Here is a 115,343-nt window from a genome sequence, read left to right on the forward strand (position 1 = left end):
ACCAATTCATGCTCAGGAACTATTACATCTCAATGAATATCATTGGGTTGCTTGTCCTGATTAAGCTGTATGCTCAATCTCAACAAGCGCCCACACGCATTACCTGATCGATTGTTAAAGAGCGGCTCGGCCAACTTCCTCAGCGAGGTGTCGTCTCAAGCGAGGTGCGTATTCTAGCGACCTCATCCGAAGAGTCAAGCTTTATTTTCAATCCCGTGTAAGTTTTTTCTTCACCGCGATTGCGCTTAACACTTCCGAAGCAACTTATTCTTGTTTGAAAACAATGAACTAAACTGCCTCTATCGCTGAGAGAATCTCTTTCTCCAACCGAGGCCGGAAGACTTCGTCTCAAGCGAGGCGCAAATATTACAGAGACCAATGAGGTCGGTCAAGCAGTGTTTTTAACTTTTTTGAAAAACTTCCACAAACGCGGCAAAAACAACAGAACTAGCAGCAAGGTGTAACCTAACTGCTCGGCATACCCTGCTCGGACCTGCATCCAATAATGAATCAACACCGCAATAACAGCGATGTAGACACCGCGATGCAGCCTTGCCCAGTTCCTCTTTAAGCGGCGCTGACTGGCTCGATTTGAAGTCATCGCCAAAATAAATAGGATTACAAAGGCAAAAGTACCAACCCAGATATAGGGACGTTCAAGCAACTCCACTTGAATCAAATCCAAACGCCAACCGAGAATAAACGTAAGATATGCCAGAAGATGCAAACATGCATAAGTAAAGGCATAAAGTCCAAACAGACGACGATAGGTCAGGGATAGAGACCTAACCCCCAAAAGACGCAAAGGCGTAATACTTAAAGAAAAGAAGAGAAAATACAGCGACCACATCCCTGTATGTAAAACGATATCTTTACCCGGATCCGCTAAGGCCTGCTGACCCATCAACTGGAAACTCGCCCAGATCATCGGCAAACAACATAACAAATGCCATATAAGACGCATATTCTTTACGGGCTTTAATACCACTGCCTCAGATCCATCCCGGTGTAAAGCGAAGCGACCTCTTCGGCATAACCGTTAAAGGGTTGCGTATCAATAATGTTGGGATTAAATAAGGGTGAAGGTAATCTGCGCTCTGTCGCCTGACTCCAACGCGGATGATTCACGCTTGGATTTACATTTGCGTAAAAGCCGTATTCTTGCGGTGCTGATAGATTCCAGCTTGATGCAGGCATCTCCTCAACAAAACGCATTGAAACAATTGACTTAATACTTTTAAAGCCATACTTCCAAGGCACCACCAAACGCAAAGGTGCACCATTCTGGGGTGGGAGCGCCTGACCATATACACCAACGGCCATCAAGGTTAGCGGATGCATCGCCTCATCTATACGCAAGCCTTCCTTGTAAGGCCAATCAATACTGGAAAAGCGCGCTTTTTGGCCTGGCATCTGCTGTGGATCATGCAGCGTTGTGAACTCAACATACTTAGCCCGACTGTTAGGCTCAAAACGTCGAATCAAATCAGCTAAGGGGACCCCCAACCAAGGTATCACCATCGACCAAGCTTCTACACAACGCAGACGATAAACTCGATCCTCTAAATGAGCCGGTTTCAAGAGGTCTTCCAGTTGATAGCGACCAGGTTTCTCGACCTCACCACTGACCTCTAAAGTCCAAGGCTCAGTTCGCAAGTTTTGTGCATAACGCTTAGGATCTCCCTTGCCCATGCCAAACTCATAGAAATTGTTATGCCCTGTAACCAAGGCATAGGGCGTGAGCGCTTCATCTGCTTGGTAAGCGTCATTACGCAAGCGATTCGAGATTAAAGGCTGCATCCAGCCCGGCCCTGGATATTCAATCGCCACTTGCGCATCCACACCCTGCGCCCAAGCAACGCCTGAAGAGCTCGACAAGGCACTCACTGCCAACGCACCGATCCCTTGCATAAATTTACGCCGGTCACGATAGACTTGCTCCGGCGTAATCTCGTAAGAACGAATGGAATCAGGCTTTTTCAGCAACATGAGAACCTCGGATTATCCTCTCTAACGACTAGACAGTTTTTTTCGACGAACGATCCAGAGTACGGGTCCTGAAATCGCGTAGATCACGACTAGCAACCAAAGGAAAAGTGATGGGCTGATCGAAATAATCGCGATCGCCAGAACGATGGCAGCCAAGATCACAAAAGGCACCTTGCCTTTTAAATCCACATCTTTAAAGCTGTAATAAAGCACATTACTGACCATTAACACTCCCGCCAGCGCCACATACACTGCAATCAAATAATCTATATCCTGTGCACTCCACTCAAACACGGTTGCCACCCAAATCAAGCCTGCAACCAAGGCCGCTGCCGCTGGGCTAGGTAAGCCGATAAAATAACGCTTATCCACCGAACCTATCTGAGTGTTAAAGCGCGCCAAGCGTAAAGCCGTTCCCGCGACATAGAGAAAAGCCGCAAACCAGCCTAACTTCCCTAGGTCCGCTAAAGCCCAGTTGAATGCCACTAAAGCAGGCGCCACCCCAAAGGACACCATATCCGCCAGAGAGTCATACTCTGCACCAAAAGCACTCTGGGTATTGGTCAAACGCGCGACGCGACCGTCTAAGCCATCAAATAACATGGCCACAAAGATGGCGATCGCCGCCGCCTCAAACTGACCATTCATCGAAGCGATGACGGCATAAAAACCGGAAAAGAGTGCGCCAGTGGTGAACAAATTAGGCAAAAGATAGACACCACGATGTGGCTTATTCACATCACTACAGGGAGAGTTATGTTGCTCTGACTCTTTCATAACACAGGATACCTAATTAAAAATTTATCGAGTGACAAACTATACCAGCCCAAAGGCATGGCTTCACTGATAGCTTGAACGGGCTGACCAGGTGGAACGACGCCCAAGATCAGCCTGATGCATCGCCAGCCATCGGTCTGCATGCTCCCGTCCTCGCTCCTTTAATCCCTGAAGAAAACTCTGACGCGTATCAAGCTTACTGGAGCGCTGTAGTGCCGCCAGCTGCTCATCTGGTTCAATGAGATGAATGCGCGTTCTGCGCCAACGTCGCTCTAACTGCCCTAGACGCCAAGGTCGCTTACGCAAATAACCGGCAACACGCTCTATCTCCATCACTTCACGCACAAACGCGGCCTGGAAACTGATATCCGCCATACGATCATTAATTTTGTCGGCACTAATCGGCAGATGTTGACGCGCTAAGGGCTGCAGCATAATACACAAGAGATCCTCCGTCGCACTTTCAATAATCAAGGGGGACAACACCGGATTGCCCGAGAAGCCACCATCCCAGTAGGGCTTACCTTCGATGACCAGCGTTTGATGCAACCAGGGTAAACAGGCGGATGCTAGCAGATGCTCAACACTCAAATCCGTTTCACGAAAGAGCGTTAAGGCTGCTGTATCTACACGTGTCGCCGCAATAAACAGCTTGAGTGGAGACTCTTTCCTTAAGGCTTCGAAATCAACTAAACGCAACAACAAATCACGCAATGGGTTGATGTCTAGAGGATTGATATCGTAAGGCGAAAGATGGTGGGTGATGTGTTTCCACCAATCCGAGGTATTTTGCTGCATCAAAATATCGGGCAGTGCCAACTCTGACCAGAACTGGTTTAACGCATCCTTGGCACCCAAAGCACCATTCAAGCGCCAGCCCTCGGCGAGCATCACCGCATTCATGGCACCGGCGCTGGTTCCACTTAGGCTATCCAGCTCTAGACCTTCAAGCTCTAAGAGTCGATCCAACACCCCCCAACTAAAGGCACCATGGGCTCCGCCCCCCTGCAGGGCAAGATTTAATCGCATCTTGTTTGCCATGCATCGGCTCCTTGCTCTATCTGTGGATGAAAAACCACCTTACTCCACTCTTGTGATAGATCCTAGCGTGCACCCATAACAAAAAACCGCCTGAATTTCTTCAGACGGCTTGATCGATTCTAATAGGTTTCGTTAGAGAGGTGCGGTTTAAGCATGATCTGCAGACACCTGCAACACCTCAACGATTCCAAGTTTAGAGATCTGCTTAGTTCTTAGACTTGTCAACCAGCTGGTTAGCAGTGATCCAAGGCATCATCGCACGCAGCTTGCCACCTACCTGCTCGATTGGGTGCGCAGCATTGTTACGACGACGCGCTGTCATAGATGGATAGTTGGTTGCACCTTCAGAGATGAACATCTTCGCATATTCACCATCCTGGATACGCTTCAGCGCATTACGCATCGCTTGACGTGACTGTTCATTGATGACTTCAGGACCGGTCACATACTCACCATACTCAGCGTTGTTAGAGATGGAGTAGTTCATGTTAGCGATGCCACCTTCGTACATCAGGTCAACGATCAGCTTCAGCTCGTGCAAGCACTCAAAGTACGCCATTTCTGGAGCGTAACCCGCTTCAACCAGAGTTTCGAAGCCCATTTTGACCAGCTCAACACAGCCACCACACAGAACAGCCTGCTCACCAAACAGGTCAGTTTCAGTCTCGTCTTTGAAAGTGGTTTCGATGATACCGGTACGACCACCACCCACGCCGGAAGCGTAAGACAGGGCTACATTTTTTGCATTGCCAGAAGCGTCCTGGAAAATCGCGATCAGATCAGGGATACCGCCACCTTTGACAAACTCAGAGCGAACAGTATGACCAGGCGCTTTAGGTGCAATCATGATGACGTCCAGATCCTTCCGTGGTTCGATCTGGTTATAGTGAATAGAGAAACCGTGTGCAAACGCCAGGGTTGCACCCTGCTTGATATTAGGCTCGATTTCAGCCTTGTACAGCTGTCCCTGGAACTCGTCAGGCGTCAGGATCATAACCAGATCCGCTGATTTCACCGCATCCGCAACATCAGCTACTTTCAGGCCAGCCGCTTCTGCTTTAGCACGTGAAGAAGAACCCGCACGCAGACCTACCGTTACATCAACACCTGAATCTTTCAGGTTGCACGCATGCGCGTGACCCTGTGAACCGTAACCGATGATTGATACTTTCTTAGAGCGGATGATAGAAAGATCACAATCTTTATCATAATAAACCTGCATGAGAGTCTCCCAATAATGCGTTAGATGAAATAAAAGGACATCTGAGATGTCATGCAGGCTACTTTAAGCCATTCACATCATTGCGTAAAATGATATATTTGCAATGATATATTGCGAAAAATGGGACGTCGATATGGACAATAAAAGCCTGCAACTCTTTCTTACACTTGCCGACACACTTCATTTTGGTCGCTGCAGTGCCGTCTGCCATGTTAGCCCCTCCACTCTAAGCCGCTGCATTCAACAATTAGAAGAGGAGCTAGGAGTACCCCTGTTTATTCGCGACAACCGCAGCGTCACGCTCACCCCCGAAGGTCTGACGTTTCAACGCTATGCCCGAGACGCTCTGTTACAATGGGACACGTTGCGCAGTTCACTTTTAGCACAACGCAATGAATTACAAGGCGAGATCAGCATCTACTGCTCTGTGACGGCCAGCTACAGCTTTTTATATGAGATTCTCAGCAGTTTTCGGCGCGATTATCCAAGAATCGAAATCAAACTGCATACGGGTGATCCGGCGGAAGCGGTTCGCAGAGTCCAACAGGGCGAGGAAGACATTGCGATCGGTGCGAAACCCGATCAACTCCCTGTGGATATCGCATTCCGACCCATCACCCGCTCACCGCTGGTGTTTATCGCCCCCGCAGAACCTGCTCAGCTCAGCCAAGAGTTAAATCAAACACCCTCAGCCGAGCGCTGGCGACAAGTGCCGATGATTCTTTCCGAAGCGGGTTTGGCACGTAAACGAACAGACCGCTGGTTTCGACACCTGGGAATTAAGCCTCTCATTTATGCCCAGGTCGCAGGAAATGAAGCCATTGTTAGCATGGTCAGTTTAGGATTTGGGGTCGGCGTGGTTCCACAGATTGTTTTGGAGAACAATCCTCTTGCTTCGCGAGTCATTCAACTCGACATTCATCCCGCTCTAGAGGCTTTTGAAGTTGGGATCTTCACACAAGAGAAAAAGCTGCGTCACCCACTGATCAAAGCCTTCTGGCAGCAACAATCTCTGAAAGATTGAGTTCTCTAGCCACGAACGGCATCCTATCCTGTCTTGGTTATTAGGTTGGAACATCATGACCTTTGAAATGCTGTTTGTTTTTGGGCTTCTGGCCGTCACCATCGCGCTCTTTATCAGCGATCGCCTGCGTATGGATCTGGTGGCCCTAATGGTCGTCGCCGTTTTAGCGGTATCTGGAATCATTAGCCCCACCCAAGCCGTCTCTGGCTTCGGTGACCCGGTCATCATCATGATCGCCGCTCTTTTTGTTGTGGGTGAAGCACTGTTTCGTACCGGTGTGGCGGCCACAGCAGGCAACTGGTTACTTAGAGTGGGCGATGGCAGTGAAACCCGTTTATTACTCTTTCTACTGCCGGTCGTAGCCCTGCTATCCGCATTTATGAGCTCCACAGGTGCGGTTGCCCTACTCATTCCGGTGGTTCTAAGCATGGCGCGCAAATCAGGATTACAAGCATCACGCTTACTCATGCCTTTGGCCTTTGCGGCACTGATCGGCGGCATGCTGACACTGATCGGCACCCCGCCAAATATTATCGTCAGCGGCCAACTCCGCGCAGCCGGTTTTGAGGCTTTTGGTTTTTTTGACTTCACCGCGATTGGTGCCGTCATCCTCTTCCTCGGGGTGCTCTATCTGGTTTTTATCGCACGCTTTTTATTACCGCAAAGCGCCATACGGGAAACCGGCAATCCACATCCAACCCTCAGTGTGTTTACTGAACGTTACCCCACCGCCAAACAACTGCATAAATTGATCATCCAGCCTGGCAGCCCACTAAACGGACAGACACTTTCGGAAGCCGCAGTGCGCAGCCAATATGAGCTCACTGTCTTTGCGGTTCAGCGCCAAGGGCAATTTTTATCGACTTTGCAACCCGTCCTGAGTCAAACGCGCATGCAGGCACTGGACACCCTCATCCTTTATGGCCGCGATGAAGACGTTCACAATTTCTGCCAAGCCCTCCAACTTCGACGCTTAGGCTTTCCTGAAACGGAGATGATGAAACTACAACAACGCTTTGGTTTGGCTGAAATTCTCTTACCACCTGACTCACCACTCACCAACCATACGCTGAAGGAGGGACGCTTTCGAGAGAACTATAACCTCAGTGTCATCGGTGTTCGGCGCCAAGGGCTGGCTCTCGATACTCGTTTTATCGACACACGTTTAGCTGCCGGAGATACTCTGCTGCTGGCCGGTGCTTGGGAGTATATTCGAGCTTTGGAAAGCAAACGTGAGTTGGTGGTTCTAGAAACACCCGCAGAGCTACAAGAGATTCCCGTGCATGCAGGTAAAGCGCATATGGCCTTGAGCATTATGCTGGCCATGCTGATGAGCATGACCCTAGGCTGGTTACCTAACCTGAGCGCCATTCTACTCGCTGCTTTAGCCATGATTCTAACCGGCTGTGTCACCCTAAGCGAAGCCTATCGTTCATTGAATGCGACCAGTCTGGTATTAATTGCGGGGATGCTGCCCTTGGCGCTCGCCATGGAAAGCAGTGGCGCCCTTTCCTTTGTTGTCGACTATCTGATTCGGGAATATGGCAATCTCAGTCCGATTCTTCTGTGTGCTGGCCTGTTTTTAATGACCTCTGTCCTCAGTCAATTCATCTCGAATACCGCGACAACTGTTCTGGTCGCACCGGTGGCACTGATGACAGCACAAACCCTCGGACTGAATCCTGAACCCTTCATGATGTCCGTCGCGATAGCTGCTTCTACAGCCTTTGCCACCCCCATCGCCTCCCCCGTAAACACCCTGGTGTTAGCGCCTGGCAATTATCGTTTTGCTGACTTTGCCAAGGTCGGCATCCCACTTCAGATCCTAGCCTTAGCGGTCACTCTGGCTTTAGTACCCTGGCTCTTTCCCTTCTAGGCCGTCGTCTAATCAGCAAAGAATGACCAAGGAGACCCACAAAAAACCGCAGGATGCCAAACATCTCTGCGGTTCTTTGGCTTCGGAAGCTCAACAACCGAAACGGATAATCGTGGGTCAATCGACTCTTAGATGGCGAGCACCTTTTCACCACGCGCAATACCCGACACACCCGAGCGTACCACTTCCATGATGCTGGCATTGCTGAGGGCTGCAATGAAGGCATCCAGTTTTTCGCTGGAACCGACTAACTGCACAGTGTAAGTATTCGGGGTGATATCGATGATCTGACCACGGAAGATATCGGCAGTACGCTTAATCTCCGCACGCATCTGACCATTCGCCTTGAACTTGATCATCATCAGCTCACGCTCGATATGATCTCCTTCAGACAGATCAACAACCTTCACCACATCAATCAACTTATTCAGTTGCTTAGTGATCTGCTCGACCACACGATCATCACCAATGGTCATGACCGTTAGACGTGACAGGGTTGAGTCTTCTGTTGGTGCCACCGTCAAGGACTCAATGTTAAAGTTGCGCTGTGAGAAAAGCCCCACAACACGTGACAAAGCGCCCGGTTCGTTCTCCATCAGAACAGAAATGATATGTCTCATGATCAAGTTCTCTCCGTTTTGCTCAGCCACATATCACGCATCGAACCACGTGGTACCTGCATGGGGTATACATGTTCAAACGGATCGACTTTGATATCCATGAAGACCAAACGATCTTTCAGCGCAAAAGCTTCACGCATCGCCGCTTCCAGGTCGGAATACTTCTCAACCTTCATGCCAACATGACCATAAGACTCTACCAACTTAACGAAGTCAGGCAGGGAGTTCATGTAAGACTGCGAGTGGCGTGACTCATAGTTCATGTCCTGCCACTGACGCACCATGCCCAAGGACTGGTTGTTCAGACAGATGATTTTGACCGGGATGTCGTACTGCTTACAGGTCGACAACTCCTGAATATTCATCTGAATACTGCCTTCACCGGTAACACAAGCCACATCCGCATCGGGGAAATTCAGCTTCACACCCATCGCGGCAGGCAAACCGAAGCCCATGGTGCCTAGACCACCGGAATTGATCCAACGGTAAGGCTTGTTGTACTTGTAGTACTGCGCCGCAAACATCTGATGTTGACCGACATCGGAACAAACATAAGCATCACCATGCGTGACCTTACTCAGCATTTCAATGACCTGCTGCGGCTTCATCAGCTCAGAATCATCGGTACGGTAACGACCACCGTGGCGTCCACGCCACTCATCAATCTGCTTCCACCAAGCGGCAATCGCTTCCGCATCCGGCTGCTTCTTGCTGGCTTTCACCAACTGAATCATTTCCTCCAGCACCACTTTAGCCGGACCAACAATGGGCACATCCGCCTGAATGGTTTTGGAGATAGACGCTGGATCGATATCAATATGTACAATCCGCGCAGTCGGACAGAATTTATCTGTCGCATTGGTTACACGGTCATCAAAACGCGCACCGATTGCTAAGATCAAATCACTGTGATGCATCGCCATGTTGGCTTCATAAGAACCGTGCATTCCCAGCATGCCGACAAATTGACGATCCGTACCGGGATATCCACCCAGACCCATCAAGGTGTTGGTAACAGGGAAGTTCAGCAAACGTGCAAATTCAGTCAGCTCAGCACTGGCATCACCCATGATGACACCGCCGCCGGTGTAGATCACCGGACGACGCGCAGCCAACAGCATATCCACGGCTTTACGTATCTGCCCCGAGTGACCGCGTGTCACCGGATTGTAAGAACGCAGCTTCACCGATTTTGGATACTCATAAGGGAAACGCTCAGTAGGCGTCGTCATATCCTTAGGAATATCAATGACGACCGGACCTGGACGACCCGTTTGGGCGATATAAAACGCCTTTTTAATCACCGTTGGAATATCTTCAGCGCGCGTGACAGAGAAGTTGTGCTTCACGATAGGGCGTGAAATCCCCAACATATCGGTTTCTTGGAAAGCATCTTCACCGATCAGGTAGCTCATTACCTGGCCGGTAATCACGACCATCGGAATCGAGTCCATGTAAGCCGTTGCGATACCTGTCACGGCATTGGTCGCACCTGGGCCAGAAGTCACTAGTGCCACACCGGGTTTACCGGTTGCACGGGCATACGCATCGGCCATATGTGTTGCAGCCTGTTCATGACGCACCAGAATGTGTTGCACTTCTTCCTGCTGGAACAGGGCATCGTAAACGTGCAGAAGTGCACCGCCAGGATAGCCGTATATGTACTGAACGCCCTCATCACGGAGCGCGCGTACAACCATTTCTGCGCCTGATAATAATTCCACGTAAGTATCCTCTACTCAGCACCGATCTCATGTCGGCAATTAACAGTTTCAGCGTGTTGTATCGGCGCTGACAAGAAAAGGATCTCTAGTCTGTCAGACCTGTATGAGACTTAAGCTGGGTATTGCTTAAAAACGGCCCACCTCACCGGGATTTCCAGGATGGGGTAGACGTAAATCCAAATTTTTGCAAGTTTTGAAATTTGGGCCGTGTATTTTCGCACCGAGTCAAGATGGGATCAACCATATAAAGCGTGTGTTTTCGCTGGAGTAGGAAAAGGCTAGTCTCTAGCCCTATAATGCTAACAAGTGCTAAGGGAGGCCAAACCATGAACAATATTTCTGAAATCAAAAATAAAGAGCGCGTGATCAACGAGTTGATGCGCTTCATTCGCAAGGTTCTGGCGGACCCTCAGATCTGTCCGGTGGCTTTAGAAGTGGCACGCAAGCATATCGACAGCAAGAACGCCGATGTCTTGATTGCCGATGAACTCTCATCCCTAACCAGCGTCAAGATTCCTGTTGAGTTCAGTGACGCCGATAAGCTCTTTTTACAGGTTCTTAAAGACGTGGTGCGCGACGAGCAAGCCCTGTATTAAACAACCCGTCTGCGATTCATGCGCGTGTCGATTTCTCGGGCACGCGCATCACCACCTGCCCTTCGGCACCCGCATCCTGTGCCAGCAGCTGAATTAAGTCCGGCAAAGTCGCTTCCAACTCTTCTTGCAACTGCCACGGCGGATTAATGATTAACATACCACTACCATACATCCCCTGCTCACTCGGCTGACGCACCAAGACTTCCGAACTAAGCTGATGGGGAATCCCGGTGCGGCGCAACGCCTCCAACATCCCAACCCAACGCTTGGCGGGCAGAATGGGATACCAGATGGCAAAACAGCCATTCGGCCAGCGCTTATACGCCGCTTTAATAAAGTTCACCACCTGCTTATACTCCTCCTTTACTTCGTAAGAAGGATCAATCAACACCACGCCACGATTGGGTTTGGGTGGCAAGCAGGCTAAGACGCCCTCATAACCATCACGATGATGCACAGACACTTGCGCCTGCTGGCGGAACTCTTGCTTCAGCGCCAGCGCTTCATTTGGATGCAATTCCATTAACTGGATATTACTCCCCTCGGGTGCCAGAGCAGCCGCTAAGGCGGGCGAACCGGGATAAAACTGCAAGGTCTCCGTTGGATTAAAATGCTGAACCTGATCACGGTAAACTTGCAGAGATTCCGACAACCTCTCTACTGGCCAAAGTCGCGCAATGCCCTGTTGAAATTCGGCGGTTTTTAAAGCCTGCGCATCATTCAGATCATAACGCGCTTTTCCGGCGTGAGTTTCCAGATAACTCCAGGGTTTAGGTTTACGATTCAAAGCTCGTAATAGACATACCAGCAGATGGTGTTTATGCACATCGGCAAAATTGCCGGCATGAAAACCGTGAAGATAACTCAGCATGATCGCTCTTTCTCAGTCAAAATCCGGGAATTATACAGTTTCTTCCACGCTCTTTGGCACGATAAAGCAAACGATCCACCTGATCGACAAATTCCATTGGGTTCTGCCCGGGTGTAGGGACACAACAACCCACACCGATACTCAGTGTGAGTAATTGTGAAACGGCAGAGCCTGCATGTGGAATTTGCTCTTTGAAAATCAAGCTACGACAACGTTCAGCGACTTTACGCGCCGAAATTTCATCAGTTTCTGGGAGTAAAAGGACAAACTCCTCTCCGCCATAACGTGCAAAGAAATCACGCGAGCGAGTGGCCGCTCGATCCAGAATCTGCGCCACTTGCCGCAAGCAGTCATCTCCTTGAACATGGCCATAACAGTCGTTGTACTGTTTGAAGTAATCAATATCGAAGATCAGCAAAGACAGGGGATGCTGCTGCCTGCGTGCACGAATCCACTCCTCTTCCAACAGATTATCGAACATACGTCGATTGGCCACACCGGTGAGAGAGTCCTTGAATGAAAGCTCTTGCAATTCTTGCTGTAGCCGCATGAGCTCATGCTCTGTCTGCTTGCGCTCACTGATATCAAACATAAAGCCGATTAATGACTCAACGTCACCCTGCTCATTCCGCACCACATGCACAACATCCCGAATCCAGACATAGCGCCCATCCTGAGTCAGCGCTCGATAATCCGCTTCATGGTCGCTTCCCGCCTGAGATTGCGCCACACAGAAATTGACCACCCGTTCACGATCTTCCGGATGCATACGACTGGCCCAATCATCTACACTCAACCAGGAATCTTGCTGCCAACCCAAAAGCTGTTCAATCTGCGGTCCGATGTAGGTAAAACGCAGGGTGGCCCAATCTATTTGCCAAGGAATGGCCTTGGTGGACTCCAGTAGGGTTTTATAGATTGTATGATCACCCTCTGGCAGAGCGCTCGGGTTTGACATTTCACTCACCTCAACAGCTTTGATCTATTTGAGCAGCCATCCTGGGCACACCCTATATTTTTATTAAGCTTGGAAGTATAGCCTTTAAAATCATGCTGACCTCAAAGTGAGGATTGATCGCCAGCAACCGCTACAAAAGCCATTTCCACCAGCCAATCTGGGTTGGCTAACTCCACCTTAACACAGGCACGGCTCGGCGCCGTTCCCTCTTCAAACCAGGCATCCCAAACTTCATTCAGGCCTTCGAGATGTGCAAAGTCAGTCAGATAGATCGTGGTGGATAAAATCTGACGCTTATCACTCTGGATACGCGCCAGACTGGCTTCCACCTGCGCCAGAAGCTGTCGTGTTTGCTGGCGAATATCCGCCATCAACTCACCTTCAGGGACTTCAACAAAGTAGGCCACTCCGTTGTGAAGGGTAATATCCGACCAGCGCTGGGTCGGGTTAATACGCTGAATCTGCATGACTGAAACGCCTCTAATATGTTGAAATACTCTATTCGTTTGAACAGCCCACGAACGTCCTGGTGAGAGAATATGAGCCACCCTTTTCAACTGCAAGTCCGCAACCCCGAGACTTACCGTGAAGAAACACGCAAAAGTAATTGGATTATGGTCGCGGTGTTCGCCGTGATCGCCATGACTCTCGCGACACTCAGTGTGCAATTTTTAGGTGAAGAGAATGGGAATAATTTTTACTGGAATCTAGGCGGTGTCTTGGCAGGACTACTGATCACCACCCTGATTTTTCGTTTTATTCTGTGGAATCATCCGCTCATGGACTCAGCACGTTACGGCTGGCAACTGAAACGCAGCCTGATGAGTTTGACCAACATCATGCATCATATCGAAGCAGGCGTAGAAGCACAGAACCCCACCGCCCTCAAAGCCTTACGTTTTTACCATCTGGGCCTGGAGCAGATGCATCGCCTTGAACAAAACGAAACCGCTCTATTGGAAATGAAAGTGACAATGCGCCAGCACCTGGATCGGATGCACGACCTTGGTCTGGAGGCTGAACAAACCCGTTTTGATCCCGAATGGCTAAACACCTTAAAAGGCCTCAAGCCCTAAACCCCAGTGTAACGGCCCCTAGAAAAAACGGGGGGGGGTATCTAGGCCTCTTAGAATCGGTCAATCAAGACTTGGTACCTCGCGCTTTTTGTGATAGCGTACTAGTACATGAATACAAACACTCCCCACACCCAAGAGCTGCTCGAGCACCTTCTCACGGCACAAACGCCCGATGAGATGTTGATGCTTTTGCAGAACCTGCTGACGCCCGCCGAATTCAGCGAAATTTGCAAACGCTTACAAATTCTAAAGCGTTTGCAAAGCGGCATGCCGCAACGCAAGATTGCTGAAGAGCTGGGTGTGGGCATCGCCACTGTATCCCGAGGCGCACGCGCCCTTAAACGCGACCTATAAGAGCCTGCCATGTCGAGCCGACCTAACAAGATTGAACTGCCGCGCAAACCTCACTACATCACGCTCACCGCAGATTGTGATTTTTTCCGTCTCTTTCAAACGATTGAGCAGCATTTTGATGTCTGTTTTATGCTGGAATCCCTCGGCGAAGACAGCCACTTCTCGCGCTACTCCATCATTGGCTTTGATCCCGAACAGCTGATCTATGCCCGGGGTCAGCAATTGACCCTTGAAGATCGAGATGGCCGCTGCCAGCATTTTCAGAGTGACAACCCCTATTACCTGCTACGTGACCTGATGCCACAAGACATCATTTCACGTAAGTATGCCGGTGGCCTGACCGGCTACCTTGGCTATGATGCCATGATGTACTTTGAGCCCAGCCTAAGCCTACAAAGCAGTGACTGGTTTGATGCCTTCCGTTTCGGTCTTTACAAAGACGGCTTGATTCTCGACAAAATGACCGGCGAGATCATCTACTTCTATTACACCGAGAATCGTATGGCGCTGGTCAATGAGCTGCTGGCCGCACCCGCACCCAAAGCGGGTGAGCTTAAAATCGAATTCACCGGTGATACCATGACGCGGGAAGCGCATGCGGAAGCGGTGATGAAGGTCAAGCAAGACATCATCGAGGGCAAGATTTTTCAGTGTGAAGTCGGATTTAAAAAATATCTGAAGATTCAAGGCGATACTCTGCAGCTCTATGCACAGCTCCGCGAAGTGAATCCTTCACCACAGATGTACTACCTCAAATTCCGTGAACAGAAGTTGATCGGGGCCAGCCCCGAGCTGTTGTTCCGCTTGCGTCAGGGCGAAATGGAAACCTTCCCACTCGCGGGTACGACTCGCCGAGGTGCCACCCCCCAAGAAGATACCGCCTTGGCTCGTCGCTTGCTGAACGATCCCAAAGAGATTGCCGAACACAATATGATTGTAGATCTGCATCGTAACGATATCGGCCGTGTCGCTCGCTTTGGCACAGTCAAAGTTCGCAGCCTGATGGATATCAAACGCTTTAGCCATGTTCAGCACATTTCCAGCGAAATCGTTGGCATCATTGCTGAATCTGAAGATATGTTCTCCGCCCTAGCAAGCAACTTCCCAGCCGGCACACTCACCGGCGCGCCCAAAATCGAGGCGATGAAAATTATCGATGCGCTAGAATCCGAAGGCCGTGGCCCCTACGGTGGAGCGGTGGGTAATTTTTCGTTTAACGGCGACTGCACCTTTGCTATTCCCATTCGTACCGTTTTTGCCAAGGGTGAAGACGCGTATGTACAAACCTGTGGTGGCAATGTTTATGATTCCAACCCTGCCGATGAATATGAAGAGATTCAGCGTAAATTTGCCGGCACCCGCAAAGCGCTGGAACCCTTTATTCTGACCTCTGCCGAGGAGCCTAAGGCATGAATGTTCTGATTATTGATAACTACGACTCTTTCACCTACAACCTCTATCAATACATAGGTGAAATCCTGTCCAGTGCCCAGAGTCGTGGCCAGTTAGAGCAGTTCAATGTTTGGGTGAAACGCAACAACGCCATCACTCTAGATGAAATTCGTGCCCTGCAACCGGATCGTATCATCATCTCACCGGGCCCCGGCTCCCCTGATGATGAACAGTATTTTGGCGTCTGCGCCCAGGTGATTCGAGAATTTGGGCCGCTTGTACCAATACTTGGTGTCTGCTTGGGAATGCAGGGTATTGTGCATGTCTTAGGGGGGCGTATCGTTAAAGCACACCTACCCATGCATGGCAAAATCAGTCCCATCAGCCATCGCGGTGAAGGGGTGTTTCGTGGTATACCCGATCAACTTGAGGTAATGCGTTACCACTCATTAATGGCCGAAGCCGAGAGCTTTCCCGAATGCTTAAGCATTACGGCGGTGGTCGGTGATTTGGCGTGTGATCATTTTGATCAAACCGAAATCATCCGCCGTGGCGGCGAGTTCGAAATCATGGGTGTTTTACATCGTGAATGGCCGCTACAAGGTATACAGTTTCATCCGGAGTCCTTTGCTACTGAAGGCGGCAAAGAGCTGATCAGCCAATTTCTGTTTCAATAATTTCATCAGATAAAAGGATGTTTGCCATGAAAAAAACACTGACGCTTGCGATCAGTGCCGCGCTTGTTTCGGCCAGCCTGTTAAGTGGTTGCAGCAACGAGAGTGACACTGCGCAAAAGGCGGCCCAAGACACCGGCTCAGCCTCTCTTACACAACATCCTTTACTGGGCTTTATTCCGGATCACTCGCCCTATTATTTTGCCAGCCGCGACGTGTTGGATGAGAAAACAGCTCTAGATCTCATGCTGCGCTTACGCGGACAACAGATTGAAACCGATCTGGATGAGTTGCGCCTGGCACTGATGCAGGCTCAAGACCCTTGGGAGATTTCGATGCTCACCCTGGCTCTGGGTTTGAGCGAAGCCCTGGTGCAAGCCAATACACTTGAGGAGTATCACGCTCTAGGCCTGAAACCCAATGCGCACTCCGCATTTTATGGCGTAGGTTTATTACCCGTGTTGCGAGTGGAGCTGCATGACAGTGAAGCCTTTAGCCAATTCCTGCTGCCGTTACTGACGGAAAGTGGTTTAACACTGGAAAAAGCTCAGCTCCAAGGCCAAGAATATTTCCACAGCGGTGATGATTTACCGCTGCGTCTGCTGCTATCTATGCACAATCAACAGCTGTTGATGACTCTCGCACCACAAGAAGCGGATGATGCCCTCCTAGAACAACTTCTGGGTATTAGCTTGCCGAGTGCCAGCCTGGCAAATAGCAATCGACTGATAGAGTTGGAAAAAACCCATGGTTTTAGTCCCTATGGTGCCGGCCAAATCCGTACGCAAGCTTTGCTGCAGGAGTGGATGTCACCGCAAGAGGCCGGCAGCCAACAACTCCTCGCTCAGCTCGGCTCTCCACAACTGGCGATGCAAGGCTGTGAAGCCGATGCTCAGCGCTTAGCTCAACGTTTCAGTGGTTTAGCCTTGGGGATGCGCGAACTCTCAAGTCAGCGCATTCAAGCCAATCTGGTCATCACAACAGATGCTGAACTCAGCCAAGATCTGCAAGCTATTGCAGCACCAGTACCCGGCTTAGGTGCAACACAAGGCTTAGCCAGCCTGGGAGTCGGCCTCAACCTGCCCGCGCTGGTGCAAAGCTTCCAGCGCTACAGTAATGAAATTCGTCAACAGCCCTTCACCTGCGCTGCCTTTAGTGATTTCAACATCTCGGTCCAGGAGATGAGCCTGGCACTGAGCAATCCGATTGCATTGATGCTTGGCCCCAACATTCAAGGGCTTAAACTCCGCCTGAACAGCCTCAGCTTAAGCAATCAAGGTGAGCCTGAGGGCACCGGACTGGTGACGCTTGCTTCAAATAATGCACAAGGGCTTTTGGCTGCGGCAGCGGCCTTCCTCCCCCCTGTCGCCAGCTTGGGTTTAACCCCGAATTCCGGAGTGCAGCAGGTGTCTCCTGAACTTTTACCCTATGGAGCACCGCCGCTGTTTGCCAGCATGACGGACAAAGCCATTACGCTGGGTATCGGGATCAGTGATGCCAAACAGCTGGAAGAGGAAACCAAACGTCCGGCACAAGCGTCCTACTTGTTATATGGACATGCTAAGGGTGAGCTTTACCGTGCTCTGATCCCTTTCACCCAGCTGCTGGAGATGGAAGAAAACTATACCGACACAGCACGTATGGAGGAAGCCGCAAACCTCTACCGCAACACGGCTTTCTGGCTCAAAGCGACTCCCGTTGGGGCCGAGCTGGGGATCGATTTAGAACTGAACTGACCGAACTTAAATGGGAGCTGATGAGATGAGGACTTTATCAAAACGCTTGTTATTCACCTTAGGCCTGAGCCTTGTGCTCAGCCTAATAGCTGCCTGTAATACCATTGAAGGGATTGGCAAGGATGTACAGCGCGGCGGAGAAGCGATCGAACGCATCGGCAAACAATAAGTCGGTGGGGGCGTTGCGCAGACTCCTCAATACGGCGCAGATGGCTTGAACCGGACGGGGCTTGAATGAGCCCCGTTTTTTATGCTCCGCCGCACAACCTCTTAACCACTCAACTCCTCGCCCAACTCCCTTCCCAATCATCTAAGCAATAACCCTAACTAAAATCTCTTCAACTTCATCAGACCCTGCATTAGCCTAAGGGCAAATTGATTTATATAAGGGTAATACCTAAGCTCTTGGCTTTTATAATTAATCTAAGAGCCAATATGACCGAGCAGAACAGCACCTACAGCAGTCGGCACAAACCGCGCAGCGAGTTTGCCAGCCGCGCGGAATATCTTGAGCATGAACTCAAGATCATGAATCCCAAACGCTGGCGCCTGAATCTTCCTTTTCGTGACTATCGATTCGAAGCGGAGGATCTTGTACCGGCAACCGCGGCCACCATTGGAAAAATCGTAATGGTGGCGGCCATCGTTGCCGCTTTTGCGGCACCTCTAGGGCTCTCCAATGACTTTGTCGTTGAAAACGTGCGCTTTGAGATGTTGATTGCCGCCGTGCTCTTTGTCATTTTGGTCTCGGGTTTTATCAACCCCACCAGTAACCTGGCCGGTACGCATGGTCCACTGATTCCGCTGATTCCATTGATCGTTGCCTCCGGAGGCCATCCCATGGCCCTAGGCATTATGATCGGCGTCTTAGGCTTTTTACTGGGGATACTCAAAGGCGGCAGTTTATTAGCACGTCTCACCAGTAACGGTGTCTGTGGCGGATTACTGCTGTATCTTGGTTTTATCGGCATCATGGCGCAGATCAAAAAACTCTTCGCCTGGGCAGAAGGTTTTGATATGGCCTATCTCGCCTTTGTCATCATCCTCTGCACCATTCTCATGTACGCCTATCTTGAGCATATCAAAATGCGCTGGTTGGCGATTCCACTTGGCTCAGGTATGGCCGCCGTAATTGCTTTTGCCTTTGGTGCACCCTTTGAGTTCAGCACTGAACCCGGTATCCCTAACCTCAGCCCAAGCTACTGGTGGGGTGAAGACACAGGTTGGCAGCTAGGCTGGCCTGAATTACATCATTTTATTGCGGTGGCACCCTTTGCTGTGCTTGCCGTGGCGATGTGGTCACCCGACTTCTTAGGGCATCGAGTTTTTCAGCAGCTGAACTATCCCCCCAAAGCTCAAAAAGTGCTGATGAATATCGATGACACCATGTGCACAGCCGCAACACGTCAGGTCGTCGGGAGCGCACTCGGAGGCGGTAATATCGCGTCCTCATGGGGTACCTACATTATCCCCGCTTCGATTGCTAAACGCCCGATTCCAGCCGGGGCCGTCTTAACCGGTGTGCTGTGTATTGTCGCGGCGCTCTGGGGCTACCCCATGGATCTGGCGATTTGGCCACCGGTGTTAAGCGTGGCCCTGATGGTCGGTGTTTTCCTGCCTTTGCTGGAAGCCGGCATGCAGATGACACGTGAAGGGAAAACTACCGAATCAGCGGGCATCGTGATTTTCTCCTCGGCACTGGTGAATCCAGTGTTTGGCTGGTCGCTAACGGTCTTACTCGACAACCTGGGTTTGATCGGGTGTAAAGAGCGTGGCCGTCAGCTCGGTCATGTCGGGCGCTGGATCATTCCTGGGATCGTCTTTGTCATTCTCTGCAGTGTGATGGCAGCCATTGGTATGTTCCCAGGTATTCCAGCCCTGTTAGAGTCTTTCCGTACCTTACATTAAAGTCTCTTTGCTGCAATTCTCATCCGGTCTGTGCTTACGTCTATGCTTAGGTCTGTATTAGGTCTGCGCATAGAAAGCCCAGGCTGGATGAGGATTAAAGCGCCCTCTTTCCAGTCCTCTCCCTGAACCGCACAAAGTCTCTAGAAGCTGTTAAAATAGGCTCTAGTGATGTTCAACTCTTGTTATTAACCCTCGGGGAAAGCATGTCCAATATTGTTGTCTGTGCACTCTATAAATTTGTACGTTTGGAAGATTTCCAAACTCTACGCCAACCCCTGCAACAGATGCTGGAAGCCCATGCGATCCGTGGCACGCTGCTCTTGGCGAATGAGGGGGTGAATGGCACCGTTGCCGGTTCACGTGCCGCCATCGATGCTCTCAAAAATTGGTTTGCACAGGATGCGCGCTTTCAAGGCATCGATTACAAAGAGTCGTTTACAGAGGCACAGCCCTTCTATCGCACTAAGGTGAAGCTAAAAAAAGAGATCGTTACGCTGGGTGTCGAGGGCATTGATCCACAGCGGGTAGTTGGCACCTATGTCGAGCCTAAAGACTGGAACCGCTTAATCAGCGACCCCGAGGTGCTGCTGATCGACACGCGTAATGATTACGAAGTGGATATCGGCACCTTTAAGGGTGCCATCAATCCTAAAACCGAAACCTTTCGTGAATTTCCCGAATACGTCAAAACGCATCTGGATCCGCAGAAGCATCGCAAAGTCGCTATGTTTTGCACAGGGGGAATTCGCTGCGAAAAAAGCACCGCCTATTTAAAAGAGCAGGGCTTTGACGAGGTCTACCATCTGCATGGCGGCATACTGAAATATCTGGAAGAGGTGCCGGAGCAGGAATCACTTTGGCAGGGTGAGTGCTTTGTTTTTGATAATCGCGTCACCGTCGATCATCAACTCCAACCCGGGCATTATCAACTCTGTGCAGGTTGCCGCCATCCTTTGTCCGCAGCGGACTGCCAGCATGAGCATTATCATGCCGGTATCTCTTGCCCCTATTGCCATGATCGGCAAACACCGGAACAGCAAGAGCGCTATGCCGCGCGCCAGCGTCAACTGGAATTAGCACGCGAACGCGGAGAAGCCCACCTCGGCAGTGATGCCGTCAGAACCGCAGAGCAACGTCGCGCCGAGAAACTAGCACGCAAACGTGCTCAACAAGCGGCTGAACCCAGATCCGAGGTGACACCTGAAGCAAAATAGACTTCCTGTCTGCCTCCTACTCTTACTCAGCCTGTCTGCTGCGCTACAGGCTGAGCCTGAAATCAGAGCCAAATTACATCAGGGTGAGCATCGGCTTTGGCTGGAAGTCGCCCTCACACCCGAGGAGCAGGCACGCGGTTTAATGTGGCGAACACAGCTGGCTGAGGATCACGGCATGTTGTTTATGCTGGATGCACAACAACCGGCTTGCTTCTGGATGCTCAATACTCCTCTCGCACTCAGCATCGCTTTTTTTGATCAGCAGTGGCAGCTACTCGAATATTTTGATATGACGCCCTGGAGCCGCCAGATTCATTGTGCTCAACACTCCGCACACTATGCTGTCGAAGTGAATCAGGGCTGGTTTCAACAGCGTCAGATTGAAATAGGCCAGCCCTGGCAGCTCAATTGGCTCAACGACTTCTCTCTAAACGATGGATCTCCCTAGACAGTTGATCTCTCTAGCCGACTGATCCAGACCTATCCAGCTCAGCCTGAAAATGAACTTTATCCGCAGTTTAACCTCTTAGTCTAGAATGCACTATTTGAGTGCGATCAAAATCAACCCCTATCCGAGGAGCTTCCTCATGCGTGCACTTCTCTTAGGCAGCAGCCTACTTCTGGCCTCCAGCTTAGCGTTTGCCGGTGGCCACTCCGCCGGTCATGCTCATCATGGTCATGCCGCCTCTGATCCGAGCAAAACTCTGCCCGCTTCAGTCGCAGCCTATCAAGCTGTTAATGACACCATGCATAGCGCGATGGACATTGAGTTTACCGGCGATGCTGATATCGATTTTGTTCTGGGTATGATTCCTCACCATGAAGGTGCCGTAGGCATGGCTCAAGTGGTGCTAGAGCACGGTTCAGATCCAGAAATCCGCGCCTTAGCTGAAGCGATCATCGCGGCGCAGGAAGAAGAAATTGCCATGATGAAGCGCTGGCTGTCTGAAAAAGGGCATCATTAAGCCCTCTCTAAGCCCTCTCTCGTCTGCGAAAGCCGCCCTCGCGCCAAACAGGGGCGGCTTTTTATTGCATTGCACCAAGAATAACCACAAAAGAGATAATCCTTTTGGGATATTGAAGATAAAAACTTAACCAAAAGGAAAACTTTGCCGAGCTGGTGCGGCTTTGCAAAAGTTGGCATAAAAGCTGCGTTAGTCAGGTCACTAACAACCAAATGGAACCTGACCGATGAAACAGCTGAAAAAAACTCTGACTCTGACCGGCTGCACCCTCGCTCTCTCTATCGCAGCCATTACCGCTCAAGCCGCCGAAACTATTAAAGTAGGTGTTCTGCACTCTCTTTCCGGCACCATGGCCATCAGTGAAACTACCCTGAAAGATACCATGTTGATGCTGATTGAAGAGCAGAACAAAAAAGGGGGCCTGCTGGGCAAACAACTGGAAGCTGTAGTGGTTGATCCGGCTTCAGACTGGCCTTTATTTGCTGAGCGTGCACGCGAGTTGCTAGAGCGCGACAAGGTTGCCTCAATTTTTGGTTGCTGGACTTCTGTATCACGTAAATCCGTTTTACCCGTGGTCGAAGAACTCAACGGCTTACTTTTCTACCCAGTACAGTATGAAGGCGAAGAGTCTTCTAAAAACGTCTTTTACACAGGCGCCGCCCCGAATCAGCAGGCGATCCCAGCGGTCGATTATTTGATGAATGAACTGGGTGTGGAGCGCTGGGTACTGGCCGGTACCGACTATGTCTACCCACGTACCACCAACCGCATTCTCGAAGCCTACCTCAAATCTAAAGGGGTAGCTGAAGCGGACATCATGATCAACTACACGCCTTTTGGTCATTCCGACTGGCAGACCATCGTCTCTGATGTCCGTCGTTTTGGTTCCGCTGGTAAGAAGACCGCCGTAGTCTCCACCATCAACGGTGATGCCAACGTTCCTTTCTACCGCGAACTGGGTGCTCAGGGTGTGTCGGCTGAAGATATCCCCGTCATTGCCTTCTCTGTAGGTGAAGAAGAGTTGTCCGGTATTGATACCGCGCCACTGGTCGGCCACCTAGCGGCCTGGAACTACTTCATGAGCGTCGAGACGGATGCCAATGATGATTTCATTGATCAATGGCACGCCTTCACCGGTGACAGCAACCGTGTCACTAATGACCCGATGGAAGCCCATTACATCGGCTTTAACATGTGGGTTGAAGCAGTGAAAAAAGCCGGCACCACCGATCCAAGCGCCGTTCAGGAAGCGATTATCGGTGTCACCGTCCCCAACCTGACCGGTGGCTATGCGGCAATGATGCCTAACCATCACATCACTAAACCTGTACTCATCGGTGAAATTCAGGCGGATGGTCAGTTTGAAACCGTATGGCGCACGCCCAGCACGGTTGTGGGTGATGCCTGGTCGGATTATTTGGAAGGTTCCAAAGACATCATTTCCGACTGGCGTAAGCCTCTGGCCTGCGGTAACTACAACGTAGTAACCAAAACCTGCTCTGGCCAAAACTTCTGATCTAAGGATCGGATCAGGAAACATCCGGCACCTCAAGCCGGATGTTTCCCTGCGACTTGTTTGCTCTCTCTTTAGGAAACTGTCCTATGCTAAAACGCCGGACTTACTCATTTTTCTCCCTGCTGGCACTCCTTTTACTCCTGGCCTTGCCTTTTGCTGCCCAAGCAGCGGAAGACGATCCGGTACTCAGTGAAGTCGAAACCCTACTTCTGTCTTCGGCGCCTCAGGATCGCAATCGTGCCGTCGAGCTTTTAGCCAGCAGCCAGCACCCTATGGCTTTTGATTTCTTTGCCCTTCTGTTAGATGGCAACCTCTATATTAATCGCCAGGATAATCATCTTTACATCATCGAAGCGGTCAGCGTCAGTGCCGGTCAAACTGCACGCAGTTTGCTGACCGATGCCGAGGTGATCGTTGAGCGCCCACGTGATTTCCGCCGTGTCGCCATCAATAACGCTCAACGCACACAAATTCGCCGTGTGATGGCGGAAACAGGCTTAAATGCCGACTCCAGCCGGACGCGTTTAAAAGCTGTGCGTCAGCTTATGTCGGATCCCGATGCCGATTCCATCGCTCTGATCCGCCAAGCCTATACCCGTGAAGACTCAAACCGTGTCCGCGATCTGATGGCCGTAGCTCTCGCCATCGAAACCCTGACGCTGGGCGGTGATGAAGCCGCCATGCGGGATGCCATCGAAACGCTAGGGGATTCTCTAGAGCCACGAGCACGTAATGCCCTAGTGCAATTCAGTCAAACTGCCGAAAACACGGCACTGGTCGCTCAGGCTGACAAAGCACTGATCAGCATCGAGCAAAGCATCCGTTTTTATAAGGGTTTGGAAACCGTATATTTTGGACTGAGCCTCGGTTCAGTTCTGGTGCTGGCCGCGATAGGTTTAGCCATTACCTTTGGGGTGATGGGTGTGATCAACATGGCGCATGGCGAGTTGATCATGATCGGTGCCTACACCACCTTTGTGATTCAACAACTCATGCCAAATCACATCGGACTTTCCGTTCTGGTCGCCATTCCAGCCGCTTTTGTGGTGTCGGGTTTAGTCGGCATTGCGATCGAGCGCGGTGTGATTCGTTTCCTCTATGGCCGACCGCTTGAAACGCTGCTGGCCACCTTTGGTATCAGCTTGATCTTGCAGCAAGCCGTACGTTCTATTTTCTCACCTTTAAACAAAACGGTGGAAACCCCCTCTTGGATGAGCGGCATGCTGGAATTTAATCCGGTTTTTGCCATCACGCTGAATCGTTTGTACATCATCCTTTTCTGTTTATTGGTGTTCTTTGCTCTACTGTTGATCCTGAAGCGCACGGCTCTGGGTTTGCAGGTGCGTGCGGTCTCCCAAAACCGTGCTATGGCACGTGCCATGGGCGTGCGCTCAGAACGTGTAGATATGATGACCTTTGGACTGGGTTCGGGTGTCGCCGGTATCGCCGGGGTGGCACTGTCACAGATCACCAACGTCGGCCCGAACCTCGGCCAAGCCTATATCATTGATTCGTTTATGGTCGTGGTCTTTGGGGGTGTGGGCAATATCTGGGGCACTCTGGTCGCCGGTATGACGCTGGGCGTCGCGAACAAGATCATGGAACCCTGGGCCGGTGCCGTACTGGCAAAAATCCTGGTGCTGGTATTCATCATTCTCTTCATTCAGAAAAAACCGCGCGGACTCTTTCCGCAGCGCGGTCGTGCTGCTGAGGGTTAAGCCATGCTGTTATGGAAGTTAATTAAAGATGATCGCGGCGGCCAGATTCTCCTGGCGCTGCTGGCGATCGCGATCCTGCTGGTCCCCATGTTAAATGCCCTACCTGCAGATCATGCCCTGCATCTGCCGACCTATACTGTCGCGCTGCTGGGGAAATATCTGACTCTGGCCTTATTAGCCCTCTCGGTCGATCTGGTCTGGGGTTATCTCGGCATCCTAACACTGGGTCACGGCGCATTTTTTGCCCTAGGCGGTTATGTTATGGGCATGTATTTAATGCGTCAGATCGGAGATCGGGGGGTCTACGGCCATCCTGAGCTGCCGGACTTTATGGTATTCCTCAACTGGGATAGCCTGCCCTGGTATTGGATGGGCATGGATCAGTTCTGGTTCGCTGCCATTATGATCATGCTGGTTCCGGGTGTGCTGGCGTTTGTGTTTGGTGCCCTGGCCTTCCGCTCACGTGTCTCCGGTGTGTATCTGTCGATTATCACCCAAGCACTGACCTTTGCTTTGATGCTGGCTTTTTTCCGCAATGAAATGGGATTTGGCGGCAACAATGGCTTAACCGATTTTAAAGACATTCTTGGCTTCAGCCTGCAAGCACGGGAAACCAAGGTTGGTCTCTTTGTTGCTTCAGCAGTGGCTCTGGCCATCGGTTATTTAATCAGCCGTGCTGTGATTCAGAGCCGTTTGGGGAAAGTCTGTGTGGCAGTACGTGATGCCGAATCGCGTGCTCGCTTCCTCGGTTATCGTGTAGAAAACGTTAAGCTTTGGATCTTTACCCTGTCAGCCATGATTGCCGGTGTTGCCGGAGCACTTTATGTGCCTCAGGTGGGCATCATCAATCCGAATGAATTTTCGCCGTTAAACTCGATTGAGATCGTTGTCTGGGTCGCTGTGGGTGGACGCGCCACCCTGTATGGTGCGGTCGCCGGTGCGTTGTTTATCAACTACGCCAAAACCTGGTTCACCACGGAACTGCCGGATGTTTGGCTCTTTGCCCTGGGGGCGATTTTTGTTCTGGTGACCTTATTTTTACCCAAAGGCATTGCCGGTCTCTTCCGTCGTAAGGAGGCTAATGCATGAGCCGCCCCTCTTTGTTGCACGAAGTGCGCGATAAAAATACCGTCTTCTCGTTTATGCAGACGCAAGCCTCGCCTGCACTGAATGTAGATAAACAGATCCTGCTCTACCTCGAAGGTCTATCGGTGAGTTTTGATGGCTTTAAAGCGATCAATAACCTCAACCTGTATATCGGAGATGGCGAGCTGCGCTGCATTATCGGGCCAAATGGTGCCGGTAAAACTACGATGATGGACATCATTACCGGCAAAACCAAACCCGATAGCGGTTCTGCCTGGTTCGGCCAAACCATTAACCTCCTGGAGATGGATGAACCGGCGATTGCACAAGCCGGTATTGGACGTAAGTTCCAAAAACCGACCGTGTTTGAGTTCCTCTCCGTGCGTGACAATTTGGTCTTGTCGATGCCGGATGAGCGCAGTGTTTTCAGTCTGTTAAAAGCGCGCATTAGCGGTGAACAGCAGGATCGTATTGATGAAGTGCTCAGCCTGATCGGTCTGGTCGAACAGCAACAGCTGGGGGCAGGCAGTCTATCTCATGGTCAAAAACAGTGGCTGGAGATTGGTATGCTGCTGATGCAGCGGCCACGTTTACTCCTGGTCGATGAACCCGTGGCCGGAATGACTCATCAGGAAATGGATCGTACAGCGGAGCTGTTGATCTCACTTTCCGGTCAACACTCCGTGGTGGTCGTGGAGCATGATATGGATTTTGTCCGCCAACTGGCGGGCAAAGATCGCACCGTGACAGTCTTGCATCAAGGCAGCGTACTCGCCGAAGGCAGCATGGATCAGGTGCAAAACAACCGCAAAGTGATTGAAGTCTATCTCGGAGAATAAGCATGATCAGTATTCAAGGACTCAATCAATTTTACGGAGAAAGCCATACGCTGTGGGATCTCGACCTGGAGATTCAAGAAGGTCAGTGTACCGTTTTGATGGGTCGCAATGGGGTCGGTAAAACCACCCTTCTACAATGCATCATGGGCCATCAAAAAGTGCGCTCAGGACAGATTCTACTTCAGGGTGGGCAGGATCTGGTCAAGGTTTCAGTCGAGCAACGACCGCGCCTAGGCATCGGCTATGTGCCACAAGGGCGTCAGATCTTTCCGCTGATGACGGTGGAAGAAAACCTGCAAATTGGCTTACCCGTGCTGCCACGGGGTCAGCGCAAGATTCCTGAGTATATCTTTGATCTCTTCCCCGTGTTGGCGCAGATGATGAATCGTCGAGGCGGCGATCTCTCTGGCGGTCAGCAGCAACAGTTAGCCATTGGCCGCGCCCTGGTGGTGAATCCTAAGTTGTTGATTCTGGATGAGCCTACGGAAGGCATTCAACCCAACGTGGTTCAAGAGATCGGCGATATTATTCGTCGTCTGAATCGCGAGATGGGGCTCACGGTACTGCTGGTCGAACAAAAGCTACCCTTCGCTCGCAAGGTGGGTGATCGTTTCTGTTTGCTGGATCGTGGCCGTAAGGTCGCCGAAGGGGAAATGGCCCAGTTAGATGAGCAACTCATCAAGCAGTATTTAACAGTTTAAGCCGGAGGGGTGGAAACACCCCTATTTCGCACACTTTTAGCGCAATCAAAACCATGTCGCACCGAAATAATGCGATGCCCGCACTCAAAAAGCCCACCACACCCCCGGAGTGCTCTTTGTTTGAGCATGGCACAGCCCTTGCTAACCCTCAACAACACCTCATCAGCACCCGGCCCTGCGCTGCCGCTGCCGCCACCTATCAGGAGAGGCTGACCTTATGGAACTGACACCACGTGAAAAAGACAAGCTACTGCTGTTTACCGCAGCTCTGTTAGCGGAACGGCGTAAGGCCAGAGGCTTAAAACTGAACTATCCAGAAGCGGTCGCCTACATCAGTGCCGCCATTATGGAAGGCGCACGCGATGGGCGTACCGTGGCTGAACTGATGGATTCAGGTCGTAAACTGCTCGCACGCGAAGATGTCATGTCGGGCGTTGCGGAAATGATCCCTGAAGTGCAGGTCGAAGCCACCTTTCCAGATGGCACCAAGCTGGTCACTGTGCATAACCCCATTGTCTAGGAGCCACTCATGATACCGGGAGAACTCAAAGCCCTAGCAGGTGATCTGGAGCTGAATGTGGGCCGTCCCACCTGCAAAATCCAAGTCGCCAATCGGGGTGATCGTCCTATCCAAATTGGCTCTCACTACCATTTTGCCGAAGCCAACCCCGCCTTAGAGTTTGATCGTGCTGCCGCGCGTGGTTTTCGTCTGAATATTGCGGCCGGTACGGCTGTGCGCTTCGAGCCAGGACAAAGCCGTGAAGTCGAACTCGTTGCGTTTGCTGGCAAACGTGCGGTGTATGGCTTCCAAGGCGTAATCATGGGTGCGTTGGACGGGGAGGAGAAATAAAAATGGCAAGCATCTCAAGACAAGCCTATGCCGAAATGTTTGGCCCGACCACAGGCGATCGTCTGCGCTTGGCGGATACAGAACTCTGGCTAGAAGTTGAAAAAGATTTCACCGTCTATGGCGATGAAGTGAAGTTTGGTGGCGGCAAAGTGATTCGTGACGGCATGGGGCAGGGCCAGAGTGCGTCGAGTGAAACCGCCGATCTCGTCATCACCAATGCCCTGATTGTGGACTACTGGGGTATCGTCAAAGCCGACATAGGCATTAAAGCTGGCCGTATCCTGAAAATAGGCAAAGCCGGCAATCCCGACACACAACCCAATGTCGATATTCTGATCGGCCCAGGCACCGAGGTCATTGCAGGAGAGGGGCAGATTGTCACGGCGGGTGGTATCGATGCGCATATCCATTTCATCTGTCCACAACAGGTGGAAGAAGCGCTCTGTTCAGGCGTCACCACCATGATTGGCGGGGGCACCGGGCCTGCAACCGGCACCAATGCCACCACCTGTACCCCTGGCCCTTGGTATATTCACCGTATGCTACAAGCGGCAGATGCCTTACCCATGAATATTGGATTATTGGGCAAGGGCAACGCCAGTTTGCCCGAAGGTCTGCGTGAACAGATCCGCGCGGGGGCGATGGGCCTGAAACTACATGAAGACTGGGGCACCACACCTGCCGCTATCGACTGCTGCTTAAGTGTCGCGGATGAAATGGATATTCAGGTTGCGATCCACACCGACACCTTGAATGAGTCGGGTTTTGTCGAATCAACGCTGGCCGCCATTAACGGCCGCGTCATCCATACCTACCACACCGAAGGTGCGGGGGGTGGACATGCACCCGATATTATCAAAGCCTGTGGCGAAGCCAATGTCTTGCCCTCATCCACCAATCCGACACGTCCTTACACCATCAATACCGTGGATGAGCATCTGGACATGCTGATGGTCTGCCACCATCTCGATCCCTCTATTGCCGAAGATATCGCCTTTGCGGAATCCCGCATCCGCCGAGAAACCATCGCTTCCGAAGATATTTTGCATGATCTCGGTGCCTTCTCGATGATCTCTTCAGATTCCCAAGCGATGGGACGTGTCGGAGAGGTGGTCACACGCACTTGGCAAACGGCACACAAAATGAAAGTACAACGCGGCCCGCTCCCCGAAGATCAGCAGGGGCACGATAACTTCCGCATCAAACGCTACATCGCCAAATACACCATCAATCCAGCGATCGCTCAGGGCATCAGCCATGAGGTGGGTTCTATTGAGGTGGGTAAACTGGCGGATCTGGTACTGTGGAAACCGGCATTTTTTGCCACCAAACCCAGCTTGGTGATTAAGGGCGGCATGATTGCAACCGCGCCTATGGGTGATCCGAATGCTTCCATTCCGACACCACAGCCTGTGCACTTCCGCCCTATGTTTGGCAGTTTTGGGCAAGCCGTGGGCGCCACGTCTATGCTCTTTTTATCTCAAGCGGCGGTGGCATCAGGAGTGCCTGAGCAACTCGGCCTGAAGAGCTTGATCGGTGTGGTTAAGGATTGCCGCACGGCGACTAAAGACAAAATGGTCCATAACGCCTATCAGCCCAAAATCGATGTGGATCCGCAGACCTATGAAGTACGCGCCGATGGGCAGTTACTCCTCTGTGAACCGGCTACCGAGCTGCCTTTAGCACAACGTTATTACCTTTTTTAACAAGAGTTTGCTAATGATACGACTGACTGAAAAACTTGCCACCCCCATAGCGGCTGATGCTTGTATCAGCCTCAGCATTGATCAGCGCATTCGTAGCCGCCTGAAGGTGGAACTGGATGATGGCCGCAGTGCGGGGATTTTTCTGCCGCGCGGCTTGATTCTGCGCGGGGGGGATTGTTTACGCAGTGACTGTGGCTTGATCGTTGAGATCAAAGCCCAGGCGGAAACCCTATCCTGCGTCTATTGCGACGACCCCTGGTTATTAGCCCGAGTGAGTTACCACCTCGGCAACCGCCATGTGCCTTTACAGATCGAACCGGGTTGGGTGCGTTATCAACACGATCATGTATTGGATGCCATGGTAGAAGGTTTGGGTTTAAGCGTGCAGGTTGAGCAGCAACCTTTTGAACCGGAAGCCGGCGCTTACGCCAGCGATGCGAGCCATAGCCATAGCCATAGCCATAGCCATAGCCATAGCCATGAGCAGGATGCCGAGCATCCCTCCCACTCCAAACACTGATTGCCCTGATTAAAGAGGATTCACCATGAAACGTTTCTTTAGCCTTAGCCTTGCTCTGCTTGCCTTTGCCCCCACCCTGGTCTTTGCGCACGCTGGACATGAGCACGCTCTCAATGGCTTTATCGATGGCCTTCTCCATCCGCTCACCGGCCTCGATCATCTTGCCATGTTACTGGGTCTGGGTGCACTCGGTGCCTGGCAGTCACGGCCACAGCGCATACAACTCTATGTCGGCAGCCTTGGCATTCTCTTCGCAGGCGCCTTGCTTGGCCTGATCAGCGGTTTTGAAACCGGTATTGAGATGATGATTCTGGCCTCTATTTTCTTTATTGCCTTAGCGATCTTCTTCAGCCTACGCGGCCTCTTACCGCTGCTGGCAGCGATCGTGCTGGTGATGTTCCATGGCTGGGCGCACGGCCTAGAAATGCCTGCGGGTGCGATCTTCAGCTTTATGCCGGGCATGTTAATCATGGCCGCCGTGCTGATGGGCGTGGGTTATCTGCTCGGTCGTAAAGTAGAACCCAAGCAACTGGGTGTAGTCAGCGCCGCAGCCGCCGGTTTAATCGCTTGGTTTGGCTAAGAAGATGCTTGCGCAACTGCGTCTCTTCCAGCTGATCAGCCCCTCCTTACCCGTCGGAGCCTTCACCTACTCTCAGGGTTTGGAGTGGGCCGTGGAAGCGGGTTGGATCAAAACATCAGCGGACTTAGGTGACTGGTTAGACAGTGTGCTCAGGCTAAGCGTGTTGCGTCTTGAAGTGCCTATACTGTTGCGCTTGCACCAAGCCTGGCAGGCTCAGGATTTAGACGCCGCTGCGTATTGGACCGAGACACTCTACATCAGCCGCGAAACCTCGGAACTGCGTGCCGAAGAAACCCAAAGGGGTAAGGCACTGGCCCTGTTACTGCCTAAGCTGGGCATAGAGGTTGATCCTCAGGTGCAGCCGCTGTTGCAGACCAGCCAGGTCAGCGGCATGAGTTATGCCGCGCAGCACTGGCAGATTACACCCGAGTCTTTGGCACAAGGCTATCTGTGGAGCTGGTTAGAGAATGCAGTGATGGCAGGGGTTAAGCTGGTGCCTCTTGGTCAGACTCAAGGGCAGCAGCTGCTGCTCGAGATCAGCTCGCGTTTACCCGAACAATTACACTGCGCGTTGCACTGCCAAGATCAGGAGATTGCAGCCTGCACACCGGCCCTGGCTATCGCCAGCGCGCGCCATGAAACGCAATACACTCGTTTATTTCGATCTTAAGCTAGGAACTCGCATCATGAGTGATTACAAATCTCCACTGCGTATCGGTGTCGGTGGCCCCGTTGGCTCCGGCAAAACAGCGCTCTTAGAAGTCCTGTGTAAAGCCATACGTGATCGCTACAGCATTGCTGTTGTCACCAACGATATCTACACCCAGGAAGATGCCAAGATCCTGACCCGCGCCGAAGCCTTACCGGCTGATCGTATTCTCGGCGTGGAAACCGGAGGCTGCCCGCACACAGCCATACGTGAGGATGCTTCGATGAATCTGGCGGCAGTCGAAGAGCTGGCACAAAAACATAAGGATCTCGACGTCGTATTTGTGGAAAGTGGCGGCGATAACCTCAGCGCCACCTTTAGCCCAGAGTTGGCCGATCTGACGATTTATGTCATCGATGTGGCCGAAGGTGAAAAGATCCCGCGTAAGGGTGGCCCCGGAATTACGAAATCTGATCTTCTGGTCATCAACAAAATTGATTTAGCCCCCTATGTCGGCGCTAGCCTAGAAGTGATGGAGGCCGATACTCAGCGCATGCGTCCTGAACGTCCTTATGTTTTCACCAATCTCAAAACCGGGGTGGGTCTGGATGTGATCATCAACTTTATTGTCACACAAGGCATGCTCGATGCGGCTTAATCCGAATCACGCGAGCGCACGCTCATGAACGCCGCTGTACCGCCTGTGGGTGGCTGGCAAGCCCATCTCGAACTGGGCTATGCCGAGCGTGAAGGCGCGACACGCCTAATCCACTCTCAACGTCGTGGCCCTCTAACCGTGCAAAGGCCTTTTTATCCTGAAGGGCCGGTTTGTCATACCTATCTGCTGCACCCACCAGGCGGAGTTGTCGGTAGCGATGAATTGAGCTTAGAGGTGCACAGCCAAACCGGCGCTCAGGTACTCATCACCACGCCAGGCGCCACCAAGTTCTACCGCTCCGGTGGCCGTTTAGCTAGGTTCCAGCAGTGCCTGCGCGTCGATGCCGGTGCCAGCCTGGAGTGGTTTCCTCAGGAAAATATCTTTTTTCCTGGGGCGGAGGTGGAGATGCGCACGGATCTTTATCTGTGCCAGGGTGCGAGATTTATCGGCTGGGAGATGCAGTGTTTAGGACGCCCGGTGATTCAGGAGCGCTTTGACCAAGGCCACATCCATGCTCGCACTCAAGTCTGGATCGATGGGCGACGGCATCTGCTCGAACACTTTGTTTGCAACGGCGTGGATCTGCAACAGGCCGCCGCCGGTTTACGCCAAGCACCGATGCAAGCCAGTTTGTTGATCTATCCGGCCACACCGCAGCTCCTGGAAAGCCTGCAGGCTCTCTTAGCCGAGATCACCCCACCTGAGATCCAGGCAGGTGCGACCTGTTTAGATGAACTCTTAGTGGTTCGCGCTTTAGGCCAACAAACACAACCCCTGTTGAGTCTGTTCAGTGCGCTCTGGGCAGAGTGCCGGCCTCAGGTGTTAGGCCGCCCCGCCTCCACCCCTCGGATCTGGGCAACCTAGTCCGCAGAGGTACAGATGAGTGTGCCTTTTAACTGCTCCTGCAAGCGCTGCAGACAGGGGGTCAGTGCTTGCTCTTCACCCCGCACCCAGGCCTTGACCTGTTCGGCATAATCAATCACTTCAAATTCTAAACCGGCCAGCTCCAACTGATGACGCACCGTGGACTCATAAGCATAATCAAAGGTGATCTGTAACTGCTGTTGTGGTTTGAACTCTAGCCACTGCGCCTGTGCCAGAGGCTCACTGATCGCTTGGCTATACGCACGCACCAAACCACCCGCGCCAAGTTTGATGCCGCCAAAATAGCGCACTACACTGGCGAGCACATTATCCAATCCCTTGTGTTGCAATACATTCAGCATCGGACGCGCCGCTGTGCCTGAGGGTTCACCATCATCCGATTGACGCACCTGCCCCTGCACTAGCAGCACAAAACAGATATGACGCGCTTCCGGATGTATTTTCCAAAGCTCAGCTACCCGTGCCAATCCCTCTGCCTGAGATTGAATCGGCTCCACACAACCGATAAAGCGTGATTTTTTGATCTCCAGTTCGCTATGAACAGGATGCGCCAGTGTTTTCATAAGGTTCTAGAGTCTGCGCAACACCGGTTCTTGCAAGGCCGCGAGCTGCTCACGTAACTGCAAGATATGCTCACCCCAATAACGCTCAGTGTTATACCAGGGGAAATGCATGGGGAAGGCAGGATCTTGCCAGCGACGCCCTAACCAAGCGCTGTAATGTAGCATCCGCAGTGCACGCAAAGGCTCGATCAGATGCAATTCACGCGCATCAAAATCGGAGAACTCTTGATAACCCGACAACACCTCTTCTAGCTGCAGTTCACGCTGCAGACGATCACTGTCGGTCAACAGCATCCACAAATCTTGAATCGCTGGAGCCATACGTGAATCATCAAAGTCGACAAAGTGCGGATGCTCATCCCGCCAGAGCAGATTACCCGCGTGGCAATCTCCATGCACTCGCAGATAGGTGAGATCTGAATAACGTGAAAAAGCGTGATGTATCTGCTTGAGTAGATCTTCCGCCAAAGACACATAGGCGGTGCGTAGGCTCATTGGGATCATCTGTTCAGCGATAAACGCGACACTCTCATCACCAAAATGCTCGGCTGTCAGCCGTGGACGTGCAACAAAGGCCTGTGCACGTCCCACTTGATGAATGCGTCCGAGAGTTTGACCGAGTTGATAAAGATGATCCGGATTATCCAACTCCGGTGCCCGCCCACCGCGACGTGGAAACAAGGCAAAACCAAATCCCTGATACTCAAGCAAGCTGTGTCCCGCGGCTGTACGCAGGGGCGCCACAACAGAGAGCTCCTGATCCACCAAGGCTTGGGTGAAATCATGCTCCTCTTGAATCTGAGCCGGACTCCAGCGCTCAGGACGATAAAACTTGGCAATAATCGGTTGCGCTTCATCCAGGCCGATCTGGTACACGCGATTTTCGTAGCTATTCAGCGCCAGAATGCGTCCATCACAGAGATAACCCTGGGCTTCCAGCGCATCCAATATAAAATCCGGCGTTAAACGCTCAAAGGGATGCGCATTCATCAGCACATTCTCATCATAATGGCTTCCCTGTCAGGACGGCTTGGCCTTTACCTGAGCGTTTGGCGCGGTACATGGCTTCATCGGCCGCACGCAGGAGGTGGTGGGTATCGAGCGCATCCGCTGGGCAGCAGGCGATCCCGACACTGGCGGAGATCTGCGCGATCCCTTCTGCGAGAATGCAGGGTTGGGAGATGGTTTGAATCACCTTCTCAGCGATCAATTTCACATTTTCTTCATCTGCGGTATGGCGTATCAAGATGGCGAACTCATCACCGGATAAACGCGCCACCGTGTCTGAGGTACGAATCACATGCTTAAGACGCTGGGCGATCTCAACCAAGAGCGCATCCCCTGCCGCATGGCCTAAGGTGTCGTTGACCGGTTTAAAACCATCCAGATCGATGTAGAGCAAGGCGAACACCGTTTTGTAACGCTGCATCTCGATCACCGCCTGCTCCAAACGATCATAGAAAAGCACCCGATTCGGTAATCCGGTGAGGCTATCGTGTGTGGCCTGATAGGCCAGTTGCTCTTCTGCTTTTTTGCGCAGTGTAATGTCATCAAACACCATGACATAGTTCGATACCGAACCGTCGGCGCGATACACCGCATGAGCGCGCATCGATAAAATCCGTGTACTTTCCTCCGTTCCGTGCAGGGTCAGCTCAGCCGCACATCGACCTTGTTCCGCCAAAGCTTTGAGTGGCTGCGCCCATCCACGCTCCAGGGTGAGATCACTGGGCAGCTCATTCAGGGCTCGCCCCACAATCTGTTCCTGATCCAGTTGTAAGAGTTGAGTGAAGGCTGGATTCACTTGCTGAACCTGCATATGTCGATCCAGCATGACGATCCCGGTATCGGTAATGGTAAACACCGCCTCGGCTAAGCGCGCGGTTTGATCACGCTCATGGCGCACAATCGCGTAACGAATCGCTTTGCGCAGGGCATGGCCATCACCACTTTTCACCAGATAATCCTGAGCTCCAAAACGCAGAGACTCTCGCACCAAACGGGTATCACTGACACCGGTTAAAATCACAATCGGAATATCGGGGGCACGATCACGCACACGCTCTAAAGTGATCAAACCCGAACAGTCGGGTAAGTTCAGATCCAATAGGATCACATCCGGGTGCTGATCTTCATCCTCAAGGATCGCCAACGCCTCAGCCAGAGATGGCACCGCGACCAAACTAAAGGCATCACTGGCTTTCTCGTTGAGATGGACACGAATTAAAGCCACATCCCCCGGCTCATCTTCGATCAGCAGTACGCGATACCCAAAGTTTTCTGATAAGTGTTCGCTATTCAGCAAAGTTGTTCTCCCTCAGACAGGCGCGGCAGGATAAATTTAAAACAGCTGCCCTGGTTTATTCCAGCCGACTCTGCCCAGATGATTCCACCATGTCGTTCTACTATTTTACGACAAACGGGTAAGCCAATTCCGCTTCCTGGATAGGCTCCGCGTGCATTTAAACGCTGAAAAACCAGGAAGACTCGCTCCAGTTGCGTGGCGTCTATGCCAATTCCTTGATCACAGATACTAAACTGCCAGCCCTGACTCAGCGCCTCGACCTTCAACTCTATCTCAGGCACGCGCCCTGCGGCATGAAACTTTAGTGCATTCGCGAGTAGATTCTGAAACAGCCGCACCCCTTCATTGCGCGCTATCTTTAATTTTGGCCAGTCACCGACTAAATGAATCTGTGCTTGCGTGGCTTGAATTTCTGGCTGCAGAAAGCGCAGGGCTTCCTCAAGCAATACCCGACTTTGAATCCACTGCTCCGGCTCACCACTGCGGCCGACACGAGAATACTCTAGCAGCGAGATCAGCATTTCATCTAACCGCTGGCTACCATCGAGCACATATTCCATATACTCGCGGCTTTCTTGATCCATCTGCGCTTGCAGACGTTGATTGAGCAACTCACTGAAACTGTTAATCATGCGCAAGGGTTGGCGCAAATCGTGAGAGGCCACATAGGCAAACTGTTCCAGTTCATCATTGGATTTTTGCAGCGCCAGGGCTTGCTGTCTTAAGCGCTCTTCCGTTTGCTTGAGATCAGTGATGTCTTGCACCGATCCGCGCAATTCCAATAACTCACCCTGAGGGCTGACACGTGCTTTGGCACGCTCATGCACCCAACGCACCTCACCGTTGGGACGCAGAATACGGTGTTCAACATCATGCCGTCCCTCTTTCTGCGCCAGCTGTTCACTGGCTTCCACTAAGGCTCGATCGTCTGGATGCACGGCTTGCTTAAATTTTTCGACACTGGGCTGTATCGACTTTGACCAACCGAAGATGGTATAGATTTCATCCGACCACCACAGTGCTCCAGTCTTCATATCCGCGCGCCAATGACCAAGTTGCGCCAGTTTCTGCACCTCTTCCAAACGCTGTTGCTGTTCTCGGCGTGCGCGTGCCACACGCTGCTGGTAGAGCAGCAAAACAAATAACACCGCTATCAGGGCACTGGCAAACAAGCCAAAAAAACCAAAACGGAACTGCTCACTGCGTGCAAAACGCTTAAGTTGGAGCAGCTCATCCTCCAAATCCTCCGTGACCACCACCAACAGCGGCCAGGCTTGCAAGCGCTGATACGCCACTTGCCGCATCCGACCATCAATAGGGGCCGCGCTGCGGTAAGCATAGGTTTCTGGAATCTGGCCTTGCAGCGCTGCCACACGCTCGATGTGCATTCCTGGGCGCAGATCAATCATCGGCATACGATAGATCAGCTCTCCCGGCAGCGTCAGTAAGGCCGTGGTCATGCGACTGTCCTCGGTGATACGGCCCAACTCCTGGGCCAGCGTGCGGACATCTATGGCGGCGATCAGCACACCGTCAAATTCGCCCTGAGCATCATAAAGGGGGCGACTCAGGGCAATAAACAAACGTGGACGATCCACACGTGAAAAAGCCGGCGGAGAGATCAGTGAGCGATCCTGTGGATCGTCTCGATGCTGGGTGAAATAATGACGATCCGCCACCCAAGGGGGAGGACCTGGCTGCGTCCAGTTTTGGATACGCCCGGTTTTGTCTAACCAGAGGTAATCGAGCAGCTCGGCACTTACAGAACGACGCGAGAGCATGACCCGGCGCACGTGCTCCTCTCGCAACTCGGAATGACTGGGGTGCTGAATCAGATCGCGAAGGGTCAGCAGGCTACGATCAATTTCGGCTAAACGCGCCGACACCAGCTCACCCTGTGTCAGGGCCAAAGCCTGAGTAGCGGTTTCGATCCGTGTCAAAGATTGCTGCTCGTGCAGACGCACACTGGCAAAATACTGCCAAAGCAAAGCACCCATCAACAAGGACCAGACCGCCAGCAATAGCCCCAGAACATGACGCCCACTTGGATCAAGTTGAGCTAAACCAGACTTCAGCACTTCAGCTCCTCAGCTCGAAGCGCCTCAACCCTCTTGAGCGCTTCTCAAATGGCAGGCACCTCCGCAATCGCTTCGAGGCGGCAAGCCGCAAATTTGAATTCGGGGATCTTACCATAAGGATCGAGTGCAGGATTAGTCAGCAGATTAGCAGCCGCTTCTTGATAGCAAAAAGGGAGAAACACCTGTCCCGGAGCAACACTGCTATCCGCCCGAACACGCAATTGAATTTCACCCCGCCGTGTGCGAATGGACACCCAAGCATCCCCTGGCAAACCCAGCTGCTGCAGGGTGGTCGGCGCAAGATGCGCACGTGCTTCCGGCTCTAAGGCATCCAACACCTGGCTGCGCCGGGTCATGCTCCCCGTGTGCCAGTGCTCCAGCACGCGCCCTGTCGTCAAGATCAAAGGGTAATCCTGATCCGGTAACTCTGCTGGGGGTTGATAGCTCACGGCATGAAAAGCCGCCCGCCCACCGGCTCTAGGGAAGGCATCAGCAAATACGATATCCTGCCCAGGCTGATCAGGACTGGCACAGGGATAGGTGACCGCACTCTCCTGCTGCAAACGCTGCCAAGAAATATGGCTTAAAGACGCCATCCCTTGCTGCATCTCCGCAAACACCTCACGCGGATGACTATACTCCCAAGGCAAGCCCATGCGTTGGGCGAGCGCCTGGATAATCCACCAATCAGGTTTAGCCTCTCCGGGTAAGGGTAAGGCGGCCTGCCCGAGCTGAACCTGACGATTGGTATTGGTGACCGTCCCTTCCTTTTCAATCCAAGCCGAGGCCGGCAGAATGACATCCGCGAGCTGTGCGGTTTCGGTGATAAACAGATCCTGTACAACCAGATGTTCTAATCTGGCCAAGGCTTCACGACTGTGCGCCAGATCCGGATCGGACATCGCCGGATTCTCGCCCATAATATACATCCCGCGCAGCTGACCGGCCTCCATCGCATGGATCATCTCCACCACCGTCAGGCCAGGCTGGCTCGGCAAGGGCGTTGACCAGAGACGTTCAAATTTAGCACGTGCCTGCGCATCGGCAACCGATTGATAATCGGGTAAAAACATCGGGATCAAGCCGGCATCCGAAGCGCCCTGCACGTTATTTTGACCGCGCAAAGGATGTAAACCGGTTCCCGGACGACCGGTCTGTCCACAGGCCAGCGCCAAGGCGATTAAACAACGCGCGTTGTCTGTGCCATGCGTATGCTGGGAGATCCCCATGCCCCAAAAAATGATGGCACTCGCAGCCTGTGCATACAGACGCGCGACTTTACGCAGACGTTCCGGCTCTATGCCACAGATGGGAGCCATGGCTTCAGGGGTCGCCTGTGCCACCGAAGTTTTGAATGCCTCAAACCCTTCAGTATGGGCCGCAATATACTCAGCGTTATAGAGCCCTTCGTTGATGATGACATGCAACAAGGCCGAATAGAGTGCCACATCACTGCCCGGTTTAAAGCGCAAGACCTCATCCGCGTATTCACTCAATGCCTGACCACGCGGATCGATAATAATCAGCTTGGCGCCGCGTTTCGCGGCTTGCTTAAAGAAGGTGGCGGCCACCGGATGATTCACCGCGGGATTACAGCCGGTGAGCAGTATTACATCCGATTGTTCAGCTTGACGGAAAGACGCCGTAACCGCCCCCGAGCCTAAACCCTCTAACAGAGCCGCCACCGAGCTGGCATGACACAGACGGGTACAGTGATCGACATGATTGCTGCCAAATCCGGTACGAATCAGCTTTTGAAACAACCAGGCTTCTTCATTACTGCACTTGGCACTGCCCAAACCGGCCAAGGCCTGCGCACCATAAGCCGCACGCAAATGAGCAAACCCCGAGGCGGCTTTATCCAAGGCTTCCTCCCAGGTGGCGGGACGAAAATGGGTCCAGGGCTGCGCTGGATCAAAATTCGGATCCAGCTGCTTACTCACCCCCTCGCGGCGAATCAGTGGTGTCAGCAAGCGTTGTGCATGGTGGACATAGTCGGCACCAAAGCGCCCCTTCACACATAAACGCTGTGCATTTGCCGGGCCATTACGCCCCTCTACGGCAATAATGCGATCCTCGCGGACCTTATAACTCACCTGACAACCCACCCCACAATAAGGGCAAACAGAGTCCACACTCCGATCAAAAGCGGCGGAGTCTCCGACGCCCTGAGCATCGACCAGTGTTTTTGGCATCAAGGCGCCGGTTGGGCAGATCTGTACACACTCACCACACCCTACACAATGGCTTTCACCCATCGGGTCATACAGATCAAAGACCACCTGGGTCTGCTGACCACGACCCACGAGGCCGATCACATCATTCACCTGAACTTCTCGACAGGCGCGTACACATAAGCCGCACTGGATACAGGCATCGGCTGCAAACTGCATTGCCGGATGCGACCTGTCTGCGACCACCTGTTTCTTCTGCCGTGGAAACTTGCCAACATCAATGGCCAATTCCTCGGCCCAGTGCCAGAAATGACTGGATCTATCCGGGCTTTCGGCACGCGCGGGTTGTTCGGCGGCTAACATCTCTAGGATCGTTTTGCGCGCGGCTTGAGCACGCTGTGAGCCTTGGCTCCAAATCACCAGGCCGGCACTGGCTTCACGCATACAACTGGCAACCAGTGTGCGTTCACCCTCGATCTCGACCATACAGGCACGGCAATTACCATCGGCTCGATAGCCAGGTGCCTCAGAAAAACATAGATGCGGGATCGCATCACCCAAGCGTTGAGCCAACTGCCAGAGGGTTTCTCCTGCCTGAGCTTCTACCTGCTGGCCATCATAGGTTAGAAAAAAAGTTGCCTGCTTATCCACGCTCCACCTCCAACAACTGAATCCGCTCAGGCAAGGCGTGCGGTAAAAACTTCAGCACACTCAATAAGCCATTGGGCGCGGCCTGACCTAGACCACAAATGGAAGCATCCTGCATCACCTGGCTGAGTTTGAGCAGCCAATCGCGATCCCAACGATCCTGGCGCAGATGTGCCAGCAGTTGCTCGGTTCCTAAACGACAGGGGGTACACTGACCACAGCTTTCTTCAGTGAAAAATGCCATGAGATTGAGTAAGACTTCACGCAGATCGTCCTGATCCGACAAAACGATGATCGCAGCAGAGCCGATAAAACAACCATAGGCCTGTAGGGTGTCAAAATCCAAAGGCAGATCCGCGTGTTCGGCACCGAGAATACCCCCCGATGCCCCACCGGGCAGATAGGCCAGGAGCTGATGTCCGGGCAACATACCACCACAGTACTCATCCAAAAGTTCACGCAGCGTAATCCCCGCTGGAGCCAGATGGACACCGGGGTACGCCACACGCCCGGAGACGGAAAAGCTGCGTAAACCCTGGCGTCCATGCCGTCCAGCCTGAGTAAACGTTTCACTGCCTGGGCGCAGCAACTCAGCCACCCAATAGAGGGTTTCCAGATTATTCACCAGTGTGGGACGTTGAAACAGCCCACGCTGAGCCACATAGGGTGGGCGCTGACGAGGTTTACCCGGTTTGCCTTCCAAAGACTCGATTAATGCCGACTCTTCGCCACAGATGTAAGCACCCGCCCCACGCCGCAGCTGGATATAACCTGGCGCAATCCAACCCTCTGTTTCTAATTCGGCAATCGCTTGCGTCAGCACCTGATGTAGCGCCGGATACTCATCTCTTAAGTAGATATACACCGCCTCAGCTGCAATACAGGCCGCGGCAATCAACATCCCCTCCAAACATTGGTGCGGTTGACGTTGCAAATAATAACGATCCTTGAAGGTGCCCGGCTCGCCTTCATCGGCGTTCACCACCAGATAGCGTGGCCCCGGCTGTTCTGCGACCAACTTCCACTTACGTGCGGTCGGAAAACCTGCACCGCCTAAACCACGCAAGCCCGCATGATTCAACTGATCGATCACCTGATCCAATCTGAGTGCTCCAGTACGCACCCGCTTCAGTACGGCATACCCCCCCTGCTGCTGATACGTCTCACAGGAAGGCCAGCTCAAATGTTCAGGCTGGCAGTCACCGGCCAGCCAGTGCTGCACCACACTTTGCACACTGGCTTTAGCCACTGGGAACTGCCCGACTATCGCCACCGGCGCCTCAGCACAACGCCCGACACAGGGCGCTTTTAAGAGTTGTACTTGAGACAGATCTAACCCCTGCTGCAAGCCTTGGTACAAAGCCTCGGCACCGGCCAGCTGGCAAGAGAGGGATTCACAAACACGAATTTTGAGTTTCGGTGGCGGTGTCGCGTCCGTTTCAATAATCTGAAAATGCGCATAAAACGCAGCCGTTTCCAACACCTCAACGGCGGGAATATTTAACCAGGCCGCTAAGGCATGCAGTTGATCCAAGCGCAAAGAGCCTTGAGCATCATTCAGGCAATGGAGATATTCCAAAAGCAGATCACGTTGTTGAGGAAGGTGGGCCAGCTGTTGCTGTACCTCTGCTAAAGCCTGCGCATTCAGCACACGACCTCGCAGCGGTTGAAAACGCTGAGCGTCTCGGGTCATGACAGGGATTCCAATATTCTTAGTCTTTTTCCCAACTTAACATGACCCGCCGACTCACACCATATAGCCAAGGAGGTATCTAAAAAGAGGCACTTAATCCAAACGATAGCCCTGTGCCTGCAGATGAAACAGTTCCGCATAACGGCCATTGGCGGCGAGCAGCGAGGCATGTGTGCCCTGCTCCTGAATTTCACCATGACGTAATAACACGATGTGATCGGCCATACGCACGGTCGAAAAGCGATGTGAGATCAGGATCACCATACGCTCTTGGCTGTGCTGACGGACATGCTCAAACACCTGAGCTTCGGCTTCAGCATCCATCGCTGCGGTGGGTTCATCCAAAACCAAAATATCGGCGTTGCTGCGCATAAACGCACGGCTTAAGGCGATCTTCTGCCACTGCCCTCCTGATAGTTCCTGCCCACCCTGAAACCAGCGCCCCAGTTGTGTGTGATAGCCGCCAGAAAGCTGACGAATAAAGGGATCTGCTAAGCCCAGCTCACCGGCTTCACGCCAACGCTGTTCATCGCTAAAGGCCGCCACATCCCCAACGCCAAGATTCTCTCCGACGAGAAATTGATAACGCACAAAATCCTGAAAAATCACACCGATACGCTGGCGCAGGGTCTGTGGGTCCCAATCCCTGAGATCACTGCCATCCAACAAAATGCGCCCTTCGGTCGGTTGATAGAGGCGAGTCAGGAGTTTGATCAGTGTGGTTTTACCCGAACCATTTTCACCCACGAGCGCTAAAGATGTTCCCGGTGGGAGATGGAGGCTCACCTGCTTCAGTGCGGGTTTGTCAGCTCCTGGATAGACAAAACTAACGGACTCAAAACGAATACCCTCCTGCGGATTCACACCTTGCGTCAGGGTACCGCGCTCCAACTCCACCGGCTGTTCCAGATACTCATAAAGATTGGATAAATAGAGGTTATCCTCATACATTCCACTGATCGCGGTCAGATTGGTACTGATCGCACTCTGCCCCTGCTTAAAAACCAAAAGATACATGGTCATTTGACCCAGTGTAATAACTCCCTGCACCGTCTCCACCACAATCCAGGCATAGGCCGCATAAAAAGCTAGGGTGCCCAAGAGACCGAGAATAAATCCCCAGAGATCACGGCGGATGATGAGGTGTCGCTCAGCCCCAAATAACGTGTGAAAAATCGCCTTATAACGATCGAGCAACAACTGCCCTAGGCCAAATAAGCGCACCTCTTTAATACTGTCTTCACGCGCCAACAGGGTTTCAAGATAGAGCTGTTTACGCAACTCAGGTGAGCGCCAGCGTGACAGTTGAAAGGCATCTCCAGAGAATTTGGCTTCAGACACAAACACCGGTAAAGCCGCCAAAAACAACACCAACAAAACCCAGGGTGAGAACTGCACCAACAAAATGGCAAAGCTCAACAGCGCAATGGAGTTCTGTAACAGGCTAAAGGTTTTGTTGACCAAAGCGAGAGGCCGAATCGAGGCTTCCCGCCGTGCTCGCGTGAGTTTGTCGTAAAACTCAGAGTCTTCAAACTGCGTCAAAGACAGGGTTTGTGCCTTCTCCAAAATCATGACGTTGACGCGCTGGCCCATCAAAGCACGTAAAATAGATTGCTGCGCCGACAAACCACGCTGGGCCGCAGCGAGTAAGATCAGCACCAGAGCTTCCCAGAGCAACCAACGAAAAACCGCGCTGTAGTCGCGAGTAGTCGGATCCTGCGCCGCTTGGGTGACTACCTCATCCACAATCAACTGCCCAATCCAGGCCGCAATGGCCGGTAACACCCCCGCCAAAAAGGTCAGCGCCACTAATCCAAGTGTGAGCAGCGGCGATGTGCTCCAAACCAATTCGAGGGCACGACGACTGTAACGAAACACGGAAAAAAAACTTTGCCGTAAACGCTGGGTTTCTGTGGTCACAGTGGCTGAACTCAAAACAAAACTCCTTGGTCACTCAGCACAATTGGATTGCGGTTCAATATGTTATGCTGACCTTGAAACTCAAGACAGCGCATCAACCTTAAAGGATCTAGCCTATGCACACTCAGGTTAAAGTTTGGGATTGGAGTCTCCGTGTGTTCCACTGGAGTCTACCCATCTTACTGTTTTTACTTTGGTTCTCGGCCACCCAAAGCAGCAGCTTTGATCGTTTAGAACATCACATGATTCTGGCCCAAATCCTGATGGGACTGGTGATTTACCGGATTATCTGGGGTTTTATCGGCACCCCCGCCGCACGTTTCTCACGTTTCCTCTACGGCCCCGGGCGCATCGGGCGTTATGCGCAATCCCTGCTACAACGCCAACCACAACACTATCTCAGCCACAATCCTATGGGCGGCCTCATGGTGTTGGTGCTGCTCGGCGTGCTGGCGTTCCAACTTCTCACCGGCCTATTTACCACCGATGACATCCTCTTTGATGGCCCGCTGGTCGCCGGGACCGCTCGCGAAACCGTGCGTTGGATGAGTGGCTGGCACCGTACCTTCTTTTTTGATTGGATCTTGCCGCTGATTGCTCTACACCTATTCGCCATCTTACTGCATAAGCTCCTGGGCGAAGGCTTGGTTAAAGCCATGTTTACCGGGCGCAAACCTCACACCCCACACACGCAAGATGCTCAAAACCTCTGCCCTGAATCGGCAGCTTTCCCTTGGGCGCGTTTTGGTCTCGCCGTGATCCTGGCCGTGGCTCCAGTGGTGTATATCTTTCACCTGAGCTAAACCGAGGTCTGAGAGTCCGGTGCCGCCTGTTCAACGGAGCCGGACTCAGGATGCAGCAAAGAGTAGATCACCGGCACCAGAATCAAACCCACCAGCATGGAGAAGCTCAACCCAAAGACAATAGCCACTGCCAAGGGTTGTAGCATCTCCGAACCCTCGCCCAGGCCTAGCGCCAAAGGCAACATCCCGGCCACGGTCGTTAGAGTGGTCATCAGAATTGGGCGTAAGCGTAAGGCCGCAGCATGCACGATCGCGGCATCACGCGCGACACCACGATCTCTTTCCAACTCGATATATTCGACCATGACTATGGCATTGTTGACGACAATACCGGCCAACATAATCATCCCCAGCCAAACCGGCATAGAGAGTGGCATACCCAAAGCATTTAAGCCACTGGCGACACCTATGGCACTAAAGGGCACACTGAGAATGATCACTAGAGGGTTGCGCAGGGATTCATACTGAACCGCCATCACCACAAAGACTAAAAAGAGCGCCAACAACAAGAGTAAACTGGTCATTTGTTGGCCTTCCTGCAACACCTGCCCCGCACCGCCATCATAACGGCTGTAACCCTCCGGCAACTCCAAATCTGCTAAAACCTGATCTATCTGCTGCAAAACACTGCCGAGCGCCGCGCCCGACATCAGATTGGCGCTGATTTCAACAATTCGCATCTGACTGTCACGACGAATCGTGCCCGGTGCACGAATGAGGCTGACTTCAGCCACCTCATGCAGATAGACCGGTTCAGTCTGACGTGGGAAAAGCAGCAAGGCTTCGAGCGCCTGTGGATCCTGCACCTGCTCACGCGGCAAACGTAAACGAATATCAACACTGCGTCCCTGATCAAAAAACTCGCTGACCACTCGCCCTTCTAGGGCATATTGCAAGGCTTGAGAAAGATCCATCACTTCGACCCCTAAGCGCGCAGCCACTTGACGATCGAGGCGTATATCCAGCTCTAAAGCCTCCTCTTCTGAGGAGTAGGCGATGTTCTGCACACCCGAGACTGCACGCAAACGGCTTTGTACTTCACGCGCCAAACGATCCAATACCTCCAGATCCGGCCCTTGGATACGCACACTAATATCGTCATCACTGGTACTGGTACGGATGCCACGTATCCCCTGCTGGCGCATCCGCACCTGCACCCCGGCCAGCTGCAGTTCACGAATCTCTGCATTCATCTGGTTGATCCACTGCTGCGACGTCAGTGCACGACTCTTTAAAGGGCGTAATTGCACCGTCAGAGTGGCTTGATTCGGCGTTTCGCGTGCCGAACGACCAAACACATTTCCACCGGCCACAGTGAAGACCGTTGCCACATCCCGGTGCTCTGCAAAAAGGGCTTCGATACGACGCACCTTCTGATCCATTGCCTCTAGGGTGATATCGGTATCCGCGACTAAACGCACCTGTATCTGTCCATCATCCAGCGTGGGCAAAAAGGTTTGGTCAGGACTGAAAAAAGTGGGTGCACTCGTGGCCAAAGCCAAGACAAAGATCAAAGGCACCGGCCAGCGCACACGCAAAATACGTTGAATTAAAGCAACATACAGACGGCGCAGTGCATTCAAGCCTCGATCAAAAATCTGCCGGAAACGCCCCTGACGCTGCTGGGTTACACGTGCCGAGAGCGCTGGTACCAGGGTGAGGGCGATCACCATAGAGGCTAGAATCGCGGAGGTGATGGTCATGATCAATTCACGAAACAACAAACCCACCAAACCACCGACAAAGAGGAAGGGTAAGATGGCAGCCAGGTTAGTTGAAGTGGAAGCGACTATGGCACTGTTCACTTCTGCGGCGGCTTGGGCGGCATCGTCATAGGAAGCTTCACCTTTACGTTGATGCCGATAGATGTTTTCCAGCATCACGATGGTATTGTCTACCAACATCCCCACACCCAGCGCCAATCCGCCTAAGGTCATCACATTCAGGGTTAACCCGCCTAAACCCATCAAAACAAAGGTCACCATCACCGCGATCGGGATGGCACTGCCGATGATCAAGGTGCGACGTAAATTACCAAGAAACAGATAGACCACGGACATGGCCAACAGGGCACCACTGACCACCGCTAGCACCGAATTATTCAGCGCCTGACGCACATAGATCGACTGATCCGCCACCGGCAAGATTTCAATCGACGGCGGAATCAGCGCCTGCTCTTGTAACCAAGCTAACCGCTGTTCAACTAGATTGGCGACCTGAATCGTGTTGGCTTCAGGCTGTTTTTGGATGGAGAGTTTAATGCCGGGGACACCATTGGCCCGAATCCGCAGAGTTTCTTCCTGATGAGTGTCCAACACCTGCGCCAACTCAGCCAGCATCAGACTGTGCCCATCGCCAATGGGGATCGGCAGAGTGGCCAGCTCTTCCACACTGGCAAAGCGCCCAGAGATACGTCCGGCCAACTCCTGGTTAGGCTGGCGCAAGCGCCCAGCAGGGTCTTGGCGATTACCACGCGCCAAGGCATCGACTAAATCATCTAGTGTTAAGCCCACGGCCGCTAAGCGTTGCGGGTCTGGGCGTATCTGCACCTCTCGCTCTAATCCCCCACCCACCTCCGCTGCCGCCACCCCAGGCAGATTGATAAACCATTTCGCAAAGACGTCATCCGCCCAGGTACGTAACTCCACAGCATCCATTAAATTCGAACTGATCGAATACTCCAGCACCGGGATTTGTGAGGGATCACGTTTAAAAATCACCGGCTGCTCGATGCTATCAGGCAGAAAGCGCCGCGCTCGGTCCAGGCGTGTACTGGCATCACGCAGGGCGAGATCGATGTCCTTCCCATAAGGAAAAGAGAGATCGACCACACTTCGTCCAAGCTCACTGGAGGATTGGATGCTGATCAAATCTTCCGTTATTGCCAGTTGCTCTTCCAAATAACGGGTGACACGATCCTCCATGACCAGAGCCGGCACACCGGGATCTGTCACTGAGACCCGAATTTCCGGGTAGATCAAGCGCGGCAGGAGATCAACCGATAAGCGCCCTAGGCTGAATAAACCGAGCACCACCACGGCTAGGGCGATCATACAGACCCCTACCGGATGACGAATCGACCAACCGGCAAGTCCAGCACCGTGACGCAGCGGGGCTTTACTCATCCTCAACCATCCTATTATGGCGACTGCTCAGGCTGACCTTTTGTCCAGGCCTGAGGCCAAAAAAGCCACGCACCACCACCTGCTCTCCCGGCTCCAATCCACTCAGCACTTCGATCTGATCGGCCAAACGCAAGCCGGTCGTCACGGGACGTAATTCCACTTCCGACGCCGCATTTAAAACAAAGACCTGCGTGCTTTCTCCCTGACGTAAGGCCGCAAACGGGATTACTCGGCGTGGTTGGGTTGCCGCCTCGATACGAACCCGGGCAAATTGCCCCACACGCGCCCCTTCTGGCAAGGGATCTAAACTGATTTCCACACGCCCTAAACGCGTGCGGGGATCAATTTCAGGATAAATACGTGTGACCCGCCCAAGATGCTCAGTACTCCCCAATGCATCGATCTGCACCTGCACGGCATCACCCCGCTGCAAGGTCTGCAGCAACTGCTCGGACAGATTGAGATCTATCAACAAGGAGCTGGGGTCCATCAGACTGAGCACGTGGGTGTTGCGTGCTACAAAAGTATTCGGCTCAGACAAGCGCTCACTGATCACACCCGTAAACGGGGCACTGATCCGTGTATAACTTAAGCGTGCGTCGAGCAATTCAAATTCTGCCTGTAGCACAGAAAGCTCAGTTTCACGGCGCTGCCGCTCCTCAACCGCGATTAAATTGCGTTCACTCAGCGTACGGGCCCGCTGCAGATCCTGCTGGGCTTGACTTAATTCGGCACTGACACGGCGGCGCTGTGCACGCAATAAACGATCATCCAAACTCAGGAGCAGCGCGCCCTCCTCCACCCGATCTCCTGGGTAAAAGGGCAAGGCCGTGATCACCCCCTCTTCCTGACTGAGAATCTGAGCCGAGCGCAGCGCACGCAAAGTACCACTGCGTTGCACAGCTAGAGCTAAACTTCTCTCCTCCACCTCAGCCACTTCCACCCAATGAATAGGCGCTGCACGCGTTGTACTGACCGGGGGACTGCCTGATCCCGTATCACAGCCGGCTAAGAGCAGCAGAGCACCTGCCAAGATCCATCGTTTCATAGCTAACCTTTTGTGCTGGAACGAAATTCAATCAAGGGTGGAAAACGTGCTAAATACACATTTACCGCTAAAGAAAAGAGTATCAGCGCACCGCCTAAACTTAAGCGCAGCAGATCTGCTTCACGATTCCAGATGAGCAGATTGACCAACAAACCTGCGGGAATCAACGCATTGTTCATCACCCCCAGCGTACCGGCATCCACTTGAGTCGCTCCCTTGTTCCAAGCGAAAAATCCCAAGCCTGACGCCATCCAACCCAACCAAAGCAAAACCGCCCATTGCACAGGGGTCGAGGGCAGCTTGTCGGGTTGCCCTAAAATCAGGTACGCAGGCAAAACCCATATCAGTGCACCCAGGTAAAAGAAACCAAAACTGCCCCAGGCGGACACCTGAGGTGCCTGGCGCATCAAATGTGCATAACCTACCTGTCCGGCCGCAAACGCCAAATTGGCCAACTGCAAAATCAGAAAGCCGGTCAGGAACTCTGCGCTCACCTGATCATAACGGATGATTGCCGCCCCGATAACGGCTAAGGCCGTGGCCACCCAGGGTGCCAGAGTCAAACGCCGCTGCAAAAGATCATCGATCAAGGCCACATACAGCGGCGTAAAAATGGTAAAGAGTAAGACCTCAGGCACACTGAGAAATTCAAACGCGCGATAGAGGCAAACATAGGTTACACCAAACTGTAACGCCCCCACTGCGGTAATGCCCAACATGATCCGTCCGGGGATCGCACGCCACTGGATAAAGGGAATAAACAGTAACCCGGCTAACAGAACTCGCGTCAGTACCGCAAAATAACTGTCGACCTGACCGGCTAAAAACTCACCAATCAAGCTAAACGAAAAAGCCCAGAGCAGGGTCACCAGAATCAAATAGGGCATCACATCGACTCAATAAAAAAGGGTGGCGTTTGTCTGCGCCACCCTATCGTGCTTCCTCAGCAAAATGCTGAAGGAATCAGGATTATTTTACCTTCACATCCAGCTCACCGGACTCATAAAGATCGGCCATTTTTTCCAGGGACACAGGCGTGATTTTGCTCGCATTGCCTGCGCTACCAAAGGCCTCGTAACGTGCAATACAGATCTCGCGCATCGCATCCATAGTAACCTTCAGGAATTTGCGTGGATCAAACTCAGCCGGATGCTCGGCCAGGAAGCGACGCACAGCACCGGTAGAGGCCAAACGCAGATCGGTATCGATATTAACCTTACGCACACCATGCTTGATGCCCTGGACGATCTCTTCGACCGGCACCCCATAGGTTTCTGGAATCTCGCCACCATATTGGTTGATCACCGCCAACCATTCCTGAGGCACCGAAGAGGAACCGTGCATCACCAAATGGGTGTTTGGAATACGTGCATGGATCGCTTTGATACGCTCAATCGCCAGGATGTCGCCTGTTGGTGGACGCGTGAATTTATACGCCCCGTGGCTGGTGCCGATCGCAATCGCCAGCGCATCCACACCGGTTTTGCTGACGAAATCAGCCGCTTCATCCGGATCGGTCAGCATCTGATCATGGGACAGTATTCCTTCCGCACCGATACCATCTTCTTCACCGGCTTGGCCCGTTTCGAGCGAGCCCAAGCAACCCAACTCACCCTCAACCGAGACACCACAGGCATGCGCCATCTCGACCGTACGGCGTGTCACCTCGACATTGTACTCATAGGTGGTCGGCGTTTTACCATCGCTGCCCAAAGAACCATCCATCATAACCGATGAAAAACCCATCGCAATTGAGCGCTGGCAAACGGCTGGGCTGGTACCGTGATCCTGGTGCATACACACCGGAATCTGAGGAAACTCTTCAATCGCCGCCAAAATCATGTGGCGCAAGAAGTTGGAACCGGCGTATTTACGTGCGCCCGCAGAAGCCTGAACAATCACCGGAGAGTCGGTTTTTGCCGCCGCTTCCATGATCGCACGCATCTGCTCGAGGTTGTTGACGTTAAACGCCGGAATACCATAACCGCGCTCTGCTGCGTGATCCAACAGCTGACGCATTGACACTAAAGCCATGAGAACACCCCTTATTTAGAATATCGTTCCTGTAATACTGCCACCGCAGGCAGTACCTTACCTTCCACAAACTCCAGGAAAGCGCCACCACCGGTCGAGATATAGGATACCTGATCGGCAATATCATATTTATCCACAGCGGCCAGCGTATCGCCGCCGCCAGCGATCGAGAATCCCTGACTCTTAGCAATCGCCAGTGAAATTACACGTGTCCCCTCACCAAACTGATCAAATTCGAACACCCCAACCGGGCCGTTCCAAATAATCGTACCCGCCCCTTGCAGCAGTTCCGCCAGCTGTTTGGCCGACTCAGGACCGATATCCAGAATCATTTCATCCTCAGCCACTTCATCCGCCGATTTGATCACGGCTTCAGCCGATTCGGAGAACTCCTTAGCCACCACCACATCCACGGGCAGAGGAATGCTGACTTTTGCCATCAAGGCCTGCGCCGCTGGGATCAGATCATGTTCACACAAAGACTTACCCACCGGCTTACCGGCGGCCGCCAGAAAGGTATTGGCAATCCCACCGCCGACAATCAATTGATCGCACTTCTCAGACAGTGCATTCAGCACTTCCAACTTCGTGGACACCTTTGAGCCACCCACAATCGCCGTCATCGGGCGCGCCGGATTGTCTAAAGCACGTGCCAAGGCCTCCAGTTCACTGGCCAAAAGTGGGCCTGCGCAGGCCACCGGTGCAAAGCGCGCGACACCATGCGTTGAAGCCTGAGCGCGATGTGCGGTACCAAAGGCATCCATCACATAAACGTCACAAAGCGCAGCCATTTTTTTCGCCAAGGCTTCATTATCTTTCTTTTCACCGGCGTTAAAGCGCACGTTTTCCAGCAACACAACATCGCCTTCCTGCAGCTCAAAGCCTCCGTCCAGCCAATCCTGAATCAGTGGCACTTGACGCTCCAGTAGACGAGAGAGATGAGCCGCGACAGGGGCTAAAGAGTATTTCTCTTCGTACTCACCTTCGCTCGGGCGACCGAGGTGAGACATCAGCATGACCTTGGCACCGGCCTTTAATGCCATCTGAATCGTCGGTAAAGACGCACGAATACGGGCATCTGAAGTCACCTGTCCGTCTTTGACGGGTACGTTCAAATCTTCGCGGATCAGGACACGTTTACCGGCCAGATCCAAATCGCTCATTTTCAGTACATTCATGCTGAAAAGTCCTGTGTAAAGTTCAGTTAGTCAAAATCATTTTTCAGGCTTAACCAATGCTGGGCAACATCCAGCATACGATTGGCGTAGGCCCATTCGTTATCAAACCAGGCCATTAATTTCACCAGCGTGCCACCCGATACCCGTGTTTGTGTGCCATCAATCACAGCTGAACGCGGATCGTGATTGAAGTCTACTGAGGCATGCGGCTCTTCGGTATAACCTAAAAGTCCGGTCATCGGCCCCTGTGCCGCCGCCTGCTGAAACAGCTGATTCAACTCGGCAACACTCGTAGCACGCTGCAGATTCACACTTAAATCCATCAAGGACACATTCAGCGTCGGCACACGCAGATGCAGACACTGGAAACGTCCGGCCAGATGCGGCAGCAAGCGATCGATACCCCGGCTTAATCCAGTATCGACAGGGATCATCGAGTGTAAGGCACTGCGCGTCAGGCGCAGATCGGTGTGGTGATAGCTATCGATCACCGGCTGATCATTCATGGCGGAATGGATGGTGGTGGTGACACCATTCTGAATACCAAACGCCTGATCCAGCAGATGCAAGACCGGAATCAAACAGTTGGTCGTACAGGAGGCTGAAGAAACGATACGATGCTCGGCTCGTAGCTCCGACTGATTTAGACCATAAACGATGGTGGCATCGATCTCCGCTTCTGCAGGATGGGAGAACAACAAGCGTTGAGCGCCAGCATCCAGATGCCTCTGCGCCTCGGCACGACTGGAAAAGGTTCCCGATGACTCCAGCAGCAGATCTATCCCCAGCGCGTGCCAGGGCAGATCTTCAGGCTGTGGATGACTCAAGACCTGGATGCGATCCTCGGCGATACACAGGTATTTTCCATCCTGATGCACCGGCAAAGGGAAGCGGCCATGCGTCGTATCATAGCGGGTAAGATAGGTGAGTGTTTCCAGATCGGCCAGCTCATTCAGCGCCACCACCTGCAGTTGTGACTGCAAGCCACGCTCATAGATAGCGCGCAACAGACACTGTCCGATGCGCCCATAGCCATTAATTGCCAGCCGATAACTCAAGGCTTAGCCACCCTCACAGCAAGCCGCGGGCGGCATTCACCACCGCTTCGCGGGTAATGCCAAAATGCTTAAACAACTCACCCGCAGGCGCTGATTCTCCAAAGCTACGCATGCCGATGATGGCACCTTGCAAGCCAACATACTTGTACCAGAAGTCCGCCTGAGCCGCTTCCACCGCCACACGTGCGCTCACCGCTGCGGGCAGCACCGCTTCTTTATACGCAGCGTCCTGCTTATCAAAGCGCTCGGTGCAAGGCATAGACACTACACGCACCTGCTTACCGTCTGCAGCCAACTCTTGTGCAGCCGCAACGGCCAGCTCCACTTCCGAACCTGTCGCCATCAGAATCAGCTCGGGCACACCGCTGCAATCCTGCAGGATATAAGCACCGCGGCTAATCGCTGCGATCTGCTCGGGTTGACGTGGCTGATGCGGCAGATTCTGACGCGAGAAGATCAGTGCACTCGGGCCATCCTGACGCAAGACGGCTTCTTTCCAGCACACGGCCGATTCCACCGCATCACAAGGACGCCAGGTTTCCATATTCGGGGTGTGACGCAGGTTAGAAATCTGTTCGATCGGTTGATGCGTGGGGCCATCTTCACCCAGACCTATGGAGTCGTGGGTGTAGACAAAAATCACGCGCTGCTTCATTAGCGCCGCCATACGCACCGCGTTACGTGCATACTCCATAAAGACCAAGAAGGTGGCACCGTAGGGGATAAATCCACCATGCAGCGCAATACCGTTCATCATGGCACTCATGCCAAATTCACGCACCCCGTAGAACAGGTAGTTGCCCGAAGCCTCTTCACGGCTCACCCCCTGGGCACCCGACCAGAGTGTCAGGTTGGAACCGGCGAGATCCGCCGATCCACCCAGGAATTCCGGCAACATCGGCCCCAGCGCATTGAGCGCATTTTGCGAAGCTTTACGTGAAGCGATGGTTTCACCCTTGGCCGCCACCTCGGCAATCCAAGCATCCACCTGGGCTTCAAAATCAGCCGGTAACTCACCACTTAAACGACGTAACAGCTCTGCCGCTAATTCTGGATAGGCGTGGTGATAAGCCGCCAGCTGCTCATTCCAAGCATTTTCAGCATGTTGACCCGCTTCTTTGGCATCCCAATCGGCGTAGATGTCGGCCGGAATCTCAAAAGCCGGATGCGGCCAGTTCAGCGCTTCACGAGCCAGTGCGATCTCAGCATCGCCTAAAGGTGCACCGTGGCACTCTTCTTTACCCTGTTTGTTCGGTGAACCAAAACCGATAATGGTTTTGCAGCAGATCAAGGTCGGCTGTTCGGTGTTTTCGCGCGCCTGTTCAATCGCGGCGCGAATCTGATCGGCATCATGGCCATCTACACCGGCAATCACCTGCCAGCCATAGGCCGCAAAACGTGCCGGGGTGTTATCGGTAAACCAACCTTCGACTTCACCATCAATCGAGATGCCATTGTCATCCCAAAACGCAATCAGTTTGCCCAGGCCCAGGGTACCCGCCAGTGAACAGGCCTCGTGTGAAATACCCTCCATCAAACAACCATCGCCCATAAAGACATAGGTGTGATGATCGATGATGTCGTGACCTTCGCGGTTGAACTGCGCAGCCAGCACTTTTTCTGCGATCGCCATCCCCACCGCATTGGTGATGCCCTGCCCCAGAGGTCCTGTGGTAGTTTCCACACCTGGGCAGTAGGCAAACTCAGGATGACCCGCTGTTTTGCTGTGCAACTGACGGAAGTTTTGCAGATCGGAGATGCTGACATCATAGCCCGTCAGATGCAGCAGAGAGTAGATCAGCATGGAGCCATGACCGTTGGACAGAACAAAGCGGTCACGATCAAACCAATGCGGATTCGCCGGATTATGCTTGAGGAAGTCGTTCCAGAGGACTTCAGCGATATCGGCCATCCCCATCGGGGCACCCGGATGACCGGATTTGGCTTTCTGGACAGCATCCATGCTCAAAGCCCGGATGGCATTGGCAAGTTCACGGCGAGAGGACATTCATCAACTCCTGGGTCAAACCCATCTTGAGGTTGCATCAAAAATTCAGGCGCTGATTTTCGCCCAGATGCCGCCGCGCATCAAATCGAAATCAGGGAAAAGCGATAATTTCATGCAAAAATGAGCAAAATTCCGTTTCGCAACGTAAATGCCCCATGAAATCGACGCGCTCTGCCGCTAAAATGGGCGGCTATTCCATTTTTGCGCGTTGACCCAACTTGAGGATACCTCCCGGTTATGAGCGAATATTCCCTGTTTACCTCTGAGTCTGTGTCTGAAGGCCACCCAGACAAAATTGCCGATCAGATCTCCGATGCGGTGCTGGATGCCATTATTGCCCGCGACAAACATGCCCGTGTTGCCTGTGAAACACTGGTCAAAACCGGTGTCGCCATCGTCGCCGGTGAAATCTCAACCAGCGCTTGGGTCGATCTGGAAGAGCTAGTGCGCAAGGTAATCTGCGACATCGGCTACACTTCTTCCGATGTTGGGTATGACGGCGAAACCTGTGGTGTGCTCAACCTAATTGGCAAGCAGAGTGTGGATATTGCCCAGGGTGTGGATCGCAGCAAACCTGAAGATCAAGGTGCAGGTGATCAGGGTTTGATGTTTGGTTATGCCACCAATGAAACCCCTTCTTTTATGCCTGCACCGATTCACTATGCACATCGTTTAGTTGAGCGCCAAGCCGAACTGCGTAAAAGCGGACTGCTGCCTTGGTTACGTCCAGATGCCAAAAGCCAGGTGACCTTCCGTTACAACGAGCAAGGACAACCCTGCGCGGTAGAAGCGGTGGTTCTGTCTACACAGCATGACCCCGAGATCAATCAGGAAGATCTGCGACGCATGGTTCGGCGTGAAATTATCGAAGCCGTCATCCCGGCAGAATGGTTGTCTGCGCAGACCCAGTATCACATCAACCCTACCGGCAAATTTGTGATTGGCGGCCCTGTAGGTGACTGTGGTTTGACTGGACGCAAAATCATCGTTGATACCTATGGCGGCATGGCACGTCATGGAGGGGGCGCTTTCTCGGGTAAGGATCCTTCTAAAGTGGATCGTTCAGCCGCCTATGCCGGGCGTTATGTGGCCAAGAATATTGTCGCCGCTGGCTTGGCTGATCGTTGTGAAATCCAAGTCTCGTATGCGATTGGTGTGGCCGAACCGACCTCAGTGTCGATCAATACCTTTGGCACCGGCAAAGTCAGCGACCAGCGCATCGTTGAACTGGTGCGCCAGGAATTTGACTTGCGCCCTTATGCCATCACCAAAATGCTCGATCTGCTTCACCCCATGTACCAATTGACCGCCGCTTATGGCCACTTTGGTCGTGAACCTTTTGAAGCTCAGTACCACTGGAAGGATGTAGATGGTCAGGAATACTCTGAAACCTTCACCGCCTTCCCTTGGGAAAAAACCGATCGTGCGCAGGCATTGAAGCAGGCAGCGGGTCTGTAATCCTATGCGCATCCCACGCTTTTATGAGCCGTTACTCCAGGCAGGAATGGATCAACTCGAACTCAGCGAAAGCGTGGCGCAACATGCTTTAAAAGTTCTACGGATGCGCGAAGGTGAGCGCCTGCGTTTGTTTAATGGTCAGGGCCTGGAGTTTCTCGCGGAACTCCTACCGGCCAGCCGCCGCAGTGCGCAAGCACGCCTGCTCGAATCCATCCCACAACATAGCGAGTCGTCTCTGCGGATCGAGCTAGGCCAAGCGCTGTCGCGGGGTGAGCGTATGGACTTCGCCATCCAAAAGGCCACGGAGCTAGGCTGCGCACAGATTACCCCCCTGTTTACTGAGCGCTGTGAAGTGCGCCTGGATGCTCAGCGTCAAGATAAGCGTCAACGCCACTGGCAACAGATCGCCATCAGTGCCTGTGAGCAATCACAACGTCAAGTGATCCCTGAGATCACTCACCCTGTGCCGTTACAGGATTGGTTATCTGACTGCCAAGCCGATCTGAAGCTGGTGCTCGATCCGCACCAGGCCTTAAGTCTAGGGGAGCATCCACGTCCGCAATCCATTGCCCTGTTAATTGGCCCCGAAGGGGGACTCAGTGCAGAGGAGATTGAATTGGCACGCAACCAAGGCTTTTTCCCGCTGACGCTCGGGCCACGGGTGTTACGTACCGAAACGGCGCCAGTCGCAGCCTGTGCAATTTTGCAGTATCTTTGGGGTGATCTCAGCTAGTCCTTTGACTAGCATCCCCGCATCACCCCCCCAACCAAGGAGCCAGAGGATGAGTCTACGTATCGGTATCGTCATGGACCCGATCGAAAAGATCAGTTACAAAAAAGACAGCTCTCTCGCCATGCTTTGGGCTGCACAACGCAAAGGCTGGTCACTCTATTACATGGAACAGAGTGATCTCTTTCTGCGTGATGGCGTGGCCATGGGCCGTATGGCAACACTAGAGGTCGCCATGAATCCAGAGCAGTGGTTCACCCGTGGCGAGTACCAAGCGCTCCCTCTGAGCAGTCTCGACGTGATTTTGATGCGCAAAGATCCTCCATTTGATAATGAGTTCATCTACTCTACTCACCTCCTGAGCCTCGCCGAAGCGGAAGGCGTTTTGGTGGTGAATCGCACCGATAGCCTACGTGACTGCAACGAAAAGCTGTTTGCCACACACTTTCCAGAATGCTGTCCACCCGTTTTGGTCAGTCGTCGTGCCGATCTGTTGCGCGCCTTTCATGCCGAACATCAAGATGTAATATTTAAGCCTCTGGATGGCATGGGCGGCGCCTCAATCTTCCATATCCGTGAAGATGGCCGCAATCTGGGCGTGGTGATCGAAACCCTGACGCAGCATGGCACCCAGATGTGTATGGCGCAGAAATATCTTCCCGAAATCAAGGATGGTGATAAGCGCATTCTGATGATCAACGGTGAACCGCTGGATTATGCCCTAGCACGCATTCCCTCTGCCGGCGAAACACGCGGCAATCTCGCTGCGGGCGGACGCGGTGAAGGCCGTCCTTTAACGGAAAGAGATCGCTGGATCTGCGCTCAAGTCGGCCCAACACTGCGAGAAAAAGGCCTGCTCTTTGTCGGCCTGGATGTCATTGGGGATTACCTCACCGAAATTAATGTGACCAGCCCCACCTGTATCCGCGAACTGGATCAGCAATTTGGCCTGGATATCGCAATGCAGTTGATGAACGCAGTGGAACAACAACTCGAGCAAAGATGAAGCCAACACCGCGCCGCGCCGAAGCTTGGAATGCCCCCGGGATGGATCGTCTCGGGTTCTACGCATTTCTGGCTTTGGCGCTGCACGGATTGATCCTCTTGGGCATAGGGTTTCAACTCCCCACACGCACACCGCCGCAGCACACGCTGGACATTACACTGGCTCAAGAGATCTATGAAAAACCGCCAGAGCAGGTGGATTTTCTGGCGCAAGCGCATCAGCAGGGAAGTGGTGAAAGCGAAGAAGCCTTTATCCCCTCCACCCCAGAGGAAGCCCCTGTCGCCGCCGAAACCCCCAGCCAACCGGCCGCTGAGCCGCAAGTACAACCTGTCGCGGAAGCTGAGGTAATTCCACCCGCACCCAGCCCAGAAGTCGCCGCCGAGCCGGAAGCGGCACCCGCTGTACAATCGGGCGCACAAGCGCAGGTGACCACCCAAGCACCCCAACCGCGCCAAGCGCCAAAACAGACCCAACAAAAACCGGCCAGCCCTCCCCCTCCAGCCACGACAGGCAGCGCGAGCTCACTCTTTGCACGCAGCATGGAGATGGCCAGCTTGCAGGCGCAACTGGAGATGGAACAACAAGCACTCGCACGCAAACCTAGGGTCAGACGCCTTACCTCCTCACCCTCCACCATGGCTCAGGATGATGCCATCTACCTGGATAACTGGCGGCGCCATATTGAAACGGTAGGTAACCTTAACTACCCCGCAGAAGCGCGCCAGCAGAACATCAATGGCAGCCTGCGTTTGCTGGTTGCGATTCGCCCTGATGGCAGTGTTGAAAACATCGAAATCCTGCAATCCTCTGGTCATGCCGTTCTGGATAATGCCGCCATACGTATTGTACAACTGGCCGCCCCCTTTCAACCTTTTACCAACGAAATGCGCCGGACAACCGACGTATTGGAAATTATTCGTACCTGGAAGTTTGAGAAACGCGCTCAGGTGTACTAATTCTTAACATACAGGCGGCGGTCCAGTTCCCTGCCGATCAGCCAAACCTGGAGGTGATCCATGTCTGATGCAACCAGTTTGCGCGACCACTTTTTGATCTCTATGCCGCATCTACAAGATCGCCATTTTGCTCAAACCCTGACCTACATCTGTGATCATAGTGAATACGGTGCAATGGGGATTATTATCAACCGCCCCGCCGGTATTCTGGTGCACGATCTATTTGAACATATCGAATTGGACTACAGCCGTGTGGCGATCGCACCTACCCCTGTGTTTAACGGTGGGCCGGTACATGAGGATCGTGGGTTTGTCTTACACCGCAACGATGGCCGTAAATGGCTCTCCACCTACGCCGTCACAGCTGAAATCAGCCTTACCACCTCCATGGACATTCTGGAATCCCTCGCCGTAGGTGAAGGCCCTGAACAGTTTCTGGTGGCCCTGGGGCATGCCGGTTGGGGCCCGGGGCAGTTAGAGCAAGAAATGCGCGATAACAGCTGGTTAAGCTGTCCGGCAAATTCAGATATACTGTTCCGGTTACCAGCTGAGGAGCGACTGCAGGCCGCAGCGGCGAGTCTGGGCGTCAATTTACAATTACTGACTGCTCACGCCGGCCACGCCTGACCGATAAGTGATGAACCACCCAACTCAGACAGCCCTGGGCTTTGATTTTGGCACAGGGCGCATAGGTTTGGCCTCAGGCCAGACTCTCACCGCCACCGCCACACCCTTAGCCACTTTAGCGGCCCGTGATGGTATTCCCGATTGGACGGCACTGGATGCTGTGCTGCGGGAATGGACTCCAGATCTACTGGTCGTCGGCATCCCCCTGAATATGGACGGCAGTATCAGCGAGATGGCACGTCGCGCCCGTAAATTCGCCAACCGCATTCAAGATCGTTATCGCCTGCCCTGTTATTTGATGGATGAACGCCTGAGTACCCAGGAAGCCAAACAGATCCATTTTGCACAGGGCGGCAGCCACCACTTTAGCAAAGATCCGGTCGATAGCCTGGCCGCACAATTAATTCTGGAAAGCTGGTTTAACTCCTCAGCGCGCATTCCCAGCCATACCCCACTGGAGACGCTCTATGATATCGGGCAATCTGAATCTTGATTCCCTGTTAGACAAAATGACCCGTGAACTTCAGGCCTGGATCACCCATCGCGATTTAGAAGACCCGATGATGATTGGCATTCACAGTGGCGGTGTCTGGATTGCTGAACACTTGCACTCAGCCTTGGGGCTCAGCACCCCTCTGGGGACACTTAACATCTCTTTTTATCGCGATGATTTTACCCAAATTGGCCTGCAACCCAGCGTCCAGGCTTCCCAGCTGCCGGCGGCAACAGAGGGACGTGATCTGATTCTGGTCGATGATGTGATTCTCTCTGGACGCACTGTGCGTGCGGCCATGAATGAACTTTTTGACTATGGCCGCCCTGCTTCTATCTGCTTGGTCACCCTAGTCGATCTGCAACGCCGCGAACTGCCGATTCAACCCGATATCTGTGGTGAGTCTTTACACCTAGGTCCGGATCAACAGATAAAATTGACCGGCCCCGATCCACTGCTTCTTGAAATTCGCCACCGCCCCTTATCCTGAGCGAGTCTGTCAACATGCTATCTCCTACTCCAGCCGATTCTATTCAGCTCACCGCCGATGGCCAGCTGAAACATTTTTTAACCACCGAAGGTTTACCTCAAGCCTTATTAACACAGATTCTTGATACCGCTGATTCCTTTGTGGATATGGGTGAGCAGCAAGTCAAAAAGGTGCCGCTGCTACGCGGCAAAACCGTTGCCAACCTTTTCTTCGAAGCCAGCACTCGCACTCTATCCACCTTTGAATTGGCGGCTAAACGTCTTTCAGCAGACGTGCTGAATCTGAATATCAGCACCTCCTCAACCGCCAAGGGCGAAACTCTGAAAGACACCCTCATGACCTTGCGTGCCATGCACTGTGACATGTTTGTAGTACGCCACTCTGCCAGCGGTGCCGCTCACTTTATCGCCGAGCAGGTCACCCCCGATGTCGCGGTGATCAATGCTGGCGATGGACGTCATGCTCACCCCACTCAAGCCATGCTCGACATGTTAACGATTCGACGTCATAAAGGAGAATTTACCCCTCTCAAAGTGGCCATTGTCGGTGATATTTTGCACTCCCGTGTAGCCCGCTCTCAGATTCATGCCCTGCGCACACTGGGCGTCGCTGAAATCCGTGTGATTGCCCCGATGACGCTGCTTCCGCGCCACATTGAAAGCTTAGGCGTGAAGGTCTACACCGAAATGTCACGCGGGTTACGTGATGTCGATGTGGTGATGATGCTCCGTCTGCAGAAAGAGCGGATGCAAACCGCGCTCCTACCCAGTGAATCAGAGTTCTACAAACTCTACGGTTTGACGGAAGCCAAACTCGCCTACGCCAAACCCGATGCGCTGGTGATGCACCCAGGCCCGATCAATCGAGGCGTCGAAATTGAATCCGCCGTGGCGGATGGCCCACGCTCACTGATCCTCGACCAGGTGACAAATGGCATTGCTGTCCGTATGGCAGTGATGTCTATGGCCATGAGCGGCCAACTGACCCAGCAAAACACCCTCACCTCCTCCGCTGCAGCCTACGAAGCTTGAGACACGAAGATGAAGATTAAAATTCAGGGCGGGCGCGTGATAGATCCCGCACAAACACTTGATGAAATCACCGACCTCTATATCCAGGAAGGCCAGATTTTGGCTCTAGGTGAGGCACCCGAAGGCTTTATCCCCGAAGAAGTGATTCTGGCAGAAGGCAAGGTGGTATGCCCCGGTCTCATCGATCTGTGCGCGCATCTGCGTGAACCAGGTGAGACACAGAAAGGCACGATCGCCAGTGAAACGGCCGCCGCCGCAGCCGGGGGAATTACCACCCTCATCACGCCTCCTACAACACGCCCTGTCGTTGACACACCCGCAGTGGCCGAGCTGATTCAGGATCGGGCCGCCGATGCCGGCTTCTGTCGAGTCTTACCGATGGGCGCCATGACACAGGGTTTAAAAGGCGAACAACTGGCGCCTTTACATGCCTTGGCCAGCTCCGGCTGCATCGCCTTTACCAATATGCGCTTAGCCTATAGCGACTCTTTAGTGCTACTACGCTGCCTAGAATATGCCGCCACCTTTGACCTGCTCGTGGTGTTCCAGGCCCAGGATGCCAGCCTAGCCGCCAAGGGCTGTATGCATGAAGGTGCCAACTGTACACGCTTGGGCTTAAACGGCATCCCAGAAGCCGCAGAAACCATCGAAGTTGCACGCTGTTTATTACTGATTGAGCAAACCGGTGTCCGTGCCCATTTTGGCCAACTTTCCTGCGAGCGCTCCGTGCATCTCATTGCTTCTGCGCAAAAGCGTGGTCTAAAGGTCAGTGCCGATGTAGCGGTACACCATCTGCTGCTGTGTGATGAACAGATCAGCGGATTTGATTCTGCCTTACATCTACAACCCCCGCTGCGGGGTGCCTTGGATCGTGCTGGACTGCGCCAAGGACTCGTCACCGATATCCTGGCCGCGATCTGCTCCGATCATCAGCCTCAAGATCTCATTTCCAAACAGGCGCCCTTTGCAGAGACGGCGCCGGGCATGAGCGCCCTGGAAACCTTACTCCCTTTGAGCTTGCAGCTGGTCGAGCAAAAATTACTCGAACTGCCACAATTGATTGAAAAACTCACCCTCGGCCCAGCTCGTATCCTGGGTTTGGATGCCGGCAGTCTGGCTCCGGGCAGCCAAGCCGATATCTGTATTTTTGATCCAGAGGAGAGTTGGGTGGTGAATGAGGAAACCCTACGTTCAGCTGGCAAGAACACCCCCTTCTTTGGCCAGACGCTGAAAGGCCGCGTCTGCGCCACCCTAACGGGTGGTAAGGTAGTCTATCGGCGCCATTGAGAGAGATGTTCTGACATTGAGAGGGCTGTTCTGCAAAGGATGGATAAAACAGATTGGGGAGCCTAGACTCCCCGATCACTTACATATTTTTCACTTCCACACTACCACCCATATTGAGGTTGTCATCCTCCTCCTGCAGCGTGAAACTTAAACCACCGAGATCACGACCTTGACGTGATTTGGCATTGGTTTCTTCATTGAGCTTGATCATCAAACGCAGATCATTCGCAGAGTCGGCATGTGCCAACGCTGCTTCATAGGTGATCACTTCTTCTTTATAAAGCTGGAAGAGTGACTGATCAAAAGTTTGCATCCCCAAATTCGTTGAGCTCTTGATCACATCCTTGATTTCATGCACGGAGGCTTTGCGAATCAGATCCTGAATCAATGGGGTGTTAATCATTACTTCAATCGCGGCACGACGCCCCTTTCCATCGATAGTAGGCAGCAGCTGCTGGGCCACGATCGCTTTTAGGTTCAACGACATATCCATCCAGACCTGATCATGATGATCTGGGGAGAAGAAAGAGATAATACGATCCAGTGCTTGGTTCGCGTTGTTTGCGTGCAGTGTCGCCATACAGAGATGGCCTGTTTCCGCAAACTGCAAACCAAACTTCATGGTTTGAGCATCACGAATCTCACCCATCAGAATGACATCCGGTGCTTGGCGCAGAGTATTTTTTAGCGCGATTTCGTAGGAGTCCGTATCCAACCCGACTTCACGCTGAGTCACGATACTTTTTTTATGGTTATGGATGTACTCGATCGGGTCTTCAATGGTGATGATATGACCGGCATGATTTTCATTACGATAATCGATCATCGAGGCCAGGGAAGTCGACTTACCGGTTGAAGTGCCACCGACAAAGAGGATCAACCCGCGTTTTGTCATCGAGAGTTCTTTTAAAACCGGCGGCAGATTCAGCTCATCCATCGACGGAATATGAGTATTGATGCGGCGCATTACCATCCCCGGTGTGTTACGCTGCAAAAACGCACTGACACGAAAACGGCCTATGCCGGGTGCACTGATAGCAAAGTTACACTCATGTGAACCTTCAAACTCAGCCAACTGCTTGTCGTTCATGGTGCTATACACCAGCTGACGCGCCTGATCCGCACGCAGCACCTCCTTGGTCAGAGGTTTAATGGTGCCATCCACCTTGATCGCAGGTGCCGCACCGGCCGTGACAAAGAGGTCAGAAGCCCCTCGATCCGACATAACTTTTAATAGTTGAGTAAAATCCATAATCGTCGTCCTTCAACCCGCATCAGAAGCTAGCGGGGTTTTTCGATTTTTCACGTGCCACTTCACGTGAAATGATTCCCTTCTGCACCAGCTCCGTCAGAGATTGATCCAGGGTTTTCATGCCAAAGGCCGCACCAGTTTGAATCGCCGAATACATCTGTGCCACCTTATCCTCACGGATCAGGTTACGAATCGCCGGGGTACCGATCATAATTTCATGCGCAGCCACACGCCCACCCTTGGCACGCTTGAGCAGCGTTTGCGAAATCACACCCTGCAAAGACTCAGAGAGCATAGAGCGCACCATATCTTTTTCCGCTGCCGGGAAAACGTCGATGATACGGTCAATCGTTTTAGCGGCGGAGGTCGTATGCAAAGTACCAAATACCAAATGACCCGTTTCAGCCGCCGTCAGCGCCAAACGTATGGTTTCCAAATCACGCATCTCACCGACCAGAATAATATCAGGGTCTTCACGCAAGGCCGAACGCAGTGCATTAGCAAAGCTGTGAGTATCTCGGTGCACTTCGCGCTGGTTGACCAGACATTTTTTACTTTCGTGGACAAACTCGATCGGATCTTCGATGGTCAGAATATGATCTGAGCGTGTGTCATTAATATAGTCGATCATAGCCGCCAGCGTGGTACTCTTGCCCGAACCGGTCGGGCCGGTGACCAAGACTAAACCACGGGGCTTTTCCGAAAGATCTTGAAAAACCTTACCCATGCCCAGATCTTCCAGAGTGAAGACTTTACTGGGAACGGTACGGAATACCGCGGCCGCACCTCGATGCTGGTTAAAGACGTTGACACGAAAACGCGAGAGTTTGGGCACCTCAAAAGAGAAATCCGCCTCTAGATTCTCTTCATATTCCTTGCGCTGTTTATCGTTCATAATGTCATAAATCAGAGTATTCACCTGTTTATGATCCAAAGCTGGCAACTTGATACGACGCACATCACCATCGACACGAATCATCGGGGGCATGCCTGAGGTCAGGTGAAGGTCGGAAGCCTTTTGCTGCACAGCAAACGAAAGAAGTTCAGTAATATCCATGAGTTAGTGCGCTCGTAGATGCGTTCAGTATAAATCAGAGGTCGACAAACCCCTGTGGCCTTTTCCTCAGAAAGAATTAGGCATAAGGATAAAATCAGACGATGACAAGAATAGCAGAGAATGTCCAGAAGGTTCGTGCGCAAATCCTTGCCGCTTGCCAAGCAGCAGGACGTGATCCCCGCGAAGTTCAAATTCTTGCGGTGAGTAAAACCCGTACGCATGAGGAGGTGCGGGAGGCCTTCGGCACAGGCTTAAGGGCATTTGGCGAAAACTATGTCCAAGAAGGGATCGAGAAGATTCAAGCGCTGCAAGACCTGCCACTGGAATGGCATTTTATCGGGCCATTACAGTCGAACAAGAGTCGTCTGGTGGCTGAGCATTTTGATTGGGTACACAGCCTAGATCGTTTGAAAATAGCCGAACGCCTCTCCGCACAACGGCCTGAACACCTCGCACCTTTAAATGTGTGCTTGCAGGTGAATATCAGCCATGAAGCCAGCAAATCGGGATGCTCTGAGCAGGAGGCACTGGATTTGGCGCGGTCCATCGCAACCTTACCAAGATTACGCCTGCGCGGTCTCATGGTGATTCCAGCCCCAACGCAGGATGCCGCCGCACAACAGGCGATCCTGGCCCAGGCGCGCCAATTATTTCAGCAATTAAAACAACATCTCCCTGCGCTCGACACGCTATCGATGGGGATGAGTGATGATCTCGAGGCCGCTGTCGCCGAAGGATCGACCCTATTACGTATCGGGACCGCCCTCTTTGGCCCCCGCCCGTCTAAACCTTAAGGATTTTTTCGTCATGCAAACCTCTTTTCAGATCGCGTTTATCGGTGCCGGCAACATGGCACGCGCCATTATCGGTGGCTTACTCGCACAAGGACTGCCAGCACAGCAGATTATCGCCTGTGAGCCGGATCTCGAACGCCTACGCGATTTAGAAGCACAAGGCATCCAGATCCGTAGCGATAATGCCAGTGCCGTGCGCCAAGCTGACCTGGTGATTCTAGCCGTCAAACCCCAAATCATGCGTGACGTGTGCACGCCTCTACGCGCTGCTGCAGCGGAAAAGCACCCTGTATTCCTGTCCGTGGCGGCAGGCATTCGTATTCAGGCACTTGCGGATTGGTTAGGTGCGGATCTCGCACTGGTGCGCTCTATGCCCAACACCCCGGCATTGGTTGGCAAGGGCGCTTGTGGTTTATTTGCCAATGCGCAGGTCACAGAGCAACAGAAACAAGAGATTAGCCAAGTCATGCAGGCCACTGGCTTAACGCTCTGGGTGGATAAAGAAGATGAGTTAGATGCCGTCACCGCCGTCTCCGGCTCTGGGCCCGCCTATTTTTTCTTGATGATGGAAGCCATGATTGCCGCCGGTGAGCGCCTCGGCCTGAGCCCCGACACGGCCAAAGCCCTGACGCTGCAAACAGCAGCCGGTGCCGCCGAAATGGCGCTGCAAAGCGAATGGGATCCGGCAGAACTGCGTCGCCGTGTCACTTCGCCCAAGGGCACCACCGAACAAGCGATCCTGTGTTTTCAACAGGGTGGCTTTAGTCCGCTGGTCGACCAGGCTCTGCAGGCTTGCCACCAACGCGCCGTAGAATTAGCCGATGAGCTGGGAAAAAGCTGAGCGAGGTTCATTCAGCTGGCGAAAGTCTCTATACTTTCGCCCATGCCTTTAACTGTTTAAAAAAGGACAGGTCATGGATCCGGTTTTTTTGATTATCCGCACCTTGGGTCAGCTTTTTGTCTTCATCTGTTTGCTGCGTTTCCTGATGCAGGCAATGCGCGTGGACTATTACAATCCGATCTCTCAAGCAGTGGTGAAATTCACTCAGATCCCCTTAGCTCCTTTGCAGCCTCTACGCCTCAAGCTAGGCCGCACAGATCTTTCCCCCCTGCTCTTGGGTTATCTGATCAATCTCGCCGTGTTGTTTTTGCTCGTCTCCCTGAGCAATGCCAGTGCGGGCCTCGCCACGCTGCTGGTGCTCTCGTTAGTTGGCATATTGGATATGCTGCTGACCATTCTCTTCTGGGCCACCATCGCTTCCGTGGTGATCAGTTGGGTCGCACCCGGCTCACACCACCCAGGCCCACAGCTGATTCTGCAACTGACCGAGCCTATGTTTGCATTGGTCCGACGGGTGATTCCTCCAATTGGGGGTCTGGATTTATCCCCAATTGCCATCTTCTTGGTCATCCAGATTATTCAATCACAGCTGCCAAGAATGATGTGACCTGAACCGACTAGCGTTCCTGAGTGTTCAGTTCATTCTTAGCGAGAGACCTATGCCTGTTGAAATTCCACACGACTCGGTGGGTTTAGTCAGCCCCAGAGTTGAACATTTTGATACCCCTCTAGAGCTGGCCTGTGGGCGCGCTTTGGAACAGTACGATCTGGTGATCGAAACCTATGGTGAGTTGAATGCCGAAGCCAGCAATGCCATTTTGATCTGCCATGCCTTATCCGGCAATCACCATGTCGCCGGTTATCACTCTCTGGAGGATCGTAAGCCCGGCTGGTGGGATTCCGCCGTAGGGCCCGGCAAGTGTATCGATACCCAACGCTTTTTTGTGGTGGCGCTGAATAATTTGGGCGGTTGCCATGGTTCCACTGGGCCAAAAAGCCTCAATCCGGCCACCGGCAAACCCTATGGCCCGGATTTTCCGATCATCACCGTCACGGACTGGGTCAACAGCCAAGCTCGTCTGGCGGATCGTCTCGGCATTCAACAATGGGCGGCAGTCGTCGGCGGTAGCCTCGGAGGCATGCAGGCTCTGCAATGGTCAATCAGCTATCCTGAGCGCTTACGCCACTGCGTGGTGATTGCCGCAGCTCCCAAGCTCAGCACCCAAAATATCGCATTTAATGAGGTCGCACGTCAGGCGATTAGCAAAGATCCGCAGTTTTTTCAGGGTCATTATTACGAACAGGGTGTGGTGCCCAAAACCGGGCTGATGCTGGCACGTATGGTCGGGCATATCACCTATCTGTCTGAAGATGGCATGCGCGAGAAGTTTGGCCGCGAACTGCGCTCAGGAAAAATCAATTTTGATTTCCATCCGCAGTTTGAAATTGAATCCTACTTACACTATCAGGGTGAGCAGTTTTCTACAGTTTTTGATGCCAATACCTATCTATTGATGACCAAGGCCTTGGATTATTTTGATCCCGCTGCCGAGTTTGGGAATGATCTTACCGCCGCATTAAGTCAGGTTAAGTGCCGCTTTTTTGTTGTCTCCTTTACAACCGATTGGCGCTTTTCTCCAGAGCGTTCGCGTGAGATCGTCGATGCTTTAATCGATGCCGGCCAGCCTGTGACCTACAGTGAGATTGAGGCGGCACATGGCCACGATGCCTTCTTAATCCCTATTCCACGTTATATGGAGGTCTTTAGTGCCTATATGCAACGTGTTGCCGCGGAGATAGGAGAAGAACATGCGCGCTGATCTCGACCTAGTCAAAGATTGGATTGCTCCAGGCAGCCGTGTTCTCGACCTCGGCTGTGGTGAGGGTGAACTCCTGAATTATTTGGTGAATGAAAAACAGGTGCGCGGCTATGGCATCGAAATCCATCCCGAAAACATTCTCTCCTGTATTGAAAAAGGGGTGAATGTGATCGAAAAAGATATCGATCAAGGGCTGATGAGTATTCGCAACAACAGCTTTGATACGGTGGTGATGAGCCATGCTCTGCAAACCATGCACCGCCCTGATCTGATCGTGGATGAGATGCTGCGTATCGGTAAAGAGTGTATTGTCACCTTCCCTAACTTTGCTCATTGGCGCGTGCGCAGCTACCTGTTTTTACGCGGCAAGATGCCCGTCTCCAAGTTTCTTTCCTACACTTGGTACAACACGCCCAACATTCACTTCTTCACGTTCAAAGATTTTGAGGAACTCTGTGTTGAGCGCAATATCCATATTCTCGATCGCACCGTGGTCGACCACGAACATCGCCACCGCTGGTGGATCCACCTCTGGCCGAATATGCTCGGAGAGATCGCGATCTACCGTATAACGCGATGATGACAACAAGAAGAGGATAACGACATGAAACGCTCACTTGTACGCTCCAGTTTGACCGGCTTTTTACTGGCCCTGCTAAGCCTCGGATTGAATCACGCCTCTGCCGAACAGATGTTTAGTGATGAACATTATGAGATCCACTACAACGCATTTAACTCAACCTTTGTGCCGGCGGATGTCGCGCAACGTCATGGCCTAACGCGCAGCGGAGTACGCGGATTACTCAATGTTGCGGTTCTGAAGAAGCTAGAAGATGGCAGCACTCAAGCGGTTGAAGCCAACCTGACGGGTGAAGTCAGTAATCTCATCCAGCAGAAGCAGCCACTCACCTTCAAAAAAATTGAAGAAGGGGATGCCATCTATTATCTCGGTGAGTTTCGCTTCAGTAACGAAGAACGCCTGAATATCAGCCTGCAGGTTCAGCCTGATCCCAGCCGTCCCGCTTACCGCATTCAACACGAACAGACCTTTTACGCGGACTAAATCAGCTTGAATATACGTCAAATCCTGCTGGCCAGTAGCAACGCGGGCAAACTGCGTGAGTTTGCCGAGATGCTGGCCAGCGAACAGATCGAAGTCTTACCACAATCCGCTTTCCAGGTCAGTGATGCCGAAGAAACCGGTTTGAGCTTTGTTGAAAATGCCATTTTAAAGGCTCGCCATGCCTGCGCTGCCACCGGGTTACCCGCTCTAGCCGATGATTCCGGTCTGGAAGTGGATGCCTTGCAGGGTGAGCCTGGCATCTACTCGGCGCGCTACTCAGGCCCCGGGGCCAATGATCAACGTAATCTTGAGCACCTACTCAAGCGTATGGAAAAGGTGCCTGATGGACAGCGCCAGGCGCGTTATCAATGCTTACTGGTGTTTATGCGGCATGCCCAAGATCCGACTCCACTCATCTGCCAAGGCAGCTGGCAAGGTGAGATCTTACGTCAACCACAAGGACAGGGCGGCTTCGGTTACGATCCTATCTTCTGGATTCCAGCGCTTAAACAAACCGCCGCAGAACTGAGTGCGGAAGAGAAACATCGCCTCAGCCATCGAGGCATCGCGATGCGTGCGTTCCTGCAACTTTTTAAACAGCGCTATCTTTAATGCCAACACTGCCACCCTTGGCACTCTACCTTCACCTACCCTGGTGTATTCGTAAGTGCCCCTATTGTGATTTTAATTCACACGCACAAAACCAGCCTTTACCTGAGGCTGAGTACCTAGATGCCCTGTCTCGCGATCTGGCTCAGGAGCTGGCACGCTTAACGCAGAAACGCCCGTTACACAGCATTTTTATCGGGGGAGGCACGCCCAGCCTATTCCACCCGGATAGCCTAGCAGCGCTCTTAAATGAAGTAGATCGTCTTTGGGGCATCCCCAGCCACACAGAGATCACCCTAGAAGCCAATCCCGGCACCTTTGAAATGGAGCGTTTTCAGGGCTTTCGCCAAGCAGGCATCAACCGCTTATCGATCGGGGTGCAAAGCTTTCACACCCCTGCTCTGCAAGCCCTAGGGCGTATTCATAATGCACAGCAAGCGCTTGCAGCCGCCCAGAGTGCTCGTGAACTCTTTCCCAGAGTCAACCTCGATCTGATGCACGGCCTGCCTGGACAAACGCCCGAACAAGCCTTAGCGGATCTGCAGCAAGCAGTTGATCTGGAACCGGATCATCTGTCTTGGTACCAACTCACCATTGAGCCGAATACCGAGTTTCATGCCCGCCCTCCGCAACTGCCCGTGGATGAAGCCTTGTGGAGCATTCAAGAAAGCGGCCAGCAACTTCTAGCAGAACAGGGATTTGTTCAATACGAAATTTCTGCCTACGCGCGGGCTGAGCGTTACTCCCAACACAATCTTAATTATTGGCGTTTCGGGGATTATCTCGGGATAGGAGCAGGGGCTCACGGTAAAGTCAGTCGCCTTGTGGAGGGCCAACTCGAGATTGAGCGACACCATAAACTGCGCCAACCTAAAGCCTACATGCAAGCCCTGAATCCAGATGCCGGACGGGAGCGCGTAGCCCCTGAAGACCAGGCCTTTGAGTTTATGCTCAATGCCCTGCGCCTGACCTCAGGGGTCGAAAGCTCACTGCTGCATGAACGCACTGTCTTAAACTCTGAATCCTTAACCAAAACCTTACAGCAGGCACGTCAACGTGGGTTATTAGAAGCCGATCCAGGGCGTTTACAACCCAGCGCACAAGGGCGTTTATTTCTAAATGATCTACTGGAGCTGTTCCTGTGAATCTTGCTTCGTCTAGAGGATCTGACGTTTAAGTGCTCTAGCCTGCAACTGAGCGATCGCATCGGGCAGATCCGCGAGACTGCGGATTTCGACATCGGCAGGCCGCCCACCTGGCCAAGCCTGCCCACTTAGATTCACCCAGACCGTCCAGATTCCCAGCGCTTGCGCGGCTTCCACATCATTTACGGGATGATCTCCGATATGCACCACTTGGGTCGGATTGAGCTGCAGATAGGCCAGCGCCTGCTCAAACATTAAGGGATGCGGTTTGGCCTGCCCGACCTGATCAGCATTTAATTGAAACTCAAACAGATCCGCCAAGCCGGTGCGTTTAACCTCCGCATTACCATTACTCAAAGCACCTAAACGCAAACCTTGGCGGTGCAAGGTTTCTAGACTCGTGCGAGCATGTGCAAAGAGTGTGACTTGATGGCGCGCTTCCATAAACGCGGTAAATGCCTGAGCCGCCAGTGTTTGCGCATCTGCGACCGGATAACCCAAATCCGCCAACGCGGTTTCCAGCAGCTTCAATCGAATCAAGGTAACACTGTGCGCTATTTCTGGGTAGCGGCTTAAAACCTGGGCACGTAACGCAGAACCTTCTGCCAGATCACTGAACTGATAAGCTTGGGTAAAACGTGGAGCACGCTCCTCCAACCAACTCCAGAGCGTTTGGTTGGCCAACTCAATCACCGGCTCAACGGCCCAAAGGGTATCATCAAGATCAAAGGTCAAAGCTTGCAAGGTCATTCTGTATCCTCTTGATCAGAACGCTTACGCGCACGCGGGTGGGCCTGCTCATAAACGCTCATCAAATGCTGAAAATCGAGATGGGTATAGACCTGGGTCGTGGAGATGTCGGTATGGCCCAGTAATTCCTGAACCGCACGTAGATCCTGGCTGGATTCTAAGAGGTGACTGGCAAAGCTATGACGCAAACGATGGGGATAGACACGCCCGTCCATCCCTTGGCGCCGCCCCCAGTAGGCCAAACGCTGTTCTACGGCACGGGTGGTTAAACGTCCACCCCGCTGGCTGATAAACAAGGCGGGGTTATCTAATTTTTGCCAATGAGTGCGTACCGCTAACCAGGCTTTGAGTGCCTCGCAGGCATAACGCCCGATCGGCAGATCACGCACTTTACGCCCTTTACCCGTCACTCGCAGTGCACGTGCCCCTAAATCCAGATCATTCAGATCCAAACCCACCAGCTCCGAAACACGTAAACCGGAAGAGTAGAGCAGCTCCATCATCGCAAAATCACGCAGCGTTATAGGCTCGGCATCGGGTGCCACTAACATCTGTTCTAAGGCATCCACATCCAGCGTTTGTGGCAAGCGCTTGGCGCTTTTCGGTGCCTGCACTGACAACACCGGATTTTGCTCCAGCCAACCTTCCCGTGCCAAAAACCGATAAAAGCTGCGCAGTGCGGAAAGCACACGCTGCAAACTCCGACCGGATTGCCCTTGCTGATGAGCATACCCCAGAAGTTGGCGCAGATGACGAGGCGTTAAGCCTGACCAACTGGGCAGAGAGGCCTGCTGCGCCCACACCTGGATCTGGTCAAGATCACGTTGGTAGGCTTTCAGTGTATGCGCCGAAAGTTGGCGCTCTACACGCAGATGATCGAGAAAATTCGACAACCATTCGGATTCATCCGGCGGCTGGCGTGACATCTCAGTCTTCCGGATGCTGCAACCGGTGCATCAGCACGCGGCTCAAGACTTCACCAACATAACTCAAAAAGAGTGTGCCCTGGCTACTCTGGAAATAATCGGGATCAAAGCTTCCGATCGCCAAAAGCCCTAGGGTTTCACCTTTGACTAAAGGCACCACGGCGGCGGACTGAACACGGGCGGCTTTATCCGGGAAGAGAAAACGGGTCATCGCTTCACTCAACTGGCCACAACTGGGCAAGCTGGTTTCAATTAAAGGTTGCACCAGTGAACAATCGGCACGCGATAACATACGTAAGTTATTCACATTTAACGGCTGCTCACTGAACAGGATTAAACGGGCATCATCTCCATAAAAATCCTGGCACAGACTTTCTTCGATGGCGATCGCAATATCATCCAGCGTTTGTGCTTCCAGCAGTGCCAACACCATACGTTTGGTTTTATCAAACTGTATGTCGTTATGGCGGGCAATTTCGATCAACTCCGAGAGATGACCGTGGAGTTTCTGATTACGCTCACGTAATAAGGACGTCTGTCTTTCCACCAAAGAAACGGTAGTGCCGCGCTGATGCGGCACATAGAGCTTTTCCAGTAACCAGGTGTGCTCCGTGAAAAAATCCGGATGTGCGGCCAAATACTCCGCCACCTGCTCGGCACTCAAGGCCGCACTGGGGGCGGTTTTGCTGTGAAGTTCGTTCATAAGAAAATCTGCCCTTCATAAACATGAGTGGCCGGCCCCGTCATATGCACCGACTGGCCCTCACCCGCCCAACGGATCCGCAAGGTGCCACCCGGCAGGCAGACCTCTACCTCTTCATCCAACCAGCCGCGCAAACGTCCGGCGACCACGGCAGCACAGGCTCCCGTTCCACAGGCTTGAGTTTCACCCGCGCCTCGCTCAAACACACGCAAAGCAATCTGTTGGCGTGAAATCACCTGCATAAACCCAACATTCACACGCTTAGGAAAGCGTGGGTGGCGCTCCAACAGAGGTCCCAGTGTCTCAACCGGGGCTTGGTCGACATCCTTCACCGCAAGGACAAGATGTGGATTGCCCATAGAGATGGCAGAAATCTGCACACTTTGCCCTTCGACCTCTAGATCATAGACTGCGCTCTGCTGCTCAGCCGCGAAGGGGATCTCCGCAGGATTCAGAATCGGCGCGCCCATATCCACTTCCACCTGACGATCCGGGCGCAAATAAAGCACGGATTGGCCACGTGCCGTTTCAACATGGATCTCATCCTTGGCAATTAAGCGCTTATCACGCACAAAACGTGCAAAGCAGCGCGCGCCATTGCCACAATGTTCCACCTCTGAACCGTCCGCATTAAAAATTCGGTAACGGAAATCGACATCCGGGCGCGTGGGTGGCTCCACCAATAACAGCTGGTCAAAACCAATACCGGTATGACGATCGGCCAGACTTTTCACCAGGGTTTCATTGAGACGCACACGCTGCGACACCCCATCGATCACCATAAAGTCATTCCCGAGGCCATGCATTTTACTGAATCTGAGAAGCATGCTGACTCTCCGCTCAACGATCTGCTGGGAGGGTATGCTCGCCTTTCATCAGATCACTTAGGCGCTCACGTTCACGCACAAGATAAAACTGATTATCATCGACCATCACTTCCGCAGGCTTACAGCGCGTGTTGTAGTTGGATGCCATCACAAAACCATAGGCTCCCGCAGAACACACGGCTAAGAGATCACCTGGCTCTAAGTTCAACAAGCGATTTTTGCCCAGGAAGTCACCCGTTTCGCATACTGGCCCGACTAGATCCCAGGCTAAGGCTTCACCCTCTTCGCGCAGGGTTAAGGGCACGATCTCTTGATAAGCGTTGTAGAGAGAGGGGCGGATTAGATCATTCATCGCGGCATCTATGATCGCGAAGTGTTTATCGCCCGTGTGTTTAAGAAATTCAACCTGCGTCAGTAAGACCCCGGCATTCGCCACAATCGAGCGACCAGGCTCAAAAACCAGCTTGATCTGACGCCCTGCCAGTTTTTCCAGGACGGCGGCCACATACTCATCTGGCGAAGGCGGCTGCTCGTCGGTGTAACACACTCCTAAGCCCCCTCCCAGATCAAGATGATGAATCGAGATGCCGTCTTCTGCCAACTCATCTATCAACTTTAGCAGGCGCTCCAGGGCATCTAGAAAAGGTCTGATTTCGGTGAGCTGCGAACCTATGTGACAATCCATACCGACCACTTCGACACCGGGCAGGGTGGCCGCACGGCGATAGACCGCACGCGCATGATCGATATCGATACCAAACTTGTTTTCTTTCAGCCCAGTCGAGATATAGGGATGCGTTTTAGCGTCAACATCCGGATTCACGCGGAACGAAACCGGGGCCACCTTGCCCAGTGCCAAAGCCACTTCATTGACACGATCCAACTCGGCATCCGATTCAATGTTAAAGCAGAAGATGCCCACTTCCAGCGCACGCTGAATCTCGGCGGGCTGTTTACCCACACCCGAGAACACAATCTTGCTTGGATCCCCGCCGGCACGCAGTACACGCTCCAACTCACCTTGGGAGACGATATCAAAGCCGGCGCCCAGGCGAGCTAAAACATTCAACACGGCCAGATTGGAGTTGGCCTTCACTGCAAAGCAGACCAAGGCATCCTGGCCCTCAAGGGCTTGAGCATAACTGAGATAAGCTCGCTCGATCGCATCACGCGAATACACATAGGTCGGAGTACCCAGGCTTGCCGCAATTTTTTCCAGCACGACTTCTTCACAACAAAGGCGGCCATTCTGATAGGTAAAGCTATCCATGTTCTGTCTCATTCTGCCTGCTGTGCCTGTTCAGTGTGCTGCGGTAGATACAAAGGGCCTTTGTTCCCACAGCCGGCCAAAAGCACAAGACTTAGCAACAGCAGGGGCCAAATATATCTGATCATGGGCAAACACCTCAGGCATCAAAAAGGGATGGAGCCTCAGCGTTCGGGATCTGAAGCTTTTATAAACGAATTAACCCAGCATTATAGCCTGAGCAAAGGGAGCTTGGGCAGACCTGAACTTAGACGAATGCCGGGGTTGGGCTCAGGTGAAGATGTCGCTGCTTGAGATCGCGTGCAAATGCGTCACTGGCGAGCCAGTCATACTCCTGGCGCCGCGTCAGAGCCATGCCCGTTTGCGCGGGTGACAAAGCCCCCGGGTGACACATAATCAACGTCCCCTCTGGCAGAGCCGTCAACCAATGACCCAAAAGCTTAGGGAAATCGGCTTGCGGATTCAGCGAATAGAGTCCGGCAAAATGCGCCGAGAGTCGAAAACCGGCGGCTTGTGCCTGAGCACTAAAGCCCTGCCCAAGCGCACGCAAGACAAGGGCTTTTAGGGTCGCATCGTGTCCACTGAGGGAGGGGTTTACCTGGCGTAGCCAAGGCTTTTGATTGGGATAGCGTTGCTGCAAGCAGTGCAAAAGCGTTTCACGAATACCCCGAAAGATATGTACATGCTGATGACCATCAACAAAATCCGGTGCCCGCCCCCAAGCCTGCTCAAACGCATCCAACTGCAACAACAACGCCATTTCAACATATTGCTGATCAATACGACCGCTGAACGACTGTTGCATCAACTTGACCAGAGGGATCGGCTTCTGTGTCTCGGTCAGATTAAAGTGCAATCCCACCGCCACCTGATTAGCATAAGGTTGCAGAGCCTGAGCCGCCTCCGGCCAAGCAGCCCGATCACTCATACAGCTCACCGCACTCAAACGTCCCTTGGCCACCAGATCCAAGATGCCGCGATTCACCGCCTCGGAATAGCCAAAGTCGTCGGCGCAGAGTACGTAGGTTTTCATGCGGCAAAGGCCCAATAACGACTCAGTACAAAGGTCAGCGCAGCGACTAAAGCCAACACCAACAACAAAGCCCACTGGTAACCCAGAGGGGTCCAGGTCAGTAAGATCGCATACAGACTTTCATTCACTAGAAAACTTAAACCCGCCACACTGGCAAAGCGCGGAAAAGTTTGTCGATGCGGGATCGCCTGCGCACCAAACGTCAGAATACGATGCCCAAAATAACTGACCTGAAATGCCAACAAAAAGGCAAAGACATTCGCCACCAGCGGTGCCATCCCGAAAGGCACCAGCAGCAGCACCACACACCAGTGCAGCACAAGCGCCGTCATCCCCACTCCACCAAAACGCAGCAACTGCCTGAGCATCTAGTCAGCATCCTGAACGGGGATCGCGGCAGGTGCGGTCATCTCGGACTGCGCAGAAGGCGTTTTTGAGGAACGAATATAATCAGAGACAAGATACACCGGACGCCCTTTCACTTCGGCAAAGATACGCGAGATATACTCACCCAGAATCCCCACCGAAAGCAGCTGCATGCCCCCCAAGAAGCCAATACCGGCCACCAAAGTAGGCCAACCCGGCACATCACTGCCAAGCAACAGAGTGCTGAGCACCACCAGCAAAGCATATCCCATCGCCAAGAGTGAAATGATAATACCAATAATCATCCAAATTCGTAGGGGCGCACTGCTAAAAGCGGTAATTCCCGTCAAGGCCAGAGAGGATAGGCGTCTTAAACCAAAACTGGTCGCACCACTGAAACGTGGATTAACCTTAAAGGGCACGCCGATACTACGAAAACCGACCCAAGCAAACAGCCCTTTCATCATACGCTTGCGCTCTGGCAGAGCGCGTAGAGCTTTCACCACTCGCGCATCCATCAAACGGAAATCACCCGCATTCGCTTGAATCTCAACCTCAGCGCTGCGGCTCAGCGCCTGATAAAAAAGATGGGTTAAACGACGTTTCAGCGGATGCTCATCGGAGCGGTCGGCACGTATGCCATACACCATGTCATACCCCTCTAACCAATGCTGGTAGAAGACCTCCAGCATCTCTACAGGATGCTGCATATCCGAATCCATCAAGATCACCAGATCACCTTCGGCATGATCCAGCCCGGCACTCATCGCCGCTTCTTTGCCAAAATTGCGCGAAAGCGCCAGTAAAGACACCGGATACAGATCCGACATGGCGACCACTACGCCTGCGGTGGCATCACGACTGCCATCATCCACGACCAGAATTTCAAAGTCGCTGGATAGGTTAGGCAAAACCTCACAAAGCAAGGGCACCATCTGCTGCAAATTTTCCGCTTCGTTATAGGCCGGCAAAATACAGGTGATACGAGGTGGTCGCTCCAGCTCACGAGGTTTTAATAACGCATTGAGGGCTTGGGATCTGATCTCTGACATCCGCTTATCCGATAGGCATTCCGCTTAAGAAGGATAATGGTAAACTATATTCTTTGGCTTAGCACCGCATCGATCATGAGGAATTCAAGGGTTTGAATCGATTTATCTATACGCTGCTCTGGCATCTTCTGATCCCTGGCCTAGTGCTTAAACTCTGGTGGCGTGGACGTCGCGCCCCAGCTTACCGCCAGCGCTGGCGCGAGCGTTTTGGAGGTGCCGGGAGCGGCCCTCTTCCACACCACCCCCTCTGGATACATGCCGTCTCGGTGGGTGAGGTGATTGCCATTCTGCCTTTGGTCAAACGCCTACTGCAGCACCAGCCCAATCTCCCTATTCTCATCACCACCATGACACCCACCGGCGCCGAACGGGTTCAAGCCGCCTTAGGCTCGCGTGTCTGCCACCGCTATTGCCCTTATGATCTGCCTTGGGCTTTACGAGCCTTTATCCGGCGCAGCCAACCGCGTGCCTGTTTGATCGTCGAAACCGAACTCTGGCCCAATTTATTACACGCCTGCCGCCAGCAACAGATTCCCGTGATCCTTGCGAATGCACGCTTATCCGAACGTTCGGCGCGCGGTTATGCTCGTTTTGCAAAGCTCACACGCCAGATGCTGGAAAGCCTCACGACGGTAGCGGTACAAAATGCTCAAGATGCCGAACGTTTTTACGCGCTGGGTTTAGCACCCGAGAAAAGCCAGATTACCGGTAGCATCAAATTTGATTTGCAGCTGAATCCTGAATGGCTGCAAACCGGTGCCGCTTTACGCCAAGCCTGGGGGGCTGAACGCCCTGTTTGGATCGGCGCGAGCACCCATGATCCAGAAGAAAAACAACTCTTGCAGATTCATCAAGAACTCCTGCACGAGTTTCCTGATTTACTCCTGATTTTAGTCCCGCGCCATCCCGAGCGCTTTGATGCCGTAGCAGAAGAGATCACGCGCGTAGGGCTATGCGGACACAGACGCAGTGCAAATTTACCCCTTAAGCGCGAGGTTCAGGTCTATCTTGGGGATACGATGGGCGAACTCATGAGCCTCTATGCCGCCAGTGATCTGGTGTTTGTGGGTGGCTCCCTGATTCCGCATGGCGGCCACAATCCGTTAGAGCCGGCACTCTTGCAAAAACCTCTGCTCTGCGGAGCCCATACCTTCAACTTTGCCGAGATTACCCAGGGATTGATCGAGGCAGGAGGTTTGCAAGCCTGCGCTTCAGCCAAGGAACTCTGTGCTCACCTAAGGCAGGGGTTACAAAACCCCGATGCCGCTCAAGCAGCAGGGCAGGCAGCGGCTCACTACCTAGCCAAGCAGAGTGGCGCTTTAGCCCGTTTAGAAGCTCTGCTGCAGCCCCATCTTAATCAGCAAGCAAACGCTTAAGGGCAATGACGGGGTGGCATTAACGCCCAATGCAGTTCCAAAGGTGCGGCACGACCACGCGGCCACTCCAGCTCCAGCACCCCTTGAGCAGGTTCAATCGCTGCAGGGGTTTGTAGCAGAGAATCTTGTAACAGGGCCTGCAGCGCAGCGGGCTGCTCCGCCTGGCCTTGCCAAATCCAAAGCACCCCCTGTTCAGCAATGCGCTCCGGTGTAATCCAGGGCGAATAGGCATACTGGCCTTGAATCCAGACTGAGGGCCTCGCCTCTAAACGCAGAGAAGCCAAACCCGCTAACCAATAATCCCCGGCCACCACTCCCACACGGGTACAGCCTGTTTCCGCTTGCCAGACTGAGGCTAGGGCTTGAGCCATCGCTTTATCCGGCCAACCGGTACGTGAAGGCTTAGTTTTGAAATGGGGCAGGAGGGCATGCACGAGGGTATAAAGCAAGAGCATCAGCAACAGATACAGGCTCATGACCTTCAGCAATTTCTGTCCGCGCTCTATAGACAAGGGTAAACGCCACCAACACACCAGCAACAACCCAGACAGGTTCCACATCGGCGTGCCCCACATATCACGCAACCCATTGCCGCCAAACAGCGCCCAAAGCACAGTAAAAAAAGCCGGCCCTAGACCCAACACCCAAAGAAAGCGGCGCTCATCTGCGGCACTGGCGTGACGAGACCAGAGATCACGCGTGAACAATCCGGCCAGTGCCAAGATCAAAAACACCGGTAGATGATCCAACAACTGCACCAATAAAAACTTGGCCGGAGAATAGAAGCGCTGCGACCAGGTCAAGGCCTCGCCAGAGCGCTGCGACATATAGGTTAAGGGCAAGAAATCATTCTGAATCAACCAGACCAGATGGGGTGCAAACACTGCCAAAGACAAGAGCACACCCGTCCACAGAGGCAACCGCTGCAACTGCACACGCGCCTTCGGCGTGATCAACAGATATAAACACATACTCGCCAGCAGCATGACCATGACATACTTGGTCAGCATGCCTAACCCCACGACCAGACCTAAGGCCAGCCAGTCACGATAAGCACCCGAGTGAATCCCACGGTGAAACAACCAAACTGCCGCCGCCCAAAATGGCATCTGCGCAATGTTATGATTGTATTCAGGCGTTGGCCAAATAAAGTAATAGACCCCTAGCGTTAACAAAATCCCCAGCCAGGCCGCCTCAGCCCCGAGTAAACGCCGCCCCAACAAACCCACAAACAAGAGCGTGAACAAAATAGACAGCTGACTGAGAAAGAAAGGGCCATAATCCCCTAGCCCCATCCAGGAAAGCTGGATCAACCAAGCGGGCAAGGGGGGATGTTTGTAATATCCCCACTGCCACTCCTGCCCCCAGAAGAGACCTTCGACTACATCCAGAGGTAGGCTATAACCTGTCCAGGCGGGAATCAGTGTCCAAAGGCTGGCATGTAGCAGCAACAAGCCTAGAATAATGCGTGGATAGCTCGATGCCAGTAGAGGCTGCTTCATGCACCTTCCTCATTAAACTGCATCCGATACAACTTGGCATAACTGCCATTCTGCTCTAACAACTCTTTATGGCTACCCTGCTCAACCACTTCGCCCTGCTCCATCACCAGAATACGATCCGCACGCTCCACCGTCGATAAACGATGGGCAATAACCAGAGTACTGCGATTCGCAATCACCCGCTCCAAAGCCGTTTGAATAAAACGCTCAGACTCGGTATCCAAAGCCGAAGTGGCTTCATCCAGGATCAACAGCGGTGCGTCTTTTAATAAAGCTCTGGCAATCGCAATGCGCTGACGCTGCCCCCCCGATAGGGAGAGGCCATTCTCACCGATGATGGTATTCAACCCCTCCGGTAAACGTTGCGCGAACTCACTGACCATCGCCGCATCCGCCGCCGCTTGAATCTGCTCAGGCGTTGCACCCGCCAAAGCACCATAAGCGATATTTTCAGCAATGCTGCCTTCAAACAAGACCACATGCTGATTAACCAAAGCAATCTGACTGCGCAAACTCGATAGGGTGTAATCCGATAAGGGATGACCGTCAAAGAGAATCTGCCCTTGTGTTGGCTCATAAAAACGCGGCAACAAACTTGCCAGGGTGGATTTACCACTTCCCGAACGCCCAACCAGTGCCAGGGTTTCACCCGGGCGAATTTCCAGATCGATCGACTTTAACGCCGCCGTGTCACTGCCAGGATAGGTGAAACTGACCTGCTGAAGTTGCAGATGTCCGCGTGCTTGCTGCAGATGACGGGTGCCGGTATTGTGTTCCGGCTGCTCATCAAACAAAACAAAAAAACTTTCTGCGGCCGCGATGCCCTTCTGCACCGTGCTATTGATTTCGGTCAACTGACGAATAGGTTTGGCCATCAAAGAAGCGGCCGAGATAAACGCAATAAACTCCCCGGTTGACATAGACGCCAGCAAGCTCGGTGACATAGCAATATAAGTAAGGAGCGCCACCACCGCCGCCACCAACATCTGCACCACGGGCGTAGAAATAGACTGGGTCACCACCATTTTCATATATTGCTTGCGGTTACGCTCTGACACCTTATGAAAGCGTTCTCTCTCCGCTTCGGCACCACCAAAAATACGCACCACCTGATAGCCTTTAATCGCCTCTGACGCGGCAGAAGAGATCCCCCCCACAGAGTCCTGAATGCCGTGACTGAGGCGACGTAAACGCTTTGAGGTCAGCCCCACCACGGCCCCGACCAGAGGTGCTATTAGCAGGAATAACAGAGTCAGCTTCCAGTTCAGATAGAGCATGTAACCAAACAACCCGACCACCGTCAGCCCCTCTCGCACTGCGGTTTTTAAGGCATCGGTGGCGGCGCCCGTCACCTGCTCAACATTGTAGGTCAGGCGCGATAAGAGCTCAGCCGAAGTATGGCGCTGATAAAAAGCACAGGGCAGCACCAAGAGATGCTCAAACATCTGACAGCGCAGACGATTGACCACCGCACGTGCCACATAGGAGAAACCATAATTCCCCAACAGCGTCCCCAATCCTCTGACAAAAAAGATCAGAATAATCGCCAAGGCCAGCCAGCCGCGCTGATCCAGATTGCCGGATTCGACGGCATCAATAAAATGCTCCAACCATTTTGCGGCGGCGGTTTGGGTGCCGGCATAGAGGGCAAACCCGGCAAACGCCACGATAAACATCGGCCAATAGCCACACACATAGGCTAAAAGTCGACGATAGACACTCCACCCTGTTGGCTGATCACTTGTACGTTTTGACTGCATACATCTCTCTGTGACGGTAAAACGGAAGGCGTAGTATAACTGCACCTGATGTGGATAACAGGTTAGAATGCCCCGGTGTTAGGAGAAATTGAACGAGGTTCAGCAGAAGAGGCTATGCAGAAAGAAACCCCTCCCTCACTGCGCCATCCCAAGTACTGGCTGACTTGGCTCTGGACGGGCGTGCTACGCTTACTGGTGCGCCTGCCTTATCGCTGGCAACTCAAAATTGGCCAAGCCATCGGCTGGGCGCTGTATCACCTCGCGCGCGATCGCCGCCATGTCACCGAGGTAAACCTGCGTTTATGCTTCCCCGAATGGACAGAAGAAGCACACACACAGAGTGTGAAAGAGGTGTTTCGTCACAACGGCATCGGCTTGTTAGAAGCTGCGATGGCTTGGTGGGCACCAGCCAATCTGTTCAAACAGCGTTATCTCCTGAAAGGACGTGAACATTTAGAAGCCGCGCTGCAACAGGAGCGCGGTGTGATTCTGCTGGGTGCGCACTTTTCCACCCTGGATCTCGGCGGCTTATTGTTTAGCTTTGAATACCCGGTAGACGCCATGTACCGTCGAAATAACAACCCGGTCTTGGAAAAGGTGATCACGCAGGGACGTTCACGCTTTTTTGGTCAGGCGATCGAGCGCTCAGATATCCGCAGCGTCATCCGTAATCTGAAAAAGAATCATATTATTTGGTATGCCCCGGATCAGGATTTTGGTCTGCATCAATCCGTCATGGCACCTTTTTTTGGCGTGCCTGCCGCCAGCATTACCGCCACGACACGCATGGCCAAACTGAATGGCTCCCCCATTCTGATGCTGGCACAGCATCGTTTAAACGACGGCACTTATGAGCTGGAACTCTTCCCGGTGCTGGAAGATTTCCCCAGCGGCGATGAGGTCGCCGACGCCACCCGCATCAACGCGGAAATTGAAAAAGCGATACGCAAAGATCCACTGCAGTATATGTGGATGCACCGGCGCTTTAAGAGCCACCCTAAGGGGAAGAATTTTCTTTATCAGCGCACGCCTTCAAACTAGTGGACGACTTTACTCAGAGTCTAGCAACCAGCTTAAGGGCTCAACCCGCTTAGGCGGTTGCCGCCCAGCGTGTTGCAGAAATAGCTTTTCCCAGATGGCCAGCTGCAGCAAGGCTGCCAGAGGTTCAACCACCTGTTTGCTTAACAGCGGTGCTTTCTGCAAATACGCCTGCACCACCGCCAGATCAAATCCCTGCTGAATGAGCTCGCTACGCTGGAAAACGTACACCATTTGCTGTCGGTTTAAGGAACGCACCCAATCCACAACCGGTACACTAAAGCCTTTTTTCCGCCCCGTCGCATTCACACCCGCCTGATGTTGCGCCAACCAAGCTCGCGGCACCTGCTTACCCAAGCGTCCTTGAATTTTCAACGCCGGAGGTAAAGACAGCCCCCAAAGTGCCAGCTCCGTATCCAGATAAGGTACGCGTCCCTCCACACCTTCCACCATCAGCATGCGGTCGGCTTTGACCAGTAAATCATCGACCAGCCAGGTGTGTATATCGGTCGATTGCATGCGTTGCAGATGACCAAGATGACGCGCTTCATGCCAACTGCGCTGAAAAGGCTCACGCCAATGTTGCTGCAAAGATTCACGTAGCTCTGGCCGCATCCAGGCCAGCAAGGCTTTGCGATCAAAACGCCCACGCGTGCGAAACCCGCCACTGCCCGGTGCACGCAGAGCATAAAACCAACGCTGCACACTCGACATACGATAACGTCCATAGCCTGCAAAGACTTCATCCCCACCTTCACCGCTCAGCACCACTTTATGGCTCTGACTGGCCGCCTCTGCCAAAACCAAGGTAGGCAGGGACGCAAAATCCCCCATTAACTCATCCGCCGCCCAGGTGGTGTAAACCAAGCGTTGAAATAAATCGATGGGATTCACACGAATCAACTCCAGCTCTAAACCACTGGCCTGTGCTATCTCTGCAGCGGCTTGCGCTTCATCTTGCACACTGTCGGACTCAAAACCCAAACTCCAAGCCTTGGGGCGACCTTGTTGTGCCGGCAAGCGTGCCAACTCTGTCGCCAGTATTCCAGAATCCACCCCTCCCGAGAGAAACAACCCTACCGGCACATCCGAGCGTAAATGGCGATTTAATGAGGCTTGTAACTTCTGATCAAACACTTCAACCGCATCGTTCAAGCTGCCTTTGAACGGCGTTGTTCGCGCTAACTGCTCGGTTAAAGACCACCAAACTCCCTGCGTGATGCGGCCTTGCGCATCCATATGTAAATAACCACCCGGCGGCAGACGCTGAATCCCCTGAAATGCCGTCTTCTCTCCCGCATTAAAGTTAATCTGTAAAAAGCGTGCGATCGCTAGGGAATCCACTTGCGGCGTCGGTAAGCAGGGTAAAAGCGCTTTAATTTCTGAGGCAAAAGCCAAGCCTGGCTGCAACAAACAATAATACAAAGGCTTGATGCCAAAACGATCGCGCACCAGAGTTAAACTTTGGGCCTGACGGTCATAGAGGGCGAACGCAAACATCCCTTCAAGAGCCTGAGCCAAGCGCTCCGGTGCTTGACCTGCAAAGGGTAAGATCGCTTCACAGTCCGATCCACTTCTAAAACGATAACCCTGTGCCATTTGATCCGCACGCAGTTCAGGGGCATTGTAAATCTCACCATTGGCAACCAGCACATAACGCTCATCCTGACTGAATAAAGGCTGCTGCCCCTGCTCAAGATCGATGATCGACAAACGCGCATGCCCTAAACCCACCGGCCCCTCAAGGAAGCGTCCCTGACCATCGGGACCACGATGCGCTAGGCGCAGCAACATGGCTTCAATCCATTGTGGATCGGGTGTTTGACCCGGTTGAAACACACCCAGGATGCCACACATGGTTACAAACTCCGCGATAACAGTTTTTGATAAAGGGCTTGGTAAGCATCCAGAATCGGCTGCTCTCCATAATGAGCCTGTAAATGAGCATAAGCTGACTCGACCCAATGCGTTCGCTCCAAGCTAGGCAGCTGTAAGCAGGCATCTATCTGTGCCGCCATCGCGTCAGGACGATCAATATCCACCAAGGCCCCGCTGACGCCCTCTTCGATCAACTCTAAGGCACCACTGCTGCGCGTTGACAGCACCGGGATTCGATGTGCCCAAGCCTCCAAGATCACATTGCCTAAAGGCTCATGCCGCGAAGGGCAGACAAATAAATCGGCTAACTGAAACCAGGGTGTCGGGGAACTTTGCCAACCCAACAAATGGATACGCGCCTGCGCATTCGACAAGGCCACCTGTTGCTCTATTGCTGCACGTAAAGGGCCATCTCCAGCAATTAAAAGATGAAGCCGACGGCCATTCACCTCTTCAGGCAAGCGTGTGAAAGCATCAATTAGAGTATCAAAGGCTTTATTCTCATGCAGACGGCCCAAAGCAAAAATCACGCTGTCGGCTTCGGTCAATCCCAGTTGGCGTCTGTATTCAACCAAGCCCTCCTCGGATACCCAATCCGGTTCTGGCACAAAATTACTGATATAGAACACCCTATTGGCAGGAAACCCTTGCTCCAATAAATACTGACAAATGGCTTGGGTATTTCCGATCCAAGCATGGGCATGACGATACTGACTGGGATTATAAAATCCGCCTAAACGTGCAACATGGACAGGGCCTTGCTTCGGATCCAACTTAACTAAGCGCGTCGCACGACCCATCCAGGTTTGCACCAGATCCGGCTGCTCCTGTCGGATCAAGCGACTCAAACCATATTTCGAGAAGGGATCAAACACACTGCGCATGGCGCTGGTACGATAAGGCTCCGCCAAAGCTGCAAGCAGCTCGCTTTTCGGCGGCACAACCGCTAAAGACGCTAAATCCTGTCGCGACTGAATCGCTTGATGCAAACGCATAAAAAAACTTTCTGCGCCACCTAACTTCCGACTTCCGATGATTTGCAGACTGCGAATAGCCGACATGCCCCGCCCCAGATACACCGAGACTTGCGCTCGGCCAGTAATCAATTGAAAATGGCCAAAGATTACAACAAAGCGCCTGCGCATCCCAGAAAAAGCCAAACTCATGACTACAACCAAGCTTCCCATCAGCGTTACCCTGATCACTCTTAACGAAGCCGATCGTGTCGAGCAGGCGATTCACAGCGTCCGCGATTGGGTAGATGAGGTGATTGTGATTGACTCCGGCAGCCAGGATGGAACGCAAGCCGTCGCCGAATCCGCCGGAGCACGCGTGATCTTTAACGCCTGGCCAGGTTATGGGCAACAGAAGCGTTTTGCCGAAGACCAAGCACAGAACGACTGGATTCTGAACATTGATGCCGATGAACGCATCCTAGCAGAGCTGCGTGACGAGATTCTCAGTCTGTTTACCTCAGGAGCACCGGCCGCAGACGGCTACTTCATGGCCATCCATGATCGCCTTTACCTCACCGACCAGCTCAGCGCCTACACGCCCTATAACCCCGTGCGCCTCTATCGAAAAAGCCGTGGCCGCTACAGCGAAAGCCCTGTTCATGATCGCGTCATCATGCAGGAGGGGGCAACAACGACACAGCTCAAAGGCCGTATTGCCCATGACTCGCTGCGCTCTTTTTACCATCGCATTGAAAAGATGAACGACTATACCGAGGCACAAGCCGCCGACCTCCTTGCACGCGGACGTAAAGCTTCCCGTTTTCGTATTCTCACTGATTTCTGGACATCTTTTATCTCTGGATATTTTTTCCGTGGCTACTGGCGCGGCGGTCTGATGGGGTTTATCTACGCGATGAACTTTGCGTACAGTCGGTTTTTGCGGCAGATCAAGTGTTATGAACAAAAAGTACTCAAATCACAAAACACCGAGAAAAAAGACCGATGAAATATCTAGTCACAGGTGTTGCGGGTTTTGTGGGTATGCATACCACGTTACGTCTACTACAGGATGGGCATGAGGTCGTTGGCATTGATAACCTTAATCACTACTATGCATACGAGCTTAAAGAATATCGACTGCTGCAGTTAGAAAATAATAAAAACTTTCGCTTTATTCGGCTCGACATTTCAGACAGAGATTCCATGTCTGAAATATTTCATAAAGAGAAATTTCAAAGAGTTATTCATTTAGCAGCGCAAGCCGGTGTACGTTACTCTTTAGAAGCTCCTTTCACCTATGCTGATAGTAATTTGACAGGCACTCTCACGATTTTGGAAGGATGCCGCCAAAATTCGATAGACCATCTAGTTTTTGCATCATCAAGCTCAGTGTACGGCATGAATAGCAAAGTACCTTTTAGTGAACAAGACTCTGTTGATCATCCCGTTTCACTCTATGCGGCCACTAAAAAGTCAAACGAACTGATGGCTCATGCCTATGCTCATCTATATCAGATTCCCGTAACAGGATTACGTTTCTTCACAGTATATGGGCCTGCCGGACGTCCAGATATGGCTCCTTGGCTGTTCACCGAAGCCATTCTCAATGGCCGCCCAATAAAAGTGTTCAACCATGGCAAAATGCAACGTGATTTTACCTATATCGATGATATAGTTGAAGGTATTATCCGCATTCAGGCTCGACCACCACAAGGTAGAGAAGGCGACCAAGCTCCCTATCGAATTTGCAATATTGGTAATAATCAGCCGATAGAGCTCAGCCGATTTATTCAAGCGATTGAAACCGCTTGTGGTCGAAAAGCAGAAAAAATCTATCTGCCAATGCAGCCCGGCGATGTGCCAATAACCTATGCTGACACTGCGCAGCTGGAGCAACTGGTGCACTATAAGCCTACCACTACGATTGAGACAGGCATTCAGGCATTCGTCGACTGGTATCAGAACTTTAAAAAGGTTTTTTAATATGATTTTTTCCATTCTCCCTTACAAAGAATCATACTCTGAAGAAAGCTCTGGAGCGATTGCTCTTACTGTTGAAAATTTCATTAAGACTAGTGACAACCCTGAAGAAACTATTGTTATAACGGGAAAGAAGCCGAACAAGCCTAACACTCCAAAGTTCATAACATGTAACTCCAAGGGGATTTTCAGCTTTAGCCGCACAAAAAAATATTGTGAGGAAATATTAAAAATCATCAAAAATTACCCAGATGCCATACTAGAAATACACAACAGACCATCTTATGTTGAATTTTTCAGAAAACGCTGCAAAAACAAGATAATTCTTTACTTACATAATGATCCGAACGAAATAAAACTACTTAAATCGGTCGCCCTAAGAGAAAGAGCGCTTAAAAACTCTGATCATATTATCTGTGTTAGTCAATATATAAAAAACGAACTCACAAAAGACATCAAGAACGATGAGCTCATAAACAAGAGCTCCGTAATTTACAACATAAATAACAAGTATTACGAAAAGAAAGAAAAGAAAAATCAGATTATTTTTGTCGGTCGCCTAACCGAAGAAAAAGGAGTGATAGAACTTTGCCAAGCTCTAGATCATTTCTTTGCAAAAGATAATGAATGGACTTCCTTAATCATCGCACATTATTCGAACACTACGGACAAGGATAAATCTTCAGCAACACTGAATAATCTCATAGAGAAATATCCGAGCAAAGTGCGCCATATTTCTAGATGTTCCAATCAAGAGGTATTAGAGCACTTCTCCGAATCAAAAATAGCTATTCTACCATCGAAGTGGAACGAACCATTTGGCCTGACCGTACTAGAAGCGATAAATACTGAGTGCGCTTTAATTTCAAGTAATCGAGGCGGCATACCTGAAATAGTTAAAGATGCGGGCATACTATTAGATGAAATCACAGGTCAAAGCATATACCAGGCAATAGCAAACCTGACAAGTTCACAAGAAGATATCATCAAGTACCAAAAAAAATCTTCAGATAGGGCATTAGCCTTCTCGGAAATAAAACCACAGGAATTATTAAAATCATTAAGAGACAGGCTGAAAAACAAACCAACCAAGATATAAATCCATTTAGATAAAAAATTAACTCCAGGTCCTGAATGAAAGCAATAAAATCCATTGACTACACTTCATATGCAAACACCCTATTGTTAAGTTGGTTTTTTATTGCAATAGTTGCATTCGATCAATCAATTGCCACATCCACATTACTAATACTTTCATTTATTTTTATCATCCCTACAGTCAGAAATTTAGATACTGCATGGCTTAATCATGGATCATGGATCATGGCTCTAGGGTTTTATGGATTAACGCATATTGTTTTTAGAATCTTAGATGGAAGTTCTGACATCAGTAGTTATGAACGTCCATTTAGATTTATACTTGCAATCGTTTTATTTTTATATCTTCTACACTTTGGGTTTAAAGAAAGCTGGTTACACTGGGCTATCTTACTAGGAACATTATTTGGTGTAGGATTTGCTATACATGAAGCCTTCTGGCTTAATAAATCAAGAGCTGATTTGGGCCATAACGCTATTGCCTACGCAACCCTTATGACTACATTAGGCCTTATCACGACTTGCATAGCTTGGATAAAAGAAAAACTTTCTTATAAACTAATTTTTCTTGGAACTGGACTACTTGCATTTTTTGCAGTTATTTTATCTGGAACAAGAGGCGCTGTACTTTCCTGGATATTTTTTTTCTCACTACTCACCCTACTCTTTATACTTAGATCAAAATCACCAAAGAAAAAGCTTGGTGTTGTATTCTTTTCAGCTATTGTACTGATATTAGCCACACAATTACCTCAAGTACAAATGCGGTGGCAGCAAACAAAATGGGAGTTTCAGCAATTTGAACAAGGAAACTCTCATACCAGCACGGGACTGAGAGTTCAAATGTGGCACACTGCTTGGTTCTTAGGGAAGAGGTCTCCAATTTTAGGATCAGGGCAAGACCTAGATGTTTTACGAGAGCTCTCACATGATTTTATTTATGAAAACAACTATCACCCAGACTTACTATCCATGTTTGATCACTTTCATAATGAATATATGGACTCATTCGCCAAACGGGGTTTGCTTGGAGTTTTCGCCTGGTTGGGGTTGCTAATCGGTGCAATGTATAGCTTGAAAGGACGATATCTTGTTGCAAGTTCGCTGGTTGTAGCGACTTACTCTATAGGTGCGTTAACAGAGACATTAATGAGCACAGGGCGTCTTATATATTTATATATTTTTCTCATCAGCGTAATACGCTGTGCTGCAACCCAATCCAAGTTAGCTAAAGATACATAAGCAATCACAACAAAATAAAGATAGATTCCAAAACAAAACCGGAATCTATCTAATAAAATATAAATGGTCACTTATCCCTTTTTTCCCTTTCACTTTCTTAACAAGACTTGCTTTCAAGTTTACTAAAACTGCTTTTATAACTGAAAGCACGCCCCATCTCTTGAACCACCAATATGGCCTTGCAAACCACAACTCTCTAGCTTTAAACCATCTTTTACGGTCTCGCTCTCTTTCGTTCGAGCGATCTCCAAAAGAGTCGATAGTCGAGTCAAATACATTAGTAATAGCCAAACCTGGAGCCAGGCTATAATTCGGAGCGCCATACTCCCAAACTCTTCGAAAATCTTCATCTATAGCACGAAACCTTTGCATTCTATATTCCAAAAAACATTTTGCTCCTCTTGGATGAACGAGATACGCACCCATATTATTTGGTATACGCCAATGCTCTCCCAAAGAACCAAAACTAAAGTCTTTAATCAGCTTGAATGCACTTTTTGTCTCGTTACTTAACCGAACAAACCCCCAATCGTCAGGAAGATTTTCGACAATCAGATCAATATTGGAAAAACCTTCAGTAAGAACAAGATCATCCTCCATGATGAGCAAGACTTTATTTTCGGTTAAGGACTTTTTAATCAACGATAGATGTGATGCGTAACATCCAATCTCACCGGGTTTTAGATCAGCATATCGATGACCTGCCTCATCATAAAAAAAACCTTTTAGCCAATCAGGCAGCGATGAGGGTGTAATTGCTGAGAACCTATTGGGCATTAAATTATACTTACCACATTGCTCTAGCATATGAGCATATCGCTCTGGAGCCTTGTCTAAGTTAATAACATGCACTTCATACATTTTTGGCTACACTCATTTCAGCGTATAAAGATAAAGTTTTATTACACATATCCTGTAAACTGTATAGAAGCAAATCCTCTTTCACTTCCGCTCCAATAGCACTGAAGGCTTTGCACTTTGGGCTTTCATCAATAGAAACCAAGCCTTCAGGATAAAACTGAGTTAACAATTCCCCCACCCCACCATGATCATAACCCACTACAGGGGTTCCAATACTCAGCGCTTCCAGTACGGTTCGGCCAAAGGACTCTGGCTTGGTGGATAACGACAACACCACATCCGATACCGCATAAATCTCTTTCATATCACTACGATTACCGGTAAAGGTAATCTCTGAGTCCAACCCCATCTCTTTGACTCGCTGGTAAAGGGCTTGTGCATAGGCTCGGCGTTTGGGGTCTTCCCCCCCTACGATCAGCCCTTGTACAGCCAGACCATCATTTTTCAACGCCTGAATCAGATCTAAGAAATCATGGTGGCCTTTTAAACGGGTTAAACGACCGGGCAGAGTTAAAACTTTTTTATCCTTAAGCTGTGGGTAACTTTGATACCAAGCCTCTAACCAGGCTTGTGATGGTTGATAACCATAAGGAAACTCTTCTGGATCGATCCCGCGCTGAATCACTGTCACCTTGTTCATATCCGTATCGGGATAATGATCGCGAATGTAGTGGTAAACGGTATTGGATACCGCGATGACGCGTTCGCCACGACACATGATCGAGCTGTACTTAGAGACAGAATATAGACCATGCACGGTGGTGATAAAGCGGGGTCGGTCTTCGGCGGGTAAGCCTTTCCAAGCATACCAGGCGATCCATGCGGGCATACGCGAGCGCAGATGCAAGATATCGGGCTTTTCTTTTTTCAGCCAACGACGTAATGCCCAGATATGGCGAAAAGTCATCGGGGATTTTTTACCCAGATCCCAGGTGACATGGCGACTGCCCTCGCGTTCCAGTTGTTCGACTAGGCGTCCGCCTGCAGAAATCACAATCGATTCATGGCCGGCGGCAACAAGGCCTTTAGCGATTTCGAGTGTGCCGCGCTCGACACCTCCGCCATTTAGGTCGGGAAGAATCTGTACCACCTTCATGTTTTACAGCCTCATATCCACACGGTCGGCAGGCAGTACATATTTCAAATCATAGAGTAGATGAGAGGCCTTGCCCCAGCTGCGGATGGTGTCGACACCTAAATCAGAGAATAATTGGTGGCCGACGGCCAAAAGAATCGCGTCATAGGTTTGAGCCTGTGGCTGCTGAATCGGTGTGATGCCGTATTCCGCTTGTGCTTCTTCAACTTCAGCCCAAGGATCATAGATGTCCACCTCGGCACCATAACCCAAGAGCATATGTTGAATATCCAAAATGCGTGTATTGCGCAAATCCGGGCAGTTCTCTTTAAAGGTTAAGCCCATAATCAAGATGCGGCTACCGGCAACATGAATGCGTTTTCTTAACATGCCTTTGACCAGCTCATCCGCAACATAGGCACCCATGTTGCTATTAATGCGCCGCCCGGCGAGGATGACGTCGGGAATGTAACCGGCTGCCTGTGCCTTGTAGGTCAGATAATAGGGATCAATACCGATACAGTGGCCTCCCACTAATCCGGGACGGAAAGGCATAAAATTCCATTTAGTCCCTGCCGCTTCCAAAACTTCCAGGGTATCGATGCCGAGCTTGTTAAAGATGATGGCCAATTCATTCACCAAAGCGATGTTGAGATCACGCTGGGTGTTTTCAATCACCTTGGCTGCCTCAGCCACTCGAATGCTGCTGGCTTTGTGGGTACCGGCGACAATGATCTCGGCATAGAGCGCATCCACCAGATCCGCAACTTCAGGCGTGGAACCCGAAGTCACCTTTTTGATCGTTGTGACACGATGCACCTTATCCCCTGGATTGATGCGTTCAGGGCTGTAGCCTGCATAAAAATCCTGGTTATATGTCAGGCCTGAGATGGCTTCGATGACCGGAATACAGTCTTCTTCCGTCGCCCCCGGATAAACGGTGGATTCATAGATGACAATATCGCCTGTCTTGATCACTCGGCCCAGCGTCTCGGAAGCACGGATCAAGGGCGTCAGATCAGGCTGTTTTTGGCCATTAATCGGTGTGGGAACCGTCACGATAAAGACATTACAGGCGCGTAAGGCTTCAGGATCGGAGCTGTAACTCAGATATTGGGCACTGGCCAGCTCTTCGGCTTCGACTTCAAGTGTGAGGTCTTCTCCAGCCTGTAATTCCGCAATGCGGCGCGTATTGATATCAAAGCCGACCACGGGGCGGTATTTACCGAACTCCACCGCCAAGGGTAGCCCAACATAACCTAAGCCAATTATCCCTAAACGGATCTGATCTAATGTCATCAGGCTCATAACCACCCTCTTGTTAAAATATGTTGAGCACAGCGACCGGCTTCATCAAAGGCTTGCTCAGGTTGCGGCAAGGCTGCGCCTGTCCAGTGTGAAAAAAGCGTTATTATCCCCGCATCGGCAAGCTTTTGCAGCCCCTGGCTCAAGCGGTTGCGTTGCTTTTGTGGCACTTCCAAGACACCGAGCGCACAACCGGCTGTTAGGGCTTCATAGACCATGGAAACACTATCCTGAGTGACCCAGCAGGTTTGCGTTTGCGCCAACTCCTTGGCCAACCATCCCGGCGGGGTCTGCTGCGCGGGGTAGAACTCTATATTTGGCCAGTGCGCCAGTTTCTCAGAGGTGGCGTCAGGGGTACGTCGAGAACTGGTGACACGCAGTCTGCCGGGTGTATGGCGCTGCAGAGTTTGTAACTGAGCGAAAAACTCCGCTTCATTCCAGGCGCTGTGTCGTGAAGGGCCGCCGACCAAAAGCAAAGTGGAATCGGGCTGTTTTGGCCCAGGGCGCATCGGGTTTAACGCACCGAGGGTCGGCAGGATTCTATCCGACATCGGCGGCTGATCATGCTCAGGAATCAAACAGAGATCAAACAAGGCCCAGGGCAAGCTGGGCTTCATTAACACCAGGGTTTTGCAGCCCAAGCGCCACTTTAAATAGATCAGCGTGAGATGTGTGGCATGGCCGGCGGCGATCACCAGTTTGGGGATGCCGCTCGCCAAGGCCTGCTGATAAGCCTCTGGCCAAGTGCGTTGCAACCCGTCACGAATTTTTAAGGGGGGAAGTGAGTGCATGACAAGATCGGGTTTTAGACGCGCTAAGGCTTGGTATAAGCCCAAAGACTGGTTGAAATGCCCAGGTTTGCCATCGGAGATGATCCAGATCTGACTCAAAGCGGTAGATTCCTCTTGGTAAACGAGGCGAGCATCGGAAAAGCTGAGAGCGGAAGCGCTTTAGCCGGGGATTTCACTTTCGGGCAATTCCCTTTATTCAGTGCGATGTTTACAATCATGCCTCACTAAAAGACCCGTGTCGCCGGATCTTTGTAACTTTTTCACCTTGAGGATATCTACATGGCTGCTGCATTTGGTACCGTTTTTATGCCGGAAATGGCAATCTCCTGGTTCGATGGGTCAGGTTGGAGCCCGGCAGAAATGGTATCCAGCGACAGTCTGACTCTACATCCCGGCGCCCATGTTCTGCATTATTCCAGCACCTGTTTTGAAGGGTTAAAAGCCTTCCGCCATGAAGACGGCTCCGTGAATATCTTCCGCATGGATCGCAATATTGAGCGTTTAGCTCAGAGCAGCGAACTCCTGGCACTGCCGGCACTGGATAAAGCCATGGTCGCGGAGATGATCAAAACCACGGTGGCACGCTTTGCCGATGAGGTTCCAGCACCACCAGGCTCTCTATATATTCGTCCTACTCATTTCGGAACTGAACCGGCCATCGGTAAAGCGGCGGTTCCCTCTTTAACTTCCTGCTTTTATGTTTTGGTTTCTCCCGTTGGCGATTATTTTGCAGGCGGGGATCGTGCTTTGCGTTTGTTATTGGAAGATGAAGGGATGCGCTGTGCGCCGCACATGGGCATGATTAAAAGCGGGGGTAACTATGCCAGCGCTCTGCGCCCGATCATGCGTGCCCGCGAAGCGGTTCAGGCGGATCAGATTCTCTTCTGCCCAGGCGGAGATGTGCAGGAAACGGGCGCGGCGAACTTCTTATTGATCGATGGTAACGAGATCATCACCAAGGCTTTGGATGAAAGCTTCCTGCACGGCGTAACCCGTGATTCCATCCTGACTCTGGCACGCGATTTGGGTATGACGGTTTCCGAACGTGAATTAACCGTAACTGAGCTGCTAGAGCGTGCCGCCAAACCGGGCTGTGAAGCCGCGCTATCTGGTACTGCCGCCGTACTGACACCGGTCGGCACCCTGATCTACAAGGGCCAAGAGCATGCGATTGGCAAGGGTAACATCGGCAGCACCACGCTTAAGTTACGCCGTGCGCTGAATGATATCCAGTGGGGCAAAACTCCCGACACGCACGGCTGGTTAACACGCGTGTAACAGAAAATTTTGATCGATCAGGGGAGCTTCGGCTCCCCTTTTTTAGGCTGACTTGTCTAAGCCAGCCTGGATCAAGAACTCAAACCTCCATCCAAGTTTTCCACAGCTGCGCCACTCTTTGCCGATAGGCGGTGAGGTCGGCATCGGCCAACACGGAATTGGATTGCTCCTGCAAGGTTTGTCGATGCCCGACGGAGCGGAAAGCCTTATAAGCTTCGCGCAAGAAATCAGCATCTTCTGCAGGCATCAGCTGATTGGCTTCTATGGCATCTAAAATGCGGATATTATCAGTGTAGGTGAGTAAATCCGGATACTGATGCGCTTGTGCCAGCACCTGATACTGCACCATAAATTCAATGTCGACGATACCGCCTGGGTCTTGTTTGAGATCAAACACCCCTTCACGTTCTGCCGCCGGAGTGGCCAGATGTTGGCGCATCTTCTCGCGCATCTCTCGTACCTCTTTTTTGAGCGCCAGAGGTTCACGTGGCTGCGCCAAAATCTCACCACGCACCTGATTAAACCGCTGCGCCAGGGCCGCGCTGCCCGCGACCACACGCGCACGCACCAAAGCTTGGTGCTCCCAAGTCCAGGCCTCTTTGTGCTGATACTCTTTAAAGGCCTTAAGGCTGCTGACCAATAACCCCGAGTTGCCAGAAGGGCGCAGGCGCATATCGATCTCATAAAGAGAGCCGGAGGGCGTGAAGGTGCTAAGGATATGAATCATGCGTTGACCGAGGCGGTTAAAAAACACCGGATTGGGAACCGGCTTTTCACCATCGGTATCCAGATTCATGTCGGCATCATGAATAAAGACCAGATCCAGATCGGAGCCATAAGACAGTTCTATCCCCCCCATCTTGCCATAACCGACCACTATAAAATCTGGATCACAGGCCACCCCAGGCTCACGTTGCGGCACACCATGCTTGGCAACGAGCCCCTTCCAGGCGCTGTCCAAGACCGCATCAAGCAGCACTTCTGCCAGCCAGGTTAAGTAATCACTTACTTTCATCAGAGGCAGAGCGCCGGTGATATCCGATGCGGCCACACGCAAGACATGCGCATGGCGGAAGTAGCGCAAGGCTTCCATCAACTGCTCGGTATCCTCTTCTGGGATGCGCAACAACTGCTGCTGCAGTTCAGAATGCAAACGCGCTTTATCGGGAGGCGCAAACAGCGTGCGCGGATCGATCAACTCATCCAGCAGCACCGGTTGTTTAGCCAACTGCTCGGCAAACCATGCACTGGCTGAGCAGAGGCGCACCAGCTGCTGCAGCGCACCGGGATTTTCTGCCAAGAGCACTAGATAAGCGGAGCGGCGCAGGATGGCTTGAATCAAGCGCAACACGCGCTCTAGGGTTAATTCAGGATTCGGCACCCGACCGCAGGCAGCTAACAAGTTAGGTAACACCTGCCAGAGTCTCTCTAAAGCGATCTGTTGCAGCATCTGCATGGGGCGAGATTCACGCAGGTTTTGTAGATGCTGCCAAGCTTGATCGGCTTGCGCAAATCCCTGTTCTTGCAAGAACAGACGTGCCGAGCCCTCCTCCATCTCCCCCTGACAGAGCGCGCGCCAATCGAGCTGGGTTTGCTCCTCTTCGGTCGCTTGCTCCTCCTCTTCGGGAGCGATCACCTCGGCAAAATGGCGCGAAACGGCTTGCCGCCAATGCTCCAACTCGGCCGAAAAGCTGGCCCAGTCGGCAAATCCCATACTGTAAGCGATGCGTGCTTGCCCCTGTGGATCGGAAGGCAGCTCCTGCGTTTGTTTATCTGCAACCGCTTGAATCGCGTGCTCTGTGTTGCGCAAAAAACGATAGGCTGACATAAGTTCGGTCACCGCCTCTTCCGGCATCCCGACCTTATCCGGTAACAAGGGCAAAATATGGCGCAGCTCACGCTGTTGCAGATCCAGATCCCGACCGCCACGAATCAACTGGAAGGCTTGTGCGATAAACTCGACTTCGCGTATCCCGCCCGAGCCCAATTTGACGTTCTGCTCCAGACCCTTGCGACGCACTTCACGATTGATCATACGCTTCATTTCGCGCAGGGATTCAAACGCGCTGAAGTCGATATACTTACGGTAAACAAAGGGGCGCAGCTGTTTAAGTAAGTACTCACCCTGCGCATAATCGCCTGCCACGGTACGCGCTTTGATCATCGCGTATCTTTCCCATTCCCGCCCCTGCTCCTGGTAATAACGCTCCATGGCATCAAAACTGATCGCCAGAGGGCCGGCCGAGCCAAAGGGGCGCAGACGCATATCCACCCGGAAAACAAACCCCTCGGGCGTGAGATTATCCAAAGCCTGAATCAACTTCTGGCCCAGGCGGATAAAAAAGTCCTGATTATCCAAGCTGTTTCTAGGATGATCGGTTTCGCCGCCTTGTGGATAACAAAAAATCAGATCGATATCGGATGAAAGATTCAGCTCATGCGCACCCAGCTTACCCATGCCCAAGACGACTAGGCGTTGTGGCTGAGTGTTTCCCGCTTTATCCGGCCAGCTCTGTGGCACTCCCCAGCGCTGACAGGCACGTTCATACAGCCAGCTCAGGGTTTCATCAATACAGGTATCGGCAAGATAGGACAGCTCTAGGGTGGTTTGCTCCATCTGCGCCTTGCGCGTTAGGTCACGCCAGATGATCCGTACCATTTCGTAGTTACGATACTGGCGCAAGAGCCCTGGCAGTTGAGATTCATCACTTAAGGCTAGTAAGCGCTCACCTAAGCGCTGTCGATAGTCTGCTTCGCTCCGCACGCGCTCCAGATCCCCCTGCAGCAAGCTGTGTAAACCATGCGGATGACGCAGGAGTTGATCGAGAACAAACTCACTGCCGGTGATGACCGTCAGCAGTTCATCCAAGGGTAAGGCCATCTCAGACAGGCCTTGAGCACTTAGCGCCTGCTTCAGTCGCTCTAGGGCTTCGGCACTGCTGTCACGCAAACATTCGGGTAGCTGCTCTAAGGCTTGGCTTTCGATCACAAGATGCTCCCATCGACTAAACTCAAGATGAATTGAGCATATCAGACTCAATACCCTGGCGTGGAGTCATGCCTCCGGGGAATTTGATATATGACATCTCCATGTCTTTTTTATGACACTTTGACTACATAAATACACCACCCAGACTTATACTTGACGACTCTTTTCATGGTGGCCCGGTCACCCAAACGGATAGGAAACGCAGATGGTGAGCAACAACCCGATCCTGCAAATGTTTGCACGATCTCCGTTCAAGCCAATGCAGGAGCATGTCGTCAAAGCACAGGAAGCTGCCGCTCAACTTCCCGATTTTATGCAGGCCCTGATTGCAGGAGACTGGGAAGAAGCCGCTGAATGCCAGCGCCGCATCGCCCTCCTTGAGGGGGAAGCCGATGAGATGAAACGGGCCATTCGCCAGAATCTACCCGGCAACCTCTTCCTCCCTGTACCGCGCAACGACCTGTTAGAGTTGTTACGTATGCAGGATCGTATCGCCAACCGCTCTAAAGATATCGCCGGCTTGATGCTCGGTCGCAAGATGGAAATACCCGCCACGATTCGTGATGAGCTGGTGGAGTTTCTGGATTGTGCCGTGAAAACCACCGAGCAAGCGGTGGTCGCCATGAATGAATTGGATGAATTACTAGCCACCGGATTTCGCGGCCGTGAAGTGCAGTTGGTCGAAAAGCTCATCGATGAGCTGGATCGACTTGAGCATGACACGGACGAGCGTGAACGCCGTTTGCGTAACTCACTGTTCCAAGTCGAGCGCGAACTTTACCCCATCGATGTCATCTTTCTCTATCGCATCATCGATTGGATCGGTGATCTCGCCAATCGTGCACAGCAGGTGGGTAGCCGTCTGCAGATGTTACTCGCCCGCTAATTCAAAAGTTCGAGAATTGCTATGGACGTTATTGCTCAGTACGGCACGCTGCTGATTGTCATCGCCTGTGTCTTTGGTTTTTTTATGGCCTGGGGGGTCGGCGCCAATGATGTTGCCAACGCCATGGGAACGTCGGTCGGCTCAAAAGCCATCACCCTGAAACAAGCGATCATTATCGCGATTATCTTCGAGTTTGCAGGAGCGTATTTGGCGGGAGGAGCGGTCACTGCAACCATCCGCAGCGGCATCACCGATGCCGGATTGCTCGCCGATAACCCCGATCTTTTAGTTTTTGGCATGATGTCCGCTCTGTTAGCAGCGGGGATCTGGCTACTAGTGGCCACTCACTTCGGCTGGCCGGTTTCCACCACCCACTCCATCGTCGGAGCAATTGTCGGTTTTGCCGCCGTAGGGATTTCAGTGGAGGCTGTACACTGGAATAAAATCTGGACGATTGTTGCCAGCTGGGTGATTTCCCCAGTGAGCGCCGGTTTCATCGCGTATTTCTTATTTCGCAGTGTCCAGTACCTGATTCTCGGCAGTGAGGATCCCTACCGGAATGCCAAGCGTTATGTACCCTACTATATCTTCCTGGTTGGTTTTATCATCGCCATGGTGACCTTCACCAAGGGCTTAAGCCATGTCGGCCTGGACATGAGCTACGCTCAGAGTGCCGCCGCGTCTCTTGTTATCGGGCTGATCGCGATGGCGGTGGGGGTTCTGATGATCAATCGGATTCGTTATGTGCCAAGTGATGACAAGGATTACCACTTCACCAATGTGGAAAAGATTTTTGCCATCCTGATGCTGTTTACCGCCTGTGCGATGGCTTTTGCCCACGGCTCGAATGATGTCGCCAACGCCGTTGGCCCACTCGCCGCCGTTGTCAGTGTGGTGCAATCCGGGGGAGAAGTAGCCGCACGCTCAGTGATGCCCGCCTGGATTTTATTACTCGGTGGCGGCGGTATCGTCGCCGGTTTAATCATGTATGGCCATAAAGTCATCGCCACCGTTGGCCAGAATATCACGGAATTAACCCCGAGCCGTGGTTTTGCTGCCACCCTGGCGGCGGCCGCAACAGTAGTGGTTGCTTCCGGGACCGGCCTCCCCATCTCCACAACACACACGCTGGTGGGTGCCGTATTAGGGGTGGGGTTAGCACGCGGTATGGCCGCGCTGAATCTACGGATTATTGGCACCATCTTTATCTCTTGGATTGTGACCCTGCCTGCCGGTGCCATCCTCTCCATCATTATCTTCTTTATTTTGAAAGGCATCTTCCTCTAAGGCATAGCCCTCACCCTAGACCTACTCCGGTAAAGGCTGCATTATAGACATCCGTCTGGCCTTTCACCGGAGTGGTTTTATGTCCTCTGCACACGCCGATATCCTTAAAATGCTGAAAGCCTTGATCGGCACAGCCTCGATCAGTTCAACCCATGCCCATCAGGATCTCAGCAATCTGCCTGTGATTGAACAACTGCATCCTTGGCTGGAAGCACTCGGCTTTGAAGTGGAAGTCATGCCTGTCCCTGGGCACCCAGGAAAATATAATTTGATTGCCAGCCTTGGGCAGGGCCCAGGGGGGTTGGTGCTCGCTGGCCATACCGATACCGTGCCTTGTAACCCTGAACTCTGGAACAGCGACCCTTTCCAACTCACTGAACGCGACAATCGTTTTTATGGCCTTGGCACCTGTGACATGAAAGGGTTTTTTGCTCTCGCGATTGCTGCCGCCGCACGCTGTCATCAACAACCCTTTAAACAACCGCTGATTATTCTCGCCACCGCCGATGAAGAGACCTCCATGTCCGGGGCGCGGGCGCTGGTCGCAGCAGGGCGCCCTTTAGCACGTGCAGCGGTGATCGGTGAACCGACAGGCTTAAAGCCGATCCGAATGCATAAAGGCATGATGATGGAAGCCGTGCGCATTGAAGGACGCTCAGGCCACTCGTCTGATCCCAGCCTGGGTGCCAACGCGCTGGATGCGATGCACGGTGTGTTAAGTGAGCTGATACAGTTTCGTCAGGAGTTAGCGTCCAAATACCAAAACACTGATTTCCGTGTCAGCGTGCCGACGCTGAACTTGGGCTGTATTCATGGCGGGGACAATCCCAACCGCATTTGTGGACGCTGTGAATTGGAGTTTGATCTACGCCCCCTCCCTGGCATGTCACTGGAAGGCTTACGTGAAGCCGTACATCAGCGCTTGGATCCTCTGGCCGAGCAGTTCGGTGTGCAACTGGAAACCTTTTCACTTTTCCCCGGGATTCCACCTTTTGCGACCCCAGCGGACAGTGAATTGACCCTGACTCTCGAGCGCCTGACCGGCCATCGCGCCGAAGCCGTGGCGTTTGGCACCGAGGCACCTTTTTTACAACAACTCGGCATGGACACTCTGATTCTTGGCCCCGGCTCCATCAATCAGGCACACCAACCCGATGAGTATCTTGATCAAGCGCAGATACAACCCTGCGTGGATCTTTTGGAAAAACTGATCATTCACTACTGCCTGACACCGGCACGCACCTAGATAACGCCCAGCTGGATCCACATCATGACTCAAGAGTTCACTCAACAAACGGATTATGTGCAATGGTTTCGCCATTCTTCGCCGTATATCCATGCCCATCGCGGTAAAACCTTTGTTCTCATGCTCAGTGGCGAAGCGCTAGCCGATGCTAACCTGACCAATACCGTGCATGATATTGCTCTGCTCAACAGCTTAGGCGTGCGTCTGGTTTTGGTGTTTGGTTCACGCCCCCAGATAGAAACGCGCCTGGCACAGGCCGGACTCACCTCACGCTTGCACCACCATCAGCGTGTGACCGACACGGCCACCTTGAATTGTGTGATTGAAGCCACCGGCTGCTTACGTACCCAATTGGAAGCGCTCTTCTCCATGGGCTTGTCTAACACCCCCATGCACGGTGCCCGCATCCGTATCTGCAGTGGTAACTTTGTCACCGCGCGCCCGGCTGGGGTCGTAGACGGTGTCGATCTGGGCCATACCGGTGAGCTGCGACGCATAGATCACAGCGCGATTCGTCAACAACTGGAGCTAAACAATCTGGTCATGCTACCCAACCTGGGCTTCTCCCCTACAGGTGAGGTGTTTAACCTATCGGTTGAAGAGGTGGCCACACGCACCGCGATTGCACTGCAAGCAGACAAGTTGATTTTGTTTGGCAGCGAGGAAGGCATTCGTGACAGTCGCGGGGATCTGCGCAGTGAGCTTCTGGTCGCCACGGCACGGCGTATGGTCAGCCATTATTTGGCCAGCCTAGAAGACCCCGGCCAGCCCCACACCGAAACGGCGCGTCTGCTGCAAGCGGCGGCCGATGCCTGTGAACAGGGCGTGCCACGCTGCCACCTCATCAGCTATCAGCAAAATGGTGCGCTGTTATCCGAACTCTTTACCCGCGATGGCACCGGCACCATGGTCATTCGCGAGTCTTATGAGCAGGTGCGCCAAGCCAATATTGAGGATGTCGGTGGCATACTGGAGCTGATTGCACCACTCGAAGAGAAGGGTATTCTGGTGCGACGCTCCCGTGAGCGTTTGGAAGCGGAGATCGAACAATTTGTGCTGGTGGAGCGCGATGGTGCCATCATCGGCTGTGCGGCGCTCTATCCCTTTGCCGAAGAAGCGATGGGTGAGCTGGCCTGTGTGGCCATCGACAACAATTATCGGGGCGGTGAGCGCGGTGATCGGCTTTTAGCCGCCGTTGAACAGCAAGCACGCTCTCTCGGCCTGCAGGCGCTCTTTGTACTGACCACCCGCACCGCCCACTGGTTTATCGAGCGTGGCTTTCAAGCCAGTGGTTTTGAAGCCCTGCCTCAAGAGAAAAAAGCGCTGTATAACTTCCAGCGTAACTCCAAGGTGTTTGTCAAAACCCTAGCCGGTTAAACGAGCCACTAGGGTTTTGGCAACATCAAACGGAAGCGTGCACCGCCGAGTTCAGGTGAGTTGTCCGCTTCCAGCCCACCACCGTAACTACTCAAAATATCCACCGTCACCGCCAGGCCAATGCCCTGCCCAGTGGTTGAAGTATCCATCCGCTTACCGCGTTCCAGAATCACCCGTGACTGCTCCGGCATAATGCCATTGCCATCATCTTCGATGATCAACAGACTGCCATTACGGGTTTGAATCGAGCTGACACGCACCTGATGACGCCCATATTTAAAGGCGTTTTCCAAGAGATTGCCGAGCAGCTCTAGCAGATCTCGCTCATCACCAAAAAACTCGGTTGTCGCTAAAACCTGGTTTTCGCCCAAAATCTCTTTTTCGGCATAGACCTTCTGCAAAACGGCCATTAAGCGTTGCACCACCGGTGCGATCGGAATGGGTTTGGCCAAGACTCGCCCTTCCGCTTTCACCGCCCGTGAAAGCTGATACTGCACGATTTGATTCATGCGTTGCACCTGCTCTTCCACGCGCTGCTGGTAAGCCTCAAAACTCAAAGATTCATTCACCGCACCGGACATCACTGCAAGAGGGGTTTTCAAACTGTGGGCTAAATCGCCCAGCGTATTACGATAACGCTCCCGCTGTTGGCGCTCGCTGCGAATCAACTGATTCAAACTGTCGGTGACCTGTTGCAACTCCAGTGGATAACGCCCAGATAACTCCTCAGCCTGGCCTTTCTCAATCCGATTCAGATCACGCGCTAAACGATAAAGCGGACGCAAGCCCCAGCGCAGAATGAGATACTGCACCAGCAGTGCCAGAACAAAGATACCGCCTAACCAAGCCCACAACTGCGTCTTAAACGCCAAGAGTTGAGCCTCAACACGCTCGTCACTGCGGAGTACCGAGAAACGCAGATAATAATCCTGCCCCTCACTCTCCCAGATCACCGGATATTGCAGTAGAAACATGCCGCGATCGCGTAAATAGAGAAAACGGCTTTGCCCAGGCTCCAACAGGTTTTGCTGCAAGGTCGAGCGCCAGCTTTCCGGTAAGAGCGCGGCCGACTCCGAACGCCAAAGCCAATCACCCTCACGATCGCTGATCACCCCGTAGACACCCGATTCTGGCTGGGCAAATCCTGGTTCTTGTAGAAACGCCGGTAACATCGGTTGTCCCTGCTGAATTTCAGCCGCACCCAACAAGAGGTAGACCTGCAGCTGCGCCTGACTGCGTTCAGAGGCGATCAGACTTTGCAGATGTGCGCGTTGCAGCATCATCGCCGCCGCCGCGATGATTAGGGGTAAAAAGAGGATCGAGGCTAAAAGCAACCGCGTTTGTAAGGAGCGTGGCAGCAAGGTGGAAATGATTAGGCTCCTGTTCCCAATTCAGGATTAAAGCGATAACCCAAACCACGCACCGTTAGAATCGGCTGCAAACTTTGATCGGGGTCGAGCTTCTGGCGCAAGCGTCGAATAAAGACTTCCAAGACGTTGCTATCACGGTCGAAGTCTTGGTGGTAAAGGTGCTCGGTCAATTCCGCTTTGGAGATGGTTTTGCCCGCATTCAGCATCAGATACTCTACAGTGCGATACTCGTAACTGGTCAGGCGCACTTCTTCGTCATGCAGAAACACCACCCGGCTCACCGTATCCAGTGTCAGAGGCCCAAAGCTGAGTTTAGGCTTGGCATGACCCGCCGCTCGACGCACCAATGCATTCAAGCGCGCCAGCAACTCTTCGGGTTGGAAGGGTTTAACCAGATAATCATCGGCACCGGCTTCCAAACCTTCTACCTTGTCTTGCCAATGCCCACGTGCCGTCAGGATCAGAATCGGAAAGTCACGCCCCTGGGCGCGCCAGCGACGAATCACTTCCAAGCCGGATAAACCGGGCAGCCCTAAATCCACCACGGCCACATCAAACTCATATTCTAAACCCTGGTACACCGCTTCCTGACCTTCACTGCACTCTTCTACGGTGTAGCCTTTATTCGCCAACAGGCCACTGAGCTGGCGGCGCAGATCCGGTTCATCTTCTACCATTAAAAGCTTCATTGCAGGCGCCTCCCCTCAACGCTGTACGATCTGGCCATTACGGGCATCTATCCAGACATCACGCACCCGCCCCTCACGCACCATACGGATATGGTAGACCGGCTGCTGGTCGATTTCGGTTTGCTCAGCCTTCACCACCTGGCCGCCATACAGCTGCTGCGCTAAACGCGTAGCTTGCTTTAGATCCAAGCCGACTTCATTGGCCCACACAGACAAGATCAGCAAGGCAGGCAAGAGGCCGGCAAGTAAGATCATCAAGCGTCGACGCAGACGCTGAACCGGCACAGGTTTCGGCAACATAAAGCAACTCCTCCGCGCGGCTGTCGACACAGCCGAACACCAGAAAATAAATAGTGGGGAGAGACTAGCGCGACTGAGATGAATCCTTTCTGAACAAAGCCCAACAAATCATCCCAGACACGCCTCGGTTTGATGGTGCCCCTAGCCTTTGCGTGCATTGCGTTGTGCTTCCTGCGCCTGTTGCTCACGTAAAGAGCGCACCGACAGGATGACAAAGCGCACGTTGTAGATCAGACCGATCAGGATGGCGAGCGCGGTGCTGAACATAAACACCATGCCCAGCAGAGGTGAACCGAGTGTTTGCCCCAGCCACAAACTGGCAATCGCCAGCACACTCAGCGGAATACCGGTATACATACAGATGCGCAGCAGAGCATCCTGACGAATTTTTTTCTTATCAAGTTTAATAGTCATCAGTCAGCGATCTTTCAGATTAGGATTGTAAAAATACGGCCTGTGAGCATAAAGGCAGGCTAGCCGATCTTCAAGCCAAGGCGCAGTCGCACCGGTCTTACCCAATCGCGCAGCTTGTTGAATCTGATATACTGATGCTCATTCACTGCAGTCCACATCCATCTTAATTCGTGTGAAGGATCCAAGCATGCCCACTTATCGCTCACGCACCACCACCTCTGGCCGCAACATGGCCGGTGCTCGCGCCCTCTGGCGCGCAACCGGTATGAAGGATGATGATTTCCAGAAACCAATTATTGCGGTCGCCAACTCGTTTACACAGTTTGTGCCTGGCCATGTCCATCTGAAAGATATGGGCCAGCTGGTCGCCCGTGAAATTGAAAAAGCCGGCGGCGTCGCCAAAGAATTTAATACCATTGCCGTGGATGATGGCATCGCGATGGGCCATGACGGCATGCTTTACTCTTTACCGAGCCGCGACATCATCGCTGACTCCGTTGAATATATGGTGAATGCGCATTGTGCCGATGCGCTGGTCTGCATCTCCAACTGTGACAAGATCACACCGGGTATGCTGATGGCTGCAATGCGTTTAAACATTCCGGTGATCTTTGTTTCCGGCGGCCCGATGGAAGCCGGTAAAACCAAACTGTCTGAGCACAAGCTGGATTTGGTCGATGCCATGGTGTTGGCTGCGGATCCGAGCGCTTCGGATGAGATGGTTGCGGAAGTTGAGCGTTCAGCTTGCCCAACTTGCGGCTCCTGCTCAGGGATGTTTACTGCCAACTCAATGAACTGTCTGACCGAAGCACTGGGCCTGTCTTTACCCGGTAATGGCACGATGCTGGCCACGCACGCAGATCGTGAACAGCTGTTCAAACGCGCCGGTCACCTGATTGTTGAACTGGCAAAACGTTACTACGAAGGCGACGATGAGCGCGTGTTACCACGTTCTGTGGGTTTCCAGGCGTTTGAAAATGCGATGACGCTGGATATCGCCATGGGCGGTTCCACCAACACCATTTTGCACCTTCTGGCGATTGCTCAAGAAGCTGAAATTGACTTCGGCATGAAGGATATAGATCGTCTTTCCCGTGTAGTTCCTCAGCTGTGTAAAGTGGCGCCGAATACGCAGAAATACCATATCGAAGATGTCCACCGCGCCGGCGGCATCATGGCGATCCTCGGGGAGCTGGATCGTGCAGGACGCCTGCACACCGATGCTCCGACGGTACACAGCCCAAGCATGAAAGCTGCGCTGGATCAGTGGGACATCATGCGTAACCCAAGTCCAGAAGTGATCGAATTTTATAAAGCCGGGCCTGCCGGTATTCCGACCCAGACAGCTTTCAGTCAAGCCACACGCTGGCCAACGCTGGACGGTGATCGTGAACATGGCTGCATCCGCAGTATTGAGCATGCCTTCTCTCTGGAAGGCGGCTTGGCCGTTCTCTATGGCAACATTGCTCTAGATGGTTGTGTGGTCAAAACCGCTGGGGTGGATGAGTCGATTCTGGTGTTTGAAGGCCCCGCTCACATCGTGGAGTCTCAGGACGATGCCGTGCATCATATCCTAGAAGACCAGGTGAAACCGGGTGACGTGGTGGTAATTCGTTATGAAGGCCCTAAGGGCGGCCCAGGCATGCAGGAAATGCTCTACCCCACTTCTTATCTGAAATCCAAAGGCCTGGGGAAAGCCTGTGCATTGCTGACCGATGGTCGTTTTTCCGGCGGAACCTCCGGTTTATCGATCGGCCATGTCTCTCCAGAAGCCGCCGCCGGGGGTAATATCGGCCTGGTGCGCCAGGGTGATCGCATTCGTATCGACATTCCTAACCGTACGATTGAAGTGCTGTTATCGGATGAAGAGCTGGCGTTACGCCGTGCCGAGCAAAACAAGCTGGGGTGGAAACCGGCCGCTGAGCGTCCACGTAAAGTTTCCGCGGCCTTAAAAGCCTATGCCAAATTGGCCACTTCCGCCGATAAGGGTGCGGTACGCGACCTCAGCCAGCTCGATTAACATTTTTTAAACAATAAGGCTTCTGGCCCACACTAGCATACAATTCTCAGATAGCTAATGTGGGCAGAAGATTTAATCTTTTGTCTATATTTGAGCCTTTGAACGGAGACATACGTGGCGAGCAAATCCTCTATCAAAAAACGCCACTCTAAATGGTATGAGCAATTATTATTAAACAAACTAACACCTTGGATACTAGGCTTATCTATCCTAAATCTAGCCATAATAACGGTTCATGAAGCATCAGAAATAGAAAAGATTTTTTCAACAATTCTGTTTACAAACACTTGCTTCACTTCAGCTTACATATGGTATCGACAATCCATAAAGTATCCTGGCACACACACTCTCTCTGTTCTTTTACCAGGACTTTCTCTAAGCACCCTAGCGATATACTTAACCAGTTTTTGGATTACATCCTACCAACCAAAAATAAATGAGACCATATCTATTCTGTTATACACTCACATTTGGTTCTTTTGTGGCTTTGTTTTAGGCCGCCGATTTAGAGTAACTAAAGTGGCATTAATTCCTCTGGGAAAAGCATATGAATTTACGGGAAATGATAAAACCGATATCAGAATTTTAAATGCACCCTATATCAACAACACGCGATTTGATGCTATTGTCGCAGATTTACACTCCGATGAACTAACAAGTGAATGGGAACGATTTTTGGCTGAATGTACCTTAGCAGGAATACCTGTATATCATTACAGTCACATCCAAGAATCTTTAACGGGGAGAGTACCCATTCAACACTTAAGAGAAAACCTTGATGGACATCTGTCAATCTCTCAACAATACTATTTCATAAAACGAATAGTAGATTTCACTACAGCCCTTGCACTTTTACCTGCACTTATATTTATACTAGCGATTCTAGCTATAATTATTAAAATCGACAGCAAAGGTCCCATTTTTTTCATCCAACCGCGTGTAGGCGAAAACAATCGAATTTTCAAAATTATAAAATTACGATCCATGCACACAGGAACAAAAGAAACTCATTATATACATAATATTCATGATCCACGCATCACTCGCTGCGGTCGGTGGCTAAGAAAATACAGACTGGACGAATTACCGCAGATTTTTAATGTCATTATTGGTGACATGAGCTTTATTGGACCACGTCCAGAATCTCAACATCTTGCTAAAATATACGAAGAAAAAGTACCATTTTTTAGCTATCGACATTGCGTCAAGCCTGGAATTTCGGGCTGGGCACAGGTTAATCAAGGACATACAACACAAGTGCATGAAATGATGACAAAATTGGAGTACGACTTTTTTTATATTCGAAACTTTTCGCTTTGGTTAGATCTTCTAATTTCAATAAGAACAATAAAAATTATTATTACTGGAAATGGCGCAAGATAAAGAAAGCTGTATTATTGATATTTTCCAAATAACAATAAAATCAACATATAAAAACACTCTAATTTTTTTCGTCTAATGTCAAATATATTTCTTATTAGGAAAAAACGTTCGTTTCTAAAGCCAGACTTATCATGATCAGAAAGCAAACTCACCAAGAAATTTACGTGTTCAAAATACCAACCGTTAGAGATCTGATCAAAACGAGCAAGCATCCCGCCCAATCCAACATTCGCGCCTACTTGATTATTATCATGTTGACGATAGTATACCATTGGAACACTATCTATTTTCCATAAAAATCCCTTGCTCCGCCCGATAGCATAAATCAACCAATCATGTCTCTCGAAGTTAGAAACATCACTCCAACGATCAAGCAAAAACTTTCTAATCTCCAAAAAAGATCTGATAGGGAATACAAATGTACATCCAGCCCCACCGGACTCAAAGTAATAATCATAACGACAAAGAGGCTGGGATTTTTTAATGACTCTATTCTTCCCATTTGACCAGAAGGCAATCAAATCTGAAGAATATGCATCTAAGCCCTCATTTACAATACAATCTATAGAGTGTGAAAGTTTACTTTCAAACCAGATATCATCTTGATCTGAGAAAGCAACATAATCAACATTATCGAAATTAACCTCTCGCATTAATCGGAAGAAATTAGGTCCAGCACTGCCAAACTGACAACCATGCGGAAGTACGAATATATTAGCATGGGAAGCAGACAACTCATCCACAAAAGCTTCAGTACCATCTACGGACAGATCAACACTGATGAAGAGCTTGATACTAACATTCTTTTGATTCAGAATAGAATCAATTTGCTCCTTTAACCAGTAGGAGCCATTATGAGCGGCTAACAATATGGCTACACACGGTTTTTTATCAATCATGTCTTTGCTTTAAACCATCCAATGCACACATGACTCCCTCCTGCCAATTATTATAAAAAATTATCCCTGGAATTTTCGAGTCACTTAAATCAAGACAAGTAAATAATGGTCGAGTTGCAGGAGTTGGATAGCTTGTTGTAGGGATTGCTATTACTTGAGGTATGACACCAATCATTTTTTTATCAAATGCAGACTTAAATATCACAGCCGCAAAATCATACCAACTACAATAAGGCTGACCGCTAAAATGATAAATACCACTTCTTCGCCCCTTAAGCAGAAGTAACTGTAAAATAAAGAAGGCCAAGTGTGGAGCGTAGGTTGGCCCACCCAACTGATCCTTGACAATCGAAAGAGTATCTCTTTCGCTGGCCAATTTAAGCATTGTTTTTAAAAAGTTATTCCCAAACTCACTGAATACCCAGCTAGTCCGTACAATCAAAGCGCTAGGGCACTTTTCAACAACGACTAACTCGCCATGATACTTGCTAAGGCCATATACTCCCAGAGGTGCAACGGGTGCATCGATTTTATAGGGTTCACCTGTCAATCCATCAAAAACATAGTCTGTTGATACATGAACGAGAGTCACACTATGTCGAGTACATAGACCGGCCAAAATACCTGCACCTAGTGCATTCACCTCAAATGCTTGCTCTTTTTCAACCTCTGCCTTGTCAACCGCTGTATACGCAGCTGCGTTGATAACAGCATCTGGTTGATTCTTACCGAATGCATTTTCTAATGCAGAGATATCTGTGATGCTTAATTCTTCTTTTGTATAGCAAAGCAACTCTATACCTAATTCGGGGTGCTCATTCACAACCTTTCTCAGAGACAAACCAAGCTGTCCATTAGAACCTATTAGCATCACTTTTAAATTTGGTTGCATAATTAAGTGATCAACTCTCTCAAACTAGGATAGGCTGCATCTTTCACGGACAGAACAGGGTCTTGAACTGGCCACTCAATTCCTACTGTGGGGCAATTCCACGCCAGCCCCCCCTCATCTGTTGGATCATAATAATCAGTGCATTTATAATAAAAATCCGCAAATTCACTTAAGACACAGAACCCATGCGCATAACCTGGAGGAATCCAGAGTTGCTGCTGGTTGAGTTCGCTTAATTCAACACCAACATATAGGCCAAAAGTAGATGAATTTGGATCGATGTCCACAGCCACATCAAAAACGGATCCACGTGTAACACTTACCAACTTTCCCTGAGGCCGTGTTTTCTGAAAATGAAGTCCACGCAATACCCCACGAGCTGAGCGTGAATGATTATCTTGCACAAAAGCAAGATTAATACCTACCTCATGAAGATAACGCCTCGCACTGAAAGTCTCCTTGAAAAAACCACGCTCATCACCGTATACATCTGGTGTTATCATTTTAACACCTGGTAGCTTTGTTTCTGTAACATGCATCAACTTACTCCCTCACTTACCAGGCGTAATAAATACTGACCGTAGCCAGTTTTAGATAATCGCTCACCTTGAGCCTGAACCTGATCAGCACTTAACCAACCATTACGATATGCAATTTCCTCCAAACAAGCGATTTTTAATCCTTGGCGATTTTCCACGGTCTGCACAAACATGCCTGCTTCTAATAAGCTTTCGTGAGTTCCTGTATCCAGCCACGCAAACCCTCGTCCAAGTAACTCAACATTCAAGTCTCCTCGCTCAAGATACGCCTGATTGACACTTGTAATTTCTAACTCACCACGTCGAGAAGGCTCTACTGCCTTGGCAATTTCTATAACGCTATTGTCATAGAAATACAAACCTGTAACAGCATAATGAGACTTAGGTTGAGCGGGCTTTTCCTCAAGACTAAGCACCCTTCCCTCAGGATCGAACTCAACCACTCCAAAACGTTCTGGATCACTGACAAGATACCCAAATACCGTTGCCCCTATGCTACGAGAGGCCGCTGTTTTTAGCTGTTTACCAAAGCTTTGGCCATAGAAAATATTATCCCCGAGTACTAAACAAACATTATCAGAGCCAATGAATGATTCACCAATAATAAATGCCTGGGCGAGACCATCAGGTGAAGGTTGCTCAGCATAACTTATGGATATGCCAAACTCAGAGCCATTACCGAGTAGTTTTTGATACTGAGGAAGATCTTCAGGTGTAGAGATAACTAATATCTCACGAATACCTGCCAACATGAGTACAGACAGAGGGTAGTAAATCATTGGCTTATCATAAATGGGCAATAATTGTTTAGATACCCCCTTAGTGATTGGATATAAACGTGTTCCAGATCCACCCGCAAGAATAATACCTTTCATTGTGCCACACCTGATACTGTCTGATTACTACCCAATCGTGTAAGAGAGTACTCTCCACTCAAAACACGCCTCCACCACTGCTGATTTTCCAAGT

The 115,343-nt window shown here is 51.9% G+C and carries 110 protein-coding genes (1 of these 110 running past the window's edge); 57 read left to right on the forward strand and 53 right to left on the reverse strand.

Features of this window, described 5'->3' with window-relative positions:
* Positions 1-388: 388 nt before the first annotated feature.
* The 5 genes from E1H14_RS08360 to ilvC all read right to left on the reverse strand — a co-directional run bounded on the left by E1H14_RS08360 (position 389) and on the right by ilvC (position 5,029).
* On the reverse strand, positions 389-928 hold the full coding sequence (locus E1H14_RS08360) for a protein-methionine-sulfoxide reductase heme-binding subunit MsrQ (protein ID WP_160142050.1): 540 nt from the start codon (positions 926-928) through the stop codon (positions 389-391).
* 50 nt (positions 929-978) lie between these two features.
* Positions 979-1,989 carry a protein-methionine-sulfoxide reductase catalytic subunit MsrP gene (gene msrP, locus E1H14_RS08365; protein WP_149391014.1) on the reverse strand — a complete coding sequence of 337 codons (1,011 nt, stop codon included), beginning with the start codon at positions 1,987-1,989 and terminating at the stop codon, positions 979-981.
* Between the two features lie 21 nt (positions 1,990-2,010).
* A complete protein-coding gene (gene pssA / locus E1H14_RS08370; protein ID WP_149391015.1) occupies positions 2,011-2,766 on the reverse strand; it encodes a CDP-diacylglycerol--serine O-phosphatidyltransferase in 756 nt (251 codons plus the stop codon).
* 63 nt (positions 2,767-2,829) lie between these two features.
* Positions 2,830-3,807 (reverse strand): patatin-like phospholipase family protein, encoded by a 978-nt coding sequence (locus tag E1H14_RS08375; protein ID WP_235017426.1) that lies wholly within the window; start codon positions 3,805-3,807, stop codon positions 2,830-2,832.
* Between the two features lie 205 nt (positions 3,808-4,012).
* The gene (ilvC, locus tag E1H14_RS08380; RefSeq protein ID WP_149391016.1) at positions 4,013-5,029 is read right to left on the reverse strand and encodes a ketol-acid reductoisomerase; all 1,017 of its coding nucleotides are present in this window, start codon (positions 5,027-5,029) and stop codon (positions 4,013-4,015) included.
* Between the two features lie 133 nt (positions 5,030-5,162).
* Here ilvC and ilvY point away from each other — a divergent pair, with 133 nt between their 5' ends.
* Both ilvY and E1H14_RS08390 read left to right on the forward strand, forming a co-directional pair.
* Positions 5,163-6,053, forward strand: coding sequence for an HTH-type transcriptional activator IlvY (gene ilvY, locus E1H14_RS08385; RefSeq protein ID WP_149391017.1), 891 nt, complete (start codon positions 5,163-5,165; stop codon positions 6,051-6,053).
* Between the two features lie 55 nt (positions 6,054-6,108).
* Positions 6,109-7,929: an SLC13 family permease gene (locus E1H14_RS08390; RefSeq protein ID WP_149391018.1), complete on the forward strand. Its 1,821-nt coding sequence runs from the start codon at positions 6,109-6,111 to the stop codon at positions 7,927-7,929.
* A gap of 128 nt (positions 7,930-8,057) precedes the next feature.
* On the opposite strand, the gene ilvN is transcribed toward E1H14_RS08390, so the two are convergent.
* Together ilvN and E1H14_RS08400 are read right to left on the reverse strand one after the other, a co-directional pair.
* Positions 8,058-8,549: an acetolactate synthase small subunit gene (gene ilvN, locus E1H14_RS08395; RefSeq protein ID WP_149391019.1), complete on the reverse strand. Its 492-nt coding sequence runs from the start codon at positions 8,547-8,549 to the stop codon at positions 8,058-8,060.
* 2 nt (positions 8,550-8,551) lie between these two features.
* Positions 8,552-10,273 carry an acetolactate synthase 3 large subunit gene (locus tag E1H14_RS08400; RefSeq protein ID WP_149391020.1) on the reverse strand — a complete coding sequence of 574 codons (1,722 nt, stop codon included), beginning with the start codon at positions 10,271-10,273 and terminating at the stop codon, positions 8,552-8,554.
* A 326-nt stretch (positions 10,274-10,599) separates the two neighbouring features.
* Between E1H14_RS08400 and E1H14_RS08405 the strand changes: the two genes are divergently transcribed.
* On the forward strand, positions 10,600-10,869 hold the full coding sequence (locus tag E1H14_RS08405; RefSeq protein WP_149391021.1) for a hypothetical protein: 270 nt from the start codon (positions 10,600-10,602) through the stop codon (positions 10,867-10,869).
* Positions 10,870-10,885: 16 nt separating this feature from the next.
* On the opposite strand, the gene E1H14_RS08410 is transcribed toward E1H14_RS08405, so the two are convergent.
* The 3 genes from E1H14_RS08410 to E1H14_RS08420 all read right to left on the reverse strand — a co-directional run bounded on the left by E1H14_RS08410 (position 10,886) and on the right by E1H14_RS08420 (position 13,165).
* Positions 10,886-11,740: a 23S rRNA (adenine(2030)-N(6))-methyltransferase RlmJ gene (locus tag E1H14_RS08410; RefSeq protein ID WP_149391022.1), complete on the reverse strand. Its 855-nt coding sequence runs from the start codon at positions 11,738-11,740 to the stop codon at positions 10,886-10,888.
* Between the two features lie 16 nt (positions 11,741-11,756).
* Positions 11,757-12,698, reverse strand: coding sequence for a GGDEF domain-containing protein (locus E1H14_RS08415; protein ID WP_149391023.1), 942 nt, complete (start codon positions 12,696-12,698; stop codon positions 11,757-11,759).
* A gap of 101 nt (positions 12,699-12,799) precedes the next feature.
* Positions 12,800-13,165, reverse strand: a complete 366-nt coding sequence (locus E1H14_RS08420) for a RidA family protein (RefSeq protein ID WP_149391024.1) — start codon at positions 13,163-13,165, stop codon at positions 12,800-12,802.
* Positions 13,166-13,237: 72 nt separating this feature from the next.
* Between E1H14_RS08420 and E1H14_RS08425 the strand changes: the two genes are divergently transcribed.
* From E1H14_RS08425 to E1H14_RS08535, 23 genes are all read left to right on the forward strand, one after another.
* A complete protein-coding gene (locus E1H14_RS08425) occupies positions 13,238-13,774 on the forward strand; it encodes a DUF3087 family protein (RefSeq protein ID WP_149391025.1) in 537 nt (178 codons plus the stop codon).
* A gap of 108 nt (positions 13,775-13,882) precedes the next feature.
* Complete coding sequence (locus E1H14_RS08430) at positions 13,883-14,128, forward strand: Trp family transcriptional regulator (RefSeq protein ID WP_149391026.1); 246 nt, start codon at positions 13,883-13,885, stop codon at positions 14,126-14,128.
* Positions 14,129-14,137: 9 nt separating this feature from the next.
* The gene (locus E1H14_RS08435) at positions 14,138-15,541 is read left to right on the forward strand and encodes an anthranilate synthase component I family protein (protein WP_149391027.1); all 1,404 of its coding nucleotides are present in this window, start codon (positions 14,138-14,140) and stop codon (positions 15,539-15,541) included.
* Positions 15,538-16,197 carry an anthranilate synthase component II gene (locus E1H14_RS08440; protein ID WP_149391028.1) on the forward strand — a complete coding sequence of 220 codons (660 nt, stop codon included), beginning with the start codon at positions 15,538-15,540 and terminating at the stop codon, positions 16,195-16,197. Before E1H14_RS08435 ends, E1H14_RS08440 begins: the two co-directional genes overlap by 4 nt.
* A gap of 26 nt (positions 16,198-16,223) precedes the next feature.
* Positions 16,224-17,930, forward strand: a complete 1,707-nt coding sequence (locus E1H14_RS08445) for a hypothetical protein (RefSeq protein ID WP_149391029.1) — start codon at positions 16,224-16,226, stop codon at positions 17,928-17,930.
* Between the two features lie 25 nt (positions 17,931-17,955).
* A complete protein-coding gene (locus tag E1H14_RS08450) occupies positions 17,956-18,099 on the forward strand; it encodes an entericidin A/B family lipoprotein (RefSeq protein WP_149391030.1) in 144 nt (47 codons plus the stop codon).
* 266 nt (positions 18,100-18,365) lie between these two features.
* Positions 18,366-19,838, forward strand: coding sequence for a DUF3360 family protein (locus E1H14_RS08455; protein ID WP_149391031.1), 1,473 nt, complete (start codon positions 18,366-18,368; stop codon positions 19,836-19,838).
* A gap of 203 nt (positions 19,839-20,041) precedes the next feature.
* A complete protein-coding gene (trhO, locus tag E1H14_RS08460) occupies positions 20,042-21,052 on the forward strand; it encodes an oxygen-dependent tRNA uridine(34) hydroxylase TrhO (protein ID WP_149391032.1) in 1,011 nt (336 codons plus the stop codon).
* A gap of 100 nt (positions 21,053-21,152) precedes the next feature.
* Positions 21,153-21,500, forward strand: a complete 348-nt coding sequence (locus E1H14_RS08465; protein WP_268814363.1) for a DUF192 domain-containing protein — start codon at positions 21,153-21,155, stop codon at positions 21,498-21,500.
* Positions 21,501-21,639: 139 nt separating this feature from the next.
* On the forward strand, positions 21,640-22,017 hold the full coding sequence (gene copM, locus E1H14_RS08470; protein WP_149391034.1) for a CopM family metallochaperone: 378 nt from the start codon (positions 21,640-21,642) through the stop codon (positions 22,015-22,017).
* Between the two features lie 226 nt (positions 22,018-22,243).
* Positions 22,244-23,533, forward strand: coding sequence for an urea ABC transporter substrate-binding protein (urtA, locus tag E1H14_RS08475; protein ID WP_149391035.1), 1,290 nt, complete (start codon positions 22,244-22,246; stop codon positions 23,531-23,533).
* An 86-nt stretch (positions 23,534-23,619) separates the two neighbouring features.
* The gene (gene urtB, locus E1H14_RS08480; protein ID WP_149391036.1) at positions 23,620-25,251 is read left to right on the forward strand and encodes an urea ABC transporter permease subunit UrtB; all 1,632 of its coding nucleotides are present in this window, start codon (positions 23,620-23,622) and stop codon (positions 25,249-25,251) included.
* 3 nt (positions 25,252-25,254) lie between these two features.
* Positions 25,255-26,340, forward strand: a complete 1,086-nt coding sequence (gene urtC, locus E1H14_RS08485; RefSeq protein ID WP_149391037.1) for an urea ABC transporter permease subunit UrtC — start codon at positions 25,255-25,257, stop codon at positions 26,338-26,340.
* Positions 26,337-27,176: an urea ABC transporter ATP-binding protein UrtD gene (gene urtD / locus E1H14_RS08490; protein WP_149391038.1), complete on the forward strand. Its 840-nt coding sequence runs from the start codon at positions 26,337-26,339 to the stop codon at positions 27,174-27,176. The genes urtC and urtD overlap by 4 nt, the downstream gene beginning before the upstream one ends.
* Before the next feature lie 2 nt (positions 27,177-27,178).
* Complete coding sequence (gene urtE, locus E1H14_RS08495; protein WP_149391039.1) at positions 27,179-27,877, forward strand: urea ABC transporter ATP-binding subunit UrtE; 699 nt, start codon at positions 27,179-27,181, stop codon at positions 27,875-27,877.
* A gap of 217 nt (positions 27,878-28,094) precedes the next feature.
* On the forward strand, positions 28,095-28,397 hold the full coding sequence (gene ureA / locus E1H14_RS08500) for an urease subunit gamma (RefSeq protein WP_149391040.1): 303 nt from the start codon (positions 28,095-28,097) through the stop codon (positions 28,395-28,397).
* Positions 28,398-28,406: 9 nt separating this feature from the next.
* The gene (locus E1H14_RS08505; protein ID WP_149391041.1) at positions 28,407-28,727 is read left to right on the forward strand and encodes an urease subunit beta; all 321 of its coding nucleotides are present in this window, start codon (positions 28,407-28,409) and stop codon (positions 28,725-28,727) included.
* 2 nt (positions 28,728-28,729) lie between these two features.
* The gene (ureC, locus tag E1H14_RS08510) at positions 28,730-30,433 is read left to right on the forward strand and encodes an urease subunit alpha (RefSeq protein WP_149391042.1); all 1,704 of its coding nucleotides are present in this window, start codon (positions 28,730-28,732) and stop codon (positions 30,431-30,433) included.
* A gap of 13 nt (positions 30,434-30,446) precedes the next feature.
* Positions 30,447-30,953, forward strand: coding sequence for an urease accessory protein UreE (gene ureE, locus E1H14_RS08515; protein WP_149391043.1), 507 nt, complete (start codon positions 30,447-30,449; stop codon positions 30,951-30,953).
* Positions 30,954-30,978: 25 nt separating this feature from the next.
* The gene (locus tag E1H14_RS08520) at positions 30,979-31,533 is read left to right on the forward strand and encodes a HupE/UreJ family protein (protein WP_149391044.1); all 555 of its coding nucleotides are present in this window, start codon (positions 30,979-30,981) and stop codon (positions 31,531-31,533) included.
* A gap of 4 nt (positions 31,534-31,537) precedes the next feature.
* Positions 31,538-32,203 carry an urease accessory protein UreF gene (locus E1H14_RS08525; RefSeq protein WP_149391045.1) on the forward strand — a complete coding sequence of 222 codons (666 nt, stop codon included), beginning with the start codon at positions 31,538-31,540 and terminating at the stop codon, positions 32,201-32,203.
* 16 nt (positions 32,204-32,219) lie between these two features.
* Positions 32,220-32,840 (forward strand): urease accessory protein UreG, encoded by a 621-nt coding sequence (ureG, locus tag E1H14_RS08530; protein WP_149391046.1) that lies wholly within the window; start codon positions 32,220-32,222, stop codon positions 32,838-32,840.
* Between the two features lie 24 nt (positions 32,841-32,864).
* Positions 32,865-33,704: an urease accessory protein UreD gene (locus E1H14_RS08535; protein WP_149391047.1), complete on the forward strand. Its 840-nt coding sequence runs from the start codon at positions 32,865-32,867 to the stop codon at positions 33,702-33,704.
* Here E1H14_RS08535 and E1H14_RS08540 read toward each other — a convergent pair.
* From E1H14_RS08540 to E1H14_RS08570, 7 genes are all read right to left on the reverse strand, one after another.
* Positions 33,701-34,288 (reverse strand): IMPACT family protein, encoded by a 588-nt coding sequence (locus tag E1H14_RS08540; protein ID WP_149391048.1) that lies wholly within the window; start codon positions 34,286-34,288, stop codon positions 33,701-33,703. The two genes, E1H14_RS08535 and E1H14_RS08540, sit on opposite strands and share 4 nt — an antisense overlap.
* A gap of 6 nt (positions 34,289-34,294) precedes the next feature.
* A complete protein-coding gene (locus E1H14_RS08545; RefSeq protein WP_149391049.1) occupies positions 34,295-35,278 on the reverse strand; it encodes a serine/threonine protein kinase in 984 nt (327 codons plus the stop codon).
* Positions 35,279-35,291: 13 nt separating this feature from the next.
* The gene (locus E1H14_RS08550; protein WP_149391050.1) at positions 35,292-36,593 is read right to left on the reverse strand and encodes a diguanylate cyclase domain-containing protein; all 1,302 of its coding nucleotides are present in this window, start codon (positions 36,591-36,593) and stop codon (positions 35,292-35,294) included.
* Positions 36,587-38,671, reverse strand: a complete 2,085-nt coding sequence (locus tag E1H14_RS08555; RefSeq protein ID WP_149391051.1) for an ATP-binding protein — start codon at positions 38,669-38,671, stop codon at positions 36,587-36,589. The genes E1H14_RS08550 and E1H14_RS08555 overlap by 7 nt, the downstream gene beginning before the upstream one ends.
* Before the next feature lie 44 nt (positions 38,672-38,715).
* Positions 38,716-41,496, reverse strand: coding sequence for a formate dehydrogenase subunit alpha (gene fdhF, locus E1H14_RS08560; protein WP_200834071.1), 2,781 nt, complete (start codon positions 41,494-41,496; stop codon positions 38,716-38,718).
* Positions 41,489-43,186, reverse strand: a complete 1,698-nt coding sequence (locus tag E1H14_RS08565) for an NAD(P)H-dependent oxidoreductase subunit E (RefSeq protein WP_149391053.1) — start codon at positions 43,184-43,186, stop codon at positions 41,489-41,491. Before E1H14_RS08565 ends, fdhF begins: the two co-directional genes overlap by 8 nt.
* A gap of 93 nt (positions 43,187-43,279) precedes the next feature.
* Positions 43,280-45,121 carry an ABC transporter ATP-binding protein gene (locus tag E1H14_RS08570; RefSeq protein ID WP_235017427.1) on the reverse strand — a complete coding sequence of 614 codons (1,842 nt, stop codon included), beginning with the start codon at positions 45,119-45,121 and terminating at the stop codon, positions 43,280-43,282.
* Positions 45,122-45,222: 101 nt separating this feature from the next.
* Between E1H14_RS08570 and E1H14_RS08575 the strand changes: the two genes are divergently transcribed.
* Positions 45,223-45,909, forward strand: coding sequence for a cytochrome b/b6 domain-containing protein (locus E1H14_RS08575; protein ID WP_149391054.1), 687 nt, complete (start codon positions 45,223-45,225; stop codon positions 45,907-45,909).
* Here the strand turns inward: E1H14_RS08575 and E1H14_RS08580 are convergent.
* The 7 genes from E1H14_RS08580 to tkt form a co-directional block, all read right to left on the reverse strand.
* Positions 45,906-49,034: an efflux RND transporter permease subunit gene (locus E1H14_RS08580; protein WP_149391055.1), complete on the reverse strand. Its 3,129-nt coding sequence runs from the start codon at positions 49,032-49,034 to the stop codon at positions 45,906-45,908. The genes E1H14_RS08575 and E1H14_RS08580 overlap by 4 nt on opposite strands.
* The gene (locus E1H14_RS08585) at positions 49,027-50,082 is read right to left on the reverse strand and encodes an efflux RND transporter periplasmic adaptor subunit (RefSeq protein WP_149391056.1); all 1,056 of its coding nucleotides are present in this window, start codon (positions 50,080-50,082) and stop codon (positions 49,027-49,029) included. Before E1H14_RS08585 ends, E1H14_RS08580 begins: the two co-directional genes overlap by 8 nt.
* Before the next feature lie 2 nt (positions 50,083-50,084).
* On the reverse strand, positions 50,085-50,969 hold the full coding sequence (locus tag E1H14_RS08590; protein ID WP_149391057.1) for a DMT family transporter: 885 nt from the start codon (positions 50,967-50,969) through the stop codon (positions 50,085-50,087).
* A gap of 82 nt (positions 50,970-51,051) precedes the next feature.
* Positions 51,052-52,116 carry a class II fructose-bisphosphate aldolase gene (gene fba, locus E1H14_RS08595; RefSeq protein WP_149391058.1) on the reverse strand — a complete coding sequence of 355 codons (1,065 nt, stop codon included), beginning with the start codon at positions 52,114-52,116 and terminating at the stop codon, positions 51,052-51,054.
* 11 nt (positions 52,117-52,127) lie between these two features.
* Positions 52,128-53,294 carry a phosphoglycerate kinase gene (locus E1H14_RS08600; RefSeq protein WP_149391059.1) on the reverse strand — a complete coding sequence of 389 codons (1,167 nt, stop codon included), beginning with the start codon at positions 53,292-53,294 and terminating at the stop codon, positions 52,128-52,130.
* A gap of 26 nt (positions 53,295-53,320) precedes the next feature.
* A complete protein-coding gene (locus E1H14_RS08605) occupies positions 53,321-54,352 on the reverse strand; it encodes a type I glyceraldehyde-3-phosphate dehydrogenase (RefSeq protein ID WP_149391060.1) in 1,032 nt (343 codons plus the stop codon).
* A gap of 13 nt (positions 54,353-54,365) precedes the next feature.
* A complete protein-coding gene (tkt, locus tag E1H14_RS08610; RefSeq protein WP_149391061.1) occupies positions 54,366-56,360 on the reverse strand; it encodes a transketolase in 1,995 nt (664 codons plus the stop codon).
* Between the two features lie 237 nt (positions 56,361-56,597).
* On the opposite strand from tkt, the gene metK reads away from it, so the two are divergent.
* From metK to E1H14_RS08655, 9 genes are read left to right on the forward strand one after another with little or no spacing between them, the layout of a single operon-like run.
* On the forward strand, positions 56,598-57,818 hold the full coding sequence (gene metK / locus E1H14_RS08615; RefSeq protein WP_149391062.1) for a methionine adenosyltransferase: 1,221 nt from the start codon (positions 56,598-56,600) through the stop codon (positions 57,816-57,818).
* 4 nt (positions 57,819-57,822) lie between these two features.
* Positions 57,823-58,551: a 16S rRNA (uracil(1498)-N(3))-methyltransferase gene (locus tag E1H14_RS08620; protein WP_149391063.1), complete on the forward strand. Its 729-nt coding sequence runs from the start codon at positions 57,823-57,825 to the stop codon at positions 58,549-58,551.
* Positions 58,552-58,600: 49 nt separating this feature from the next.
* Entirely contained in the window at positions 58,601-59,554 is a 954-nt protein-coding gene (gene gshB, locus E1H14_RS08625) for a glutathione synthase (RefSeq protein WP_149391064.1), read from the forward strand.
* On the forward strand, positions 59,551-60,510 hold the full coding sequence (locus E1H14_RS08630; RefSeq protein ID WP_235017428.1) for an energy transducer TonB: 960 nt from the start codon (positions 59,551-59,553) through the stop codon (positions 60,508-60,510). Before gshB ends, E1H14_RS08630 begins: the two co-directional genes overlap by 4 nt.
* Before the next feature lie 60 nt (positions 60,511-60,570).
* Positions 60,571-61,137, forward strand: coding sequence for a YqgE/AlgH family protein (locus tag E1H14_RS08635; RefSeq protein ID WP_149391065.1), 567 nt, complete (start codon positions 60,571-60,573; stop codon positions 61,135-61,137).
* A 10-nt stretch (positions 61,138-61,147) separates the two neighbouring features.
* Positions 61,148-61,630, forward strand: a complete 483-nt coding sequence (gene ruvX, locus E1H14_RS08640; protein WP_149391066.1) for a Holliday junction resolvase RuvX — start codon at positions 61,148-61,150, stop codon at positions 61,628-61,630.
* Complete coding sequence (pyrR, locus tag E1H14_RS08645; RefSeq protein ID WP_200834072.1) at positions 61,605-62,120, forward strand: bifunctional pyr operon transcriptional regulator/uracil phosphoribosyltransferase PyrR; 516 nt, start codon at positions 61,605-61,607, stop codon at positions 62,118-62,120. The genes ruvX and pyrR overlap by 26 nt, the downstream gene beginning before the upstream one ends.
* A gap of 14 nt (positions 62,121-62,134) precedes the next feature.
* A complete protein-coding gene (locus E1H14_RS08650) occupies positions 62,135-63,151 on the forward strand; it encodes an aspartate carbamoyltransferase catalytic subunit (protein WP_149391067.1) in 1,017 nt (338 codons plus the stop codon).
* Positions 63,152-63,160: 9 nt separating this feature from the next.
* On the forward strand, positions 63,161-64,438 hold the full coding sequence (locus tag E1H14_RS08655) for a dihydroorotase (RefSeq protein ID WP_149391068.1): 1,278 nt from the start codon (positions 63,161-63,163) through the stop codon (positions 64,436-64,438).
* Positions 64,439-64,517: 79 nt separating this feature from the next.
* Here the strand turns inward: E1H14_RS08655 and E1H14_RS08660 are convergent, their stop codons facing one another.
* A complete protein-coding gene (locus E1H14_RS08660) occupies positions 64,518-65,690 on the reverse strand; it encodes a PilT/PilU family type 4a pilus ATPase (protein WP_149391069.1) in 1,173 nt (390 codons plus the stop codon).
* Positions 65,691-65,712: 22 nt separating this feature from the next.
* The gene (locus tag E1H14_RS08665; RefSeq protein WP_149391070.1) at positions 65,713-66,747 is read right to left on the reverse strand and encodes a type IV pilus twitching motility protein PilT; all 1,035 of its coding nucleotides are present in this window, start codon (positions 66,745-66,747) and stop codon (positions 65,713-65,715) included.
* Between the two features lie 101 nt (positions 66,748-66,848).
* Between E1H14_RS08665 and E1H14_RS08670 the strand changes: the two genes are divergently transcribed.
* The 8 genes from E1H14_RS08670 (at position 66,849) to hemW (ending at position 73,019) form a co-directional block, all read left to right on the forward strand.
* On the forward strand, positions 66,849-67,541 hold the full coding sequence (locus E1H14_RS08670; RefSeq protein ID WP_149391071.1) for a YggS family pyridoxal phosphate-dependent enzyme: 693 nt from the start codon (positions 66,849-66,851) through the stop codon (positions 67,539-67,541).
* Between the two features lie 13 nt (positions 67,542-67,554).
* On the forward strand, positions 67,555-68,382 hold the full coding sequence (gene proC / locus E1H14_RS08675) for a pyrroline-5-carboxylate reductase (RefSeq protein ID WP_149391072.1): 828 nt from the start codon (positions 67,555-67,557) through the stop codon (positions 68,380-68,382).
* Between the two features lie 73 nt (positions 68,383-68,455).
* Positions 68,456-68,989, forward strand: a complete 534-nt coding sequence (locus E1H14_RS08680) for a YggT family protein (RefSeq protein ID WP_149391073.1) — start codon at positions 68,456-68,458, stop codon at positions 68,987-68,989.
* 52 nt (positions 68,990-69,041) lie between these two features.
* Positions 69,042-70,202, forward strand: a complete 1,161-nt coding sequence (gene metX, locus E1H14_RS08685) for a homoserine O-succinyltransferase MetX (protein ID WP_149391074.1) — start codon at positions 69,042-69,044, stop codon at positions 70,200-70,202.
* Entirely contained in the window at positions 70,192-70,782 is a 591-nt protein-coding gene (gene metW, locus E1H14_RS08690; protein ID WP_149391075.1) for a methionine biosynthesis protein MetW, read from the forward strand. The genes metX and metW overlap by 11 nt, the downstream gene beginning before the upstream one ends.
* A 24-nt stretch (positions 70,783-70,806) precedes the next feature.
* Positions 70,807-71,265: a DUF4426 domain-containing protein gene (locus E1H14_RS08695; RefSeq protein WP_149391076.1), complete on the forward strand. Its 459-nt coding sequence runs from the start codon at positions 70,807-70,809 to the stop codon at positions 71,263-71,265.
* A 6-nt stretch (positions 71,266-71,271) separates the two neighbouring features.
* Positions 71,272-71,877, forward strand: a complete 606-nt coding sequence (gene rdgB / locus E1H14_RS08700; RefSeq protein WP_200834073.1) for an RdgB/HAM1 family non-canonical purine NTP pyrophosphatase — start codon at positions 71,272-71,274, stop codon at positions 71,875-71,877.
* Positions 71,877-73,019, forward strand: coding sequence for a radical SAM family heme chaperone HemW (hemW, locus tag E1H14_RS08705; RefSeq protein ID WP_149391077.1), 1,143 nt, complete (start codon positions 71,877-71,879; stop codon positions 73,017-73,019). Before rdgB ends, hemW begins: the two co-directional genes overlap by 1 nt.
* Before the next feature lie 12 nt (positions 73,020-73,031).
* Here hemW and E1H14_RS08710 read toward each other — a convergent pair whose 3' ends face one another.
* The 9 genes from E1H14_RS08710 to E1H14_RS08750 all read right to left on the reverse strand — a co-directional run bounded on the left by E1H14_RS08710 (position 73,032) and on the right by E1H14_RS08750 (position 79,943).
* Entirely contained in the window at positions 73,032-73,769 is a 738-nt protein-coding gene (locus E1H14_RS08710) for an HAD family hydrolase (RefSeq protein WP_149391078.1), read from the reverse strand.
* Complete coding sequence (gene xerC / locus E1H14_RS08715) at positions 73,766-74,695, reverse strand: tyrosine recombinase XerC (protein ID WP_149391079.1); 930 nt, start codon at positions 74,693-74,695, stop codon at positions 73,766-73,768. Before xerC ends, E1H14_RS08710 begins: the two co-directional genes overlap by 4 nt.
* 1 nt (position 74,696) lies before the next feature.
* A complete protein-coding gene (locus E1H14_RS08720) occupies positions 74,697-75,398 on the reverse strand; it encodes a DUF484 family protein (RefSeq protein ID WP_149391080.1) in 702 nt (233 codons plus the stop codon).
* A complete protein-coding gene (dapF, locus tag E1H14_RS08725; RefSeq protein ID WP_149391081.1) occupies positions 75,395-76,225 on the reverse strand; it encodes a diaminopimelate epimerase in 831 nt (276 codons plus the stop codon). The genes E1H14_RS08720 and dapF overlap by 4 nt, the downstream gene beginning before the upstream one ends.
* 13 nt (positions 76,226-76,238) lie before the next feature.
* Positions 76,239-77,495, reverse strand: a complete 1,257-nt coding sequence (gene lysA, locus E1H14_RS08730; protein ID WP_149391082.1) for a diaminopimelate decarboxylase — start codon at positions 77,493-77,495, stop codon at positions 76,239-76,241.
* Between the two features lie 8 nt (positions 77,496-77,503).
* On the reverse strand, positions 77,504-77,620 hold the full coding sequence (gene lptM / locus E1H14_RS13415) for an LPS translocon maturation chaperone LptM (protein ID WP_149391083.1): 117 nt from the start codon (positions 77,618-77,620) through the stop codon (positions 77,504-77,506).
* 119 nt (positions 77,621-77,739) lie between these two features.
* Complete coding sequence (locus E1H14_RS08740) at positions 77,740-78,525, reverse strand: ChbG/HpnK family deacetylase (RefSeq protein ID WP_149391084.1); 786 nt, start codon at positions 78,523-78,525, stop codon at positions 77,740-77,742.
* The gene (locus E1H14_RS08745) at positions 78,522-78,893 is read right to left on the reverse strand and encodes a GtrA family protein (protein ID WP_149391085.1); all 372 of its coding nucleotides are present in this window, start codon (positions 78,891-78,893) and stop codon (positions 78,522-78,524) included. The genes E1H14_RS08740 and E1H14_RS08745 overlap by 4 nt, the downstream gene beginning before the upstream one ends.
* Positions 78,894-79,943, reverse strand: a complete 1,050-nt coding sequence (locus tag E1H14_RS08750; protein WP_149391086.1) for a glycosyltransferase family 2 protein — start codon at positions 79,941-79,943, stop codon at positions 78,894-78,896.
* 92 nt (positions 79,944-80,035) lie between these two features.
* Between E1H14_RS08750 and waaA the strand changes: the two genes are divergently transcribed.
* Positions 80,036-81,319: a lipid IV(A) 3-deoxy-D-manno-octulosonic acid transferase gene (gene waaA, locus E1H14_RS08755; RefSeq protein ID WP_149391087.1), complete on the forward strand. Its 1,284-nt coding sequence runs from the start codon at positions 80,036-80,038 to the stop codon at positions 81,317-81,319.
* Here the strand turns inward: waaA and E1H14_RS08760 are convergent.
* Together E1H14_RS08760 and msbA are read right to left on the reverse strand one after the other, a co-directional pair.
* Positions 81,316-82,821, reverse strand: coding sequence for a glycosyltransferase family 39 protein (locus E1H14_RS08760; protein WP_149391088.1), 1,506 nt, complete (start codon positions 82,819-82,821; stop codon positions 81,316-81,318). The genes waaA and E1H14_RS08760 overlap by 4 nt on opposite strands.
* On the reverse strand, positions 82,818-84,581 hold the full coding sequence (gene msbA, locus E1H14_RS08765; RefSeq protein WP_149391089.1) for a lipid A export permease/ATP-binding protein MsbA: 1,764 nt from the start codon (positions 84,579-84,581) through the stop codon (positions 82,818-82,820). Before msbA ends, E1H14_RS08760 begins: the two co-directional genes overlap by 4 nt.
* 114 nt (positions 84,582-84,695) lie before the next feature.
* Between msbA and lpxL the strand changes: the two genes are divergently transcribed.
* Positions 84,696-85,622: an LpxL/LpxP family Kdo(2)-lipid IV(A) lauroyl/palmitoleoyl acyltransferase gene (lpxL, locus tag E1H14_RS08770; protein WP_149391090.1), complete on the forward strand. Its 927-nt coding sequence runs from the start codon at positions 84,696-84,698 to the stop codon at positions 85,620-85,622.
* A gap of 9 nt (positions 85,623-85,631) precedes the next feature.
* Here lpxL and asnB read toward each other — a convergent pair whose 3' ends face one another.
* Complete coding sequence (gene asnB, locus E1H14_RS08775) at positions 85,632-87,476, reverse strand: asparagine synthase (glutamine-hydrolyzing) (protein ID WP_149391091.1); 1,845 nt, start codon at positions 87,474-87,476, stop codon at positions 85,632-85,634.
* A 2-nt stretch (positions 87,477-87,478) separates the two neighbouring features.
* Positions 87,479-88,663 carry a glycosyltransferase gene (locus E1H14_RS08780; RefSeq protein WP_200834074.1) on the reverse strand — a complete coding sequence of 395 codons (1,185 nt, stop codon included), beginning with the start codon at positions 88,661-88,663 and terminating at the stop codon, positions 87,479-87,481.
* Here E1H14_RS08780 and E1H14_RS08785 point away from each other — a divergent pair.
* Genes E1H14_RS08785 through E1H14_RS08800 form a run of 4 tightly spaced genes read left to right on the forward strand, consistent with a single transcriptional unit; the run spans position 88,662 to position 92,773 of the window.
* Positions 88,662-89,459, forward strand: a complete 798-nt coding sequence (locus E1H14_RS08785; protein ID WP_149391092.1) for a glycosyltransferase family 2 protein — start codon at positions 88,662-88,664, stop codon at positions 89,457-89,459. The genes E1H14_RS08780 and E1H14_RS08785 overlap by 2 nt on opposite strands.
* The gene (locus E1H14_RS08790; protein WP_149391093.1) at positions 89,456-90,436 is read left to right on the forward strand and encodes an NAD-dependent epimerase; all 981 of its coding nucleotides are present in this window, start codon (positions 89,456-89,458) and stop codon (positions 90,434-90,436) included. Before E1H14_RS08785 ends, E1H14_RS08790 begins: the two co-directional genes overlap by 4 nt.
* 1 nt (position 90,437) lies before the next feature.
* A complete protein-coding gene (locus E1H14_RS08795; protein WP_160142051.1) occupies positions 90,438-91,532 on the forward strand; it encodes a glycosyltransferase family 4 protein in 1,095 nt (364 codons plus the stop codon).
* A 35-nt stretch (positions 91,533-91,567) separates the two neighbouring features.
* Positions 91,568-92,773 carry an O-antigen ligase family protein gene (locus E1H14_RS08800; protein WP_149391095.1) on the forward strand — a complete coding sequence of 402 codons (1,206 nt, stop codon included), beginning with the start codon at positions 91,568-91,570 and terminating at the stop codon, positions 92,771-92,773.
* 45 nt (positions 92,774-92,818) lie between these two features.
* On the opposite strand, the gene E1H14_RS08805 is transcribed toward E1H14_RS08800, so the two are convergent.
* Genes E1H14_RS08805 through E1H14_RS08820 form a run of 4 tightly spaced genes read right to left on the reverse strand, consistent with a single transcriptional unit; the run spans position 92,819 to position 96,904 of the window.
* On the reverse strand, positions 92,819-93,634 hold the full coding sequence (locus E1H14_RS08805) for a glycosyltransferase family 25 protein (RefSeq protein ID WP_149391096.1): 816 nt from the start codon (positions 93,632-93,634) through the stop codon (positions 92,819-92,821).
* A complete protein-coding gene (locus E1H14_RS08810; protein WP_149391097.1) occupies positions 93,627-94,730 on the reverse strand; it encodes a glycosyltransferase family 4 protein in 1,104 nt (367 codons plus the stop codon). The genes E1H14_RS08805 and E1H14_RS08810 overlap by 8 nt, the downstream gene beginning before the upstream one ends.
* 3 nt (positions 94,731-94,733) lie before the next feature.
* Positions 94,734-96,008 carry a Vi polysaccharide biosynthesis UDP-N-acetylglucosamine C-6 dehydrogenase TviB gene (gene tviB / locus E1H14_RS08815; protein ID WP_149391248.1) on the reverse strand — a complete coding sequence of 425 codons (1,275 nt, stop codon included), beginning with the start codon at positions 96,006-96,008 and terminating at the stop codon, positions 94,734-94,736.
* A 5-nt stretch (positions 96,009-96,013) separates the two neighbouring features.
* The gene (locus tag E1H14_RS08820) at positions 96,014-96,904 is read right to left on the reverse strand and encodes a mitochondrial fission ELM1 family protein (protein WP_149391098.1); all 891 of its coding nucleotides are present in this window, start codon (positions 96,902-96,904) and stop codon (positions 96,014-96,016) included.
* Between the two features lie 180 nt (positions 96,905-97,084).
* Here E1H14_RS08820 and E1H14_RS08825 point away from each other — a divergent pair, with 180 nt between their 5' ends.
* Entirely contained in the window at positions 97,085-98,083 is a 999-nt protein-coding gene (locus E1H14_RS08825; protein WP_149391099.1) for a branched-chain amino acid aminotransferase, read from the forward strand.
* 79 nt (positions 98,084-98,162) lie between these two features.
* Here E1H14_RS08825 and glnE read toward each other — a convergent pair whose 3' ends face one another.
* On the reverse strand, positions 98,163-101,072 hold the full coding sequence (gene glnE, locus E1H14_RS08830) for a bifunctional [glutamate--ammonia ligase]-adenylyl-L-tyrosine phosphorylase/[glutamate--ammonia-ligase] adenylyltransferase (RefSeq protein ID WP_327436779.1): 2,910 nt from the start codon (positions 101,070-101,072) through the stop codon (positions 98,163-98,165).
* A gap of 205 nt (positions 101,073-101,277) precedes the next feature.
* On the opposite strand from glnE, the gene E1H14_RS08835 reads away from it, so the two are divergent.
* The 4 genes from E1H14_RS08835 to argA all read left to right on the forward strand — a co-directional run bounded on the left by E1H14_RS08835 (position 101,278) and on the right by argA (position 105,868).
* The gene (locus E1H14_RS08835) at positions 101,278-101,958 is read left to right on the forward strand and encodes a TIGR00153 family protein (RefSeq protein ID WP_200834075.1); all 681 of its coding nucleotides are present in this window, start codon (positions 101,278-101,280) and stop codon (positions 101,956-101,958) included.
* Positions 101,959-101,979: 21 nt separating this feature from the next.
* Positions 101,980-103,245 (forward strand): inorganic phosphate transporter, encoded by a 1,266-nt coding sequence (locus tag E1H14_RS08840; protein ID WP_149391100.1) that lies wholly within the window; start codon positions 101,980-101,982, stop codon positions 103,243-103,245.
* Positions 103,246-103,324: 79 nt separating this feature from the next.
* On the forward strand, positions 103,325-104,491 hold the full coding sequence (gene argE, locus E1H14_RS08845) for an acetylornithine deacetylase (RefSeq protein WP_149391101.1): 1,167 nt from the start codon (positions 103,325-103,327) through the stop codon (positions 104,489-104,491).
* A gap of 24 nt (positions 104,492-104,515) precedes the next feature.
* A complete protein-coding gene (argA, locus tag E1H14_RS08850) occupies positions 104,516-105,868 on the forward strand; it encodes an amino-acid N-acetyltransferase (protein WP_149391102.1) in 1,353 nt (450 codons plus the stop codon).
* Between the two features lie 8 nt (positions 105,869-105,876).
* On the opposite strand, the gene E1H14_RS08855 is transcribed toward argA, so the two are convergent.
* The 4 genes from E1H14_RS08855 to E1H14_RS08870 all read right to left on the reverse strand — a co-directional run bounded on the left by E1H14_RS08855 (position 105,877) and on the right by E1H14_RS08870 (position 108,641).
* Positions 105,877-107,151, reverse strand: a complete 1,275-nt coding sequence (locus tag E1H14_RS08855; protein WP_149391103.1) for an ATP-binding protein — start codon at positions 107,149-107,151, stop codon at positions 105,877-105,879.
* An 89-nt stretch (positions 107,152-107,240) separates the two neighbouring features.
* Complete coding sequence (locus E1H14_RS08860) at positions 107,241-107,927, reverse strand: response regulator transcription factor (RefSeq protein WP_149391104.1); 687 nt, start codon at positions 107,925-107,927, stop codon at positions 107,241-107,243.
* A 15-nt stretch (positions 107,928-107,942) separates the two neighbouring features.
* Complete coding sequence (locus E1H14_RS08865) at positions 107,943-108,227, reverse strand: PepSY domain-containing protein (RefSeq protein ID WP_149391105.1); 285 nt, start codon at positions 108,225-108,227, stop codon at positions 107,943-107,945.
* A 141-nt stretch (positions 108,228-108,368) separates the two neighbouring features.
* Positions 108,369-108,641 (reverse strand): hypothetical protein, encoded by a 273-nt coding sequence (locus tag E1H14_RS08870; RefSeq protein ID WP_149391106.1) that lies wholly within the window; start codon positions 108,639-108,641, stop codon positions 108,369-108,371.
* Between the two features lie 187 nt (positions 108,642-108,828).
* Between E1H14_RS08870 and ilvD the strand changes: the two genes are divergently transcribed.
* Together ilvD and E1H14_RS13275 are read left to right on the forward strand one after the other, a co-directional pair.
* Complete coding sequence (ilvD, locus tag E1H14_RS08875) at positions 108,829-110,661, forward strand: dihydroxy-acid dehydratase (protein WP_149391107.1); 1,833 nt, start codon at positions 108,829-108,831, stop codon at positions 110,659-110,661.
* Between the two features lie 114 nt (positions 110,662-110,775).
* Positions 110,776-112,044: a sugar transferase gene (locus E1H14_RS13275; RefSeq protein ID WP_149391108.1), complete on the forward strand. Its 1,269-nt coding sequence runs from the start codon at positions 110,776-110,778 to the stop codon at positions 112,042-112,044.
* A gap of 11 nt (positions 112,045-112,055) precedes the next feature.
* On the opposite strand, the gene E1H14_RS08885 is transcribed toward E1H14_RS13275, so the two are convergent.
* The 5 genes in view from E1H14_RS08885 to rfbB are tightly spaced (at most 2 nt apart) and all read right to left on the reverse strand, a layout consistent with a single transcriptional unit that may run on beyond the window.
* Positions 112,056-112,943: a glycosyltransferase gene (locus tag E1H14_RS08885; protein WP_149391109.1), complete on the reverse strand. Its 888-nt coding sequence runs from the start codon at positions 112,941-112,943 to the stop codon at positions 112,056-112,058.
* Positions 112,936-113,835, reverse strand: a complete 900-nt coding sequence (rfbD, locus tag E1H14_RS08890; protein ID WP_149391110.1) for a dTDP-4-dehydrorhamnose reductase — start codon at positions 113,833-113,835, stop codon at positions 112,936-112,938. Before rfbD ends, E1H14_RS08885 begins: the two co-directional genes overlap by 8 nt.
* A gap of 2 nt (positions 113,836-113,837) precedes the next feature.
* Positions 113,838-114,374: a dTDP-4-dehydrorhamnose 3,5-epimerase gene (gene rfbC / locus E1H14_RS08895; protein WP_149391111.1), complete on the reverse strand. Its 537-nt coding sequence runs from the start codon at positions 114,372-114,374 to the stop codon at positions 113,838-113,840.
* On the reverse strand, positions 114,374-115,249 hold the full coding sequence (rfbA, locus tag E1H14_RS08900; protein WP_149391112.1) for a glucose-1-phosphate thymidylyltransferase RfbA: 876 nt from the start codon (positions 115,247-115,249) through the stop codon (positions 114,374-114,376). The genes rfbC and rfbA overlap by 1 nt, the downstream gene beginning before the upstream one ends.
* A protein-coding gene (rfbB, locus tag E1H14_RS08905) for a dTDP-glucose 4,6-dehydratase (protein ID WP_149391113.1) crosses the window boundary here: on the reverse strand, positions 115,246-115,343 show its 3' end. The gene runs 997 nt beyond the window's last position; only the last 98 of its 1,095 coding nucleotides appear in the window; its start codon lies off the right edge, out of view; the stop codon is at positions 115,246-115,248. Before rfbB ends, rfbA begins: the two co-directional genes overlap by 4 nt.

Source organism: Nitrincola tapanii (assembly GCF_008368715.1).
In the GTDB taxonomy this organism is placed as follows: domain Bacteria; phylum Pseudomonadota; class Gammaproteobacteria; order Pseudomonadales; family Balneatricaceae; genus Nitrincola; species Nitrincola tapanii.

Bases quoted from the DNA above. Each gene is read 5' to 3' on its own strand.
- E1H14_RS08360 (WP_160142050.1), bottom strand. From the start codon at position 928: ATGATCTGGGCGAGTTTCCAGTTGATGGGTCAGCAGGCCTTAGCGGAT.
- msrP (WP_149391014.1), bottom strand. From the start codon at position 1,989: ATGTTGCTGAAAAAGCCTGATTCCATTCGTTCTTACGAGATTACGCCG.
- pssA (WP_149391015.1), bottom strand. From the start codon at position 2,766: ATGAAAGAGTCAGAGCAACATAACTCTCCCTGTAGTGATGTGAATAAG.
- E1H14_RS08375 (WP_235017426.1), bottom strand. From the start codon at position 3,807: ATGGCAAACAAGATGCGATTAAATCTTGCCCTGCAGGGGGGCGGAGCC.
- ilvC (WP_149391016.1), bottom strand. From the start codon at position 5,029: ATGCAGGTTTATTATGATAAAGATTGTGATCTTTCTATCATCCGCTCT.
- ilvY (WP_149391017.1), top strand. From the start codon at position 5,163: ATGGACAATAAAAGCCTGCAACTCTTTCTTACACTTGCCGACACACTT.
- E1H14_RS08390 (WP_149391018.1), top strand. From the start codon at position 6,109: ATGACCTTTGAAATGCTGTTTGTTTTTGGGCTTCTGGCCGTCACCATC.
- ilvN (WP_149391019.1), bottom strand. From the start codon at position 8,549: ATGAGACATATCATTTCTGTTCTGATGGAGAACGAACCGGGCGCTTTG.
- E1H14_RS08405 (WP_149391021.1), top strand. From the start codon at position 10,600: ATGAACAATATTTCTGAAATCAAAAATAAAGAGCGCGTGATCAACGAG.
- E1H14_RS08410 (WP_149391022.1), bottom strand. From the start codon at position 11,740: ATGCTGAGTTATCTTCACGGTTTTCATGCCGGCAATTTTGCCGATGTG.
- E1H14_RS08415 (WP_149391023.1), bottom strand. From the start codon at position 12,698: ATGTCAAACCCGAGCGCTCTGCCAGAGGGTGATCATACAATCTATAAA.
- E1H14_RS08420 (WP_149391024.1), bottom strand. From the start codon at position 13,165: ATGCAGATTCAGCGTATTAACCCGACCCAGCGCTGGTCGGATATTACC.
- E1H14_RS08425 (WP_149391025.1), top strand. From the start codon at position 13,238: ATGAGCCACCCTTTTCAACTGCAAGTCCGCAACCCCGAGACTTACCGT.
- E1H14_RS08430 (WP_149391026.1), top strand. From the start codon at position 13,883: ATGAATACAAACACTCCCCACACCCAAGAGCTGCTCGAGCACCTTCTC.
- E1H14_RS08435 (WP_149391027.1), top strand. From the start codon at position 14,138: ATGTCGAGCCGACCTAACAAGATTGAACTGCCGCGCAAACCTCACTAC.
- E1H14_RS08440 (WP_149391028.1), top strand. From the start codon at position 15,538: ATGAATGTTCTGATTATTGATAACTACGACTCTTTCACCTACAACCTC.
- E1H14_RS08445 (WP_149391029.1), top strand. From the start codon at position 16,224: ATGAAAAAAACACTGACGCTTGCGATCAGTGCCGCGCTTGTTTCGGCC.
- E1H14_RS08450 (WP_149391030.1), top strand. From the start codon at position 17,956: ATGAGGACTTTATCAAAACGCTTGTTATTCACCTTAGGCCTGAGCCTT.
- E1H14_RS08455 (WP_149391031.1), top strand. From the start codon at position 18,366: ATGACCGAGCAGAACAGCACCTACAGCAGTCGGCACAAACCGCGCAGC.
- trhO (WP_149391032.1), top strand. From the start codon at position 20,042: ATGTCCAATATTGTTGTCTGTGCACTCTATAAATTTGTACGTTTGGAA.
- copM (WP_149391034.1), top strand. From the start codon at position 21,640: ATGCGTGCACTTCTCTTAGGCAGCAGCCTACTTCTGGCCTCCAGCTTA.
- urtA (WP_149391035.1), top strand. From the start codon at position 22,244: ATGAAACAGCTGAAAAAAACTCTGACTCTGACCGGCTGCACCCTCGCT.
- urtB (WP_149391036.1), top strand. From the start codon at position 23,620: ATGCTAAAACGCCGGACTTACTCATTTTTCTCCCTGCTGGCACTCCTT.
- urtC (WP_149391037.1), top strand. From the start codon at position 25,255: ATGCTGTTATGGAAGTTAATTAAAGATGATCGCGGCGGCCAGATTCTC.
- urtD (WP_149391038.1), top strand. From the start codon at position 26,337: ATGAGCCGCCCCTCTTTGTTGCACGAAGTGCGCGATAAAAATACCGTC.
- urtE (WP_149391039.1), top strand. From the start codon at position 27,179: ATGATCAGTATTCAAGGACTCAATCAATTTTACGGAGAAAGCCATACG.
- ureA (WP_149391040.1), top strand. From the start codon at position 28,095: ATGGAACTGACACCACGTGAAAAAGACAAGCTACTGCTGTTTACCGCA.
- E1H14_RS08505 (WP_149391041.1), top strand. From the start codon at position 28,407: ATGATACCGGGAGAACTCAAAGCCCTAGCAGGTGATCTGGAGCTGAAT.
- ureC (WP_149391042.1), top strand. From the start codon at position 28,730: ATGGCAAGCATCTCAAGACAAGCCTATGCCGAAATGTTTGGCCCGACC.
- ureE (WP_149391043.1), top strand. From the start codon at position 30,447: ATGATACGACTGACTGAAAAACTTGCCACCCCCATAGCGGCTGATGCT.
- E1H14_RS08520 (WP_149391044.1), top strand. From the start codon at position 30,979: ATGAAACGTTTCTTTAGCCTTAGCCTTGCTCTGCTTGCCTTTGCCCCC.
- E1H14_RS08525 (WP_149391045.1), top strand. From the start codon at position 31,538: ATGCTTGCGCAACTGCGTCTCTTCCAGCTGATCAGCCCCTCCTTACCC.
- ureG (WP_149391046.1), top strand. From the start codon at position 32,220: ATGAGTGATTACAAATCTCCACTGCGTATCGGTGTCGGTGGCCCCGTT.
- E1H14_RS08535 (WP_149391047.1), top strand. From the start codon at position 32,865: ATGAACGCCGCTGTACCGCCTGTGGGTGGCTGGCAAGCCCATCTCGAA.
- E1H14_RS08540 (WP_149391048.1), bottom strand. From the start codon at position 34,288: ATGAAAACACTGGCGCATCCTGTTCATAGCGAACTGGAGATCAAAAAA.
- E1H14_RS08545 (WP_149391049.1), bottom strand. From the start codon at position 35,278: ATGAATGCGCATCCCTTTGAGCGTTTAACGCCGGATTTTATATTGGAT.
- E1H14_RS08565 (WP_149391053.1), bottom strand. From the start codon at position 43,186: ATGACCCGAGACGCTCAGCGTTTTCAACCGCTGCGAGGTCGTGTGCTG.
- E1H14_RS08575 (WP_149391054.1), top strand. From the start codon at position 45,223: ATGCACACTCAGGTTAAAGTTTGGGATTGGAGTCTCCGTGTGTTCCAC.
- E1H14_RS08580 (WP_149391055.1), bottom strand. From the start codon at position 49,034: ATGAGTAAAGCCCCGCTGCGTCACGGTGCTGGACTTGCCGGTTGGTCG.
- E1H14_RS08585 (WP_149391056.1), bottom strand. From the start codon at position 50,082: ATGAAACGATGGATCTTGGCAGGTGCTCTGCTGCTCTTAGCCGGCTGT.
- E1H14_RS08590 (WP_149391057.1), bottom strand. From the start codon at position 50,969: ATGCCCTATTTGATTCTGGTGACCCTGCTCTGGGCTTTTTCGTTTAGC.
- fba (WP_149391058.1), bottom strand. From the start codon at position 52,116: ATGGCTTTAGTGTCAATGCGTCAGCTGTTGGATCACGCAGCAGAGCGC.
- E1H14_RS08600 (WP_149391059.1), bottom strand. From the start codon at position 53,294: ATGAATGTACTGAAAATGAGCGATTTGGATCTGGCCGGTAAACGTGTC.
- tkt (WP_149391061.1), bottom strand. From the start codon at position 56,360: ATGTCCTCTCGCCGTGAACTTGCCAATGCCATCCGGGCTTTGAGCATG.
- metK (WP_149391062.1), top strand. From the start codon at position 56,598: ATGAGCGAATATTCCCTGTTTACCTCTGAGTCTGTGTCTGAAGGCCAC.
- E1H14_RS08620 (WP_149391063.1), top strand. From the start codon at position 57,823: ATGCGCATCCCACGCTTTTATGAGCCGTTACTCCAGGCAGGAATGGAT.
- gshB (WP_149391064.1), top strand. From the start codon at position 58,601: ATGAGTCTACGTATCGGTATCGTCATGGACCCGATCGAAAAGATCAGT.
- E1H14_RS08630 (WP_235017428.1), top strand. From the start codon at position 59,551: ATGAAGCCAACACCGCGCCGCGCCGAAGCTTGGAATGCCCCCGGGATG.
- E1H14_RS08635 (WP_149391065.1), top strand. From the start codon at position 60,571: ATGTCTGATGCAACCAGTTTGCGCGACCACTTTTTGATCTCTATGCCG.
- ruvX (WP_149391066.1), top strand. From the start codon at position 61,148: ATGAACCACCCAACTCAGACAGCCCTGGGCTTTGATTTTGGCACAGGG.
- pyrR (WP_200834072.1), top strand. From the start codon at position 61,605: ATGATATCGGGCAATCTGAATCTTGATTCCCTGTTAGACAAAATGACC.
- E1H14_RS08650 (WP_149391067.1), top strand. From the start codon at position 62,135: ATGCTATCTCCTACTCCAGCCGATTCTATTCAGCTCACCGCCGATGGC.
- E1H14_RS08655 (WP_149391068.1), top strand. From the start codon at position 63,161: ATGAAGATTAAAATTCAGGGCGGGCGCGTGATAGATCCCGCACAAACA.
- E1H14_RS08660 (WP_149391069.1), bottom strand. From the start codon at position 65,690: ATGGATTTTACTCAACTATTAAAAGTTATGTCGGATCGAGGGGCTTCT.
- E1H14_RS08665 (WP_149391070.1), bottom strand. From the start codon at position 66,747: ATGGATATTACTGAACTTCTTTCGTTTGCTGTGCAGCAAAAGGCTTCC.
- E1H14_RS08670 (WP_149391071.1), top strand. From the start codon at position 66,849: ATGACAAGAATAGCAGAGAATGTCCAGAAGGTTCGTGCGCAAATCCTT.
- proC (WP_149391072.1), top strand. From the start codon at position 67,555: ATGCAAACCTCTTTTCAGATCGCGTTTATCGGTGCCGGCAACATGGCA.
- E1H14_RS08680 (WP_149391073.1), top strand. From the start codon at position 68,456: ATGGATCCGGTTTTTTTGATTATCCGCACCTTGGGTCAGCTTTTTGTC.
- metX (WP_149391074.1), top strand. From the start codon at position 69,042: ATGCCTGTTGAAATTCCACACGACTCGGTGGGTTTAGTCAGCCCCAGA.
- metW (WP_149391075.1), top strand. From the start codon at position 70,192: ATGCGCGCTGATCTCGACCTAGTCAAAGATTGGATTGCTCCAGGCAGC.
- E1H14_RS08695 (WP_149391076.1), top strand. From the start codon at position 70,807: ATGAAACGCTCACTTGTACGCTCCAGTTTGACCGGCTTTTTACTGGCC.
- hemW (WP_149391077.1), top strand. From the start codon at position 71,877: ATGCCAACACTGCCACCCTTGGCACTCTACCTTCACCTACCCTGGTGT.
- E1H14_RS08710 (WP_149391078.1), bottom strand. From the start codon at position 73,769: ATGACCTTGCAAGCTTTGACCTTTGATCTTGATGATACCCTTTGGGCC.
- xerC (WP_149391079.1), bottom strand. From the start codon at position 74,695: ATGTCACGCCAGCCGCCGGATGAATCCGAATGGTTGTCGAATTTTCTC.
- E1H14_RS08720 (WP_149391080.1), bottom strand. From the start codon at position 75,398: ATGAACGAACTTCACAGCAAAACCGCCCCCAGTGCGGCCTTGAGTGCC.
- dapF (WP_149391081.1), bottom strand. From the start codon at position 76,225: ATGCTTCTCAGATTCAGTAAAATGCATGGCCTCGGGAATGACTTTATG.
- lysA (WP_149391082.1), bottom strand. From the start codon at position 77,495: ATGGATAGCTTTACCTATCAGAATGGCCGCCTTTGTTGTGAAGAAGTC.
- lptM (WP_149391083.1), bottom strand. From the start codon at position 77,620: ATGATCAGATATATTTGGCCCCTGCTGTTGCTAAGTCTTGTGCTTTTG.
- E1H14_RS08740 (WP_149391084.1), bottom strand. From the start codon at position 78,525: ATGAAAACCTACGTACTCTGCGCCGACGACTTTGGCTATTCCGAGGCG.
- E1H14_RS08745 (WP_149391085.1), bottom strand. From the start codon at position 78,893: ATGCTCAGGCAGTTGCTGCGTTTTGGTGGAGTGGGGATGACGGCGCTT.
- E1H14_RS08750 (WP_149391086.1), bottom strand. From the start codon at position 79,943: ATGTCAGAGATCAGATCCCAAGCCCTCAATGCGTTATTAAAACCTCGT.
- E1H14_RS08760 (WP_149391088.1), bottom strand. From the start codon at position 82,821: ATGAAGCAGCCTCTACTGGCATCGAGCTATCCACGCATTATTCTAGGC.
- msbA (WP_149391089.1), bottom strand. From the start codon at position 84,581: ATGCAGTCAAAACGTACAAGTGATCAGCCAACAGGGTGGAGTGTCTAT.
- lpxL (WP_149391090.1), top strand. From the start codon at position 84,696: ATGCAGAAAGAAACCCCTCCCTCACTGCGCCATCCCAAGTACTGGCTG.
- asnB (WP_149391091.1), bottom strand. From the start codon at position 87,476: ATGTGTGGCATCCTGGGTGTGTTTCAACCGGGTCAAACACCCGATCCA.
- E1H14_RS08785 (WP_149391092.1), top strand. From the start codon at position 88,662: ATGACTACAACCAAGCTTCCCATCAGCGTTACCCTGATCACTCTTAAC.
- E1H14_RS08780 (WP_200834074.1), bottom strand. From the start codon at position 88,663: ATGAGTTTGGCTTTTTCTGGGATGCGCAGGCGCTTTGTTGTAATCTTT.
- E1H14_RS08790 (WP_149391093.1), top strand. From the start codon at position 89,456: ATGAAATATCTAGTCACAGGTGTTGCGGGTTTTGTGGGTATGCATACC.
- E1H14_RS08795 (WP_160142051.1), top strand. From the start codon at position 90,438: ATGATTTTTTCCATTCTCCCTTACAAAGAATCATACTCTGAAGAAAGC.
- E1H14_RS08800 (WP_149391095.1), top strand. From the start codon at position 91,568: ATGAAAGCAATAAAATCCATTGACTACACTTCATATGCAAACACCCTA.
- E1H14_RS08805 (WP_149391096.1), bottom strand. From the start codon at position 93,634: ATGTATGAAGTGCATGTTATTAACTTAGACAAGGCTCCAGAGCGATAT.
- E1H14_RS08810 (WP_149391097.1), bottom strand. From the start codon at position 94,730: ATGAAGGTGGTACAGATTCTTCCCGACCTAAATGGCGGAGGTGTCGAG.
- tviB (WP_149391248.1), bottom strand. From the start codon at position 96,008: ATGACATTAGATCAGATCCGTTTAGGGATAATTGGCTTAGGTTATGTT.
- E1H14_RS08825 (WP_149391099.1), top strand. From the start codon at position 97,085: ATGGCTGCTGCATTTGGTACCGTTTTTATGCCGGAAATGGCAATCTCC.
- E1H14_RS08835 (WP_200834075.1), top strand. From the start codon at position 101,278: ATGGTGAGCAACAACCCGATCCTGCAAATGTTTGCACGATCTCCGTTC.
- E1H14_RS08840 (WP_149391100.1), top strand. From the start codon at position 101,980: ATGGACGTTATTGCTCAGTACGGCACGCTGCTGATTGTCATCGCCTGT.
- argE (WP_149391101.1), top strand. From the start codon at position 103,325: ATGTCCTCTGCACACGCCGATATCCTTAAAATGCTGAAAGCCTTGATC.
- argA (WP_149391102.1), top strand. From the start codon at position 104,516: ATGACTCAAGAGTTCACTCAACAAACGGATTATGTGCAATGGTTTCGC.
- E1H14_RS08855 (WP_149391103.1), bottom strand. From the start codon at position 107,151: ATGATGCTGCAACGCGCACATCTGCAAAGTCTGATCGCCTCTGAACGC.
- E1H14_RS08860 (WP_149391104.1), bottom strand. From the start codon at position 107,927: ATGAAGCTTTTAATGGTAGAAGATGAACCGGATCTGCGCCGCCAGCTC.
- E1H14_RS08865 (WP_149391105.1), bottom strand. From the start codon at position 108,227: ATGTTGCCGAAACCTGTGCCGGTTCAGCGTCTGCGTCGACGCTTGATG.
- E1H14_RS08870 (WP_149391106.1), bottom strand. From the start codon at position 108,641: ATGACTATTAAACTTGATAAGAAAAAAATTCGTCAGGATGCTCTGCTG.
- ilvD (WP_149391107.1), top strand. From the start codon at position 108,829: ATGCCCACTTATCGCTCACGCACCACCACCTCTGGCCGCAACATGGCC.
- E1H14_RS08885 (WP_149391109.1), bottom strand. From the start codon at position 112,943: ATGATTGATAAAAAACCGTGTGTAGCCATATTGTTAGCCGCTCATAAT.
- rfbD (WP_149391110.1), bottom strand. From the start codon at position 113,835: ATGCAACCAAATTTAAAAGTGATGCTAATAGGTTCTAATGGACAGCTT.
- rfbC (WP_149391111.1), bottom strand. From the start codon at position 114,374: ATGCATGTTACAGAAACAAAGCTACCAGGTGTTAAAATGATAACACCA.
- rfbA (WP_149391112.1), bottom strand. From the start codon at position 115,249: ATGAAAGGTATTATTCTTGCGGGTGGATCTGGAACACGTTTATATCCA.